This window comes from Acinetobacter guerrae, assembly GCF_009372255.1.
Taxonomy (GTDB): Bacteria; Pseudomonadota; Gammaproteobacteria; order Pseudomonadales; family Moraxellaceae; genus Acinetobacter; species Acinetobacter guerrae.
Window position 1 is genome coordinate 1 of the sequence record NZ_LXGN01000005.1, and the last position, 115,343, is coordinate 115,343.

Here is a 115,343-nt window from a genome sequence, read left to right on the forward strand (position 1 = left end):
AAACTTCATCTACTCTACCAAAATATCAATCAAATCCATTAAGACTTAACCAACACCCTGTTTTTCAACAAGTTTTTTATCCGCATCACCGCCGATGAGTGCGCATTCTACAGCATTCCCCACCCAACGCAATACCTTTTTTATAAAAATATTTTCACAAGTTTATTTTTTAACCTTTTTATCTTTTTTATAACATTTTTTACTCAGATTTGTTTTAATAACAGCTATGATCTCATCATTCAATAGAACCATCTTTCATATAGAATGGTATAAAATCTTGCCGCAATAGGCGCTTAAGGATTCTTATGCATTACTCAAAACTCGTTTTTATTGGGCTTCTTTCAACAAGTTTGTCTTTTCATCTTTTTGCTCAAGAGAGTACAAAGGATGTTGCGACTGATGCTGTAGAAGATGTCCCGTCTATATCTGAATCCGATACTCCTGAACACCGCGCACGATTCCAGAAGTTAAAAGACCTAAAAGATGATCTTAAAAATGTAAAGGCCAGTGATTTTAAGGTAAATGCAAATGCTGCTCAGCCTGATGATGTTAAGGATCCTTTACAACCACTTAACCGACAGTTTTATGCATTTAATGATGCATTAGACCGAACTATTGTGCGTCCAATTGCTGTTCAATATACACAGAAAACACCTGAACAAGTTCGTGGTTCTTATCGTTTGTTTCGTAAAAACTTAGGTGAACCGTGGAATGCTGTCAATCAATTAATTCAAGGTCGCCCTTCTCGTGCAGCAAAAACATTGGGCCGTTTTACCATTAATACATTAACAACTTTTGGTTTAGCTGATCCGGCACGTAGATTAGGTTTACCCGCGGAAGAAGAAAGTTTCGGGGTTACTCTAGGCTATTATGGTGTGCCATCAGGTCCTTTCCTGATGCTGCCTTTTTTTGGTCCAAGTACATTACGCGATGGTTTTGGACTTGTTGTGGATAGTCAGACACGCCCACAAAAATATATTATGGATGATCAGGACGGTTTATATTGGTCTACCAATATGCTGCAAGCTATTGATACACGTGCTCAAGTGTTGGATATTGAACAAATTTTGCAGGGTGACAAATATGCGGTCATTCGTGATTTATACTTGCAACGCAAAAACTTCCAGATCGCAGAGAAAAAAGGCAATTCCTCAGAGCAAATCCAGTTTATCGACGATGATTCAGATGACGGCTCTGATGATGCAAGTCATCAGAATTAAGTTTCTTCTTACATGATGTATTAATTTAAGATTGTTAGACATTGAGTTTTTCTAGCAATCTTTTGATTTCTATAGTACATCTATTATAGTAAATGTGATTATTGATAAGGTTCCATTTAATCGTCTATGTATTTTATTCAACCGACACGTTCAGTCCCTCATTTAGATAAAGCCCTTGATGAGCTACCGAGCCTACAAGTCATTCACATAGATGATCTGGAATTATATGACCCTACGATTATCGCCATCGCAGATGTTCAAGATTTTTTACAATACCAATGGTCATTACCAACTGTTGTTATTGCACGTGATGACGAAGGTGCCGCACTCGCCCAAGCTTGGCAATTAGGTGCGCTTGCAGGTTGGATTTGGGGGAAATTACCCCAAAACCCTGTTGAAGCATTGTTTCAGATCGATGCTCAATACAAGCGTAATCAAGATAGTCGTGATCTTCCTGCTGCTGCTGAATTGCAAAAGAAACTTTTACCTAATACGCTAGATTTACTTGATTATAAAATCGAAACTTTTTTTCAACCTTCTGCGTATTTATCTGGTGATTGGTACGATTACTGGAAACTTAACGATAAAGAGGTTCTATTTTATTTAGCGGATGTTTCTGGTCACGGTGTTACCAGCAGCTTACTTACCTCATGGATGGCCGCTTTTCATGGACGTTCCAAAACGCCTCGTGAACTCATCAAAAAACTGAATGGCATGCTGTTACAGGAAAATATCGAAAAGCATATTACGATGGTTGCAGGCATTTTAAATTTGCAAACCCATCAAATACGTTGGTCTAGTGCTGGCCACTACCCTCCTCCCATTATTTTTGAACCCAACCAACCGCCTAAAATTTTAAATACGAGTAGCTTTCCGTTGGGCTTAACTGATGATCTGAACATTGAAGAATTTGAATGTACGCTGAACCGTCAGACTCGGTTTATTATTTGTTCAGATGGCGCACTTGAACCTTTTGATGGTGGTTTGAATGAACAGTTCGCTCAATTGGTCGATCATTTGCAAAAACAGTCTTTTAAAGCACCAGAACACGTCGCTGATGACATTGCCATACTGAGTCTTTGCCGACTGAATTAGTTTTATAATCAATACGATACATTTTAATCAATACGTATAAGACTGTTAGATACTTGAGTATCTATGCGCCCTATGTGATAATTTTGCAATCCTTCTCTGAAAATGGCATTTATATGTCAACAGGTCATGTTGAATATGCAAGTTTAAATGGTACGCATATTTTCAAACTTATTGGTGAAGTACGCGCCCAGTCTTGCATAAGTCTAGACAAACTTTTAAATCGAATTGAACAACAGGAAAATGTAGTTGGTGCAATTGTCGATTTAACTGAAACAACTTTTATTGATAGTACGGTTCTTGGGATATTGGCAAAGCTAGGTTTAAAACTGAAGCAAGTTCATCATATTCAGGCAGTCATGCTTTCAACCAATCCTGATATTACAACTCTGGCCAATAGTATGGGGCTAGGGCAGGTTTTTGTTATTTTAAATTATTGTAAAGAACCGCAAATGTGTACGCATGAGTTATGTGAAGAAGAAATCACGCATAATGCCATGTTAAAAACGGTTCTTGATGCACACAAGACCCTAATGCAACTGAACGAAAATAATCAAAATATGTTTGAGCCATTAGTGAAACAACTTCAAAAAGAACAAGATACACTGGATCAAGTATCTCCTAAGCAAAATGCTTAATTTACCGTTATCTTCAGGATAAAATCTGCATATGACTTTACTTTCTGTTACACAAATGAATTCTCAGAATGACATTGAAGATAATTTTCGTGTCATTGAATCATTGATTCAGCAAAGTAAAGCTCAACAGGCTGAACTGATCGTATTTCCTGAAAATTTTGTTTGTTTCGCTGCGGGTAAACAGCGTGAAACTGCGGCACAATTTGAACGTATTCAGCAAAGACTTGAGCAACTCGCACATCAACACAATATCTGGATAATCGCAGGTACATTACCTTGCCCATTTCGCCCTAATGGTTCTATCATTCAAGATGGACGTGTACGCACAGTCAGTTTATGTATTAGTCCTGAACGCACAGAAGCACGTTATGACAAAATTCATTTATTTGATGTGCAAGTGGGTGATGCTGTCGGAGGGTATCAGGAATCAAAATTTTTTGAACCAGGTGATGAGGTTGTAGTTGCCAAAACTCCTTTTGGCAATATTGGCATGATGGTTTGCTACGACTTGCGTTTTCCAGAATTAGCATTGACTCTTCGTGCGCAAGGTGCACGTATTTTAACTGCTCCAGCGGCTTTTACTTATACGACAGGTCAAATGCATTGGCAGCTTTTATTACAAGCTCGTGCAATGGATACTCAATGTGATGTACTAGGTGCAGCTCAACAAGGCTGGCATGGCGAGAAACGTCAAACTTGGGGACATACAGGAGCAACCAATAGTCGTGGTCAACTGATAGAAATTATGAATAGTGAAGGCTCAGGGCTGATTACTGTCGAATTTGATGCAAATGAACAGGATCAAATTCGTGCTTCAATGCCATTGATGCAACATCGACGTTTAATTTCTTTTTAATACATCATATTTTTATTACTGAAATCATTTATTTAAAGCTATAATCAAGTATCGCATCTTTTTTGTATTGAAGAATTTTTATGCAACAAGATTCATCGGGTTTACAACTAGATAATCAGTTGTGCTTTATGATTTATTCTACGAATCTTGCATTTCATCAGATTTATCGAAAAGTTCTAGCATCCTTAGGGCTAACTTATCCTCAATATTTGGTGATGCTAGTATTGTGGGAAAAAGATCAGCTGACAGTTTCTGAAATAGGCGCACGTTTATTTTTAGAATCATCCACCTTAACTCCGCTTTTGAAAAAACTTGAATCACATCAACTGATTTTACGTCAACGCTCGTCTCAAGATGAACGACAAGTGATTATTACCTTGACTGATTTAGGGATTAATCTGCAAAAAAAAGCACTCGAAGTTCCTGAAAAAGTCATTAGCACCACATCATGTGACTTAGATCAGCTCTTAGCACTCAAAGATCAATTACAGATTTTACGTAATAACCTTCTTATGCATAACAAATAAAATTTAAAATATTTTGAATATCATCTTGCTAAATTATTTAAATCGCATACTATATATTTAAATACAAATTAATATCACACAATTTATTTAAGCAATACTCAGTCATGATGATAGGTTTATTCATATCCAAACAATGATAAGCATGTGTCAGGATCAACAATGCATCTACTGGTGAATGTACTGAGTTAAAGAAAATAAATCGTTAAATAGATTCTGATATTGAAGTCATCAGCACTGTCGTTTTAAAGGCTAGTTTTTCTAGGGTAGTTTTTTGATGAGATGATCAATCATAAAATTGGCTGCTGGATAGCTAATGAAAGAATAGGCTGCTTCAATATCACTCCCAATGCATACTCCCTCTCATGCATAGCACAAAGCACCTTAATCGGTGCTTTGTGCTTTTTGGATTTTTAAAATTTTTTTGCTATTCTTCAGCTTGATTGGTCACACGTAATACTTCTTCAAGTGTGGTTTTCCCTGCCAATACTTTTCTTAAACCATCATCACGAATTGAACCTGAATATTGACGAGCGTAGCGCTCTAGTTCAAATTCAGCAGCATTGCCGTGAATGAAACGACGCATTTGGTCATCTACAGGGACAATTTCATAAATGGCAGTTCGCCCAGTAAAACCTAAATGTGAACAATGCTCACAACCTTGAGGCTCTGGTAGTTTTAAGTTTTGTTCAGAACTAATATGCTGAAATAATTGACGCTCAAAATCGTCTGCTTCGCGCCAAGTCGCGCAATGTGAACATAAGGTTCGGACTAAACGCTGTGCGATCACCCCAATTAATGAACTTGATAGAAGAAAAGGTTCAATTCCCATATCTTTTAGACGAGTGACTGCACCAATTGCAGTATTGGTATGCAAAGTAGATAAAACCAAATGCCCTGTTAGTGAGGCTTGTACCGCAATTTCAGCCGTTTCAAGATCTCGAATTTCTCCGACCATCACCACATCGGGATCCTGACGCAGCATGGCTTTTAAAGCGCGCGCAAAGGTCATATCAACTTTGGTATTGACCTGAGTTTGCCCAATCCCTTCTAACTGATATTCAATAGGATCTTCAGCAGTCAAAATATTGCGAGTATTGTCATTTAAATCAGAAAGTGCTGCATATAAAGTTGTGGTTTTACCAGAACCTGTCGGCCCCGTGACTAAAATGATGCCATGAGGTCGATGTACCAAATGCGTCAAGCGTTCGTAATCGTTTGACATGAGTCCCAAATGGGTCATGTTTAAACGTCCTGCCTGTTTATCTAGTAAACGCATCACAACGCGCTCGCCATGCGATGAGGGTAAAGTTGAGACCCGCACATCCACTTCTCGACCCGCTAAACGCAACGAAATACGACCATCCTGAGGAATACGCTTCTCGGCAATATCCAGTTTTGCCATAACTTTGATACGTGAAACTAATAAAGGCGCAAGTTCACGGCGCGGCTGTACAATTTCACGTAGTTGACCATCGACACGCAAACGCACTGAAAGTTTTTTTTCAAAGGATTCGATATGAATATCTGACGCATTGACCCGAATGGCTTCAGACAAAAGTGCATTAATCAGCCTGACAATCGGCGCATCATCTTCCTGATCCATCAAATCCTCAGCTTCTGGCACCTGATCTGCCAAACTTAATAAATCTGGATGGTCTTCAAGCCCCGCGGCAACTTGTTGCGATTCCCCTGTATCTCCTGCATAACTCGAACTCAGTAATGCATTAAAACTCTGATCATCGCAAATTTGATGTTGTACGGGTTTACCTACAATCCGTCTTGCTTCCTGCAAGGCAATCCACTCTGTATTTTGACGGCGTACAATAAAGACTTGATCCCCTTCATAACGCAACAAAACGCCATGACGTTTCGCAAAACTATATGGAATTTGTATTTGTTTAAGTATTTGCATCACAAATTTATAATGATCAAAAATAGAGTTTTGAGTGTACTCTAAGCGTACTACAGCGTGAAGTCTGTTTTTACAAACTCACCAGAGGAATTTTTTAACTTGGAACAACAGCAATACGATCATCTCGAACCCGAGCAAACCAATTTAAAGTGGTGGGGTGAACAGAAATTTGAACTCAGCGAATCTAAAGCATGGCAGTTTGGGTCATTGCTCTTTCGTTTGACACGCGGAATTAATGAATGGCGACTGGAGTATTATCGTCCACAATACCAACATGACTATGAACAACAATGGCAGAGAATTGCAGACCCACATTTTGCCTTTCCACAAGGGGCAAAAATTGAACGCTATATGTTTCGTAATACCCATAATGAATTTCAACTGATGCCACGTTTGGCAGATCGTTCTGTGGTTATCAAACCAGTCGATCCAATTTATATTCCAGCAGGCGAACGCGGAACACTTTATATTAGTACGCCATTATGGATTGCAGGCTTTGTTGAAAATCAGAGAGAACCCATTTTTGATCTTCCTGTAATTCGCCCCAAAGATACTTGGTTTGGCCCTGATCATCGTACTGGGGAAATGTGTTATGCCACAGCGGTTGATGGTCGCACCGATTTAAATCTACTTAAACCACGTGCATTTCGAGCTGTTACTCCTGTCGAATTTCATAACACCAGTAGCCAACAATTACGCTTTGATCGTATGAATGTTCCTGTGTCTGCCTTGCCTTTATTTTATAGTGAAAGCACCAATCGCTTATGGACATCTCAAATTAAAGTCATACATGAAGGTTCAGATCGTCCACCGCGTATTCGTCTGGAAAATCGTACGCCCCCATTGGCAGGTGAAGTCACTTATGTACATCCACCACGTTCGCCGGGTGGTGCCCTGTTTAACATGTTTGATTCATTTTTCTAAGGAGGCATTATGGCAGATTCCAATATCCCCAAAGATGTCGCTGTCAGCCTCAAAGGGATTTTTACCAATATTAATCTGGATCGACTGAGTGAAATTCTGGTCGCTCTTGTTCTATGTTTAATTGGCTTTATTTTTGCCCGCTTGGTTTCAAATACTTTTATCCGAACCGTAGGCATGCGCTTCAATGCACACCAACGAATGGTTTGGCGACGCGGAATCTTCTACTTTATTTTTATTATTTTTGTGATGGCAAGCCTGAAAGAAGCAGGCTTTAAACTCAGTGTGTTTTTAGGTGCAGCAGGAATTTTAACTGTCGCTTTGGGTTTTGCTTCACAAACCTCAGCCAGTAACTTGATTAGCGGTTTGTTCCTGATTGGTGAAGGTTCATTTGAGGTCGGAGATACCATTCAAATTACCTTAATTCGTGGTCATACCATTGAAGGGCAAGTGATTTCGATCGATTTACTTTCGGTCAAATTACTGACATTAGATAATGTCTATGTACGTTTACCCAATGAACAATTGATTCGAGCTCCAGTCATGAATATGTCCAAGTATCCAATACGACGTATTCCGATTACCCTCGCCATTAACTTTCAGGAAGACATCATGAAAGTGCGCAAGGTTCTTCTTGAGGTTGCATCCAGATATCCTTTGGCATTAGATGACCCCAAACCTGAGGTGACTGTCACCGCCTTTCGTGAATCTTCAATTGAGCTGTTATTTTCAGTCTGGTGCCGTCAAGAGTTGTATTTAAAAACTCGAGATGAATTGCAAGAACGTATTCGTAATGGCTTTTTGGAAAATCAAATTGAGATTCCTGTACCGAAGATGGGTTTTGTTGATCGTCCACCAACAACGCCTTTAACGGAAGATGACATTGACCCCTATGCCAATACACAGGAACTTAAACGAGAACCAAAACTTTAGGCAAATTGACAAGGGTGGCACGGCCACCCTCTAAAATAGTTTATCCATAAGGTTTTAAATTTAACGCTCAATGCTTTCCTTATTTGATTGTGCTGGCGGCAATGGTGCCAGATAAGCAATGACCAACATGATACCTCCAGCACCAATAAATGAAACCACACGAGTTAAGGTTCCACTCTGCGACAAATCAAGTACCACTAGCTTAATCACCACAATAGCAAGTAAGGCTGCCCCAACAAACCAAAGCTGACGGATTTGACGCTGACTTGAAAAAGTCATTAACACGAAAGCCAAAATTACCCAAAGTAAAGTTAAGCTAAGTTGTACCGTACCATTCGACCAAATTGTCCAACCCCAAAGAGGTGTTGCCAAATACATATGTAAGGCCCGAACGACAATACTGCTAAACACCACTAAGGCAATCAGAATGCTGACTACTTTAGAAAACCATTCTGATGTTTTAAATGAAGCGGTAAAATTATGATGATAAACCATCCACAATAATCCAAATAACAAACTTAAGCACAGTAAATCTACAGGATTGAAGATCGGTAAATAATAAGCGACAAAAACCTGATCACTTAAACTCACCATTAACAACCAAAACCAAGTCAACGCCCAAACTGAAAACTGATTTAGCATAAGGTCATTTTTTTGCTTAAACAGCCAAATACTATATAAGACAGGGATGACAGCGAAAGAAAGCAATGCAGCATCTGGCCAAAGTGCTGGGCCTATTATCGCCAAACTTAGCCAAAGTAAAGCTGCCCACCAAGTATTAAACTTCGAATCAATTTGCTGGGTTTTTTGAATGCCAATCAAGAGCAATGCCAAAGTGGTTGCTGCAATGAAAAAGCTCATTTGCTGTAACGAAGCAATCCAATCAAAATGTGTAAATAGTCCCTGTTGAATCAACTCTGCAAAGCACAGGCCGATAAGAATGCTCAGAATCATCAACTGCGAAATTTGCCAATCCAAATGTGCGCGTAAATACACCACTCCAGTAAAGCCAAAATATAAAAGTGCGGCGATCGCCAAATAAGGGCTTAAGCCCTGCCCGTGCCATGTAAAATACTCGACACCTGCCACTGCACCTGAATATAAAGCCAGACTCAAAAATAGACTGGCAATAACTGATGAATCCTGACGAGATGATTGATCTCGAAATAAAAAATATGCAGAAATGAATTGTGAAATGGCATAAATACTGGTACTTAAAACAGGAAAATGATCATCTGACCAGACTTGATAAAATAAGACAACGGAACTAAGTACGACTAAAAACATCCCCAGATAACGACTCAATCGATAACGCTCAGAAACACCCCAAACAATTAAAGCTGTCCCTTGCACCACCCAACCAATTGCTGTCCAGTGCGCCCCTTGATATAACGGAAAAATCAGCGCAATAAATGCCACTGCTAAAATAAAAAAACTTTTGGCTAAAATTGATAATTCAGATTGTTTTTGTTTAATCCACCAGCCCAAAGCAGCATAAGTTCCCCCCAGAAGTGCTGCACCCAAGGTCAGTGCTAGACTTGACTGTTGGACTAAAAAAGCATGTAAGGAAAATCCAAAAATCGGCACACTAAAAATCAAACCAACATCGACCAATGGTGGAAGTTGAATATTGGATTGATGGTTCAAGGACGAATCATTTAAGGACTGATCCTTTAAAGAGCGATATTCTTTCTGAATCAGTTGGCTATAACGTACACTCAGCCAAATAAATAAGGCGATATGCAACCACAAAATAAGATCAAGCGTATGATATTGTGCTGGATTTGCATAGATAACAATGACGCTGCCCGCAAGTAATCCTGACGCGAAAAAAGCAATTTGATTGAGTATTTTCCATGGCTTGATAAAATTCATCGCTGCCACAGCCAGATTAATCATCAAATAGTAACTCAACAAAAAGACACTATCTGGATGCGATTGTGGAATCAATAAAGGTGCAAGATAAGCCATACTTAATGCAAGCATCGATAGATAAACCGCATTTTGTTTTAAGCTTAAAGCGACCGTAATAAGCAACAAAGCAGCAAAGCCAACACTTGCGATGCTCAAATTTGCAATCACCGCATAATGATGCGCAAAAATTAAAGTCAGGAAAATAATTGCCAGACCTGCACCTTGCAAAGCAACTGCAAATAATGCGTTCTTTTTTCTCAAATAATAGCCAAATACAGTCAATGCACCGCCTGTAATGGCAATTCCCAATAATTTAATACTCAAACTCAATTGCCAATGTTCACTGGCAAAACGCAATAACAGCACCACCCCAATCATTAAAATCGCAATCGCAACTCGCAAAATTGGATTACCATGCATCAGCCAATCCAGTGCTGGTTGCCACCATGCCCGTTTTTGAGATGGTGGATCTAAAGCAAGAGCATCATGAGTCTGATCATTCTCTGGCGTTGACAATATTGGTGTATCACCTTGAGATTGAAACCACACAGGCGTTTCCGATTGCTCCAAATGATTCAATTCAATGGGTTTAAAATCAGAACTCAGTGATGTTTGTTGTATCTTTTTAGGGTTTTCAAGATTTTTTAGGCGCTCATTCATCGAACTCAGCATCTGAATCAGACTAAACAACACCAATCCGATTCCAAAAAAAATAGCTGAACTGCTCTGCAAATATTAACCTGCAAGACCAATTAAAGTTCCAAGATATATAGCCCATTGCGGTAAATATAAATGACCAACAGATGCAGTCATTTGATATTGCTGTTCAAGCTGTTGAATACGGCGTTCAAAAGCTGTGAATTGTTGTACGATAAAAAATATCAAAAGTACAATAACAACGGCCACTGCATTTTTGATCTCAAAAGCAAGTGCAACCAATAAAGCGACAGCAAGAATAATGATGATTATCGTGGGGTAATACTTATCATTTTTATACATATTAAAAAAACAAACTCAGTTATTTTAAAGCTATCTTACCTCATCAAAACATCTGCGTATATTTAGCCACCGTCCCTAAAGGCGAAGTTCTACATTTTGCTTCATTTTCACGTAGAATAAGACCCAATCGTTCGTAAGGAAGTATTCAATGCCACCATTTGTTTTGGTTGATGGGTCTTATTTTTTATTTCGTGCATTTCATGCACTCCCACCGTTGACGACCTCAACAGGATTACAAACCAATGCAATACGTGGTGCTATTTCTGCCATTCAAAAATTGATGCGCCGCACTCAGCCCACGCATATGGCGGTAATTTTTGATACACCAGAACCCACATTTCGTCATGAACTTTCGCCTATTTATAAGGGCGACCGTCCAAGCATGCCCGATGAATTGGCACAGCAAATTCCGTATTTACATGCTTTAATTAAAGCGTTAGGCATTCCTTTATACATGCTGCCGGGCGCAGAAGCCGATGATATTATTGGGACGTTGGCGAAACATGCAGAAAAAGAAGGTCATCAAGTCTTAATTTCGACTGGTGATAAAGACATGGCGCAACTGGTCAACGAAAAAGTCACGCTTGAAGATAGTTTCAAAGATAAACCCATGGATATTCAAGGTGTTTTTGATAAGTTTGGCGTATGGCCGAACCAGATCATTGATTACCTTACCTTAATGGGTGATGCCTCAGATGGCATTATGGGGGTGCCTGGCATCGGTGCTAAAACAGCAGCTAAGCTTTTAACAGAATATGGCTCGATCGGTGGCATTTTAGAAAATGTAGATCAAATCAAAGGCAAAGTCGGTCAGAATATTAAAGACAATGCCGATGGTATTGCCATTGATCATCAACTTGCGAGTATCGTCTGCGATCTGGACTTAGGACTAACATGGGATGACTTAAAACTACGCGAGCCACATGTCGATACCTTACGTAATCTCTATACTGAACTAGAATTTAGAAATCAGCTTCAATCTTTAGACCATCCTAATAATCCTGTTAGCAACAGCTATAAAGAAGCCAACAAAGAAATCGCTAAAGCTGAAAGTGCGCAACCTATTGAAACAGAAGATCAATCTAGCATGACCAGTGATGATGATCAGCTCGGTGTTGCCAATTATCATACGATTCTCACCGAAGACGCATGGGATGCCTTATTCAAGCGCATGCAAGCGGAGAAACGTTTTGCCATTGATACAGAAACCACCAGTCTGGACTATCGTGTTGCCGAAATGGTCGGTTTTTCTATCGCTTTTGATGCTCACGATGCCTATTACATACCACTGAAACATGACTATGAAGGCGCACCAGAGCAGCTTGATCGTGAGCAAGTATTGGCACAAATGAAGCCAATTCTGGAAGATGATTCAGTTCAGAAAATTGGACATCACCTTAAATACGACGCACATATTTTTTCCAATCATGGCATTGACCTTAAAGGTTGGTATTTTGATACTATGCTGGCCTCTTATGTGTTGAACTCAGTCGCCACACGTCATGGTATGGATGATGTAGCGCGAGTCTACCTAAGTCACTTGACCACAACTTTTGAACAAATTGCAGGAAAAGGCGCAAAACAAAAAACCTTTAATCAGATCGAAATTGAAGTTGCTGCACATTATGCTGCCGAAGATGCACATGTCACCTATCGCTTGTATGAAGTTTTGGCAAAAAAACTAAAAGCCTCCCCTGAGCTTGAAAATATTCTGTATCACATAGAAATGCCTGTGGCATCTATCCTCACTGGTATGGAAGAAGCTGGAATCAAACTTGATCATGCCTTTTTGGATCAACTCAGCCTCGAATTTACTGAAACCATTGAGGGACTAGAAAATCAGGCGATTGAATTGGCGGGCGAAACATTTAATGTCAGCTCACCTAAACAAGTCGGTGAAATTTTATTTGATAAAATGGGGCTAAAAGGCGGCAAAAAAACCGCAACAGGTCAGCACAGCACAGGTGAAAGTATTCTTGAGAAAGTCGAGCACCCGATTGCTGAAGTAATTTTAGAACATCGTACTTTATCGAAGTTGAAAAACACGTATACCGATCGCTTGGTCGAGCAATCACACAACGAAACGCATCGAGTGCATACCAGTTATCATCAGGCATTGACTGCAACTGGTCGTTTATCTTCTTCTGATCCGAACCTACAAAATATTCCCATTCGTGGAGAAATTGGTCGTCAAATTCGTAAAGCCTTTATCGCTCCTGAAGGTCGCGTATTATTGGCTGCCGATTATTCACAAATCGAATTACGTTTAATGGCACATTTTTCTCAAGATGAAGCCCTGCTCGATGCGTTTAAACACGGTCAAGATGTACACCGCCGTACAGCAGCCGAAGTGTTGAATATTCCACTAGAAGAAGTGAACAATGATCAGCGTCGTCAAGCCAAAGCTGTTAACTTTGGCTTGCTGTATGGAATGTCCGAATTTGGTTTGATTCGTCAACTTGGCTTTACCCGTGAAGAATCACAAAACTACATTAAGCAATACTTCCATCGCTATCCGGGTATTTATGAATATATGCAACGTACCCGTCAGGTGGCGTTAGAACAAGGCTTTGTGGAAACCATTTTAGGTCGTCGTTTATATACGCCAGACATTGATGCCCGAAATATGATGGTGCGTAAAGGTGCAGAACGTGCCGCCATTAATGCGCCATTGCAAGGAAGTGCTGCGGATATCATTAAACTTGCGATGATTGAAGTTGATAAAATGCTACCAAAGGATCAAGCCGTATTGTTACTTCAAGTCCACGATGAACTCGTATTTGAAGTCGATGCGGATCTGGCGGATGAACTAGCACCTAAGCTTGCTGAAACCATGCAATCGGTGGTTGAAATCTCTGTACCATTAGTGGTTGAAGTCGGTAAAGGATTGAACTGGGAAGAGGCGCATTAATTTTTTTTCCATAAAGATATAGATAAAACAAAAGGCCGATTTAGTCGGCCTTTGTTTTATCTATATCTAGAATTTAAATCAATTTTACAATCCAGTCAGCAAGACTTTCGCAACTTCATTCATCAAAATTTCAGCAATATACAAAGCCAAAAATGCAATAATTGGAGAAAGGTCAATCATCCCCATATTCGGCAATAAACGACGAAATGGCGCAAGCAAAGGTTCAGCCAATTCCTGAATCACTTCAATATACGGAGAACGTGATTGAGTAAACATCACGACCCAGCTCAAAATAATTGTAGCAAAAATCAAATAACGGCAGAAACGGATCAAATCCTGAATCATGGTCACAAAAGTCAAAATCAACAAATGGATCGGGCTATTCGGCATCGCACCTGATAGATACATCACCCCAAAAATTTTGAGTAAATAAAGCACGATTAAAAGTGCCAATGCCGCTAAATTCACACGACCTTTTGCCACTGTCGGAAAAATACGGCTAAAGATATCAACAATTTTAGTCGCTTTGACCGTTGATAAAACCACAGGGTTATAAGGACTTACCCCTGTCAACTGCATTAAAAAGCGGAAGAAAACCAATAAAATGGCAACATTAATTAAAATACCAAAAATAAGCGCAGAACTCGCCATACTGTTACTTTCCTACTTAATGGGTCTTGGTACTGTCACTTAGCTCGTGTGCTAATTCTTGACTACGTTTTTGTGCAGCAGCAAGTGCTGTCTGGATATTTTGGGAAATCTGGGCACGATCAAATACGTCCAGTGCTGCTTGCGTTGTACCATTTGGAGAAGTCACATTTTTACGCAATTCAGTAGGAGTATTGGAACTGGTAATTGCCATTTGTGCCGCACCCAAAGCAGTTTGCAAAGTGAGCGCGGTCGCGACTTTTTCATCCAATCCCATATTCTTTCCTGCACGAATCATACTTTCCATTAAATAGAAAAAGTATGCTGGGCCTGAACCAGAAACTGCTGTCACAGCATCAATTTGTGCTTCCGAATTTACCCAAATCGTTAAACCCGTTGCAGCCAAAATCTGACTGGCTAAATCACGGTCTTTCGCTGATACACTTTCATTTGCATATAAACCATGTGCGCCTGTCTGAACCAAAGCAGGTGTATTCGGCATTACACGTACAACTCGATCAGTTCCAGTCAATGCAGCAATCGTCTCTATTTCTGCTCCAGCAATAATCGAAACAATTAACTTACCTTCAAATAGACCATGTAAAGGCTTTAAAACAGCACCTAAAACTTGTGGTTTAACTGCTAAAACGACCACATCGGCATTCTTAATGGCTTTTACATTGTCATCAACGGTCTGAATTTCTTTTTCATGCAATAACTGACGAATTGCTTCGACAGGATCAGACACCATAATCCGAGTTGTTGGTAATCCACGTGCAAGCAAGCCACCAATCAGGGCTTGCGCCATATTACCACCACCAATAAATGTGATATTTGAATTTAATGTCGCATTCATGAATTATGCTCAACTCGCAAATTGTCTATCTCAAAACTTAAATATGGCAACCAGCCACCAACTTCACAATATCTTGATTGTGCTAGCCAAAACCCTTTTGGGGTAAAAACCCCTAGCATAACATTATCTATGGCTAATATTTGAATTGTATGACGTAACCACGGCAAAATTTGTGCTTCTTGTATGGCTTTTTTTAATGGCCAATGCCCAACACGTCCATATAAATGGATTTTTTCACCGCCCTGACGTGAGTGTATCGTTAAGTTTTGCTTTAATAAATCAGCAGAAAGTCCTATTTCAGTAGATATAATTTTAAACTCACCTGACCACAATTGAATGACTTGCTCAATATCCAGACAAATTTCATAAGCTTTATGAGGAGAAATTTTCCCAGCTAAATATAATGCTTTATCAATTCGATAAAGTTGTTTTTGATAACGTACATAATAGTGTCCATTCCAATGCAAAGCCGACTGGGCATCTGCTTTGGCATTGATCACTTCTTGTTGTAAACGCTCCACCATCTCAAAAGGCGGTCGATAATCTGCCTCTCCTTTCATCCACGCCGATAAAAGCTGACGCTGCCGAGACAAACTGAGTTGTTGTAACTTTTCTAGATCGACGTGAATGTTATCACCACAGTATTGCATATCTTGGAGTAATACCTCCTGTAAAATGCTATTAGCATCCTGCATTAAAATACTGGTACGACTCAAGGCTTGCTGCATTTTGGGATAACGTTGTTGCAATAATGGCCAGACGTCTTGACGACACCATGCCCGATCATACTGTGTGTCAAAATTAGTCTGATCTTGTACAAATGGCAGATTTAATTGCATCGACCATGACTCAATTTGTTCACGCGATAACGATAAAAAAGGCCGCCACAATTGAAAATTTTCCCGATTTTCCAACTCTTGCATGGCAGACAGACCATTTACACCTGCACCTGACAGTAATCGCAGTAAAACAGTTTCAGCCTGATCCTGTTGATGATGTGCCAAGACTAAAATGTCGTGCTGATCTAAATATTGTTGATATGCAGAATAGCGGGCGTTACGCGCCTGATTTTCCAGATTGCCTGAAGCGATCTCAACTTTTTGAAGAATGACGGGAATATTAAGTTGCTGTGCATAGTTTTGCACAAATACGCCCCATTCATGGCTGGAAGCTTGTAACTGATGATCGACATAAATCGCACGAACGCGCGCTGGAAAAACAATCGACATTAAATGCAGCAATAGCATGGAATCCATGCCACCACTGCATCCAATTAAAAATGTGGTTTCAGGTGAAAACTGTTCAGCTTGATTTAAGAGGTGAGACCTAAATTTTCGCTGCCAAATTTCATTAAACGCTGGTAACGAGCTTCGCATCGTTCATCTGCATCCATCGGTAGCAATTCATCTAGCGCCTGTTTTAACACGACTTGTAGATTTTGCATAACCTGTTCTGGATGTAAATGTGCACCTTCGCCTTCATCGACGACATATTCTACAATACCGATCTTTTGAAGTTTATCTGCGGTCAATGCCAAAGCATCACTGGCCTGCTCTGCCTTTTCTGCTGTTTTCCATAAAATAGAGGCACAGCCTTCAGGTGAAATCACCGAATAGATACTATGTGACAACATAATCACACGGTCAGCAACGCCAATACCCAATGCTCCACCAGAACCACCCTCACCTAATACTGTCGCAATGACAGGCACTTTTAAATGAGATAGTTGCGCCAAGCTCGTTGCAATCGCTTCTGCCTGACCGCGTTCTTCTGCACCTACACCGGGATATGCTCCCATCGTATCGATAAAGGTAAAAACAGGCAGATTAAAACGTTCCGCCATATCTAGTAAGCGTTGCGATTTACGATAACCTTCAGGATTCGACATCCCAAAGTTATGTTTTAACTTTTCACGGGTACTACGACCACGATGCTGACCCACCACCATCACTGGGCGGCCTTCAAAACGTGCTAAACCACCTACCATTGCACCATCGTCACCAAATAGACGATCGCCATGCAAGGCATCAAATTCAGTGAAAATTTCACCGACATAATCTAGAAATTGTGGTCGATCAGGATGTCGTGCGATTTGCACTGTTTTCCACGCTTTAGACTGAGCAGCTTTACTTTTCATAAGTCGAGTATTATCCCTAAATTGGGGCGTATTGATGGCATATCGCACATGCTCAATCGCCCAACCAAGTCGAGTTAATCGATAAATTTTTCCGACTGAATATCCAACTCAATGTCCCAATGCTTAAATTGCTCTTGCTCATCATGCAGATCGGCAACCAGCAACGGCCATTGTTTTGCATCACCAGAAACACTAAGTTGCCATTGTTGACTATTTAGTACTGTCAATTCAATGGCAGGAAGCATCTGATCACTTCGGCTGTGATTGAGTAAAACAGCCAAACGCAACAATAGACAAAGATAGGCTAATTTAATGCCACCACCTTTTAAAACGTCCTGTTTAGCGTCATTACGCAATTTTCGGCGATGATACGCAACCAACAAAGAGAGATGATTTTGGTCAATTTGTGAGAAACCCGGAATGTCCGAATGTTGCAATAAGTATGCACCATGACGATGATAACCACCGTGACTAATCGCCAAACCTATTTCATGCAGATAGGCAGCGCGACGTAATAAATCACTGTCTTCACTACTTAAATCTAGTTGCTGTGCCACATCATCAAACAATTGCTGTGCAGTACTGACTACACGTTCTGCCTGCTTTAGATCGGCGTTATAACGTCCCATTAGTGCTTGCACACTTCGATCACGAATATCTTCGTGCTTAAAACGTCCAAGTAGGTCATACATGACCCCTTCACGTAACGCACCATCTGAATATGCTAGTTTATCGATATTTAAAACATCAAAAACTGCATATAAAATCGCAAGACCTGCTGGCAAAACTGCTCGCCGATCATCTTTTAAACCTTCAAAATCAATCTCGGCGCTATGCTTGAATTTGAGCAATTTATCTTTGAGTTTTTCTAGCCCTTCACGTGTGACATTTTCCTGCTCATCACTCAAGCCTAAATTAACCATAATTTGCTTGGCAGCTTTAATGGTGCCAGAAGAACCAACAACAGTGTCCCATCCTTCAGCTTTATAGGTATTGGCAATTGCGGATAACTCTTTGCGTGCCGCTGTGACAGCCTTATCAAAAATTTTAGGGCTAATATCGCCTTCAGGAAAAAATGCTTTGGTGTAAGCAACACAACCCATTTGTAAAGATTCGGTTTGAATTGGCTCGAACTCTTCACCAATAATTAACTCTGTTGAACCACCACCAATATCAATCACTAATCTGCGACCACCATTCGCCATGGTATGCGAGACGCCCAAATAAATTAAACGAGCTTCTTCACGACCCGCAATAATTTCGATGGGTTTAGGTAATATTTCAGCCGCTTTTTGAATAAATTCATGACCATTTTTGGCCTGACGTAAAGCATTGGTCGCGACAATACGCAAACGGTTCGGCTGTACCGACCCCAAACGCCCGACAAAACGGGCCAGACACGCCAAACCGCGCTGTTGTGCGGCTTCAGTCAAATTTTTATTTTCATCAAGGCCTGCCGCCAATTGCACTTTTTCTGACATTGAAGCGACTTTTTTGACTTCACCATGATCAACACGTGCAATGGCTAAATGGAAGCTATTCGATCCCATGTCGATGGCAGCAAGTAATTCTTCATCAATTAAAAAATCAGCCATTGAAACTAACCCCTACAGAATTGTCGCTTAGAGTAATTCACATACATGCAATTGAAAAGTCATTTTTGCCAAACAGTTGGCTGCTTTAATATAAAAATAATGCTGATTCAGCATTGCTTGTCACGATTAATAGCATTGTCAACATCTATTAGACAAAGTAATCGAATCCTTGAATAATGTAAAACAACCCTTACATTGACCTAGAAGGCTATGTAATACTTTATGCCGATAGATTTACTCAACCTTCTAAAAAATTTTTAAAAATCGGAGCAAGCTTATGTCTGCTAATATCGTAAATACAACTGATGCTGATTTCCAAGCTGACGTTCTAGATTCTCAAACTCCTGTACTTGTTGACTTTTGGGCAGCTTGGTGTGCGCCATGTAAAGCAATTGCGCCTGTACTTGAAGATTTGTCTCAAGAATACGAAGGTAAAGTAAAAATTGTGAAAGTGGACGTGACTTCTTGTGAAGAAACTGCGGTGAAATATAATATTCGTAATATTCCTGCACTTCTATTGTTCAAAGATGGTCAAGTGGTTGCTCAACAAGTAGGTGCCGCACCTCGCTCTAAACTTGCTGCGTTTCTTGATGAAAACACCTAAGTTTTTGCAAAAACATGTTAAAAAAAATACGCTATTTGAAATAGCGTATTTTTTTTGCTGAAAAATTGACAACTGCGCTGATCTGGCTTATATTTCTTGAGCAAGAAGTGCTGAAGGAAAATCACTTCACCTGCCTTCTTACAAGCAAGACACAAAACATAAGATCGCCGCTCGGCACTAGCAATTGTTTTCATATATTTCATACCGAAACAATCAACCAGACTTCTGCGTTTGTGACTATGCAAGTGCTTATATTTCGCATTTGAATACTTGCGGCTGACTTTTGCTTCTCTTATTTGACTCCAACTTTATTTTCCTTATCTATCTGACCACTTATGAACTTAACCGAACTCAAGAAAAAACCGATTGGCGAACTCATTAAGATTGCTGAGTTTATGGGCCTTGAAGGAATGGCTCGTAACCGTAAGCAAGACATTATTTTCGCCATCTTAAAGCGCCATGCCATGAATGGCGAAGAAATCTTTGGTGATGGTGTTCTCGAAATCCTCTCTGATGGTTTTGGTTTTTTACGTTCAGCTGCAGGCTCTTATCTTGCAGGTCCAGACGACATCTATGTCAGCCCTTCGCAAATTCGTCGTTTTAATTTGCGTACAGGCGATACGATTACAGGAACCATTCGCCCACCAAAAGAAGGTGAACGTTATTTTGCACTGTTAAAAGTCAACCAGATTAACTACGACACCCCAGAAAATTCACGCAACAAAATTCTTTTTGAAAACTTAACTCCCCTTTTCCCAACTGAGCAACTGATCATGGAGCTTGGTAACGGTACGACTGAAGATTTAACGGCGCGCGTCGTAGATCTTATCGCACCAATTGGTAAAGGTCAGCGTTCAATTATTGTGGCACCGCCTAAAGCGGGTAAAACCATGTTATTGCAAAACATCGCTCAATCGATTGTGCGTAATAATCCAGAGGTTTTCTTAATCGTTCTTCTCATCGACGAACGTCCAGAAGAAGTCACTGAAATGGAGCGTACAGTTCGCGGTGAAGTCGTTGCTTCGACTTTTGACGAATCTCCTGCACGTCATGTTCAAGTCGCCGAAATGGTGATTGAGAAAGCTAAACGTCTGGTTGAGCATAAAAAAGATGTCGTGATTCTACTCGACTCGATTACTCGTTTGGCACGTGCCTATAACACTGTTATTCCGTCATCAGGTAAAGTGTTAACAGGTGGTGTAGATGCACATGCTCTCGAACGTCCAAAACGCTTCTTTGGTGCAGCACGTAACATTGAAGAAGGTGGTTCACTTACCATCATTTCAACTGCATTGATTGAAACAGGCAGTAAAATGGATGATGTGATCTACGAAGAGTTTAAAGGTACAGGCAACCAAGAAATTACGCTAGATCGTCGTATTGCTGAAAAACGTGTATTCCCTGCGATGAATATCAAAAAATCTGGTACACGTCGTGAAGAGCGTTTGATGGACGAAGACAATCTACGTAAAGTCTGGATTCTACGTAAACTACTTCATCCAATGGATGAACTTGCTGCAATGGAATTCTTGCTAGATCGTATGAAAGAAACCAAAACCAATGATGACTTTTTTGATCAAATGAAACGAAAAGCAGCAAATTAATTTGCTGATGATTTTGCATAAAGGCTGCCACTTTGGCAGCCTTTTGTTTTGGTTGACTTTTTTTACATAAATACACAATTGTAGTTTTTTAATGTTAAGGCTCGTAGAATCAATTTAAAAATTTACGTATAAAGTAGAAAAAATGTTTAGCTTTTAAATGCTTAACAATCACTTCTCCAATATAAACTAACACTTTAATTGTTATTTTCTGTTAATAATTCGACTATTTTATCGTTTTTTTCATTGAATTTTATCGTCTGGCAGTAGTATTTCATCATAGGCAGTGATAGCATATTTGCAGACCAGTTAGACTGCTCCATGCGTTGTTACCTAGCTTCGTTAGGAATAATTAAAGCACAAACAGGCTAACACCGGTTTTTTTTAATCTCACAATATTTATGAGAGTGATGCCATGTTATTCAAGAAAATTGCTATTGCTGCTGCTATCGCTACTACTTTAGCTTTCGTTGGTTGTGCAAAGAAAACTGAAGAAGCTGCTGCTGACGCTAACGCTGCTGCATCTGAAGCTACTGCTGCTGCATCTGAAGCTGCTGCTGCTGCAACTGACGCTGCTGCTGTTTCTGCTCCAGAAGCTGCTGCTGCTGCATCTGACGCTGCTGCTGCTGCTGACACAGCTGCTGCTGCTGCAACTGACGCTGCTGGCGCTGCAACTGACGCTGCTGCTTCTGCATCAGAAGCTGCTCACTAATCTAAGATTTAGATTTAGTGTCAGAAAAAGAGAGCTTTTTAGCTCTCTTTTTTATTGGAATCTTATAAAAAAAGCGTATTTTCTTTTTTGATCATCCCGCACTGCTTCATTACTCCCCTTTTAGCGACAAAGTCACTCATATTTCATCTAGTTCTTAGAATAAGAAAAATAAGTACGCAGATCTCACTAGCTTTAAAGCCAATATTTATTTGATCATAACGTATTAAATTTAGGATAAATTTGACTAATAGTTTCAAACCAAAAAACTGAATTACTCTTTATGCTTGAAAGTAATAAATGATGATTGACCGAACCTCATTGACTGAACACTACAATGAAAATCGAAACGCTAGGCTTTGTTCTAATTTATGAAATAGCATATAAAAAATGTCAGAATTAGATCTGACATTTTTTATATTTATGAAGAATAAATATTTTCAATAAGCTTAAGTAAAAAAGAGCAGGTTAATCCTGCTCATTTCCTACGCGCTGTCTGAACTTTTGACCCGCTCTAAAAGTCACAACTCGACGTGCAGAAATCGGAATTTCTTCTCCTGTCTTAGGATTACGCCCAGGGCGCTCACGTTTATCACGTAATTCAAAGTTGCCAAAACCCGAAAGTTTTACATGCTCACCTGCGATGAGCGCTTGGCTAATCTCGTCGAAAAACAACTCAACCATTTGTTTTGCTTCACGACGGTTTAAGCTCGTGAGCTCACTTAAATGATCCGCCATGTCTGCTTTAGTTAATGCTGTCATGAGGCCCTCAATGTCGCTTGATAAGTGTTTTCTAACACTTCAATAATTTGATCCATACCTGATTTAATTTCAGCATCTTCAAGCGTACGTGAAGGATGTTGCCACAGCAACGCAAATGCTAGAGAGCGTTTGCCTTGTTCAACACCTTGACCCGTATACACATCAAACAACCAACTAGAATCCAGAAGGTCTCCACCTGTTTGTTTAATTAACTGCTGAATATCACTCACATTTATATTATCACTGATTAATAGCGCAATATCACGTCTAACCGATGGAAAACGTGATAATTCTGTAAAATTAGATACATAAGATTGCAAAACTGCGCTTTGATCTAGTTCTGCTACCCAAGTTACACCTAAATCCAGATCATTTTCAAGTGATGGATGTAAACGCCCCAAATATCCAATCGATTGACCATTCACCACAATCTCAGCAGATTGTCCAGGATGCAACCAAGCACGTTCTGAACGAACGTATTCAACCTGTACGCGACCAGCCGCTAGAATCTGTTCTATTTCCCCTTTGAGATCAAAGAAATCCATAGCTTGCGCTTTAGCATGCCATTGTTCTGGGACACGTGAACCAACTGCAATTAAAGCCAAAGTTGGAATTTGTTTTAAATCATTAATCGATTGGGCATTTTGATAATCAAAACGTAAACCAAGCTCGAATAAACGCACACGACTTTGCTGACGATTTAAGTTGTACTGTACGCATGGAATTAAACTTGAAAGTAACGTGCTGCGCATAACTGCCAAATCACTTGAAATCGGGTTGGCCAATGCAAGTGGATTAACTGCTGGATTCAGTTGCTTTTCGAGCTTTAAGTCAGCAAAGCTAAAGCTAATTGCTTCCTGATAACCCAGTGTCACTATGGTTTGACGCAATTGATCTTGTTCAAAACCATCTTGATAAGCACTGAACTTCACATCAATTTGAGGCAGTCGAATTTGAATGTTGTCATAACCGTGAATACGCGCAACTTCTTCAATCAAGTCCTGATAAATTGCCATATCATAACGATGTGATGGCGGTACAACCGACCACTCACCTTGCGCTTTGGCAGTTACATCACAACCCAGACGAGTTAAAGCATCCGCAATAAACTCAGATGATACTTGATAACCGAGTAATGCATCTACCTGAGTTTGATTCAGTTGAATCGCTTGACGTTGAGGCAACAATTGAGCCTGTTCAGCAATTGTAACTGGACCGAATTCACCACCTGCATATTGTTGAATCAACTGTGAAGCACGATCCATCGCAAGCTTTGGCAATTCAAAATCAACACCACGTTCATAGCGTTGTGAAGAATCCGTATGTAAACCGAAACGACGTGCACGACCTGCAATTGCAAGTGGTGCAAAGAATGCACTTTCAAGGAAAATATCTTGAGTATCATCAGTTACACTAGACTCAAGCCCCCCCATAATACCTGCAATCGCCAATACTTTAGCATCGTCAGCAATCACCATTATCTCAGGGTTTAATTCAACTTCCTGCTCATTCAGTAGCATGAGTTTTTCTTGAGGCTGAGCTTGACGTACCTGAATATTACCCTGTAATTTTGCCAAATCGAAAGCATGCATAGGTTGACCGAGTTCCATCAACACATAATTGGTAATATCGACCAAAATGCTATGGGTACGAATACCAGAACGCGCTAAAGATTGCTCCATCCAAGCAGGTGTCGCTGCTTTGACATTGACATTTTTGACAACACGACCTAAATAGCGAGGTGCGCCCTCAGTGGCCAATTGAACTTGTTTTTGGTCAGTAATGGTTGCTGCAACTGCTTGAATCGTAGGTTGATTCACAGGCAGTTGATTGATTACCCCAATTTCACGAGCGATACCGCGAATACTAAAACAGTCACCTCGGTTAGGAGTGATACTAATATCAATCACATGATCATCAAGTTTTAGATATTCACGGATATCGATACCAATCTGAGCATCATCAGGTAACTCAAGCAAACCATCGATTTTATCTTCCAGATCGATTTCTGAAGCACCACACAGCATGCCTTGAGATTCAACCCCGCGCAGTTTGCTTTTTTTAATTTTAAAATCGCCTGGCAATACTGCGCCAATGGTTGCAACTGGTGCTTTCATCCCAGCACGAACATTAGGAGCTCCACATACAATTTGTAATGGTTCACCTGAACCAATATTTACCGTAGTGACACGTAAACGTTCTGCATCAGGATGCTGCTCAACCGTAAGTACTTCTCCGACCACTACACCCGTGAATGGCTTTGCAACCAGTGCAAGTTCATCGACTTCTAGACCCAGCATAGTAAGTTGATCAGCCAGAGTTTCACTATCAATCGCTGGATTCACCCAAGTGCGTAACCAGTTTTCGCTAATTTTCATTTGTATAAAACCTTATTTAATCCTGAAAAATGTTTAAGCAAATTGGCGTAAGAAACGCACATCGTTTTGATAGAACATCCGCAAATCATTAATGCCATAACGCAACATCGCAAAACGCTCTACCCCTAAACCAAAGGCAAAGCCCTTGTATTTTTCAGGATCAATTCCTGCTGCCTGTAGTACATTTGGATGTACCATGCCACAGCCTAATACTTCCAACCAACGGCCACGCTCATCCATAATATCCACTTCAGCACTCGGCTCTGTAAATGGGAAATAAGATGGACGGAAACGGACTTTTAAATCTTTTTCAAAAAATTCATTTAGTAGATTGATCAATAAACCTTTCAGTTCGGCAAAACTCGTATTTTCTGCAACATATAAACCTTCAATCTGATGAAACATCGGAGAATGGGTTTGGTCTGAATCACAACGATAAACACGTCCAGGGCACACGATACGAATCGGTGGCTGCGTAGTTTCCATGGTACGAATCTGCACACCTGAAGTATGTGTGCGCAATAAATGATTGGCATCAAAATAAAAGGTATCGTGCATCGCACGCGCAGGATGATGTCCCGGAATATTCAAGGCTTCAAAGTTATGGTAATCATCTTCTACCTCAGGTCCAGTAGCAATCATAAAGCCAGCTTTGGTAAAGAACTGGCAAATGCGTTCTTGCACCTGAATCACAGGATGAATACTTCCTGTGTGTTGTCCGCGTCCCGGCAAAGTAATATCAATCGTTTCGCTGGCCAGTTTTTGTTGTAATGCAGCTTGTTGTAACGCATTTTGGCGCTCAGTCAATGCACTATTGATCGCTTCACGAACGGCATGAATGGCAGCCCCTTGAACCTTACGTTCCTCAGGATCCATTTTGCCCAATGCTTTCGATTGTTCTGCAAGCTGGCTTTTTTTCCCTGTAAATTGAACTCGAACTTGATCGAGTGCAGCAAGGTCTTGAGCCGCTGCAATGGCAGCAAGCGCGTCGGTGGTCAGGGCTTCCAGTGACATAGTAACTCTCAAAGCAACAAAGTTATAAATAAAATAAAACTCTGCATTCTAACAGTTTTTAGGCACAATGATGAAGCTCAAACACAGGAAAATTGCTGTTCTATATAATCACCCCTCTAGTCATACGAATTATAAAACGTATAAGATTGAAAACAGCACAGATGAGAAAACTGAACTATGGCACTTGATCAGATCTGGAAACAGCAATTTACATTAGTCACGTATGGTAATGAATACCTCAGTCATGACCTCAGTTTTAACCGTTGGTTACAGCATTCTATTTTTTATCAGCATTATTTCCAGTTTCGTGATCTGCACTCACAGCATTTACTCGCGCAACATTTTCAGGTCTGGCTTGAAGCATTAAAAAAACAAGGTGTTTACCGTATTAGCCTGCATCTTTCTAGCTTACTTAGCGACGAGCAAAATCCGAATGCCAATGTTGAACTATTGCCCTTCTCTCACTTTATTGTCAGCCATGAAAAAAATAAGAAAACTGCATGGATTTTAGGTAAAGAACTTGCTGAATGGTACTTAAATGACAATGACTTTGAAATTCCAGCATCGCAGCAAGCCACTTTGCATCAGCAAACATTTTGGCGCTTTGATCTGTCTGATAAGTTATCCAAAAAAATTGAAGCCGATTTAAAAGAGTCGGATTGGAACGAAATTCAAACCTTTATTGAAAATGAATTATTTCGCAGCAAGTACGCTCAAAATTTTATTGAACCGCAAAATCTTGATTTACCGTATTATGGAATTGATGCCAAACTGGTTCAAAAACCAGATGGATCACTTTTGCAGGACATGCAATATCTAGCGCTTATTCCAACTGATTATTCAGCAGATGTCGCGCATGAACTTTTGCATCGTACCGAAGCTTTGTCCGACTTCATTGAGCAGTTGCGTCAGCATCCTTATCGTGAGTCTGGCGAAATGCTAACACCTGAAGATCAGATTAATCTGCGAAATTTCTCTCAGAAACTGGATGATTTAAATGCCAAACTGATTGTAAAGATTGCCAATCATTATAAGTCTGCACAGCGCACTCCTGTTGAAATTGTGTCGCCTCTTGATCCTCAGGTACAAACCGTATTGCAAAATAAAAAATCATCCGAAACTCATCATCAACCTCATAAAGTGGGTTCATCTGGTGTCATGAAGCTTATCATCCTGACCATTATTATTTGTGCTTGTGCTTATTATTTTGGTCTCTAAATATTTTAATGATAAAAAAACCTAGATCAAATTCGGTCTAGGTTTTTTATGATTAATTTTAATAACTTGGTCTAATTTTTATAACTACTTTATGCCCACCATCGTGTTGATTAACAATATGATGAACATTTTCAATTTCCCCTTCAACTTCTGCATCTGGCCCATAAAAAATTCGAATTGTTTCACCTTTTCTTGGCAAAATACTCAATTCCGTTTCAATTGCACCTTGCTCTAAACCTTCTACGCTGACTAACATTTTTTATTCTCCTCCAATTTTCTTTACTGTAAAAAGATTAGAAGGTAAATGTCTAATTAAAGATGTTGCCGTTGTGTAATTTTAAATTAAATCAAATAATTGTATATTTATTCATCATATTCTAAATCATCTTCAGCTACATTGATAAAGTCAGGTTCAAGCATTTGTTCAAATTGAACAGCGAGTATCTTGGTTTGTTTGAGTAACCTTGCTTTCGCAACGCGATGCATACCATCCATCACGCGACCATCTACACTTAAAATAATCGGATAACTTAAATCTGCCTGCTCGATAAGCTGAATATGTTCAAGAATTTGCAGGGTAGTTGGATATTCGTCAGGGAACCAATACGCTTCATTTAGCTCCAAAATTTGATCTAATGAGATTTCTTTAATTTTAAAATCTTTTGACAAATCTACCAGTCGATGTACATCCCAAATATAAGTATCATGACCAACTTGTCGAAAATGGTATTGTTTACGCATTTTATCTCTCTTTATTTTATAATTTTTTGAAAAATCTGTCTCAGCCACAAATCAACAAATAAAAAAGACCGCTAAAAAGCGGCCTTCTTTTGAATCTCTAAGCTTATGCAGCTAATGCACCTTTCGCTTTTTCAGCTAAGGCAGCAAATGCAACTGCATCATGCATAGCGATGTCAGCTAATACGCGACGGTCGATGATCACTTGAGCTTTTTTCAAGCCATCGATCATACGGCTATAAGACAAACCGTTTAGACGAGCACCGGCATTGATACGCGCAATCCATAGAGCACGGAATTGACGTTTCTTCTGACGACGGTCACGGTAAGCGTATTGACCAGCTTTGATTACCGCTTGGAACGCTACGCGGTAAACGCGTGAACGAGCACCATAGTAACCTTTAGCGCGAGCAAGAATTTTTTTGTGACGACGATGAGCCACTACACCACGTTTTACACGAGCCATTTATAATCTCCTTAGATGTATGGGCACATACGACGAACTGAATTCATGTCAGAAACATGAACCATTACACAGCCGCGTAATTGACGGATACGTTTAGCAGATTTTTTGGTCAAGATGTGGCGCTTGAACGCTTGTTTACGCTTGAAACCGTTTGCAGTCGCTTTAAAGCGTTTAGCTGCACCACGGCGAGTTTTTAACTTAGCCATAGTAACCTCTTTTGGGCACCTGTTCGGCTCGTTTGCACCATTGCAAATCGACCTGCAGGTAAGGAAGGCAGTATGATATAGCATCTGTGCTTAAAACAAAAGCAGATTCAGGCAAATTTATAAAGCGTATACATAAATAAGTTCTGCTATTTTCCATCTATAAAATAAGAGCACTGATCATCTTTTTTTAAGAATTCATGCTTATAATTGGAGCAAGATTCTCAATATACGATAGTTATGAAACCCAAGCAGGATGCTTTTGCGGCGCTCCGATATCGCGATTTTTCCATTATTACCGTCAATCAATTTTGCCTGACGCTTGCCATTTTGATTCAGGAAATTATTGTTGCTTATTCTCTTTATAAAATTACCAGAGACCCTCTTACCTTAGGTTTGATTGGACTCGCTGAAGCGATTCCATTCATTAGTCTTTCACTATGGGGAGGCTATGCAGCAGATAAGTTTAATAAACAACTGATTATGAAAATTTGTCTGTTTTTTTCATTTCCTCTGCCCTTAGTGCTTTGGGGGCTCTTTCATTTATACGGTTTAAACCAGATTGGTGTACATACATTAGCATTAGGGATTTATTCGGTTATTTTCTGTTTTGGAGTCATTCGTGGTTTTTATAGCCCTTCTGCTACATCACTCAAGCCATTTTTGATTCCGCGGGAACTTTATGCCAACGGTGCAACATGGACAACAATAGGCTGGCAAAGTGGTGTTATTTTAGGACCAATGCTCGGTGGCTTTATGTTGGCTTTTTTAGGTCGAGAAACAAGCCTGTTTAGTGTTTCTATCTTGCTGTTCGTTTGTTTTTGTTTGATCTTATTACTCAAGAAAAGAAGCTTCCCTGCGATTGAACATGAAAATATGTGGTCAAGTCTGGGAGAAGGCTTTCGTTTTATCTGGAAAACTAAAATTGTCCTTTGGGCGATTTCTTTAGATTTGGTCTCGGTACTTTTTGGGGGTGTGGTCGCATTACTACCCATCTTTGCCGAAGATATTTTAAAGGTTGGCCCAGAAGGATTAGGTTATCTACGCGCTGCGCCTTCAATTGGTGCCTTATTCACCATGATTGCCCTCACTAAATTTCCTCCAACCCATCACGCATGGCGCAATATGTTATTGGCCGTTGCTGGCTTTGGGATATTTACCATTATTTTCGCCTTTTCACATCATATGTGGTTATCACTTTTCGCATTGGCAATGACAGGTGCATGTGACAGTATTTCTGTGGTGGTTCGTCAAACCATTCTACAAATTTTTCCACCAGAAAATATGCGGGGCCGTGTTGCAGCAGTGAATGGTATGTTTGTGTCAAGTAGTAATGAACTTGGTGCATTTGAGTCAGGGTTGGCAGCCAAATATCTTGGAACAATTACCGCGACTATTTTTGGTGGCTGTATGACACTGGCAGTGGTCATATTAAGCTGGACAAAAACTAAAGATTTATTTCATGTTGATATTAACAAAGGCTCAGATCAATAGCCTGCGTGAATGTTTTGCACTGAAATAACGTGATTTATTCTTAAAGACCCTAAAGTCTGCATTTTTTTGTTGCGTGTATTTCCTGAACAGGGAATACTTCGCAACAATGCTTTAACCATCAAAACCAACTAAGATGAAACGATCTATTTTGTTCCTTGCACTTTTTGCAGGTTTATCTATTACTCAAGTTTATGCCAAAGAGAACTCATCACAATTAGCGCCACAAAAAAGCTCTGCACTACCTGCACATTTGACTACACGCCTTGAATGGCGTGAATTTCCTCAGCTCAGTTACAACAACGATGACTTAGATGGCCAAAGTCGCTCTGCCATTTTACGTGTTGCTGCGGATGAGACTGGCACTGTCACTCAAGTCAAAGTACAAGAAAGTACAGGCAATAAAAAGCTGGATGAAGTATTGGTTAAAGCAACAAAGCAAGCAAAAGTTAAGCCATATCAACAGGATGGAAATTTAATTTCTACAATTGGCTATCAAACCTTTAATCTGGATTATAAAGAAGCGAATGCGGCAACTGAATGCATTTATCACTTTGATTCAGCAAATTGGTTAAAACAACAAGCGAATAAATCCGCCCCATTTCATTATATTCAGCAGCCTGCTTTAAGTGTCGGACGTGATGCACTCAAGGGTAAAGATCGCCTCGTGCGGATTAACTTTAAAGTCGATAAACAAGGTGATGTTAGTAAAGTAAAGATTAAAAAAGGATCAGGTATTTATGCGTTGGATGCACAGGTAATGCAGGCAATTTCTAATGCAAAAATAGATGTACCAACCAAACTCTGGTTTTTTAAAAAATCGAACTTAAAAGATGAGATTGTCTTTAAATTTGATGAATGTTCTACACACTAATACTTTGAACTGGTCAGAAAGATAGCTTTCTGATCAGTTAATTACACCAAGATAGAGTAAATAGATAAAAAGATAGCGTCCAGTTTTTGCAATGCTCACCACAATAATAAAACGCCAGAAATTTTCTTTTAATACACCTGCAATTAAGGTAATTGGATCGCCTATAATTGGCACCCAACTCAGCAATAAAGAATAAAACCCATAGCGATGATAAATATTTTGCGCTTTTTTTAATTGTAATTCTGAAACAGGAAACCATTTTTTATATTTAAAATGTTCAATTTGAAGTCCCAACCACCAGTTGACACAGGAACCAAGTACGTTTCCAATGACAGCGACCAATAATAAAAGACTAACAACATGCTGATTTAATACAAAAAGGGAAAACAACACCGTTTCTGACTGCAATGGTAATAAGGTCGCAGCACCAAATGCGGACAGAAATAAAAATAAATAAGCCATACGTAGATCTTTGATAAAAGCAGTTTCTTTTTATCAAAGATCCAATCATCTTTCAGTAAAAAAATCAGACAATTTGAATGGATAAAGCTTTTTGTATGGCTGGGCGCGCAGTAAGCCGTTCCACATAATCCTTCACATAAGGATAGTCATTCAAATCGATAGATTGCCATTCATGGCGTAACACCCAAGGTAAAATCGCCATATCAGCAATTGAATACTCACCCGCAACAAACTTTTGCCCAATTAACTGAGTGTTTAACACCTTATACAAACGTTTAGTTTCAGTCACATAACGTTCAATTGCATAAGGAATTTTTTCTTTAGCAAAACGACCAAAATGATGATTTTGACCAAGCATTGGGCCAAAGCCACCCATTTGCCACATCAACCATTGCTCAACTTCAACACGTTCTTGTTCATCTGCTGGATAGAACAACCCTGTCTTACGACCCAAATATTGTAAAATCGCACCAGATTCAAAAATGGAAATTGGCTCATGGTTTGGGCCATTCTGATCAATGATGGCAGGAATTTTATTGTTTGGAGAAATTTTTAAAAAGTCTGGCTGAAATTGATCATTTTCTAAGATATTAATCGGAAAAATTTGATATTCCAGCCCCATTTCTTCGAGCGCGATGGTGATCTTATGTCCATTGGGAGTTCCCCAATAATATAGGTCTATCATGAAATACCTGCTTATCCTATTTTTCTATCTTTAAATTTTTGTATACGTTTATAACATGATTTTTGGCATCTAATAAAAGTATACAAAGTGATTTATTTTAGCAGTGTATTTGCTTAACAACCTTAAAGAAAATCATTCAGTGAGAATCTAAATCCTTATTTGTCCAACTCACGCTGTTTATTTTGATATTTTCTTGCCTGCTCTCCAACAAATTTACGCCCCAGATTTTCTCCATTAACCCACTCTTCAATAGAAAAAAGATCGAATAATCCTACTTTGAATAAGGTCGGGATCGCCAAAATTAACTCCTGTTCAATACGACCTCGCTCACCGTCATTGTAGCGCTGAATGTTATATAGCATGGTCGCAACCGTTCCCGTTTGTACTTGAGTACCATCTTTAAGTTTGACCGCAGGAAGTACTTGACCGTCTTCAATCACTTTCTGATTAATTTGGGCAAGTTGTGATGTACCTTCAATATTTTTCATATTTTTCTCCACATGGTTATTTTTATAATGTGAGTGTGACCAAATTATTTTCAATACGAGCTAAAAATAAATATAAAAAAACGCAGCGGTTAGGCTGCGTTTTTTTATGGATAAATCTTACTTTTTCTTTTTAGGGCCAAGTAACATACCCATTTGACGACCTTCCATTTTTGGTGCTTGTTCAACTACACCAAAATCTGTCACGTCGGCTTCAATTTTTTGCAATTGCGCCAAACCAAGCTGTTGATGTGCCATTTCACGACCACGGAAACGTAAGGTGATTTTAACTTTGTTACCTTCTTCAAGGAACTTTAAAATCGCACGCAACTTAACTTGATAATCACCTACATCCGTTGCTGGGCGTAGTTTGATTTCTTTGACCTGTACTTGATGCTGTTTTTTCTTCGCATCTTTTTGCTTTTGCTTTAAATCAAACAAGTGCTTGTTGTAATCCATGATTTTACAAACAGGTGGTTCTGCATTAGCAACAATCTCGACAAGATCAAGATCTACTTCTTCCGCAGCACGCAACGCTTCAGCAAGTGAAACGATTCCTTTTTGTTCTCCATCTGCGGCAACGAGGCGTACTTCTTTCGCACGGATCTCGTCATTAATCGCAGGACGGTTACTTTTTGCACCTTGTTGTTGGTTACGATCAGGCTGTTTAATCTTTCTTACTCCACAATGTACCGGCCACGTTCGGCAACGGCAGATTTCACTAGGTCAATAAATGTATCAATTGACATAGTACCTAAATTTTTTCCTGAGCGAGTACGAACATTAACAGTACCTTCCTCAACCTCACGGTCACCTAATACTAAAAGGTACGGAATACGCTCAAGTGTACGCTCACGAATCTTAAAGCCGATTTTCTCATTTCTCAAGTCAGAAATCGCTCTAAGACCATTTTCTTTGAGTTTTGCCACCACTTGTTGGCATGCCTCAGCTTGCGAATCGGTAATATTCATTACACAAGCTTGCACAGGTGATAACCACGGTGGCATAAAACCCGCATAGTGTTCAATAAGTATACCAATAAAACGCTCAAAACTGCCAAGTATTGCACGGTGTAACATTACTGGCTGATCACGTTCATTGTCTTCAGTCACAAATGACGCATCTAAGCGTTCTGGCAAGTTAAAGTCACACTGAATGGTACCGCACTGCCAAACACGACCTAAACTGTCTTTCAATGAAAATTCAATTTTTGGCCCGTAGAATGCACCCTCACCAGGTTGTAACTCCCACTCAAGACCCGCAGCATCCAAAGCATCCGCCAAAGATTTTTCTGCAAGATCCCAAAGCGCATCTTCACCTACACGCTTTTCAGGGCGAGTTGACAGTTTCATTTGTACATCTTCAAAACCAAAGTCTTTATATACATCTAAAGTCAATTGGATAAAGTCTGCAACTTCCTGCCCAATCTGCTCTTTGGTACAGAAAATATGTGCATCATCTTGGGTAAAGCCACGTACACGCATAATGCCATGTAAAGAACCAGACGGCTCATTACGGTGACATGAACCAAATTCAGCCAAGCGAATTGGTAAATCACGGTAGGATTTTAAACCCTGATTGAATACTTGCACATGGCAAGGACAGTTCATCGGTTTAACAGCATAATTGCGATTTTCTGAATGGGTGGTAAACATGTTTTCAGCATAGTTTGCTGCATGTCCTGATTTTTCCCATAAACTAAAATCAACAATTTGCGGTGTCTTGATTTCCTGATAACCGTTATCCTGCTGAACTTTACGCATGTATTGTTCTAGCACCTGATAAATAGTCCACCCATTTGGATGCCAGAATACCATGCCCGGTGCTTCTTCCTGCATATGGAATAAATCAAGCGCTTTACCAATTTTACGATGGTCACGCTTTTCAGCTTCTTCAATACGTTTGATATAAGCTGCAAGCTCTTTTTTATCAGACCAAGCTGTACCGTAGATACGCTGCAACTGCTCGTTTTTGGCATCACCGCGCCAATAAGCACCTGAAATTTTAGTCAGCTTGAAGTTTTTCAAAAATTTGGTATTTGGCACATGAGGACCACGACACATGTCCACATATTCCTGATGATAGTACAAGCCCATTTGAGTTTCTTCAGGCATATCATCAATCAAACGTAATTTATAAGTTTCACCACGAGATTGAAATTCTTTGATGACTTCAGCACGCGGTGTCATTTTTTTAATGACATCATAGTCCTGATCAATCAACTGTTTCATACGTGCTTCAATCGCAGCCATATCATCTAATGTAAATGGCTTAGGACTGAAGATATCGTAATAAAAACCTTCTTCAATGACTGGCCCAATCACCATTTGCACTTCAGGGAACAATTGCTTGACTGCATGTCCAACTAAGTGCGCACAAGAGTGACGAATAATTTCGACACCTTCAGGATCTTTAGGCGTAATGATTTGTACAGTTGCATCTTCGGTGATTAAGTCACATGCATCTACAAGGCGATCGTTAACACGACCTGCAACGGTATTTTTTGCAAGGCCTGGCCCAATACTTTGCGCGACCTGCATAACGGAGACCGCTTGATCAAATGATTTTTGATCGCCATTTGGCAATGTGATAATTGGCATAAGAAAATCCTTAAGGAGTGATGCCCCGCACAATGGAGCATATCACCGCGAGATTATGATCGAGGAAAACCTCAAAAGATAAAAACGGTGGGTAACATAAAAAGTAGCCAGAATTTTACACGTGTTGGAAGCCTGAGAAAACAACTATACTTAAAAAAAGATAAGTTTCTCAATTTTTTGCTTTAGACATCTATTTGAATGGGGATGATTAGGCGCTTTGCAAGCCAAATAAGTCAAAACAAAATAAAGTAAAAATTTTTAGGGTCTTTTTCATGACGCGTTTATGATGAAAGAAAGACGAATAGTTTTTTTCATCTCAGGATATAAATCTAAATAAGCTCTAAGACTAAAGCCTAAATGATTTGATGAATTTAAAACCCTATCTTTTGATGAAGAAACATTAAAACAATGACACGGAGTCTATGACCATGAATGCTTATGACGAGCTACCTAAAACGGCTGCCAATTTTGTAGCACTATCGCCTTTACGCTATCTGGAACGTGCTGCTTATATTTATCCAGATCAATCCGCCATTATTCATGGTACACGTCAGTTATCATGGAAACAGACATATCAACGTTGTTGCCAATTTGCCCATCAGTTACAACAGTTGGGGATTCAAAAAAACGATACTGTTTCAGTCTTACTCCCTAATATTCCCGCCATGATCGAAGCACATTTTGCTGTTCCTATGGCGGGTGCAGTTCTTAACACCTTAAATACTCGACTTGATGCCAAAACTATTGCTTTTATGCTCGAGCATGCAGAAACCAAAGTGCTTTTGGTTGATCCTGAATTTGCCCAAGTTGCTCAGGAAGCCTTGTCACTTGTTTCGCAGCAGATTTATGTAATTGATGTTGCTGATGCCGAATATGAGTCTGAACTATCTAATCCAATTGGTCAGATTGAATATGAAACATGGCTCAGTCAAGGCGATACACATTTTGAATGGTCACTTCCAAATGATGAATGGGATGCGATCAGTCTGAATTATACTTCTGGCACGACAGGTAATCCCAAAGGTGTGGTTTATCATCATCGAGGCGCCTATCTAAATGCAGCAAGTAATATTATTGCCTGTGGTATGACTCCACGCGCTCGCTATCTATGGACTTTGCCGCTATTTCACTGTAATGGCTGGTGTTTTGCATGGACAATTGCGGCTAATGGTGGCACCAATGTCTGTTTGCGCAAAGTTGATCCTGAACTTGTATTTAGACTCATTGCCGAGCATAAAGTCGATTATTTCTGTGGGGCACCTATCGTATTGTCTATGCTGATTAATGCGCCTAAAGATAAACAACTTAAGTTTGATCATCGGGTTGAAGTCATGGTTGCTGGTGCAGCACCCCCTGCGGCCATAATTGAAGGTATGCGTCATATTGGTATCATTGTTACCCATGTTTACGGATTGACAGAAACCTATGGCCCTTCCGCACTGTGCGCATCTCAAGCAGGTTGGAATGATTTATCTATTCAGGAACAGGCTCAATTACATTCCCGCCAAGGGGTTCCTTACCCTTTACAGGACAGTATGCGTGTGCTTGATCCTGAAACCATGCAACCTGTTCCCGCGGATGGAAAAACGCTTGGTGAGATTATGTTCCGTGGCAATATTGTGATGAAAGGCTATCTTAAAAATCCGAAAGCGACAGAAGAAGCTTTTGCAGGAGGATGGTTTCACAGCGGAGATCTAGCAGTCTGTCACGCAGATGGTTATGCTAAAATTACCGACCGAGCCAAAGATGTTATTATTTCTGGCGGTGAAAACATTTCATCACTCGAAGTTGAAGAAGTATTATATCAACACCCTGCTGTGATGACCGCTGCGGTAGTTGCTCAACCAGATCCGCGTTGGCAGGAAGTCCCTTGTGCTTTTATTGAATTAAAACAGGGTGCAAGTGTAACGACTGATGAATTAATCGCGCATTGTCAGCAAAAATTAGCGCGTTTTAAAGTCCCTAAAGATATCGTCATTACTGAGATTCCAAAAACTTCGACAGGTAAATTGCAAAAGTTCATTTTGCGAGAATGGGCAAAGGAACGTGCCACGGGAGAGTTTAGTTAATCATAAAAACGCCAGTCAATGATTGAATTGACTGGCGTTGAATACAAAATCGATGAATCTAAAATACAGTAAAATCAATTATCAGATAGTAATGCAGTTTGCTGAACATAGTTGAAAAATTTCAGTTTAGATGCTGCTATTTCATCTTCACTCAGCCCTTGTGTCACATCGCGATGAATACGAAGTACATGCTGACGCAAAGTATGCCGTTCAGACGCATTGTGAGTTTTACTGAATTCATTAATCGCAGGATCACCTTGTTCGATCATACGATCGACCCAACGTTGCAATTGCGCCTGCTTTTTTAAACCCTGTTGTGGCGTTAGATAAGATAAAATCACGGTTTCATCTTCATTACGCAATAATTTACCAATACGTTGAAACTGGCGACGACGTGCCTCAAATGAAGTGATGGTTTGTACATCTAATAACGCATCAATTAAACGCTCATCGACAGGAAGCTTTTGGATTTGTTTTGCTGAAAGCTCTGCTAACTGCTCACCCAGTGCTGCCATACGCTGCACAGCTTTCTTCTGTTCAGTTTTACTTGCACGCCCTTCTAAAGAATCAAAATCTTCTTCACTGTAACGCTTGTTGGGACGACGTGCCACGGTTAATCTGCCTCATAAAATTTTGCTGCAAATAGTGCTTTGATTTCTTCTTCTGCTTTTTCAGCATCAGCGCCATCAATCACTAAACGCAAAGTGGTTCCCTTGCCTGCACCGAGCATCAGCAAGGACATAATGTTTTTGGCATCAACGAGTTTATCGCCTTTACCAATCTGAATAGAAGATCGAAACTTAGTCGTGACTTCGATCAATTTCCCCGACGCACGTGCGTGTAGGCCAAGTTTATTAATTACATCAACTGTGGTGTCAATCATGACCAGTGCTTCATTTCTCTATGTAAGACCTGAATAGACCATTTTGCCTCAAGCGCCTTTTTTAGTCTATCTACAATATAAACCGAACGGTGTTGACCGCCTGTACAACCAATTGAAATGGTCATGTAATGACGATGTCCTTCTGCAAAGACTGGCAACCATTTATCTAAAAACTGATAAACATCATTAAACATGTCATTGGTTTGTGAGCTGGCTTCCAAAAAATCCTGTACGGGTTTATCTAGTCCTGAAAATTTACGCAACTCCAAATCCCAATGAGGATTAGGTAAATGCCTTACATCAAAGACATAGTCGGCATCTAAAGGAATACCATGTTTATAACCGAACGACTGTAAAATCAGAATTAATTTATCTGACTGTCCCAATTTAGAGAGCAAAGTATGCTTAAGATCATGCACACTTTTATCCGTCGTATCAATATGTACGGTAGATCTAAACTGGATCGGCATCAAGAGCTGTTTTTCTTCTTGAATACATTCATTCAGACTTTTAAAACGACTCGCCAATGGATGTGGACGACGCGAGGAACTAAAGCGTGCAATTAACTCTTGATCCTGTGTCGTCAAATAAATGACATCGACAGAACCATGTCGTTGTAATTGTTCAAATACCTGATCAAATTCCTGCAAATCTGCTCGTGTACTGCGAACATCCACCCCAAGTGCTAATTGTTCCAGATTATTTTCATGATCTAGCTTAGACACAATTTCTGGCAGCAATGCCAAAGGCAGGTTATCAATACAGTAGTAACCTAGATCTTCCAAAACCTGCAATGCAGAAGATTTCCCCGATCCAGATTGCCCTGTGACGATAAGAATACGCTTCATGGCATGACTGTCCTTTTATTATTATGCCTTAAATTGAACCTGTAAATTATCAATCAGACGCGTTGAACCTAACTTGGCTGCAATAAACAAAACGATATCCTGATTAAATATCTCAATGGGTTGCAAGTTTGGCTGACGTGCTTCGACATAGTCCACAACAAATCCAGCATCTGTCAAATGTGTTTTGATATTGAGTAACACCTCAGATAATGCCGCCCCTGCGTGTAACTCTTTTTCAGCCTGTTTCAGAGATTGGTAAATAGTGGGTGCAATTTTACGCTGATCTTCTGTCAGGTAACCATTACGCGAACTTAATGCCAGACCATCTTCTGCACGAGTAATAGGCACACCAATCACTTCAACAGGAATGTTTAGATCTTTAACAAACTGGCGAATCACAGCCAATTGTTGATAATCTTTTTGACCAAAAAAAGCAAAGTTAGGTTGTACAATATTGAACAGCTTGGTTACAACAACTGCGACCCCATCAAAATGACCTGGACGTGATTGACCACATAAGTCATTGGTAATACCACCGACCGTGATATTGGTCAGGCGTGGTTGCTTACCATACATTTGATCGACGGTAGGTGCAAAAATAATGTCACAGCCGACATCTGCCAGTAGATGGCTATCTTGCTCCAGTGTACGTGGATAGCTTTCGAAATCTTCACCTTCACCAAACTGGATTGGATTCACAAAGATACTGACGACGACTACATCGCAGAGTTTTTTTGCTTCACGCACCAAATTAAGATGCCCCTGATGCAAATTCCCCATAGTTGGCACAAAACCAATCGTTTTACGACTTGTTCGAGCTGTCTGCAAAGATGCGGTTAGACCGTGTATAGTTGTTTCTGTTTTCATGAGTTACAGCTCAACTTGAAAAGTATGCTCTAATGCAGGGAAAGATTGATCCTGTACAGCTAAGTGGTAAGCTTTAAATGCATCCACAATCGCAGTTTCGCCTGACTGTTCTTTCATAAAATTACGCACAAATCGTGCCACACGCCCAAAAGTCAGACCTAACATATCTTGTACAACCAAGACCTGACCATCGGTTTGATTACCTGCACCAATCCCAATAACAGGAATGTTTGGAAATAATTCAGATATTTCCTGACCCAACTGTGCGGGAACACATTCTAACAACAACAACGCAGCCCCTGCTTCTACCACCGCAGTACAGTCTGCAATCAACTGATCTGCCGCTTCACGGGTTCTGGCTTGCAATTTATAACCACCAAACACATGTACCGATTGCGGTGTAAGACCCAAGTGTACACAGACAGGAATACCGTTTTGTGTCAAAACACGTACAGATTCAGCAAGCCATGCACCGCCTTCGATTTTGATCATTTGCGCACCAGCCTGCATGACTTTTTTTGCACTTTGCAAAGCATCATTTAAGGTGGCATAACTCATGAAAGGCAAATCAGTCATAATAAATGCATGACTGTTACCACGGCGTACCGCTGCTGTGTGATAAGCCATATCTTCAACAGTCACAGGTAACGTAGAGTCATGACCCTGAATTGCCATTCCCAGAGAATCACCAATCAAAATTGAGTCGATATTCGCAAGTTCCATTGCTTTGGCCATGCTCGCATCGTAGCAAGTCAGACAGGAAAACTTACGTCCTTCACTTTTAAATTTTCTTAAGTCACTTAGACTAATCATCATGATGTCCTCTATCAACCTACCCAAACAGGCAAGTTATTTTTCAACCCAGTTGCCATCCGCAACAACTGTTAAAGACGGATGTTTTACCAGTTCTAAATCTTTTAGCTTTTGACCTTTTACAATCAAATCAGGATCAATATCAAGCAAAGGTACGATGACAAAATCACGCTCAAGTAACCCGATATGTGGCACAGTCAACCGCTGATTTTGAATGTCTTGCTCAGCATAAATAAGTAAATCCAGATCTAAAGTCCGCTCTCCCCAACGACGTAAACGCACACGTCCCGCTTCCTGTTCAATTTTTTGTAATTGATCAAGTAAGTCCAAAGGTAACAGCGTGGTCGTAAGCTGAACAACTGCATTATAATAATGCGGTTGATCTTGTGGTCCCATAGGTGGACTCTGATAAAGTCTAGAAACTTTCAGTTGACCCAACTCATTTAATCGCTGAATTGCATCACGAAGAATCTGGGGCGAATCCCCAAGATTACTTCCAAGCCCAATATATGTCACGACATGACTCATTGTGTCGGCCCAAAGATAACCTGACTCAAATCACGCTGCACTCGTTTACGCTTCATGATCGGACGATCGATATTGGTATTTTCCGAAGAAGACTCAGTGTTACGCCCTACATGGTCTTTAGTACGTGTTTGTTCACGGCGAGCGCGTCGGCTACGCGGTTCTGGCGTTTTGACCAATGGCTCAATTTCTACGCTAGGTTCTTTAGATTCAACAATTTCGGTATTTTGTTTACGCCGTGTTTTTGCACGTTGTCGATTATATTGGCTAATCGCAGTCTCTTTTTCATCAATAGAAAGAGATTGATAATGATCCCACCATTGCCCCATGCCTTGCGTTGAGTCATCACCCGATTTTTCACGTAGCAATAAAAAGTCAAATCCAGCACGAAAACGTGCGTGTCCAGCCAATGCTTCAATCTGCTGCGGTTTCGGATTGAGTAAACGCACCTGCATTTCCCAAACTTCACGAATAAAAGTTTCAGCAAAACGTGGAATAACAGTACGGGTTGCCTGACGCTTAAGCACATCCAGACCTGCCTGTGCACGTGCTTCTGCAGGAACAATACCTTTTGATAGATAAAAATCACAGCGCTCTAAAAAAGGCTTCCACAGCAATACCGCATAGAAAAATGCAGGATTGATGGTTTTACCAATCTGTATACGTTGATCGGTATTTTTCGCTGCTCGCTCAATAAATTTACTGATGTCAGGCTTAATATCTGCAAATAATTGCTTCCAGATATCAAACTCAATGAGCATAGGTAAAACCCGAGCCAAATGCCCCATAGTAAATAATTTTTGCGACTCATCGTATAGACGATGCGGAGATACGTCCCGTAAAAGTTGCGTCATTTCGACATCAAAGATTTTTAAGATGTCAGGATCAATATCAAAATTTAATTTGGCAGCAAAACGTAATGTACGCAACATCCGTACAGGATCTTCTTCAAAACGCTGTTTTGGATCACCAAGCAGACGTAAAGTTTTATTTTTTACATCAGAAATGGCATCGCAAAAATCCAGCACAATACCTTTACGTGGTTGATAATATAAAGTATTGATTGAAAAATCGCGTCGGGCAAAGTCTTGCTCAATGGTGCCCCAGTTATTATCACGCAAAATCATGCCAGAAGTACTCGTCACCGCTTTTTTAGGTGGAGCACGAAATGTTGCGACTTCGATCAGTTCACGACCAGAATAGACATGAGCCAACTCAAACCGTCGTCCAATAATACGGCAACGTCGACCAAAAACTTCTTTGACCTGAGCAGGCGTGGCGTTAGTCACGGCATCAAAATCTTTGGGATTCAGACCTAACATAAGATCTCTGACCCCACCGCCGACAATATAAGCCTCATAACCTGCTTTGGTTAGACTATCGATCACATCTAGGATAGAAGAAGGAAGTTGCGTTGTAGATAAACCACATTTTGACGCGCGCAAAGTTTGCAAAAGACGCTGTCTCCTACGTCTGAACGTAAATGATAAGATGCGCTAATCATATCTCTAACCCGACTAAAGGGCAATTTGATTCTCTCAATGATTAGGCACTTAGCTCAAAAATCTTGTTGAAACGTGAGTATTATAAACTCAAATTTGATTTATTTTTTTCAATAAATTTTGGCCCAATGCCTTTAATGCTCAATAAATCATTTACTGTTTTAAATCGACCATTCTGGTCACGATAATCTACAATGGCCTGCGCTTTTTTTGCTCCAATACCATTTAAGCGTTGTAGCTCTTGAGCTGTAGCACTATTAATATTTACTTTAGTCCCAATATTTGAGGTGTTGGTATTTTTTGCTATGCTATTTTTTGACACATCTTTTGATAAACTAGGTTTACTCAAAAAATAATCAGATGAAGATGATGATGCGTTTAAACGCTGATCGTGTGTTTGTTGCTGGGCTTTCCATGACTGATAAGATTGATCAAATTGTTGCGCATAACTTAAGTTGGACATAACGCACAATATACCGATCTGTATCAAATATATCGAAATTTGTCGTAGTGTAATCATATTATAAAGACCTAGATTTTAATTGTAGTTTCGCTTGATTCCAGAGCGAATCCATTTCTTGTAAACTCATATCTTCTAAAGTTTTTTGTTGTAAACTTGCTTGTTGCTCAATATAAGCAAAACGTTGTCTAAATTTAAAAATCGTCCCCAAAAGTGCAGACTCGCTGGACAGACCAAGTTTACGCCCAACATTGACCAGAGAAAATAGGCAATCTCCAAATTCTTCATTTATTTCATCGAATTGTTGCAATTCAACTGCCTGTTCCAATTCGCCTAATTCTTCTTTTAATTTGCCATAAGCATCATCGACTGTTTCAAAATCAAATCCTAGTTTGGCCGCTTTTTTTTGAATTTCTTGTGCCTGATTTAAGGCAGGACCATGTTTGATTTCATCTAAACATGATTTTGGCTTGCCTTGTTTTTCCTGTTGCTTGATCTGTTGCCACAGCTCACTCACCTCATCAGGATCATGTGCAGAAAACTGTTCAGGCTGAAAAACATGAGGATGACGACGAATCATTTTTTGACTAATTGCGTTCACGACATCATGAAAATCAAAAGCACCTTGCTCACTATACATTTGTGCCTGAAAAACGACCTGTAAAAGTAAATCGCCAAGTTCATCGCGAATCTCATTCAAATTCCCTTCACGAACCGAGGCCTCGACTTCATAAGCTTCCTCAATTGCATATTTGGTTAAACTTAAAGGAGTTTGCTCACGATCCCACGGACATTTTTCACGTAACTCACGCATAATATTTAAAAGTTGTTCCATGTTTCATTCCTCGACAGGTCATCGCAGCAAATTTATTTCAAAAGCAGATTTGTTATGATGTAAACATAACGTGTTAAAACGGATATGATCTTTCATCAAGAATCTTTTAACACGACATTTTTAACAAAAACAAATGAGAAAAATATGGCTCAAAGTATCCTGATTACAGGTGCAGCTCAAGGGATTGGAGCAGAAATTGCACGAACTTTTTATCAACACGGCTATCTTGTCGGTATTTTTGATATTAATGAAATTCAGAGTCAAAAACTCGCTAAAGAATTAGGTTCTCGTGCCTTTGCAGGCTATCTGGATGTAAGTGACGAAAATAATTGGCAAAGCGTCTTGCAGCACTTTGTACAATGGGCTGGTGAACTCAATGTTCTGGTCAATAATGCAGGCATTCTCTATTCAGGTGCATTTGAGCATACCAATATTCAAGCGCATCAACGCACCATAGATATTAATGTCAAAGGTGTATTGAATGGCTGTCATGCTGCTCTCCCTTATTTAAAACAAGCATCTTTTGCTCGTATCATTAATCTATCATCGGCTTCTGCAATGTATGGACAAGCAGATTTGGCATCTTATTCAGCAAGCAAATTTGCCGTGCGCGGGCTAACAGAAGCTTTGGATGTTGAATGGCAAAAATACGGCATTCGGGTTTTAGATGTTATGCCTCTCTTTGTACAAACAGCAATGATTAAAAATATGGATGCAGGCAGTATTCAAAATATGGGAGTAAGTTTAAGTCCTTCAGATGTTGCTACCCAAGTGTTAAGGCTAGCACAACAAAAAGATCATTTTTTTCGGGCAACGCATACACCAATCGGTGTAAAAGCCAAAGTTTTGTATCAATTATCTAACATTAGTCCGCAGTTTTTAAATCGTTTGAGTAACTTAATGATTAGTCGAAGAAAGAAATCATCTAAGTAAAACAGCAATCCCCTCTAAAATAAGCAACCTACTTCGATGTAGTGTTAGAAATACCGATGCTTTAGGCACAAACTGGATTATTTGATATAGTGCAATTTCTGCCATTAGCCTGTTTCTGCCATGCATTTTAATTCACGTTATCCAGATTTAAATCCAAAGCTTTATCATCAACAAATGCCTGTACCACTTAAAGGTGCTCAAGCAGGGCATTTTAATGCTGAACTGGCTGATGATTTACAATGGTCAGAACAAGATAAACAGCAATGGGTTGAAATCTGTAGTGGACAGCAAACCTTTGCTGAATTTCCTCCCTTAGCAATGGTCTATGCAGGACACCAATTTGGGCAATGGGCAGGACAGCTAGGCGATGGTCGAGGCTTATTAATTGCTCAGATTTTAAATCGTGCAGGTCAAACCATCGACTTGCATTTAAAAGGTGCTGGGCTAACTCCGTATTCACGTATGGGCGATGGTCGTGCGGTTTTACGCTCTGTTATTCGTGAATATCTGGCAGGACATGCCTTAAACAGCTTAGGTATTGCCTCAAGTAATGCGGTCGGTTTTACCACTTCAAGCCAAGGTGTACAGCGTGAAAAACTGGAACAAGGAGCAATGTTATTACGCAGTTCCGATTGTCATATCCGCTTGGGGCATTTTGAATGGATTAATCAATACGCACCTGAATTATTAAAAGATTTCACACAAAAATGTATCGAATGGCATTATCCAGAAGCTCTGGAAAATGAACAACCTATTTTGGCTTTTGCACAAGGTGTGATTAGCAGCACAGCAAAAATGATCGCTCAATGGCAACTGGTCGGGTTTGCTCATGGTGTCATGAATACAGATAACTTAAATATTACAGGTTCCACTTTAGATTTTGGTCCTTACGGTTTTATGGAGCGTTTTCGCCCTAATTGGATAAATAACCATTCAGATCACCAAGGTCGTTACGCCTATCAAAATCAGCCAAGTATTGCTCACTGGAATTTATGGATGTGGCTGAATAATCTAATTCCTTTAGCCAAACCAGAAGAAAAAGAAACGTTTAAAAAACAATTGGCAGATCGTCTGGAACATTTTGAACCGACTTTTTTAGCCGCTTATACCGAAGGTCTATGTAAAAAAATGGGGCTTCCTGATTTTCATAAGGACAGCTTTGATTGTGGTATGGCTTTTTTACGTATTTTGCAAAGTGAACAACTTGACTACACCCAAAGTTTTTTACGCTTACAAAATCAGCAATACAAATTACTTCGGGATGATTGTCTGGATATTCGTCAGTTTGATGAGTTTTTACAAAGTTACCATGCTATTCGTGAACAGCAGGATATCGAGCAACTCAACACCCAAATGCAGCACGCCAATCCAATTTATATCTTAAGAAATCATATGGCGCAAAAAGCCATCGAACAGGCTGAGCGTGGTGATTTTAGTGAAGTCGAACGATTATTTACTTTATTACGTCAGCCATTTATATCGCAACCTGAGTTAGAACGACCTGAGGACTTAGCACCACTTCCAAGTGATGTCCCTGAAGTGATGGTAAGTTGTTCATCTTGAAGCATGAAGATTAATCACAGTTATCCCCATTTTCTGTGGATAACATTGTGATTATCCACAGGATAAACTTATAACACCAAGTCAATTTAAGCGATTGAATCTATAATGATTAAAATTCAACCAAAACAATATCAAGCTTTATGGAACCCGAATGAACGCAGAAAAAATACAGCAGTTTGCAATAAAGATCGCCCTCCAACAAAGTGAAGCAGAGCTATCTCATCCTTTTGGCCCACAATGTAATGTGATTAAAGTCTTTGACAAAATGTTCTTGTTAACAGGTGAAGTGAACCAACAAAAATTTATAAACGTCAAAATCAAACCTGATCAGGCAGATGAACTCAAAGAGTTATATCCCTCTATTCAGTCGGGTTATCACATGAACAAAAAACACTGGATTTCGATTTTTGAGGGTCAGAATATTGATGCAAAATTAATTGAAGATTTAGTCAAATCTTCCTATACCTTAGTGGTCAGTAAATTAAATAAAACACAAAAAATGCGTTTAAAACTTTTATCTGGCTAGTAGCTAAATCAATTAGAAACAATGAGCAGCATTAATGATTCATCACACTGCTCGATATATACTTTTATAAATACTTATTCTTCTGGGTATTCGAAACGATAGCCCACGCCGTAGACTGCCTGAATCCATTCATGACGATTTCCTGTATCTGCCGCTTCAGTGACTTTACGACGTAAATTTTTAATATGACTATCAATCACACGATCTGCAACATCAAAACTATCTGGATTAATATGATCTAATAATTGAGCACGAGAATAAACCTGCCCCACATGTTCCAAAAAAAGCTCTAATAAGCGAAATTCGGTAGGTGTTAAATTTAAGGATTTTTGTTGGTACCAGATTCGTTGTTGTGCCTTATCAATTCGAAATAAATCATTTTGTTCAGGTTCTGCTTTACGGTCTAAGCGGCGCAATACAGCTTGTACTCGAGCAACCAATTCTTTAGGACTAAATGGTTTACACACATAATCATCCGCACCCATATTTAAGCCAAGAACACGGTCAATTTCTTCAGTACGTGCAGTCACCATAATAATAGGTAAATCGGACTGTTCCCGAACTTTACGGCAAATCGTCAAACCATCCATGCGCGGCACCATCAAGTCCAATACCATTAAGCTTGGTTTACGCTGTAAAAAGCTATCATAAGCTTCCTGACCATCATGAAACATACTGACTTCAAAACCTGCTGCTTGCAGATAGTCACGTACCAGATGAGCCAGTTCAACCTCATCTTCAACCAACATTACATGTTTCATCGTCAATTATTCCTTATGTATGGACTGTGTTTTTGGAAAGGTCAAAATACAGCGCAGACCGCCCAATGGTGAATGTGCAAAACTTAAACTTCCACCTAAAGCCTGTGCTAGCTTACATGAAAGTGCCAACCCCAAGCCTGTGCCGCCCGTACTACGGGTACGGGAATCATCAACACGGTAGAAACGTTCACCCAGACGTTGCAAATGTTCATCATCTAAACCTAATGGGCTATCATCCACAATGATGCTCCAGTGCTGAATAGTTTCTTGCGTGTGGATATGAATCTGCCCACCCTGCTCCGTATATCGAACACTATTACTAAGCAAGTTGACCATAATTTGCTTAAAACGGTCTATATCTAATTGTAAAAGCGCGCCTTTACCTTCAACTGAAACTTTAAGCCCAGCCTGTTCGAACTTCGGCTTAAAGTTGTCGACTTCCTGCACGATAACATCCCATGGATTAACTTCGGCAAAGTAACATTTCAGTTGTTGTGCATCGGCCTGAGCCAAATCACCCAAATCCTGTGTGAGCTTTTTCAGACTGGTGATCTGGCGCATCATAGCATCCAAATGTTCAGGGCTCGCTTTACGAATACCATCCTGCATCGCTTCAATTTGTGCTTGCAGCACACTCAATGGAGTTTTTAATTCGTGTGATGTATCTGCAACCCATTGACGGCGCGATTGTTCATGCTGATCCAAAATAACAGCCAACTGATTTAATTGTGCTGCAAGATCACCCAGTTCATCGTTACGTTTAATAATAACCTGATGTTGGTAATTCCCTTGAGTCAACTCACGAGTTGCATTCAACAAACGCTGGATCGGCTTTTTAAAATAAGTCGCAAGTAACAAGGCTGCCACTAAACTTGCCAGAACAGAGAAGGTATAAATTAACAGTAAAAAACGTTTTTGATTACTAAAAAAGTTAATGCTTAAGGCATCATCCTGATCCAATACAGGTTTCAGTCCCAAATAACCAACGATTTGACTACCGACCATAATCGGTCGGAACGAGAGCTGTTCATTAGATGGCTCACCAACTACAAACTGATGATTAACATCATATAACGAAAGGCGTGAACTTAGACCCAGTCGGTCAGGCATGGAAATAAAGCGCTTTTTACCGTCTTGCGGCATCATGCCCGCCATTTCAGAAAGACGTGGGGGTCTATGAGGATCTTTATTTTTGTCGTTTGGACGAAACTGGTTTTGATTAGAACTAAGTGGAAACTTAAGTCCTTCAAAAGGCTGATATTCTGAAGGTAAATTATCTTCAATAAATTTGCGTTCTTGTTCATCCAGAATAGGACGATTGCGAAATTCAATATTATGTGAAAGTTCTGGGGAAAGACTCAACAAGGTTTGTTCTTTGAACATACGCTGTTGTAGCGCAATATCATACTGACGGCGTAACCACCAACGTGATAGACGATCATAATCATCTGGAGCAGCATCGCCTTCAATCTGTAAAATTTGCGCCTGAATCGCATTGCCCCAGTCATGATAAACGCTATAAACATTGCCCAAATTGGTAATGAGATGATCTAGCTTTTGCATTTCTACATCTGCCACATAACGAGCAAAATTTTTCTGCATCGTCCAATGTAAAACGCCCAGACTCACTGTCGTGATAACCAGTGTAGTCAATAGCACCGTTAGAAATAGACGCAAGGCGATTGGCACACGACGTATATTCAAAAGCGATCTCTCATTTTTCTTCTATATTCACTATTGTAGCGAACACTCACTCAAAAAACTCTCCATTGTTTCTTCATGTTTATTACTTAATCTTTATTACATGAAATCAACATAGATGTGGGGATCAAAATGAACAAATTATCTAAAATTGCAATGCTCGCTGCCACTGTAGTCACCATGGGAAGCCTAGCTGCCTGCCAATCGACTACAGCTCCACAAGAACCATCTGCACACCATATGATGGATGATGGACCTCAAGGCAAACATTTTATGAAACGCCATAAATTAACACCTGAGCAACGTGCAGAAATGCAACAACGTCGCGCTGAACGCCAAGCACAGTTTGAGCAAATTCAACAAGCGTGTGTAGGCAAAGCAACAGGACAGGCAATTCAAGTCAAAGTAGGTGATAAAACTATTGATGGTACCTGCCAACTTCGTTTTAAACCAAACAAAATGGATGATCGTATGGCTCCCCCTGCTCCAGCAGCACCAGTTAAAGCCTCATAAGCTAAATCTAATCTTAAAAAGACGCTTGAGCGTCTTTTTTTGTGGACACAACTTTTTACGTTTTTTGACTATTCCTTTCACTAAAAATTAGATAAAAGTGTTTACACTCAATGCACTTAGATATTTCAACAGCATTTTCTTTGACTTTACAGTCATGGATGTTCACCCGCAAATGCTTGTGCATGTAAATAAGTTGTTGCACGATGTAAAAGTAAAAGATGTGTCATCAGACACCGTTATCGTTGATTAGGATTATAACTCTGGTTTAACCAGTATTGAGGAACCCGATATGCCACAATACAAAGCGCCGCTACGTGATATGCAATTTGTTTTGCATGAATTATTAAATGCCGAAGAACACTATGCAAAACTCCCTGCATTTCAGGAAAACGTCAGCCGTGAATTGGTGGATCAATATTTAGAAGCCGCTGCGGATTTTTGTGAAAATGAACTTTCTCCACTAAATCAAGTGGGTGACCGCGAAGGTTGTACATGGAATGATGGCGTTGTAACGACACCAACAGGTTTTAAAGAAGCGTATCAAAAATATATTGAACTCGGTTTCCCTTCTCTTTCAGTTCCTGAAGAACATGGTGGTCAAGGTTTACCAGGTTCGCTAGGTACTGCTATTTCTGAAATGGTGGGTGCAGCAAACTGGGCATGGGGCATGTACCCTGGTCTATCTCATGGTGCTGTACGTACTATTGAGCATCATGGTTCTGATGAGCAAAAAGCAACTTATTTACCAAAACTAGTTTCTGGTGAATGGACTGGAACCATGTGCCTAACTGAATCTCATGCAGGTTCAGACCTTGGCATCATTCGTTCTAAAGCTGAACCAAATGAAGATGGTAGTTTTGCAATCTCTGGCGAGAAAATCTTTATCTCTGCTGGTGAACACGACATGGCTGAAAACATCATTCATATCGTGCTTGCGCGCTTACCTGGTGCCCCTAAAGGGACTAAAGGTATTTCATTATTTATCGTACCAAAATTCAATGTGAATACTGATGGTTCAATGGGTGAACGCAATGCAGTTCGTTGTGGTTCTATTGAACACAAAATGGGTATTCATGGTAACGCGACTTGCGTCATTAACTTTGACAATGCAAAAGGCTTCTTAATCGGACCTGAAAATCGCGGTTTACATGCCATGTTTACCTTCATGAACACTGCGCGTATTGGTACTGCTGTTCAAGGTTTATCTGCATCTGAATCATCGTTCCAAGGTGCATTGGCTTATGCCAAAGATCGTTTAGCGATGCGTGCTCTTTCTGGTCCTAAAGCGCCAGAAAAAGAAGCTGATCCAATTATTGTACATCCTGCTGTACGTAACATGTTATTGACTCAAAAAGCATTTGCGGAAGGTGGTCGTGCCCTTGTTTATTTCTTGTCTCAATATGCAGACGTAGTTGAGCAAGGTACAACCGAAGAAGAACGCAAATTTGCGGACAATATTCTTTCGTTATTGACTCCAATTGCTAAAGCATTCCTGACTGAAACAGGTTCAGAGTCAGCAAAACACGGTGTTCAAGTGTTTGGTGGTCATGGCTTTATTTCAGAGCATGGCATGGAACAAATTGTTCGAGATACGCGTATCTCTTGCCTGTACGAAGGAACCACTGAAATTCAAGCACTGGATTTGTTAGGTCGTAAAGTCCTTCAAACTCAAGGCGCGATGCTCCGTGATTTCACCAAAATTATTCATAAATTTGTTGAAACCAACAAAGACAATGCAGCCTTGAAAGAGTTTGTTGAACCTTTGGCAGCCTTGAATAAAGAATGGGGCGATCTCACCATGCAAATTGGTATGCGTGCGATGCAAAACCCAGATGAAGTTGGTGCAGCAGCAGTTGATTATCTATACTTCTCTGGTTATGTCACACTCGCTTACTTATGGGCACGTATGGCATTGGTTGCTCAGGAAGCTGTGGCTGCAGGAACAACAGATGTTGATTTCTACAACGCAAAAGTAACCACTGCACGTTTCTACTTCAAGAAAATCTTGCCACGTGTTCGTTCGCATGTAGATGTACTTTCAACAGGTCTTGAACCACTTATGGCATTAGATGCAGAACACTTTGCGTTCTAATCTAGACCTGCCTAACATGTGTGCATGAGTGAAAACAATTGCATACTAATAAAAAAGGACTGATCAGTTTTGACAGTCCTTTTTTTGACGAATCAATGTTAAATTAATGCCAATCAAAACATACTGATGAATTACATTTTCTGTGTAATATTAGACACATAAATGTAAAAAGAACAAAGGTGAAAAACGATGCCAATTTACAACGCTCCCCTTGCAGACATGCGCTTTATCTTAAATGACGTATTCAAAGCAGAACAATTCTGGCAGGCCAATGAAAATCTGGCTCATATTGATGCTGCAACTGCTGAAGCCATTTTAGAAGAAATGGCTAAATTTGCACAAAACGTAACTTTGCCCTTAAACCGTACTGGTGATGAAGAAGGCGCACGTTATGAAAACGGCAATGTCTTTACCCCTGCTGGCTTTAAAGATGCATTTCAGCAATATGTTCAAGGCGGCTGGATTGGTTTAGGTGCAGATGAAGAATGGGGCGGTCAAGGCATGCCAAAAATGCTGACTGTTCTTGCCGACGAAATGCTATTCGCCACTAACCCATCATTTATGCTCTATCCGCTTCTTTCCGTGGGTGCAGGCATGGCACTTAACAGTTATGCATCGCAAGAGCAAAAACAAACCTATTTACCAAAAATTTATTCGGGTGAATGGTCTGGAACCATGTGCTTAACTGAGCCACATGCAGGTACAGATTTAGGAATTATTAAAACCAAAGCAGAACCAAATGCAGATGGTACCTATAACATTACAGGTACTAAAATCTTCATTACAGGTGGTGATCACGATCTTGCTGAAAATATCATTCATCTGGTATTAGCTAAAACACCTGATGCACCAGCAGGCTCACGTGGTATTTCACTATTTATCGTACCGAAATTTATGGTCAATGAAGATGGTTCAGTGGGTGAGCGCAATGCTGTTGGTCCAGGTTCGATTGAACATAAAATGGGGATCAAAGCCTCTGCTACTTGTGTCATGAATTTTGACGGTGCCAAAGGTTTCCTTGTCGGTAAGGAAAATGAAGGGCTTGCTGCTATGTTCGTCATGATGAACTATGAGCGTTTATCGATGGGGATTCAGGGTCTTGGCGCATCTGAATTTGCCTACCAAAATGCTGCTCAATATGCGACAGATCGTTTACAGGGTCGTAGTGCGGCAGGTGTACAATCTCCAAATAAACCAGCAGATAGTATCTTAGTCCATGGCGATGTCCGTCGCATGTTGCTTAATGCACGTGCCAACAATGAAGCATCACGTGCTTTTGCAGTGTATGTGGGGCAACAACTCGACATCACCAAATTTTCAACTGATGCAGAAGCCGTTAAAAAAGCCAATAACCGAGTTGCCCTGCTGACACCTATCGCGAAAGCATATCTAACAGATACCGCATTCCAAGCCACCTTAGATGCACAAATGTGTTTTGGTGGGCATGGTTATATTCGTGAATGGGGCATGGAACAATGTATTCGTGACCTCCGTATTTCACAAATTTATGAAGGTACCAATGGCGTTCAGTCACAAGATTTAATTGGTCGTAAAACCATTAAATCTGGCGGTACATTTATTGCTGAATATATTGCAGAAATTCGTGATTTTGCCAACACACTCAGTGCTGACCTTAATTTCATAAAAGATGCAACGCTAGATGCAGCCACTGAAGTCGAAGCAGTGACCCAGTTTATTTTAGAACAAGCAGCAGAAAATGTAGATTTTCCAAATGCAGCAGCCGTTGATTATTTACACGCTGTTGGCTTACTCAGCTTTGCCTATATGTTTGCCAAGATGTCAGCCGCAGCTCAAGAAAAATCGGGTGATTTCTATCAAAATAAACTTTCTCTTGCTCAGTATTTTGTGACTCGAATCCTGCCTGAACTTGAAACACGCATCAAAAAAATTGAAGCGGGTTCTGAGTTAGTGATGAGTTTTAGTGAAGATTATTTTACCACTCAATCCTAATTGATTCTCTCAAACTAAAACGCCTGATTCATCAGGCGTTTTTTTATACGTTAATGATTTAAATCCAGTCGTCATGTGCATGAAATTTGCTTGATATTTAATAATCATTATTCATCAACATAAGAGCGATAACATGGCAACATCCAAGTCTCCTAAAAATATAGAAGCATTTCTGGATAAGCTCGGTAATCGTGCCGTTGAAGCTTTTCATTATATCGCTTTGTTCATTATTGGCTGTATGGTGGCGTGGTCAGCTATTCATACCACTATCGATATTTTTACAGTTAAAAAATATGCCACGATTGACGATATTTTATTGTTATTTATCTATTTAGAGTTGGGGGCAATGGTTGGAATTTACTTTAAAACCAATCATATGCCTGTGCGTTTTTTGATTTATGTTGCAATTACAGCACTGACTCGCTTACTCATTTCCGATATTCAGCATAACCATCAGGCAGACGTTGATTTATTAATTGTGACAGGTTCCATTCTAATCTTGGCCATCGCGATTTTGATCGTACGTTATGCCTCATGGCATTATCCATCCGTAATTCGGGATAAACATCAGGAACGACCATTAGCCAAAGGTCAAACACCTAGACCTGAAGATGATGAATTAGCATAAAAAAACCACTATCCTGCTCAGATAATGGTGTTTTGAGAAAAATTTGTATTAATGCCCACCAAAAAGAATCTGGGCAATAATTCCTGTTGCAACAGCCACTAGCACATAGCGTCCATCAATATATGCCCAACGATGTTGTGGCGGGGGTGGTGGAAGCTGATGGTCATACCAGTTATTGACATAATAACGCTCTGACAAATATTGCGGCGGTAAACGATAACCTGGACGGAAATCATGAACTCGGTAATATCGTGGCGGTGGTGGTGCATAATAGTAACGATTTTCAATCACCCTAGGTGGCGGTGGTCCATAAGCTCGCCACTCATGATTATGCCAATTTTCATGTCGATCTGGTCCGCCATGATAATGCCCCCAACCATGTCCACCCCAATCTGGAGGTGGTGGATCAGCCATTGAAAGTGTGGATACACCAAGCATGCACACACAAAGTGAAACGGAAATGATCCTTTTCATATCCAGTTGTCCGCAGTAACACCAAGTCTAAAGTGTAGAAAATGCTCTGGGAGAAATAATGGATAAAATGAGCGTATCTGCAATCAATTGTTATGATTTTAGTGGGTTGTAATACGCTTCATATTTCATTGTAAATTAACTTAAAAAAACTCCATAAATACGAGTAAAGATCACGATCAGATCGATATGATAAAACCAATTTTTCACGAATCAATGGAGAAATAAAATTAAATCTTTTTATAGAATATGAAAATATCACTTCGATTAGCGTAAAAACATAAAGGATCAATTAATTTTGAAATTTTCAAAAAAAAACCCACCGTCATAACGATGGGATTAAGCATCTTTAGTCTCATTTAACGAACAGCATAAATACGATGGTTACTGCTTGATACCAGTAAATAGCGACCATCTGCCCTTACCCAATGATAGCCACGCGGTGGTGCAGATAACCGTGAATTACGCCAATTTGACACGTAATAACGGTTGTCACGATATTGATAAGGTAGGCGATCACCTTTTCTAAAATTAGTATAGCGATCCCGATCATAATGTGAGTTTGACCATTTTGATGGCGCTTTAGATGGAGGTGGTGCTTGGTGATAGTGATGATCTACGCCACGATATTGATTCCAGTCATTTGGTGCTGCCATACTGGTTGCAGAAATACCCAAAGCCAGTGCAGCAAGTGTCATCTTCATTGATAAGTTCATGAGTTCATCCTCTTTTTGTCTGTCTTCAGATTAGGCGACAGTCAAGGAGAAAGCATGGATGAAAACGGCGAGTTTGCTAAAGATTGTAAGTCTGCTTTCTTAAAGATGAAGAATATGTAACAAAGCATGATCGAGTTTCATATTAAATTAACGTACGACTTCAATACGAAAACTATCATCTGAAATAAGTAAATAATGGCCGCCTACCGAATACCAGCGAGTCCCCCATGGCGGATCATAAAGCTGATGTCCAGACCAGTCATTGATATAGTACTGATCATTACGATATTCGATAGGTAGCGTATTACCGCGAACAAAAACATATCGTTCAGTTCGATACTCATATTGGGTGTTGGGTTGATAGTGATATTCGATATAACTGCCGTGGCGAGGTCGCTGAGGATACTCAGGATACTGACCACCCCAATTATGTGGTGGCCGATGCCCATGAGGAGGTGGCGGTGGTCGATTCCACTGCGGTGGTCTTGATGGTGCTTTAGGACGTTCTACACCACGATAATTTCCCCATTGGTTTTCAGCCATACTTACAGTTGAGAGACTGAGTAAGATTGCGCCAATACAGGCATATACACCATAAATACGCATCGTATTGCCCTTCTTATTTTTGATCTTTCTATTATTTTAGCTTAAAAAACCGACATCATCTGCATCATAAATGTAGGTTTTGTTTAAAGTTGGGCTTGGTGAAGTCACCAGCATTTCTTTGTTGAAAAAGCCGTTATACTAACGATTCATTGTATGACTGGATATGATCTTGTGGCTGAATTAAGTTTTGAACGCCTTTATCAGTTTTTTAGTAAAGTACCAAGCATTCAGGAAAGCCGAATCGATGCACATGGCTCAGATGGCAAAGATGCTTGGTGGTTTAAATTTCATATTGATATCGAACATCCTTTGGCTTGGCAAACCGTACAAGAACTGGGACATATACTCAATTATTTATCGACCAATGAACGTCTACCGACCCAATTTTTTCCAGTTTCACCTCCCCCTTATATGAACGGTGGGCCTAAAGAATTTTTAGCATGGATTATTCAGTGTAATCATCCAGATTTTACGCCAGATGCTGTTTGCGACTGGCTAGAAGCGCGTTTACCAACGCCAGTAGAAGATGAAAATCAGTGGAAAATTGCAACTGACTTAACTGGACTGGATGAACTCACTGCCAAAGAACTAGATGAACTTATTCCACCCACGCATTAAACAATAAAAAAAGAGAGGATTTATTTCCTCTCTTTTCATTAGCTATCTGATTTATCTTTGTCAGATGAGTCTTGCTGAACTAAAAAGTAGAAAGCCCAGACCACTCCATAAACCGATAAGTCCAATATTTAAGCTTGGATTCATCTGCATATTTTGCATAATCAACACTCATTTGACGACCCTCCAGATTTGACCAAGTCGTATTAAAATAATGTTCAGCATTTTGAAAAACATCTGCCTGAGCAGTGCCTTTAACCAAAAAATCAGTTTCAAGATTGTAGTTTTTCAAATTACGGGCCGTAAAATTGGCCGACCCTAAAATCATTTCAGCCTGCGATGGATTAGATTTAATGATCATCTTGCTATGACATTGTTCCCCATGAGTATCACACCAACGCACAGGAACGCCTGCTGCATGTAACTCTGAAGCCACCTGACGATTTGGAATGCCATTTTTCTGACGACCAAAGGCATCTTTATTCGGATCAAGTAGAATGCGCAATTTCACGCCACGCTTTTGAGCAGCTTTTAATTCCTTAATGATTTGACGTTCTGACAAATAGAACATTGCAAGATCAATCTGTTCATTGGCTTTTGCACTTTGAATCAGCTCCACCACTGCATGATAAATTGCAGCCTCTGTCAGAACCTGTACTTGTGGTGCGTTATTACTGGCATTGATTTCACCCATGATCATCACAGGAGAAGAACCTTCTGACATTTGTGCCACACTTTGTTCAGTTCTAAGCACATCCATGGCAGTTGGGCCAGAAACCACTAAGGCAACATTAGAATGCCGTGAGCTACCATCATGCGGATTGGCTGAAGTCACCAAAGATTTCCATCCCTGATCCGTATCAACAACCAAGGTCTTACGATGATTTGCTTTAAAATTTGCCAATTGCAAATAACTGCGTAAAGTAATTTTTTCCTTTCCAAATGGATTAGGCAACCATCCCTTTTCAGGATTATTCCCTAAATCCTGACAACAGATATACCAAAAACCAGACCATAAAGGATTTGATGCACGTAATGGTGTCAAATTGCTTTCGATCACATCAATGCCTGCTTGACGTAACTGTCGATAATGTTCAGACAAAACCCCGCCATAAACCGAGTTAATCGGGTCAGTGATTAGGGTAATTTCAACATTCGGCGATTCACGACGTTTCTGAATAAGGGCTTGAGTAAGTTGCTCTGATAAAGGCCGCTGTGCCAGTTTAGATTCGCCTGTTTCTGAATTAAATAAAAACATGTCCAATACAATCGTCGTTTTCGCCTGATGTATCAGATTTAAAATCTCATCAAAAATCTGATGATCTTGCTGCTGCTGACCTTGTGCATCCAGATAAGTCTGATCTGCAAAAAAATTGACATCAGCATGGCGTAATTTACCCGTAAAATTTAAACCTTCGGGTAAAGGTTTATAGACATGATAAATTGCTGATGAGATATAACCCAAAACAAAGATACCAGCAATTAAAACAACATAGTGCCGACCAGACCAATTCAGTTTTTTGTGAATTCGTTGAAAAATACGCATAACAAACAACCTAAACAATTAGGTTCAGGCTAGAGTTTATTTCCTTATTTTTCAAGACACATTTGGTTAAATTGGCTCATCTCAAGCTGCAAAAACACAAAAGGAAGACTTCACGTCTTCCTTCAGGTAAAAATATTAAAGATTTAAAAATTAAAATCGACACCTACACTGAAGTTTCGACCTATTTGTGGCACATCAGAGAGGAAAGATTCGTGTAAATAGACTTTACTATCGAGCAGATTATTGGCTTTGGCATATAACTGGTAGCCTGTTTTTTGATTCAACTGCCCCTGATAACCTAAGCCTAGATTTACCATGTTATAACTCTTGCCTTCGGTTTCGTAGTTGGCAATATCATCCTGATGAAAGACATGATAGTACTCGGCTGTACCAGAGTACCCTTCACCAAAATCTGCCTTAATACGTGTGCCAATTCGCCCACCAGGAATACGCGGTGCATTGCCGTTATCATCGAGCTTGGCACGCACATAATCACCAAATAAGCCTGCATTATAGCGCGCACTCATCTGGTAGCTAATATCACCATCAACGCCATAAAAACGTGCATCTGTTTGGTCATAATGTATAGAACGAAAATCTCCCTTACGGTCGATCGTATTTGCATAGATAAAGTTATCAAACCAATTATGGTAAACAGTTAAGTTGTACTGAAGCTCGTCTTGGTCGCCATGAAAACCCAAATTAATATTATTGGATTTTTCTTGTGTTAATTCATCATTACCAAATTCGAAACTTTTTGTGGGTCCATGTAATCCTCCATTAGAATATAATTCCTGAGCCATTGGAGAACGTTCTTGATGTGATGCATCAAGTGAAATTTTATGATTCGGTGTAAATTCCCAAGCGGTTTCACCTGCAACAGAATAGGCGGTACCATTAAAGTTTTTCTGATCTGAATCTACACTTGTATCTTGATGATCAATACGTGTAGAGAGTTTGGTCGTAACTGGACCAAACTGTTTTGTCTGTAAGGCAAATAAGCTGTAACGTTCGGTGTCTGTGGGTGCCATCAGCGCTTCTTCGCCATCAATGGTCAGTTTTTGGCGAGTAAATTGTGCGCCCACTTGACCATTCCAACCCGCCCATGGATTATTGTCTAAAACAATACGCACATCTGTACCTGTACTATGAAAAAGTGTAGCTGGCGTATCACCATCCATTTCTTCATGTTGATACGTCGTGTGGTTCGCCTGAGCCGTTAAGCGGCTAAATCCTACAAATGGGTCATTCAATTGAGTTTTAACGTCATAACGCTTTTGTTTTAAATTAATCCACGATGAACTTACATCCTCACCATCATCCTCATGTTCTGCAGGAATGGTCAACATCATGTTGTGGTCAGGTTCCCAGTCTGAATCGACATCTCCAGGAATACCATATTTATCATGACGTTCACTATAGGAAAATCCTGTATAACCACGATCATAAATCCATGACAAGCCTGCATGGTAATCATTGGATTTAGCAAAAGTGCTTTGTTCACGGCGTGAATCATTTTGTAGATCATTCGGTAAAATATAGTTATTGGCATCGCGTTTGACAGCACCCAAATTTAAAGCGACCTGACGTCCCAAACCGATTGTAGTATCACCCGAATAAACCAAACCATCATCACCCGTGTTATAACGCGCACCAATACGCCCTTCATAGCCATTTTCTGGCATTTTTTCAGGAATTTTATGATCGATCACATTGACCAAACCACCAACAGAACCCGCACCATAAATTAATGTTTCAGGGCCTCTAAGGACTTCGATCTGATCTGCCGAATTGGGATCGACCGTGACTGCATGGTCAGGTGAAACCGAAGAAACATCCAGTGGATCACCGCCATTTTGAGTAATCTTGACACGTGCTCCATCCTGACCTCGGATCACAGGGTGGCTTACGCCCCCCGTGTATTGAGCTGAATAGATACCTGCCTGACCATTTAAGACATTGCCAATCGTAGTTCCACCCTGAACCAATTGATCTTTCCCGACGACCGTGTCACCTGCTGCATGATCGAGATGATCTTTTGGCGTAGACTGAGCTTGCAATTCAATTGTAGGTAAATCATTGACATCGACTTCCTGTTGAGAATTTTGCGCAAAAGCATGTTGTATAGACAAAGAAAGAATAGAAAGTGCAAATATATGTGTTTTTTTAAACATGATGATCATCCAGATGCTAATCACATGTTACGTTATAATATATTATATATTTTTCAAGAGAATTCAGGGCCGTATCATTATTTCCATTAGCAATATGACTTTTATGGTTTCGACAATAAATTAAGTCAAATTTAAGCAAAAGATGAATGAAACAATATAACATTTCAAAAACATGGAGCCTATATATAATAGGCTCCATGTGAATATTTAAAAACCACTGCTTTTAGAAACTAAAATCGATCCCCAACGTAAAGTTTCGTCCAACTTGAGGGATGTTGGATAGAAACGATGCATGGTTATACACTGTTTCATCTAGCAGGTTATTGGCTTTTAAATAAACCCGATAATCCGTTTTATCACTGGCTCGTGCTGCATAGGCGACACCTAGATTCACCATGTTATAGCCTTCTGTCTCAGTTTCATAAGCGGCAATTCTGTCTTGTTTAAACACGTGATAATACTCTGCCATTCCAGAAAAACCGTCTCCAAAGTCCGCATCAAAACGTGTTCCTAAACGTCCTCCAGGCATACGTGGTGCATCACCTTCAGCATCAATTTTTCCGCGAACATAATCTCCAAACAACGTTGTTTTATAGCGTGGAGAAAGTTGATAAGAGATTTCACCTTCTACCCCATAAAAACGTGCTTCATCTTGTGTGTATTGCACAAGTCGAAAGTTCTCATAACGATCCAGTGTACGAGCATAGATATAGTCATCAAACCAGTTATGGAATACATGTACATGATAATTCAGTGTGTCCGTATCATAATGAAACCCCAGTTCGATATTATTGGATTTTTCTGGGTTTAGGTTTTCATTGCCAATTTCATAAGTATTGGTGGCTAGATGTTTACCGTTGGCATAAAGCTCTTGTGCCAGTGGCATACGCTCCTGATGCGAAGCGACTAATGACAATTTATAATTCGGCGCAAATAACCAATTGGCTGCACCTGAATAAGAAAAAGTATGGTCATCATAATCTTTTTGCGACGAATCAATATCAATTTGTTGCTGATCAAAACGTGCTGACACTTCAAAATGTACATCTTTCCACTGCGTATGTTCTAAAGCAAATACGCTCCATTTATCCGTAGTACTCGGCCCTGCAAAGATTGACTCTTCACCCGTAATATCCAGCTTTTGACGACCAAATTGTGTACCTAATACTCCTTCCCACATACCAATCGGCTGATGCACCAACTCTAAACGAGCATCATAACCTGTACTTTTAAATGTCGTTGCAGCTTCACCTTCTTCAATTTCGTCATGTTTATAGTCTGTATAACTGGCCTGTGCCCGTAACTTTTTAAAGCCTGCAAACGGATCATCTAGCTCTGTTCTAAAATCATAACGTTCAGATTTGAGGTCGACCCACGGGCCAGCATGATCGTGATCATGTCCATCCTCATCATGATCATGCCCGTCGTGATCATGCTCTTCATCATGCCCACCACAATGCAGATGTGTACCATGCGGATGACAGCTTTCATACTCATGACTATGACCCGGTAAACCGTATTGATCCTGACGATTGGTATAAGAAACTCCAGTAAAACCTCGATCATAGATCCATGACAAACCCACACTGACGTTATCTGATTTGGCGAAGGTATTATCGACTCGACGCTCTCTTTCACCCTCATGAACATAATCAGGTGCAATATAATTGTTAGCATCACGCTTTAAACCTTCAATACGTAGCGCGACCTGATCCCCCAAACCAACTGTAACTCCCGCAGCTCCTAACTTTTCATCGCTACCTGTGTTATAGCGCAGTCCAATCTGCCCCTCATATCCACCTTCAGGCATTTGAGTTGGAATTTTACTATCGGTAACATTCACTAACCCACCCACTGTACCTGCACCGTACAGTAAAGTTGAGGGCCCTCGAACAATTTCAACCTGCTTTGCCAAAATTGGATCGACTGTTACTGCGTGATCGGGAGATAAAGTTGAAACATCCATCGTTTCAGAGGCATTGTCTAAAACTTTCACACGCGCACCATCTTGCCCACGAATAACGGGACGACTTGCACCTGGCCCAAACTGATTGGAATAAACCCCAACCTGTTGACTTAAAGCTTCACCAATTGTTGCACCACCCTGCCGCAATTGATCATTCTTAATAATATTGTCAGCAGCCGCATAATCCACAGCACTTTGCACCAGAGGATGTGCGCTAACTTCGATAGTTTCTAATTTTTGTATCTCAGTCTGTTGCTCTGCTGCGTGTGTTCCTGTGCAGATCATTGCAAATATCGACACAGTCAGTGCATTCTTTTTAAAGAACATATAAAGCCTCGGATTCTTAAAATCTTAAAATCTTCTTAATTTTTGTTATAATATAACATTTCACTTATTTTGCAATAAAAAACATTCATTCATTCTACAAAGCATTACACTCAGACCCGATCTTGATCCAAAATTTATTTCTTTATATTTATGCCTTTTACTTTATCCCATGCGGTTCTTGCTCCCCCTATCGCCAAAATAACTCGATACAAATTGCCCATTGGTGCTTTGGCGATTGGCTGTATGACACCAGATTTAGTGCGATTATTTACAGATGAAAATGTCACGATCAGCCATGAATGGGCAGGCTTAATTATTCCAGATTTATTGCTTGGACTTATTTTTTGCGTGCTGTGGTATGTACTGTATCGCCCTGTGTTGTATTACTGGCTCTCTCTACAAGATGATTTAAATCTAGCTACTTTTAATCGGTTCTGTAGTTTTTGTATGGCGTGTATATTGGGAGTCATCATAGGCTGTGCAACACATATTATCTGGGATGGACTCACGCATGACGATTTTAGAACCTTTGCATTTCAAGGCTTACTCAGTCAGGACATCTTATTTTTAGGGCGGACTTATCCTATTCATCGATTTTTACAACTTACAACCTCTGTGGTGAGTTTGCCGATTTTAGGTTGGATGTGTTATCGCTATATGATTGAATATCGTATTCAAAAGCAGCGCACATCATATAGATCATTAAGTCTTACGATATTTCTTTCGTTCGCTGTAGGCGGCTATTTTCTTTTTATCTATTGGCAACAACTCGATACTCAACTCTGGCATACAGATACCTATGCTGTTACAGGCAAAGCGATTAATTATTTTTCACGTGGTTTTCTCATCTGTTTTAGTTTGAGCTGCCTCATTTTTATTCTGGCCAAATGGTTTAAGGCATTTAGCGCTCAAAAACAGAATTAAGCTTTCAATTTGCTGTGTTTTTTTGCTGTTTTACGCTCAAGTTCTTGTGAGTGCTCATTCAAAAAGGCATAATCGCTGATTCACTGGCGGTACGCTGTTTACGTATACGCCCCTACAGCCAATATAGTTTGGATTTTTAAAATATGATGCGAACTCATTACTGTGGCTCTTTAACAGAAGCCCAAATTGACCAGACAGTAACTCTTTGTGGATGGGTACACCGTCGCCGTGACCATGGTGGGGTTATTTTCCTAGATATGCGTGACCGTGATGGTTTGGTTCAGGTGGTTATCGACCCAGATACCCCAGAAGCCTTTGCCACCGCAGATAAAGTACGCTCTGAGTTTGTTCTAAAAATTACTGGTCGTGTTCGTCGTCGCTACGAAGGCACTGAAAATGCCAATATGGTCAGTGGTCAAATTGAGGTTTTGGGCAAAGAAATTGAAGTTCTTGCACAATCTGAAACACCTCCGTTTCCATTGAATGATGACAATATTAATGTGTCTGAAGAGCATCGTTTAAAATATCGTTTCCTTGATATTCGACGCCCTGAAATGTTAGAGCGTTTACGTTTACGTTCTAAAGCAACCACTTTAATTCGTAATTATCTAGACGATAATGGCTTCCTAGACGTTGAAACACCAATTTTGACTCGTGCAACACCAGAAGGTGCGCGTGACTATTTGGTCCCAAGCCGTGTTCAAAATGGAAGCTTCTACGCGCTACCGCAATCACCACAATTATTTAAGCAATTGTTGATGGTTGGTGGTATTGATCGTTATTACCAAATTGCCAAATGTTTTCGTGACGAAGATTTGCGCGCCGATCGTCAACCAGAATTTACCCAAATCGACATTGAAACATCATTCTTAAATGATGATGACATTATGGATTTGATGGAAGGCATGACTGTTAAATTATTTAACGATTTGCTTGGGGTGAAGTTCGATAAATTTGAGCGTATGACTTATAACGATGCAATGCGTGATTATGCATCTGACAAACCAGATATGCGTATTCCATTGAAACTCGTTGACGTTGCAGATTTAATGCAAGATGTTGAGTTCAAAGTATTTGCTGGCCCTGCAAAAGATCCTAAAGGTCGCATTGTTGCTTTACGCGTACCAGGTGCAGGCTCGCTGCCACGTAGTGCGATTGATGAATATACTAAATTTGTCGGTATCTACGGCGCGAAAGGTTTAGCTTATATCAAAGTCAATGAGCTAGAAAAAGGCATTGAAGGTTTACAATCTCCAATTGTGAAATTTATTGAACCGATCGTACTTGATCTACTCAAACGTGTTGGTGCAGAAAATGGCGATATCGTGTTCTTTGGTGCAGACAAAGCCAAAGTTGTGAACGATGCGATGGGTGCTCTACGTGTTAAAATCGGTCATGACCTAAAACTTACAACATGCGAATGGGCGCCACTTTGGGTCGTTGATTTCCCAATGTTTGAAGAAACTGACGATGGTAAATGGACATCGGTTCACCATCCATTTACTTTGCCAAAATCAAGTGTTGAAGAAGTCAAAGCCAATCCAGGCGAAGCTTTGTCTGTTGCGTATGACATGGTTTTAAATGGTACTGAAATTGGTGGTGGTTCACTGCGTATTTATACCTTAGACATGCAAAAAGCGATTTTTGAAGCTTTAGGTATTGGTGAAGAAGAAGCAGAAGAAAAATTCAGTTTCTTATTAAATGCTTTACGTTATGGCGCGCCTCCACATGGTGGTTTGGCTTTTGGTCTAGATCGTTTGGTCATGCTAATGACAGGTGCTTCGTCTATTCGTGATGTGATTGCTTTCCCGAAAACCAAAACTGCAGAATGTCCATTGACGCAAGCTCCTGCACCAGTGGAACCAAATCAGTTACGTGATTTAGGCATTCGTTTACGCGAGCAGGCTAAAAAAGAAGATTGATTTGATCTTTGAATTGAGTTGTTAAAAAATCTGCTTTAGGGCAGATTTTTTATTTAAGGGACTTAAAAATCAGAAATCTGACATTCAAAACTAGACGGAGTCTTAAACTTTTCAGAAAAAAGACGGATTAACTCACGTTTTAACTGTTCAAAATCCTTTACTTGCTCATCATCATTTAGACAAATTTGAGGCAACTTTTCTTCTCTCACGACATCCGCAATTTCATTTAATGTTTCAAGTCTTAAATTAAAATTCTGCCCTCGACTAAATAAATTAATCGGGTAAAATCTGCCAGAGCATAATTGCCAGATGCGAAATAAATATTGATTTACATCTAGTGGATGTCTAAAGCGATGTGTACAAACTTGATTTAAATAATCTTTCTCGCATTGCCAAACTTCTTCAAAGGTTGATTTCAAAAAAGACTGTGGTAAATGCATATTATAAAAACTTGAAAATTTTCTATTATAAAATTCCAAAAAATTAATAAAATTATTTTTTACTGTATAATTAAAATTAAAAAGAGTATAAGGACTTTTCTTAAAAAGCTGACGTTTATTAAAATATTTATTAATAATAGCAACATCAGTCAAGGCCACTGCTCCTAAGAAATTTTCTGCACCGACGACCATCAAAGGCTGTAATACAATTCCGTCACAGGGTAATCCTTGCTTAAAAAAGAATTCTGGGTCTAGTGGTTTATTTATAAATGTATCATCATTAAAATACACAAAATGTTCAGCCAACCCTTTAATTTTATGTATATTTATCTCTATAACATGTGAACTGAATGTTGGTAAATATTCTTTATCTATAATTTGATCATGGGTCACTAAATTTAATTTAGGATGATCTTTTACTAAAAATTTCGGGAAATGCCCACATGTCACAATATGGATGGTCCTCACCCACGGGCAGTATTTTTCAATAGATCTAAACCAGTATTGCAAGTTCTCCCAATCTCGATAACGACATTGTTCATCTAATTCTTGTTGTGTAAGATGACTATCTTTCGATTTATAATAGAGAAAATCCCTTTTCCAGTTTGTATCATTTGAGTCTACCCAAATCATTACAAAATCAATTGGATGTATCAAACTCGTGTTCCCCACAACAAAATTCTAAATAAAAACATCTACAACAGTTAAAGCTAAACTGATAAAAATAATATGGATTTATTGTATAATTGCGTTAATTATTCTCCACAATTTGCACATAATGATAATATTCGTAATTTTTAATACTAGTTTTCTTATCATTCCATCATAAATTAGGCAATTCTGTTGAGATAGCAACATTCGAGTGGCATAATTGGGCAATTTTATAGCTAAACAAGGTTATCATTATGGCTATGCGCCCAGAAGTGCGTCGTCACGCTCTTGTGATTATTGTTTTCTCTTTAGCACAATGGCTATTTATGCGCTACATTCTTTCGCATGAGCTGTTTAACTTAAATACTAATCAACGCATTCTTTTCTTTTGTATTAGCAGCTTGGTCGGTGCCTTACTTATTTTTGTCGCGCTGATTTATATGGTTATAAAAGGCAATGCCGATAATTCTTAACTATTAAAGTACTCTCTTATTAAAAGCAACATCAACTTGGATAAACTCAAAAAGACGATGTTGCTTTTTTAGATATTAAAGCAAATCAAAAAGATTCAACACGATCAATAAGCTCTTTTGATATATCTAAAGCCTGTCGAATGGTTACATCCATATCCATATAACTATAGGTTCCCAAACGCCCAGCAAATGTGACTTTCTTTTCTAACTTCGCCAATGCCAAATATTTATCCAATACAATCTTGTCATCTGCTAATCTTACAGGATAATAAGGGATATCTTCATCCTTACAATCTGCACTATATTCTTTAAAATAAATAGTTTTTTCATGTGTTTCCCATGGGGAAAAATGTTTATGCTCAGAAATTCGAGTATAAGGTATTGTTTCATCACCGTAATTAATTACAGCATTACCTTGATAGTCACCTTGAGCATAGTTTTTTTCAAACTTTAAAGTACGATAATTCAATTTTCCTTCAGAATAATCAAACCATTGATCTAGTTTACCTGTCCAGATGATATGATCATATTCATCAATTAAGTCTTTGGAAAATATCTGATTTAACTCTACCGAAATATTTTTATGGTTTAAAATAGATTCAATAATTGATGTATATCCATTTTCTGGCATTCCCTGATATTTATGAGAAAAATAGTTATCATCATAATTAAATCTAACAGGTAATCTTTTTAAAATACTAGCGGGTAATAATTTTGGTTCTAACCCCCATTGTTTTTTTGTATATCCTTTAAAGAAAGCATCATATAAACCTTTACCTATAAATTTTAAAGCTTGTTCTTCAAAATTTTTTGGTTCATCAATATGATTATCACCCTGCTTTTCTATGAATTTTCTTGCTTCACTGGGCGAAAAACTGGCGTTAAAAAATTGGTTAATGGTATGTAAATTAATAGGGAGAGAATATACCTTATTGTTTACAATTGATTTCACTCTATTTATAAATGGTTTAAATTTTCCATGCGAATTGACATATTTCCAGACTTGTTCATCATCTGTATGAAAAATATGGGGGCCATAAACATGTTCCATAATTCCAGTTTGATGATCACGTTCAGTATAGCAATTTCCACCTATATGATGACGTTGATCAATTATAAAGATAGAGAATCCTTTTTCAGCAAGTTCTCTTGCAATGACTGCACCTGTGAATCCGCATCCTACAATTAAAAAATTCATTTAACTAATCCAATTTTATCTAAACCAAATGAAACTGATATCTCTTCTAATAATCGATTATCAGCTCCAACAATAATTTTTTTTATAAACTCAACATTTTCAGCTTTAAGATAAGTATTTTGTTGATCTAAACCACCTATGCAAATGGTTTCCTGACTTAAATCATACTTTTTTAGTACATCATTCAGTTCATCAAGAGGTGTAACTATTTTAGGTTTTGAAAAGAAAGATTTTTTTCTAGGATCTTGTTTTCCAACCCCATTCCCCGCAGCGCCTACTGGCCGAGTATGGAATACTTTTACTTCATCAATAATACCAATTTTAGCAGAATTCCCTAAGCGCTTAGGCCATAAATTATCTAAGCCCCAGCCTGATTTATTTTCATTAAAGGTTGCATACAAAAATTCAAAAGATTTTTGATTAAAACAAGGAATCATCACTTCAACAAAATTTGTTTCACGATATTTAAATGATTTATTATTTAATAGAATACTCCAAGAATAATAACTTCTTTCATCAAGAGAAGGCTGTGCTAAATCAAATTTATAATAATGAAATAGTTCAAAAAAATCATTAATTGTTTGAACATCTGTATCAATATCATCATCAGGTAACCAAATTGCATCATATTCTTTCCAAAATTCTGTGCTAGAAAAAAAATGATATAAACCTTCCCATTTTGATCCTTTATATGGATGAAAAAATTTAACTTTATCCATATCAAATTTTGGATGATCTCCAAAATAACTTAAGGCAACATCATAGTGTGCTTCATTTGATATCCATTTCTCATGTAATGAATTATCCCCACATCTTACAACGATTAAGTTTTTCATAACAAACTCTAACTAAATTTGATTTAACTTTATTTTAAAATTAACAATATTGCTCATAAAATATTTTTAACCATCTTTTTTTGAATGATCTATTTAACCTTTCAAAGATATTTCGCTCCACTTTATTTTTCTCTAAAAATAATTTCCGCTCTTGTTCTATAGTGCTAGTAACTGAAGTGTGAGTTAATATTTCTGGATGATCAAATAAAAAAGTTGCATAAAAATGAACATTTGAATTGAATTGATATAACTCATCCCAATGATCGCAAACATGGGGCTTTTGATGATAATCTAATAAGACTTTAGCCATAGCTTTGTCTACAATGTAAGCATAAGTATAAGAAAAATCAGCAATACTGTAAGGATGAAGTTTCAAAATACTTTTATTATAAATATTTTGAGGTTGAATTCTCCCATAAATTCTGTCATTTACTTTAAGCTGGATACCACCCAAACTCATCAGAAAACAATCTTGCAAATTTAAATTTTCTATTTCTGATTCAAATTGATTCAAATCAATATCCATAATTTGAATAGCGTCATCTTCTAATACTAATGCATATTTTTCATCGCTTGCAACAAAGTCACGAAGAGCTTGCATATGAGATAGAGTACAACCCAACTCTCCTGGACTTAATGGATGCTTTTGAGCAGCAATGGCCAAATCAAAATATTCTTTTACGGAAAGCTCTTTTCCCTTAACGCCTATTTTCTGAAAGTCATCCATATACTGGTGAAAATTACTTTGAGAGAAAAAGGTTTGTAGTCTTGGACTATCGTATGCTTCGATACTAATGAGATATTTTTTCAAAATAAATTACCGATTTGATCATATACTTAACTTATAGGTTTGAAGAAAAAAACCCTTCATTTTTTTTATGATATAAGAAAAATTTAGATATGATTTCTTTTTTGTTATAGACATCATATCCCTTTCATTTTCAAGATAACTTTTATCTTTCTCATTTTCGATTTGAGGATGATCAAATATATAGGATACATAAATACTAAATGGCTGTTTTGAAACCATTATAAGATCAGCCCATTGATCATAAACTCTCGGCGGCTTATGGAAATCGATTAATATTTTAGCCATTTCACGATCAACAATATAAGCATAAGCATAGGCCAAATTTTCGTAAAAGAACGGGTCAACTTTCAAAATAGACTGGCCCAGTAGAAAATCAGGATGATTTTTTCCCTTTACTTTACGACAAATCTTCATCTGGATGCCGCCTAAGCTTAAGAATAATGGAGAAGCGAGATTGATCGTTGCGACTTGTTGTTCTAACTTATCAAAATCAACGTCAAAACGCTCAATCACATCATCTTCAAAAATAATGCCATATTTTTCATCTGATGCTAGAAAGTCTTTCAGTGCTTCGAGATGTGAAAGCGTACAGCCCAACTCACCTGGAGTCATCGGTTTTTTCTTACCCGCAACCCCCTTCTCAAAATATTCACTAACCGTTAAGTTTTTTCCAACAATTCCAAACTGGCTAAATTCATTTTTATATTTGTAAAATGTAGATTGGGAATATAATCTTTTTAAACGATCACTATCCACAGATTCAATACTGATTAAATATTTTTTCATTTCAATCAAGTGCTAAAATAAACCAAATACAGTGTATCGAATTATAGTGCGGTCGAGTGTAAAATTTAATGATGAAACGTCAAATTTTAAAAAAATGGTATAAATATCAGCAAAATAAAAAGCAAAAATCCTTTAATTCGCATTGGTATATGCGTTTTGGCTGGTTAGATCAACCTTTGACCAGTTTAGACCAGCTTAAAGATCTCTATGAAATTCATTCTCCGCAAAAATTTACATTCGCAGATAGTTTTTATGCTGAACATGAAGGGAGGTCTTATATTTTCTTTGAAGAAGTCGACGATCAACATCCTGTCGGTTTCCTCTCCGTCATTGAAGTATTTAAAGACGGATCATATACAGCATCACAAGCGATTTTAAAACTGGATTACCATCTGTCCTATCCTTGTATATTTAAAGTTAAAAATGACTGGTATATGATTCCCGAGACATTTTCAAATAAGACAATTGAGCTTTGGAAATGCACAGAATTTCCCCTTAAATGGGAAAAACATTCCAATATTCTGGAAAATATTGAGGCTGTAGACAGCACACCTTTTTATCATGATGGGATGTGGTATTTATTTACCTCCACCCGACGCAACTGCAAAAAATTCGGTGATCGTTTAGATTTATTCTTTACTCAAGATATTCTGAATCCCGAGTGGAAAGAACATCCAATGAATCCTGTCGGTATAGGTAAAATTCAATATCGAATGGCAGGAAAACCGTTTTACTATCAAGGCAAATTGATTCGACCTAGCCAAGATTCGTTAAAGCGCTACGGTGGACATATCGAATTTAAAGAAATTACTAAATTAAGTCCAAACGAATATCAAGAAAAATTATATGAAACGGTTTATCCAGATTGGCTTGAAGATGATGATGGATGTCACACCATTGACGTTCACGAAAATTTTGTCTTAGTTGACGCCATCCGATTGACCAAAAAATAATCTAATTTACTTTTTGTGATTGTTGTATTGCCAAATAGTAAACTTTTAGTGTTTTTTCAACCATTGTATCTAAGGAAAGTTCTGCTTTAGCTTTATCAAATGCGGGCTGAAAATCCTGATAAATATCATCAAATTTGGCAATCGCAAATTGAATCAATGCATGTAAATCTTCAGCCGAATAACCTTTTGCGATGTATTCGGTTGGAATAAAATCACTGACCATCCCCACATTAGTGGCAATAACGGGTTTATTTTCCAATAATGCTTCTGCAACGATGAGAGGACCACCTTCTCTGGATGATGAAACAATCACCAAATCACTGGATTGAAGAAATGGCAAAATATCCTTTTTATAGCCGACTAATTTCACTTTATCTTGCAGATTCAAGTTTTGAATCTGCTGATTTAAATCTTCATATTGCGTACCACTCCCCAAAATTTCCAACTCAAGATCAATGCCCTGCCAAGCCTGAATCAATTGATCAAATCCTTTGACTGGATCAAGTCGACCAATTGCGATGGCTTTTTGCGGATGTTTTGAATGGACGCTAGCAACTGGTGTTGGTTTTTCAAGATCAACACCATTATAAATGACATGAACTGGACGATATAAACGTATTTTCTCAGCTACGGCCTGACTCACCGCGATCACTTCTGAAAAATTTTGATAGCTTCTTATATTATTTTTCATACCATGAATAGTCGCTATACTCGGTATCTTTAAAAATGGCAATAAATAACCCAAGATTTTAGCGGCTTTACCACCTTGAGCATGGACTACATCAGGTTGAATATGTTTAATTGTTTTAAGAACAGCATAAAGAAGACATGGATTCATACGGCCTTTAGAAAAGTCATAATAATAACAATGAAGACTACTTGATTCAGGTAGTTGATTTTTATAATGGATATCTAAAAATAAGTGAACATCTTGCTGTTTTGATAGTTGTGTGCAAAGTTGGAAAGTATGTTTTTCTAAACCTCCAATTTTTCCACCATCAGTTGCCATGATTTGAACAATCTTCATTAGTCACCCAATTATTTTTTGTCTTTATTCATACTTTGTTCAAATAACTTTGCCTCTTTTAAAAAAGCATAAAAGGCATTGATCATACTTCCAACAAATCCTCTCCAGCCATTCATAAAATTTCTACGAAAAAAATAAGATTTCACAAACATTAAGGGCATTATGGTTACTAATTTAACTAAATTTGGTGATTTGCCTTTTTCAAATTTTTCCTTAGATTTTAGTTCTGAGTATTGATTATTTTTTTCAACTTTAACAAAGATACTCGACTCACCATAATGATAAATATCATGCTCTGCACGACGAGACTCACCATTAATCATCACATTTTCATGGACTTTATTGGCAAGATCATAATGGCCTTTGGACTTGCGAAAAAAACGGACTTTGGCATGTTTTTTGGTATGTTTACTATTTGGAACACCTAAAAACACATCATTAATTGGGGTAATAAGTGCATCAATCTGGTTTTGCTCAATCACTGAAATAATCTCTTGCTTTAGAGCATTTGACAGTACTTCATCACCATCCAAATTTAGTACCCAGTCATTGCGACACTTTGCCAACGCCAGACTTTTTTGCCCTGCATAACCTTGCCAGTTTTGATGAGAAATTTGAACATTTTTAAATTGTTGAGCAATTGCATAGGTATTGTCAGTGCTTCCCGAATCTAAAATAATGACTTCATCAAAATCACGGACACTATCTAGCGTGCTTTGCAGCCATGCTTCACAATTCAGTGTGACGATATAAACGCTACATGCGATTTTACTCATAGTTTATAACGTCCTTTCGCTAGGGCAATTCGCATTTGAAGCGCATTCATACCACCGTGTGTACTCACTCGTGGAATATTAAATGGATGCTGTACATTATACGCTTCAATTTTTTTACGGGTAGATACCGCATTTTTAAAACCAATTTTGCGCGCCATCTCTTGGTGCTTTTCATTAAATCGACCAAATGGATAAGCAAAACTTGGACATTTCCCAACCAACTGCTCTACATCTTGTTTAGACTTTTGCATTTCATCATACGCACTCTGATCATCTAGTTTAAGCAAATTGACATGATGTTGAGTATGTGCGCCAAACTCAACCAGACCAGATTGTGCCATTTCTTGGATCTGCCCATTATTGAGTTTTTCAATACCTTCTATTTGCGTTGCCAAATAAATTGTTGCTTTTGCTTGATATTTTTTTAAGAGCGGATAAGCATATTTATAGTTATCCATAAATCCATCGTCAAAACTTAGAGCTACCACATTGTTTCGATCACGATAATATTCTAGCTCAGAAACAAAACAGAAGATTGATTTTTTATTCACCAAAAGTTGTAATAATTGCTCAAACTTTTCAGGTGGCATATTCATTCCAGAGGCATTTTCATATGGACTCACCTGATGCAACATGACAATACGAGGTAGTTTACTCGACCGAAAGGGCAACCAAAAAGCATAGTTACCAAGTAGATAAATTAACCCTACAAGTAATACTAAAGCCAACGCAATATAGAGTAACCACATTATCAATAAACCTCATGTGACCATTCATAGTCTTCTGAGAATGGTTGGCGGAAAGTCACTTCTAGCATATATTGGGTAATCCGTTTTGCATTAAATGATTGGCGTGTTTTCTGCCAGCCAGCCTGTGCAATCAGTTTGGCATATTCTGGTTGCTGATCAAAGTACTGTATCTTTCTTGCTAAATCGACCTGATCATCAAAATAAACCACTTCTTGCTCATTATACAATTTTTCAAAATCTGGTATGCGAGGACAAAAAGTTAATAAACCATTCCCTGTTAATTGAACAATACGATCGGAGCTATACAACGTGACATCATTGCGACGTGAATAGTTAAGTCCCATTTTTGATTCAGCTAACACCTGATAATAAGCTTTCCCATACACCCCTGCATGTTCAAAACAGCCATAAAATTGATAATTAATTTTGACTTGCTGTAATGCTTGTGCCAAATCCATTAAAAACTTTTCACGCTCTGGCTCTTTATAAACAACTCCACAAAAAATAAAAGTTTTATCAGTCTCAGTGTTACTAAACTGTTTTAGAATTTCTACATTACGATGTCCAATATTTGGCAGGTAAGCAGCACTCAAATGAGACTGTTTTAATTTAGCCAAATATTCTCCCCCAGTCGTAGAAAAAATGGCATCCAGATACGGTGAAAATGCTTTTATAAAATCCAGTTTATGTTCATGATAAAGCGGATCTACATACCAAAAAGCAATTTTAGTTTTCGGATACATTTGCTTGATTTGCTTCAGCACCTCTGGACTCATCAGATCACTATGTCCAATAAGTACCAAATCTGGCTCAAGATTCTGAACCGTTTTTAAAATCTCTTTATTAGCCCAGCATGCGCCTAGTTTTTTTGTTTTAAAAATAGTTCCCATCCGCGCCATATCACGAAAGCTAAAGTCATAAACAAAATGGCCATTTTCGATCAAACCTGCAGAGATTTTTCGGTCAGTACAATAAAAATGTGCGCCTTGTTTATTAAAGCCAAAATTTGCAATATGCAATATTTTCATTTAATTAAAAACTCGATGAGTCCAGTAATTGAGATGCTACTCGCTTCGCTTCATCTAAAGGAGCGACAAGCTGTAACAAACGTATTGTTCCTGCACTTGGTGCAAATGATAATTGATCAATCAATTGCGTGATTCTATCAGATTTAACACGATCTATTGCAATCACCCCGACATGACAACCCGCGGTCAATGCTTCAAAAATCATCGAAACACTATCTTCGGTCACATAAACCATTTCCGCCAGTTGCATTTGTTCAAAGATCCAGCCCTGTGGAGTGTGTTCTACAGGGAAAATTTCTAATTGCGACGCATAATCTTGTTTTTTTAAATGATCGAGAAAATGCTCAGGCGTCCGTCGGGAGGTCGTCAAGATCATCTGACAATGTGGATTCTGCTGAACAATCTGTTCTATTGCTGTTAAAACTTTATTTTCATTCCATTGATGTCTTTTTGAACTTCCACCAAGTGCAATCAAAATACGGTTAGCTTGATGCCGATGTTCATTTTCAATTGGATTAAGTGCACCTTGCGTCACAATCACGCGATCAGATGCAGTCACACCATCATGTTCAGGAATAATTGCGTAGTCAAAACAATGAATTGGTAAGTTTGGCTTCATTAAGATCACGGTTTTCGCTTGAGGATAGATTTTTCCTAGCAACCAAACTCGAAAGTGGGTATGAGAACCCACACCAAAAATAAAGTCGGGCTGTTGTGTGATTCCATCCACATGATGGGTAAACAGCCCTTTCAAAACTGTTATCAATGGTAAGCTTTCTAGCCGAACTTCTTCAAAACTAGAATTGGGATTTTGCTTATGCATGGCTTGATATAAGCCCAAAGCCTGTGATCGATGTCCAGCCTTTGCATCACTCACATACACAATATGCATTTTATTTTTCCAATATCACATCAATAAAAAAAGGCGAAACACCTGTTTCGCCTTTGATCTTAACTGATTAGATTATTTAACGTAAGTTAACCAGTGTTCATATTTCGGATTTTTACCTTGAACTGCATCAAAGAATGCTTTTTGAATAATAGTCGTGATTGGACCACGACGACCTTCACCAATTTGACGATCATCATATTCACGGATTGGTGTAACTTCCGCCGCAGTTCCAGTGAAGAATGCTTCATCTGCAATATAAAATTCATCGCGGGTAATACGACGCTCAACCACTTCGTAGCCCAAATCTTTTGCAATGGTCATAATTGTTTGACGAGTAATACCATCAAGCGCACCACCCGCAATATCAGGAGTATGTAACACGCCATCTCTTACCAGAAATACGTTTTCGCCTGAACCCTGACACACATAACCTTGTGGATCCATTAACATCGCTTCATCATAGCCTGAATGCGCTACTTCCTGATGAGCGAGAATGGATAAAGTATAGTTACCCGAAGCTTTGGCTTTACACATGGTCACGTTTGGATGATGGTGGGTAAACGAAGATGTTTTAACACGAATACCTTGCGCCATCGCTTCTTCACCCAGATATGCACCCCAGCCCCATGCTGCAACTGCTGCATGAATCGTGTTATCTGTAGCAGCAATTCCAAGTTTCTCAGAACCAATCCAAATAAGTGGACGCAAATAGCATGAAGCTAATTTGTTTTCACGTACCACATCAATTTGAGCTTGCTCAAGCGTTGCTTGATCAAATGGGACTTTCATTTGATAAATTTTTGCAGAGTTCAGCAAACGTTTAGTGTGGTCTTGAAGACGGAAAATTGCTGTGCCTTTAGGTGTTTCATAGGCACGGACACCTTCAAAGACACCCATACTATAATGTAGCGTATGAGTTAAGACGTGGATTTTCGCATCACGCCAGTCAACCAATTGTCCATCTTGCCAAATAAAACCATCACGATCAGCCAAATTCATGGCACACACTCCAAATTTTTACACAATCATTCACTCTCCAGCATCACTGTTGACGCTGGATCTATTAATCTTTGCCATAACTTGCAAACGACCTCGCGGGTATCGCGCCAGTCCGCAGCACTGACTTGCATGGATTGATTTGCAAGGGCTAGACGGTGGCTCTCGGCTCGTTCACTGAGATAAGCGTGTATCAATGCTGTGGCATCTTCACTGGATAAGCAGCCTGCTTTAGCAGCATCTTCAAGAATTCTCACATTATCGGAAAAATGGGCGAGATCAGGATTCGCACCACTCCATGCAAGCACCATATACTGTGCCATAAATTCGATGTCAACGATACCACCTGCGTCCTGTTTTAAATGAAAAATCCCATGTTTTTTTTGTTCTGTTGATGAACCCAGATGATCTTTCATTTTTTGGCGCATTTTTAGCACTTCTTCCTGCACGTATTTTTCATCGCGAGGTTGCGTCAATATTTTTCCACGTAAGCTTAGGAACTTTTCTCGTAATCTCGTTTCGCCCGCAATGGATCGCGCACGCACTAAAGCCTGATGCTCCCAAAGCCATGCACTTTTTAATTGATAATGCTCAAATGCTTTCAGACTAGTAACCAACAACCCAGCTTCACCTGAAGGACGCAATCGTGTATCAATTTCATAGACGCGACCATCCAGCGTTTGTGTGGTCATTAACGATAAAAACTTTTGTGCCACGCGCATGGCAAACTCAAATCCAGTAATGGATTTTTGTCCATCAGTTTCGCCTTGTTCATTAAAATAATGAATAAAAACCAGATCAAGATCGGAACCGTATCCCAGTTCAATACCGCCTACTTTGCCATAACCAATCACAGCAAAACCGTTATGCTCTAGCGAACAGCGTTGTCCTTCGGCATCGAGTGGATAACCGTGTCGTTTCACCACTGCCTGATACGCCAGATTTAAAGTGGCGCCTACACTGACTTCTGCAATATCAGTTAAAGCATCAGATACTTTCATCAGTGGACTTTCTGCCAGAACGTCACTGGCAGCGACCGTCAGTACATTACTTTTCTTAAATAAACGTAATACCCGCATTTGATCTTCAACTTGATCAATTTCAATCCGCAGAAGTTGTTGACGTAAAGAATCCTCTAAGTCTTTGCGCTTTGGTAGCTCAAAATCCATCGATAAAAATTCATCGAGTAAGACAGGATATTGAGTCAATTCTTCACAAATCCACGGGCTTACCGTTGCCATTTTGACCAATCGCTGCATCGCTCCACGACTTTCCATCAACATGACCAGATATACGGTACGACGCATGACTGACTCGACTAAGGGCATTAAACGTATTAATGCCACTTGCGGTTTGTCTGACTGTAAAATTGCTTCAATCAAATGCGGCCAGAAATCTTTTAAACGTTGCACTGCTTTTGATGGAAGTTTTTTTAGCGCATTGCCATGCCAAAATTCATGGATCAGATTTTTTGCCGAATCGTCCAGAACGGTATCCAGTCGTTGTTCAAGCTGACTTTCTGTTTCCACAGGTGAAGCAACTTCTTCCTGAATCAGATTCTTAAATTGATCGCTAACTCTGGCTCTTTTTTCATTTAATACTGTTAAAAATCCATCCCATGAAGGATATCCAAGCGTATCAATCATACGCTGATGCAACTCAGGCTCTATCGGTAACATCTGAGTTTGCTGATCATTTAAAGCCTGTATCGCATGTTCAACACGTCTTAAAAATAAATAAGCATCCTCAAGCTCAATGACTGCCTTCGAATCTAGCAGACCGACCTGCCCCAAATGGTGCAAACTAACCAGACATTGACGATCTTGTAACTCACGTTTTGAGCCGCCATAGATCAACTGAAAGACCTGTACAATAAATTCAACTTCACGGATCCCGCCCGCACCTAATTTTATGTCATCGGCAATATTACGTCGTGCGACTTCACGCTCAATCATGGCTTTCATTTCACGCATGGCTTCAAATGCTGAATAATCAACATAACGCCGAAAAACAAAAGGTCGCGTCATTTCTAGTAAATGATCACCACGTTTACCCCCGCTGATAATACGTGCCTTAATCCATGCATAACGTTCCCATTCACGACCATGCTGAATCAGATATTTTTCCAATGCCACATGACTAATTGCTAAAGCTGAACCATCTCCCCAAGGACGCAAGCGCATATCAACACGAAATACAAAACCATCTGCGGTGATATGATCTAGCAGATAAATCAGTTTTTGCCCCCATAAAATACAAAACTGCTGAACATCAATCGACTTACGACCATTGGTTTCACCTTGTTCATCAAAAGCAAAAATTAGGTCAATATCACTAGATAGATTAAGTTCCTGTGCACCAAGTTTTCCCATTCCGACCACGATTAAGTCCTGAATTTGACCATCGTAACCAATAGGTTCTCCATGTTTAGCAACTAAAGGAGGGAGAGAAAATTGCTTGGCTGCACAAATACAAGCATCGGCAAAATCTGAGAGTTCGCGTGTAAGTGTGACCACATTGGTCAGTTGATTGGCATCTTGCCAAATCCAGCGAAACATAAGTTTTGCACGTAAGATACGTAATGTGCGCATCCATTGACTTTCATCTTGAATGTCTTTTAATTCTTGTTCAACACGCTGAAAAATTTCATGCGTAGTAAGTGCATAATTAAACTGATCGATTGCATAATCTTGTTCTAAAGCAGCTTGATGTAAACCTAATACCTGCTCTGCATATTGGCTAGCTCTTAATGTATTTTGCAACTGCTCAGTATTCATAACAAACCTGCAACTTTTATTTAGCATAGTTATAACAGTTGCAGGTTCATTTAGGAAAATCTATTTAGGCAAGTGTAACATCGCCGCTGTCTTTTTGAGCAATTAAAACTTCAGTTCCATCTGTCGCACAAGGTAATACGACTTTAAATATCGTTCCTTCTCCTTCTTTAGAACTCACTGAAATTTTTCCAAGATTAAGATCAATAAAGCGTTTACACAGGGTCAATCCTAAACCTGCTCCTTTCTCACCATCAGTTCCTCTTAAGCTCGCGGTAATCCTCGGGTGAAAAACTGTAGACATTTGCAATTCAGTCATGCCCAAGCCATTATCTTCTATATAAATTTCTACCCCCTCCTCTGTAAGCTTAGCTCGTAGTGCAACAAAACCATGTCCATCCAAACGTGTGAATTTCAAAGCATTTGAGACCAGATTTTGAATGACTGAGGTGATCATATTGATATCGGCATAAACTTTTAGATTCTCTGGAACTTCATCAATCAACGCGATATTCTTTTTAATCGCTAAAGTATTTAAAACTTTGATGACAATAGATGTGGCCTGTTTGAGGTTAAAGTTAATAGGGTGATAAACAAATCGCCCACCTTCTGCCATTGCCCATTCCAATAAACTTTCTAATAAATTGTAGGTGGACTGGGAGGTGTCATACAAATAATCTGCAATATTTTGCACACTTGATTCATCTAAAGTATGACGTTCTTTGGCTAAAACCTCTGAGAAGCCGAGTAAACCATGAAACGGCGCGCGCAAATCATGTGAAATAATAGAAAAAAACTTGGTTTTACTAAAATTTAAAGCGCATTGCTGTTCATAGAGTTCATTCAGTATTTCATGATTATATTTAAGCTCAAGATAACGGGAGAAATTCATTCCATGTTCGGCAAGCAATGAAATCTTGAGTGGATCAAACGCCTGTTGTTCGTTATCAAAAAATAATGCAATCCCAATGGATTCATCATTTTTTAGAATATTGAGAGCAATAATACGATGGTGTTCTACGCCCCCTTCATTCATATAAGCCGAAAAATCCATATAATGTGGATGCTTTTGATCAATAAAAACTTTGTCTTTAAAAAACTGCGCGTTATTGCGTTTTTGTAGCTTAAGTACAGCATGAATTTTATGATCAGCATGATGCCAAAAATAAGTTTCTTCATGGAAACATAAAATTGCTTTTTGAGCCCCTATCAAGTTTTTACCAAATTCTAAAAACTGTTGAATCAGATTATGCTCACTTTTTAAACCAAGAAGTAGCGATAAGCGGCAAGCACTTAGCTGATCTGCTTGATCAAGCTCTAACAACTGTAAACTCATGGTCCGCCTCATGGGAATTGTGATTATTATGAATAAAAAATGGAGAATCAAAATAAAACAACGAAAAGATAAAAATTTAAAACATTGCTTCCTACATGTAGCAAATTTTTACCAAAAAATCAATTATAGAAGTACATCAATCAAGCTTATGGCAACATAAATCGTTTAAATGTCTTTGCCGCTTAAAATGAGTCATATTTTTTAATATTTAATTCGATTAAATCATTCAAAAAATATAATATATAGTAAGTTCAGACAGTATTTAATCTATGATTTTCAAACAATTAATTCATTTATTACAACTCAATCTAAGAAAGTTAATTTTATTTTTGGCTATTTTTAGTGTACTCAGTCTTTTCGCTATTTCTTTACTTGTTAACTACTATATCCAGAAAAATCAACTTATTAACAACTCTCTTTCAGTCAATATGGAATACGCTTCCAAAATTGCCAATGGAGCGAATAGCCATTTCAAAACCATGCTCAAAGAACTGGACTACAGCGCCAAGCACTTAGGGCAATCTTTTGACAATGAAAAAGTATTACAGGCTGAAGTCGATCGACTAAAATTTCAGTCGGATTATTTTAATAGTGTAATTATCTCTGATCGGAATGGAAATATTCGAAGTTTCGCACCACAACAATTGAAACTGAATAAGCAAGTCACCAATCATACATTAGGCTTTGAGATGTCGCTTAAAAATCAGGCCACTGTGGTGACACCCCCTTATTATTCGATAACAAAAAATTTGATCGTGTTTTTATCACAACCTATTTTTGATCAAAACCATCAATATCTAGGCTTTATTGGCGCTGCAATTTACCTCAAAAAAGATAATATTCTTAATGAATTACTGACCATGAAATATGGTTATAAAAATAGCTACATGTATGTCCTTGATAGTAACCAACATATTGTTTTTCACCCAGACGAAAAACGCATTGGAAGTTTAATCACCCAAAATACTGGGCTAAATACAATGGTAAAAGAAAAAAACGGAAAAATTCACCTCACCAATAGTCTGGGCGAAGATGATCTGGCAGGATTTGCTCATATTCCCACAACAAACTGGATTGTAGTTTCTCAGCAACCCACCCATGAGCTTTTGGCACAAGCATCTTCAATCATTTTGAAAATTATTGCGGGAATGCTGTTTTTTTACATATTTATATTCTTTATTGTCTGGCGAATTTCTTATTTAATTTCGGCACCACTTGCACAACTGGCAAAAATGGCAAGCCACTTAAATGCATCAACAACAGAACATAAAATTAAGGAAATTGATCCTTGGTATTATGAAGTCCTTAAATTCAAATTGTCATTACTATTAAGTTCTCAGCAGTTCAAACAGAAAATTTCTGAACTAAATTTTTATGTCAACACAGACCCACTCACTGGTTTTTATAATCGTCGCGGCATGGAACTTTTTTTAGATGAATTTATCAAATCTGAAACTCATTTTTTCGTAATTTCTCTTGATATAGATCATTTCAAAAAAGTGAATGATGTTTATGGGCATGAAAATGGCGATCAGGTGTTAAAAATCGTTGCAGAAAAAATCAAGAATTACTCACGAGATATCGATGCCTGCTGCCGTATTGGTGGCGAAGAGTTTATAATATTGGCCCCTAATTCTGACTCCTCCACAGGCGCAATTGTCGCTGAACGTATACGGCAAGCGATTGCCAATACTGTGGTTCCAGAGATCGGTAAATTGACCGTTTCTATTGGGGTTGCACACTGGCCTCATTCGGCACGCGACATTAAACGTGTTTTCAAAATTGCCGATGAAAGACTATATGAAGCCAAAGCGCAAGGTCGTGATCAGGTCAAATATTAAAAAATTAAGCTATGCCAGCTTACAACCTTATAATGCTTCTCTTGGGCCATGAGCTGATTTTTTTGTAAGTACATGATATTTGGGTATGCAACTCAATATTCTGTCAAAGGCAAAATAACGCTATCATCTGCCCTAATTTTCAGCGCATTGCTAAAAATTCTAGCAGGCATACTAGCAATAGATTCAGCAGTTTGCTTATCACTTTTGCTTCATAGCGGACATGAACATACAAAGCGTTTGCCACTCAAAATTTATCAAATATGCCATCCAAGCAAACTGAATCAAAAAATAATAAACATTATATTTTAAATAAATTTTTTATTATTTAACTTTTTTCAAAAATTGATTTAAACGTATATTTTAAAATTTTTATTTTCTTCACAATTTCTACATAATTCATTCTTGTTTAAATATTAACATTATTATAAAAAATAAATCTTAAGACTTACTTAAGATTTTAATTTTTATTTTTAACTCAAAAACATAGGAATTTTAAAGACTAGTTGTTAAAATAATTTTTTACATTGGATAATAGATGGATCATGGAAATTAATAACTCAGAAGAGGTGGTTTTAACTATTTTAAGAAAAGCAAAAATGCGCGCAACGCTTCCTAGAATTCATGTTGTACAGACTTTAATTGAAGCAGACAAAGAAATTACGGCGTATGAAATTGAAAGAAAAGTGGCTCAAAAAAATAGTAAAAATGTCTATATATCAACAATATACTCATCACTTAGAGCACTTGAAATGGCTGGTGTAATACAACGTTTTAAAATAGGAGATCAACAAGCTTATTATTCTATAAAAAAACAAAATGGTTCTATAAGATTATATTGTGAAGAATGTGAAAAAACCTATTTATTAGACAATGATAATATCGAACAAGATATTCTTGATCTTTCAAAAAATAAAAAAATCGCGATTAAATCATTTTCTCTATTTATACAGATAAAATGTGAAGAATGTATGGAGAAAAACAACACTACCCACTACCAATAATCATTATTATTAAGCTTAAAATATTTAAAAATATTATCTTAATTTGGAAATTCATCGAAAATAACAATGTAAATATATTGTATATATAATTAAGAATCATTACTATTCGCATACTTTTTATCATTGACTATTGGGGCAACAATGTCTTTTATCAAAACGCGAAAGAAGATTGTTTCATCTGCAATTGCTTCTTCACTATCAGTTGTCGCTGTACCTGCCTTTGCACAAGATAACGTGACTCAACTGCCTACCCTTCAAAGCGCAGCAACTGCAACACAACAAGAATCTTTAAAAGTTGATAATTCTGCAAATGCAAAGTTTGTTGCTCCTTTGCTTGATACGCCAAAATCGGTTGCAGTTATCTCAAAACAATTGATTGAAGATACAAATGTTACAACTTTGAGCGATGCACTACGTACAGTACCCGGCATTACTTTAGGCGCAGGTGAAGGCGGCAACCCAAATGGTGACCGTCCGTTTATACGTGGTTATAGCTCTGAGGGTTCAATGTATGTTGACGGCGTTCGCAACGGAACATCTCAACAACGTGAAATGTTTGCGATTGAACAAGTTGAAGTCACCAAAGGATCTTCTTCAGCATTAGGTGGCGGTGGTAATGCCAGCGGTAACATTAACTTAATTACTAAAGTTGCAAAAGCAGGCGACTCTTTAGAAGGCTCTATCCAAAATGGTACTGATGATTATCATCGTATTACTTTGGATGGAAATAAAGATTTTGGTAATGGGATTGCTGCTCGTGTTATCGTCATGGGTCATGAAAATGACAAAGCAGGTCAAAGTGATGGCGCTGAATATAAACGTGCCGGTATTGCACCAAGTATCACGTTTGGTTTAGGCACCCCTACTCGTGCTACTTTAAGTTATTATTATTTAAGAACAAATGACGAACCAGATTCTGGCGTTCCTTATAACAATCCATTTGGTACGACTAGCCCTTATTATAAACTCAATGGCAACGGTAAGCCGATTGATGTTAAACAAGGAATTTATTATGGCTGGAAAGATCGTGATTTCCAAAAACAAGAAAATCAGATCGGAACCATTAAGTTAGAACATGATATTACACCAGATATTACAATCAGCAATATCGCAAGTTATAGTAAATCAAAAAATGATTATGTCTGGACTCAACCAGATGACTCTAAAGGCAACTTCATCAATAAAACGACTGGTGAGCTTCAAGATGCGAGTGTTTGGCGTCGTGCCAATGGACGTATCACAGATATTGATACTCTTAGCGATCAACTTTCATTGCGTGGCAAATTCAACACAGGCGCTATAAAACATAGCTTCAATACGGGTGCAGAATATTCAAAACTGGATGGTGACAAAGGATCAAATGTCATCTCTTATCCAGGATATACAGGAATATCAACCACTGGATTTAATAACACGTGTACCACAAATGATGCATGGTGTACCTCAACATTTAATCCAAATTCAAGCAATGCTTTCCTCGGTACAATTACACCTGTTGAAAAAGCAAGTAACACAACAACCGAAACTACATCTTTCTATGTTATGGATAACATTGAAATTAGTCCAAAATGGTTAGTTGATCTGGGTGCGCGTTGGGATAAGTTCGAAACTGAGTTAACCACTTATAAAACGATTGCTGCTACAGGGGTAACCACCCTTGCAGATCCAACATCTTTATCAAGTGATTCTGATTACTGGAGCTGGAACGCAGGTGTAACCTTTAAACCTACAGAAAACAGTGCTATTTATGCAAGCTATGCAACTTCAGCAACACCTGTAGGTATTGACTCAAGTGAATCTTCTGAAACGGCACCATCAAATGCAATTAAAGATCTTTCACCTGAAAAAGCACGTACGATTGAAGTGGGTACAAAATGGGATCTGTTCAATAAAAAGCTCAGTGCAACCGCAGCTATTTTCCGTACAGAAAAACAAAATACCCGTATCTTGATTGATGCCAACACCACGGCCAATGCAGGTGAAAGTAAAGTTGACGGTATTGAGTTAGGTCTAAACGGTAATATTACCGATAAATGGGCAGTAAGTGCTGGTTATACCTACATGGATAGCGAACTGGTAAAAGCTGCTTATAATGTCGTGATTAACGAAGGTCGCCAGTTAACCAATGTGCCAAGAAATAGCGCAACACTTTGGACAACTTATAACGTGTTACCTCAGTTGACTGTTGGTGCAGGCGCAGTTGCAATGGATAAAGTTTATGGTTCGAATACTGCAGCGATCCAAAAATGGGTACCGGGTTATGTACGTTATGATGCAATGGTTCGCTACGATATTAACAAAAACATCAACTTACAGTTGAATGTAAATAACCTATCTGATACACGTTATTTTACAAAAGCTTATGCATCTCATTATGCAACTGAAGCAGAAGGCCGTAGTGCTGTAGTGGCATTAAACTTTAAGTACTAATTCCATATTTAGATTATGGGATTTAAAATAAAATAGCCTCTCTAGGAGGCTATTTTATTTTTCATTCAATATAAGCTGATCATCTGGCAGGTATTACAATGATTCACCATATTCCAAATGTCTTAAGCAAAGAACAGGTTCAATATTTTCGTGAAGAAATGAATAAGATTGAATGGGTCAATGGGAAAGTCACCGCAGGAACACTTTCAGCCACAGTGAAACAAAACCAGCAACTTCCAGAAGATCACCCTTTAACTCATCACTTAAGTAATATTATTTTAGAGTCACTTGGGCAGCATCCGTTATTTTTATCTGCTGCCGTTCCACTGGATATTATTCCCCCGCTTTTTAATCGATATGAAAATAATGAAGCATTTGGTTTTCATGTTGATAATTCGATTCGGCGGATTAGAGGAAGTAATGAACGTTTAAGGACTGATTTGTCCTGTACAGTATTTCTCAGTGAGCCAGATGAATACGAAGGTGGTGATTTAGTCGTTGAAGATACCTATGGTTTCCATGAGGTGAAACTGCCCGCAGGTGATATGATCTTATATCCATCGACCAGTTTACATGAAGTGACTGCCGTCACTGCTGGTTGTCGTATTGCTTCATTTTTTTGGGTTCAAAGTATGGTCAGGGATGATGCAGAACGTTATATGTTATTCAATCTAGATCAAACAATCCAAAATCTTCGGATACAATTAGGGGATAAACATCAGGAGGTAATCAAACTCACCAACCTATATCATAATCTAATGCGTAAATGGGCAGAATTATAATCATCATGCCATATATGCCACTATTCTTCCCATGTATCCCCTTTTATAAAATTAAACTTGATACAGGTGCTTCGTGATAAAGATACTCTATATCGAAGATGATCTCATGATTGGTAAATCAACCTTTCGATTATTAAAACATGAAAAATTTAATGTTGATTGGGCCAAAACAGGACTTGAAGCTTTAGATTTACTTTTTAATCATGTTTATCATCTGGTTTTACTTGATCTTGGTCTACCTGAATTAGAAGGTTTAGAGGTTCTGAAACATATCCGTAAAAAAACTGATTTAAAACAATTAGGTGTTATTATTATCAGCGCACGGGATCAAAGTCGCGATAAAATTCAGGGACTTAGACTAGGGGCGGATGACTATATTGTAAAGCCTTACGATTTTGATGAGTTAGTGGCGAGAATTGAATCCGTCCTTCGCAGAGGTAAATTGACCACGATTGAGGAAATCTGCTTTGAAGTTGGAGATACTCAAATGTTTCCAAAGACTCGCAAAGTATTAAAACAAGGAAAAGCCGTTGAACTTTCTGCCAAAGAATGGGCAGTTCTGGAACCCCTCATGATGTATCCTGACCAGATCTTTTCACGGCAGGCACTCGAACAAAAGCTTTATGACTGGGATGTTGAGCTGAATAGTAATACTATTGAAGTCCATATTCATAAATTACGCCAAAAGTTGGGTAAAGATTTGATTCGCACAGTACGAGGACTGGGTTACTGTATTGAAACCCGATAAAAACAGGAAAAGGATGATTTTTACTAAACTGATTCATCTCTATAAAAAACAACCTCTAAGTTCGAGAATGACTTGGAGTATTTCTATTTTAAGTATCATTTTACTGATTTTAATTGCAATTTCCGCTTATCGGATTGCATTGGAAGAATCACAGGAAGTGATTGATAAACAAATGGAAGAGATGGCTGATTTCCTTGCCAGTGTCAACATTGCACATCGACTTTCTAACTTCGACCCTCACCGTCGCTATGGTGAAAGAGATGTATTTATTGATATTGTTGATCTCGATCAATTACCCATTCTAATCAAAAATCATAACTATCTGGTCGATCATCTGGATCATCCCCAATTTATAAGAAAAAATAGCAGTCGCGGTAAAATTGTGGCCTATGTTTTACCGCTCACGGATAGACAAATCCAGATTAGTCAGTTAGTTTTTGTACGAAAAAATCTGGCTCGTGAATTGGCATTTAACATGCTAATCCCCTATTTTATTTTTATGCCTTTTACCATTTTAGCTGTTTATTTTCTGATTCGTTATCATTTAAGACCACTTGCAGATTTAAAGACAACTTTTTCACAACGCGATTACAATGATTTATCCGAAGTTCAGGTTAAAGACCTTCCTGTAGAAATTACACCTGCTATTGATGAATTAAATTATTTATTTAAAAGAATTGAAGCTGCTCAACAACAGCAGCAAAAGTTTATCGCCAATGCAGCACATGAACTTAGAACGCCACTGACTGCATTAAGTTTACAAACTGCTGTACTCATTAAAACCCCCAAAGACAGCCCTTTTTACCAAGAAAATATTGATGATCTAGATCAAAATCTAAAAAGAATGTCACATCTGGTTCATCAACTCATGAGTTTGGCACATCAGGAGGCGCTCTCTCATGAAGCATTAATACATGTCAATTTGCTTGAAATTATTCGCCAATGCACAGGTCAGTTACTTGCTAATGCTCGAAAAAAAGATATTGATGTACAGGTTAATATCGATAATTTTAACGAAAAATTAGAAGTACAGGCGACAATCAGCGCATTAGAAAGTATTTTCCTCAATTTAATTGATAACGCGATTAAATACAGCCCCGAACATGGTCAAATTTTGATTAAATTATGTGAGCAACCAGATAGGATTTTGGTTGAAATTCATGATAGTGGTCGAGGTATTGCTCCTGAACAATATGAGCATGTGATGCAACGTTTCGTACGATTGATTGAAACTCAGTCTCAGAGCATCGGCAGTGGACTTGGTTTTTCCATCGTACAATCTGCGCTGGAATCTATCCAAGCCACCATCCAATTAGACCGTTCAGAAATCTTACATGGTTTGAAAATAAAACTTTATTTCAAGTTATAAACGAAAGCAGATATAAGATTGATAAGCCACTCGCGCTCATCGAAGTTTATATGATCTGATTTGGAGTTAGGCATAAAATGATTTGATTGCCTTTATATAAATTTTGCCATGTGAAATACCACAAAGATTCAAGTCATACCTTTGTCCTAATTAGACTCAGAAACGATTAAATATTAGTAAAACCAAAATAACCAATTGAAATACAATATAAAAAAATAAGCTATTTTCTCAGAAAAGCTTAATCTATCCTATTTATTCTAAGAGTAGATATTTCTTAGGAATCTTGTAAAAGTGGCTTTGCATCTGGAAAAATTTGATCGTTTCAATATTATTTTATTGTTCTTAACCGCTTTATTCATGTTCATTTTTATTCCTGTTGCGGGATCAATCGATCAGATGCTAAGCCTTCCGTGGGTCAATCATTCGGGATATTACCTAAAAGAAAATAGGTTTTTGGTTAAGGTTGGACATGAGTTCTTAAAGAATCTTGTCATTGCTATTGCACTGATACATTTCATACTCTGGATTAAACTGACAATTCAAAAATCACTCTCCCCACTTCGTTCTATTTGTGGTGTTGTGGTATTGGGTATGTCGATTTCTGTTGCATTTATTGGCTTATTAAAATCACAATCGATCCATGCTTGCCCGTGGACACTTTTGCAAATCAATCAAGAACAGATCGACTGGCTCAAACCATTAAGTTCACGTGGGAAGTGTTTTCCAGGAGGTCATGCTTCTGCGGGATTTTCTTTACTGATTTTATATTTTGCTTACCGTCCTTTTTATCCGCAGTTGGCAAGATATGGATTAATTTTTGCCTTAAACATGGGTATTCTTATGAGTACGGTTCAAATGCTGCGAGGTGCACATTTTTTAAGCCATAACTTATGGGCATTATGGTGGTCATGGCTGATTGATTATCTCATTTATAAATTATGGAAAATCTATTGGCCTGAGTATTTGAAGACACTTTTTATCAGTCACAAGATTAGCAAAAATAGAATTAACCATTGATTTTAAATAAAATTTTATCTAATCATTCCTTAATCTTATCAGTTTTAAATAAGACATCCGCATCAAATACATGAAATAATACGTATGGCTACTTTGTTTGGGCTTAAACGAATCTCTCTTTCTCTTAGAATGTTTAATATTCTGGTGGCCTGTTGGCTAGCCAGTTTTACCAATATTGGCTTCTATGAGCATCTTTCCTCTTTTAGTTCATTTTCAGGATTTATCCAATATTCATTTATTTTTGTGACGTTTTTAATCTTAAGTGGGTTTTATTTTTTCGTTTTACAGCTATTTAGTTGGCAACACTCGGCTAAATCATTTGCGACGGTCTTAATTATATTAACAGGATTTTCATCTTATTTTGTGAATCAGTTGGGTGTCAATATTACATCCGATCAAGTACAAAACATCGTACAAACCGATGCACAAGAAGCGTTTGATTTATTGTCCTTTCCTTTTTTATTGTGGTTAGTTAAAACCATTGTTTTACCTTTAATTTTTGTTTTTTACATCAAAATTAAACCTGCAAAAAATATAAAATATCTTTTCTTGGATAAATCGATCAGCCTAATGATCGCCTTATTTATCATAGGTCTGGGTTTATTTTCATTCTATAGTCAGTACGCACCTATTTTTCGGGAAAATCGTGAGTTGAAAGCACAAATTTCACCGTTAAATATCTTATCAAGCAGTTGGAGTTATGCACATAAGAATGCAAAAAGCCAGAACTTGCCCTTAATTCCATATGGCCAAGATGCTCATCAAGTCAGCCATGCAATTCAACAATCCGCAAAAATTATGGTATTGGTGGTCGGTGAAACGGCGCGCGCACAAAACTTTAGTTTAAATGGCTATGCTAAAGTCACAAATCCCGAATTAAGTCAGCTTGATATTGTAAATTTTGCGCAGGCATCCTCATGTGGAACACAAACTTCTGTTTCTGTTCCCTGCATGTTTTCAGGAATGCCAAGAAAAAATTATGATGAGGCTTTAGCTGCACACCGCGAAGGTTTACTGGATATCGCTCAAAGAGCGGGTTATCAAGTGACTTGGATTGATAATAATTCGGGTTGTAAAGGCACTTGTGACCGAATAAAAAATTATATTTCTCCTAAAGATGAACCTGCATACAAAAAATGGTGTGGTAATGGTGAGTGTCATGATGGCGCTTTAGTGGCAGCACTCTCTGATTATCTGAAGCAACTTGATACTAAACATTTAAAACATAATCAGTTGATTGTCTTACATCAAATGGGCAGTCATGGCCCTGCCTATTACAAACGTTATCCTGATGAATTCAAAAAATTTCTACCTGCATGTGAAACCAATAATATTCAAAATTGCGATCATCAATCATTAATTAACACGTATGATAATACCATTTTATATACTGATCATATCGTGGCAAGTACCATCCATGTATTACAAAACACGGGGCTGCCTACAGGATTAATTTATTTATCAGATCATGGAGAGTCGACAGGCGAAAGCGGTTTATATTTACATGGAACGCCTTATTTTATGGCCCCTAAAGAACAGACTCATATTCCAATGCTATTCTGGGTATCGCAGCAATGGCCTGATCACCAAAAAATTCAGCATTGTTTAAGTCAGCAAAAGGATCATGCAGTGAGTCAAGATAATTTATTCCCAACTTTGCTGAACATGTTAAATATTCAAACCAGAGTATTAAACCGACAACTCGATTTACTCGCACAATGCAGAGGTAGTGTTTAAGGTGATTCGTATTTTATATATCGAAGATGACTTGATGGTTGGAAAGTCGACTTATCAACTTCTCGAACATGAAAACTTTGAAATTGACTGGGCCAAAACAGGATTAGAAGCACTGGATTATTTATTTGGTCAAACTTATCACATTGTACTTTTAGATCTTGGACTACCAGAACTAGAAGGGCTTGAGGTGCTAAGGCATATTCGTAAGCAAGTCGATATGAATAAGATGGGAGTCATTATTATTAGTGCGCGAGATCAAAGTCGAGATAAAATTCAGGGTTTAAGGCTTGGGGCGGATGATTATATTGTTAAGCCTTATGACTTTGATGAGTTGATTGCAAGAATTGAGTCAGTTTTACGTCGAGGCAACTATAATTCGCTTGAAGAAATTCATTTTAAAGTGGGTAATGTTCAGCTCTTCCCAAATACTCATCGTGTACTCAAAGGCAAAAAGAAAATTGAACTCTCAGCCAAAGAATGGGCAATTTTAGAACCAATGATGATGTATCCCAATCAGATATTTACCAGACAGATGCTAGAACAAAAACTTTATGACTGGGATACTGAAATCAACAGCAATACCATTGAGGTACATATCCATAACCTCAGATATAAATTAGGCAAGGATTTTATTCGTACAGTACGTGGTTTGGGTTACTGTATAGATACTCCAAAAACTTCAGGTTAGATGTTTAGATGCAGACTTCTTTCACTAAACTCTGGCAGATTTACCATGACCAACCTCTGAGTACGAGGATGTCATGGAGCATTTCGATTTTCAGTATTATTTTACTGATTATCATTGGAATTTCTGCCTATCGTATTGCCCTTGAAGAATCACAGGAAGTAATCAATCGGCAAATGCAAGAAATGGCAGAATTTCTGGATAAAAATAATCTTTCAAACCGACTTTCCCACTTTGATCCTAAAGCCAGATATGATGAAACTGATGTTTTTATCGATATCATTCCCAAAAAAGAACTTGAGAAATTAAGTCAGCAACATAACTATCTTTTACCCTATTCAACTTCGGCTCACTTTTCTAAACACAAAACCTCTCGGGGTGAATTAAAGATTTATGTATTGCCTCTCCCCGATAAGCAAATTCAAATTAGTCAGCTCATTAAAGTCCGACGTCATCTGGCAGAAGAACTGGCATTTAATATGCTCATTCCATATCTGTTATTTATGCCATTTGGAATTTATGCGGTTTATCGCCTAATCCGTCATCACTTAAGATCCATTGATGAATTAAGCGTGACCTTTGCACAGCGGAATTATCAAGATTTATCAGAAATTCACGTCAAGGATTTACCCATTGAGCTTACACCTGCCATCAATGAGTTAAATTATTTGTTTAAAAGAATTGAAACCGCCCAAAAGCAACAGCAACTTTTTGTTGCTAACGCTGCACATGAATTAAGAACGCCTTTAACAGCATTGAATCTGCAAAGTTCACTGCTGATGAAGACACAGCGAAATAGTTCAACATATAACGAAAACTTGAGCGACTTAAGACAAAGTCTGAATAGAATGACGCATCTGGTCGAGCAATTAATGTCTTTGGCACATCAGGAAGTACAACAGCATGAACCTTTGGAAAAATTGAATTTGATTGATGCTACTCGCCGTAGCGTGGGACAATTACTAACCAATGCACATCACAAAAATATTGATATACAAGTAGAAACTCAAAATTCGCAAGAACAGCTAGATATATTGGCAACGAGCAATGCTCTAGATAGCATTTTGATCAATTTGATTGATAATGCAATTAAATATAGCCCAACACAAAGTCTAGTATTGATTAAATTGTATCTTGGTGAAGATAAACAATGTTATGTTGAAATTCACGATAGTGGTAATGGCATCGCCCCAGAACAATATGATCATGTCATGCAACGCTTTGTTCGCCTGACAGAAACGCAGCATCAAGCGATTGGCAGTGGACTGGGATTATCAATTGTACAGTCAGCTTTACAGGCGATTGATGCAAGCTTACAACTAGACAGTTCAGAACTATTAAGTGGTTTAAAAGTGACTTTGAGCTTTAAACAATCAAATTAATCAAAATCACATATCTTACACATTAGAAAAATAGAACTAAAACCACACATTTTGGCATTAATAGGTTTCAGCCAATTTTAAATCATCTTGATGTAGTGGGTTAATCTCAATACTGGCATGTACAATTTCTTCATGAACGGATAAAGCCTGTTTGATCTGTTTAGGGGTTAACAATGAATTGGCTGTTTGAACTGACAAAATGCAGGCAAATTTCCCTTTCCCGACTTGCCACACATGCAAGTCATTAAGCTTAATCGTACTATCAATCTGCTCAATCACTTCTTTGATTTCTTCTACTACAGGCTCTTGCATTTCAGCGTCCAAAAGAATTTTACCAGTTTGTCGGATTAAGCCCCATGACCACTTTGCTACAAGAACTGCACCTAAAATCCCTAGCACTGCATCTAAAAAATTCCAGCCAAAATATTTACCTGCAAATAAAGCGACAATTGCCAGTACAGAAGTAGCGGCATCGGCAACGACATGGATAAAAGCGGCTTTTTGATTTAAGTCCTGATGCTCGTGATGATGTGAATGATCATGGTCGGCATGGTGTTGGTGTGAATGATGATGATGTGAGTAATCATCATGTAAGAGCCATGCACAGATCAGATTAACCATTAGACCCACCACCGCAATCCAGATGGCTTCGTTATAATAAATAGTGACTGGATTGAATAACCTTTCGATCGAACTAAAACACATTACCAATGCAACCACCATCAACAATATGGCGCTGCTATAACCTGCCAGAACTTCGATCTTCCAGCTTCCAAAACAAAATCTAGAATCTTCTGAATAATAACGCGCAGCACGATATGCAAGATAAGCCAAACCAAGTGCCACCATATGAGAACTCATATGCCAGCCATCTGCCAATAACGCCATTGAGTTAAATATCATACCGCCAGAAATTTCAGCAATCATCATGACACCTGTCAGTATGGTCGCCCATAGAATTTTCTTTTGCGCTAATGGATTGCCTTTATCAAATTGATGATGATGTTTGTCTAGTAAAATATTATTCGTCATTTTTTTAGAAATCCAATATACTCCCCCAGAGTATATTTAAATTATTTGAGTTCGTCTATGAGCCATCTGCATGACAACCGCAAAATCTTAAATCGCATTAAACGTGTACAAGGACAAATGAATGCCATACATACATCCATGACCAATGAAGATGTTTCTTGTATCGCCGTATTGCAACAAGTGGCTGCTATCCGTGGCGCAATCAATGGTTTAATGAATGAATTGGTAGAACAGCATCTAAAAATGCATGTTCTGGAAGATCAATACAATGAACAGGAACTAGAAAAATTTCTGGAAATCTTAAAGAAGTACAACTAAAACTCTTATGGCATAGAATTATTTTTTATCAAGTTTAAAATATTTTCTCATCCGCTTAGTTCAGTTATTTTTACTTTATCAATCTGAACCGAAGCATTGTTTAACGTGGTTTATGCTAAGCACCAAGACCCGATGAGAAATCAATCCAAAAAATATAAAAATCTTTTAAGAACTCAACTTAAAAGATTTTTATTTACTTAGAAAGAATAACGATAATTAAGCATAAATCGATGTTGATCCCAGTCTTTACGTGTCATGCCATTTATTTTTTCACCTAGATTGCCCTGATCAAATTTCGACTCATAATGCAAATATGAATAGCGTAAGTCTAAATTTTTTATCATCGGCAAACTATAACTAAAAGTCAGATCATAAAAACGCTCTTTTCCTTCAATATCACTGCTGATGTTACTTTGATGTGCGCCAAAGCCATAAATATATTTTGCCTCTGTTTTTAACCCTTTCACATGATCTTTCCAATCGTATTTAAGTCGAAGGGCGATAGCCGTTTCATCATTATTGGTAAAGTCAGGTCCAATAACGGAAGACGTTGGAAAAGGATTTGTCCCATGATCTTGTGTAAGTATATTGTTGCGATCAGAACGTGTGGAAAAATTATCTTCTATCCAAAATCCATCAAATTTAGAAATCGCCGCACCGACTTCCAGAGAGTTACGAACCCAATTAACATCTATAAAATAACCATTACCTCGATTGTTCAACGGTTGTCCTTTTACACAATCCAAATCAGCTTCAGCACCACATTTAAATAAATCACCATTATCACGTGAAAAAAAAGCACCGCTACTTAAAATCCAAGTCATATTTTGAAATGGCAACTTATATTGAGCAGTTATTCCATATTTTTCGATGTAATCATGGCTTGTTAAATATTCAGCGCTAATGTTCCATTTTTGATATTGATATTTTGCCCCCAAAATCCCGACATAAGAAATATGCTCATTACTGTCTGTCACCAGTTTTTCAAATGTGTCCATGCTTCGCGGTTTCCAGCGATCATAATAGGCAATATAGCTTTGTAGATGATCCGTCACTTTAAATTGACCACTTGCGCCAGAAAATGTATCGGGTACAGCACGATTATTGGTGCTTTTGAGGAGTAAAGAGTCGTGTAATTGTCGTCCTAACCTAATCTCACCCACTTCACCAAGTTTTGCCTTGAGATTAAACTGCCCTAAAGTGGCAAAGTTTTGTGCCAACTTACCGTTGTTTTCCACTTCTAAAAGTTGGGCTGTTGCTTTGCCTGAATCAAATAATTTAGTGACTGCATAAAGAGAAGCATCAAATCCAATACGATCCCACAAATAAATAGAACGATAGTTCAACTCCATTCCAAGCGCACTTTGTTCGTAACCAACTTTAGATGGATTTGGATTTAAAAGTGTTGCATGGGCGATACCTTCATCATTCCAATATCGCGTATTCAATTTTAATTCTAGGCTACCGAATTCTGACGGAAGCTGTGCATAAGCGTAATTACAAAAAATCAGACTCACGGCTCCACATAACACATATTTATGCATTTAAAATTTCCTTTTTTTAGCATGAATAAGGGCTTTGCCTAACAAGATCGTTAGGCAATTTTTATAGAAAATGAAGAATTAAGGAGAGAGTTTTTCGAGAACTTGACCTTTGGTTTCAATAGCAAACCAGAAAGTCACCAGTCCACCAACCAAAGCGACTACAGCAAGAACACTAAAGACATATTGGATTCCATAACCGCCGACCACTAAACCCACCATGACTGGTCCGATGGCAGAGCCTGCACGTAACCATGCGGTACTAAAACCAATTCCCATGGCACGAAGCCGTGTTGGATAAAGCTCTGCTGCATAGAGATACAAAGAAAATGAAATCGTTTGCAAAATGGCGTAACTTAAGGTCGCAAGAATCACCACTTCCATCGCAGATTTTGCGCCCAATACAGATAGACTCATTAACGGAATTACAGCTAAGAAAAATGCAGCACTGTACCAAGGTCGACGTCCAACTTTATCAATCATTAATGCACAGATAATCGAGGCAATCACACCAACACCAGATGTAATCCAACCATAGCCCAGACTGGTTTGTAAGGATAAACCGAAGTGTTGTTTATATAGAGATGGTAGCCAAGTGATCATGGCGTTATTGACCATATATACACAGAACCACATTCCCCAAAGGGTAAAAGTACGCTTGCGGTAAATTCCTTGAAACAGTTCACGCCAATCTGTTTTTGCCATTGCTTGAGGATTAATATCTCTCACTACAGGCTCTGGTAATGTCTTACCACTTTTGATTGCACCATTTTCAAAGATCTTGACGACTTTATCTGCTTCATCAAAACGTTTTTTTGAAGCCAGCCAGCGTGGAGATTCAGGTAAGAAAAATCTTAAAGGGATCACCAATAAAGATGGAATAAGCCCAACAATAAACATGACTTTCCAGCCGTAAATCGGCATCAAGAAAAATGCTGCCATTCCAGCAAACATCAATCCCATAGGAAAAACAACTTCATAGAGCAAGAAAAATTTTCCGCGTTTTTCAGCACCAATAAACTCATTGATATAAGCACTGGCAACAGGAACCTCGCCCCCTGTCCCAACACCTTGTAAAAAGCGGAAAACTAAAAGTGATAATCCGCTCCATGCAAACAGACAGGCAATATCCATTGCTACAAACAACATAATGGTAAAAAACAACACCCTTAAGCGTCCAACTTTCTCGGCAAGGGAACCAAAGAAAATAGCACCCACCAGTTGCCCCACATAACCTGCTGCAATAATTGCACCGACATATGCAGGTGTTAGATGCCATTCTGAAATTAATTGTGGCATTGCAAAGGCAATTGCCAGAACAGTATAAGCATCAAAAAAAGTTGCTATACCAATGGTAATTCGCATGAATTGCAAACGCCGAGTAACAGGCAGTCGCTCAAGTCTGGCAATAATTTCTGCATTTTTTTGATGATGACTAATTGGTTCTACATCCGCTAGATTTGTCATCTCCATTCTCCTTATCAACTACATTCCTCGTAGTTTTTGTTATTTATCTCGCAACCACCTGTCGCAAAAGATTCGTATGTTTTTTTATCATTATTTTTAAGCGACATACCCGATTTTTTGCTTCAGGCAGCGTACAGGAAAAAAAGGCTAGCGTATATGCTAGCCCGTATGCGATTTAAGCAACCGCTTGTTTTAAATCAACCTTGCCAATTCCAGCTTGACGCATAGCTTCATGGATTTCTTGTTCAGCACCCTCCGCCAAAGGAAGTAATGGCGAACGAACTGTTGCATGATCTAAAATACCTCGCGCGACCAAAGCATGTTTGAGTGCAACTGTACCTTCCATGTGTGAACCACGATGATAAACATTGCGGGTTACAGGTAAAAGTTGGTCGTGAATAGCACGTGCTTTAGCATAATCTTTTGCCTTACCTGCATTGATCAATTCAATCAACAGTTCAGGTGCAATATTGCCATAGCCAACCAACGCACCATCTACATCAAACATGGTATGCAGCAAATATTCATCATGACAGGTCAAAACTTGTAAATCTGGACGTTCACGGCGAATAATTGGAATCTCAACATCCCAGCGACGCATATTACGCACACCGTTTTTCATGGCGAATACGCCTGGTTGTGCTGAAATATCGAGCAAAGTCTCTAAATCATACGTTGCTTTAGTGGCATCTGGGTATTGGAATAAAATCGATGGTAAACCACTTTCTTCATAGATGGCTTTATAGCGATCCTGTGGAGCACCTTTCTGATAACCAAAACGCAACCAACCATGTGATGGATAAATCAAGCCTGCCGATGCACCTGCACTTACTGCACGTTTTGCTTCTTCTGCTGCAACCGAAGTTCCCTCAAGCGTAATACCTGCGATTACGGGAATTTTATCATCGACAGATTTGACAAAACTTTCGATGACTTGCATTTGTTCTTTTTGAGATAAAAAAGTTCCTTCTCCCGCATGTCCTAAAACAACAAGACCTTTCACACCATCAATACTACCTAGCCATGAACCTAAGCGTTGAATAGCATCGTGGTCAACTTGACCATCACGGGTAAAAGGCGTTACAGGTGCTGGGGTTAATCCGCGTAAATCTAAACTCATGATCGTACTTCCTATACAGTGTAATTAAACATTCTCTTTTTGAATTTAATCTGATTCAGAACAGGTTTTAGAGAACATGACTGGAGTATAGGAAGCCAGCGGTTATGTGAGAATTCCCAATTCTTGAATTTCAGTTATACTAAAAATGTATACCCAATAAATAATACGATTTAGGACAAATCGATGAATTATGATTTATGGAAAATATTTCTAGATGCCGTTGAACTTGGTAGTTTGAGCAAAGTTGCAACCTTACATAACAGTAACCAACCACAAATTAGTCGGCAGATGAATGAACTGGAAACACAATGCGGCGGACGGCTATTTAATCGTACAGGTCGTGGCGTGGAGCTCACCGACTTGGGGCAACATCTATTACCTAAAATTCGCTCGTGGTTAAACGTCACAGAACAACTCAACAATGAGATTTTACATTCCACCGATACCCCTATTGGCACCGTTAGAATTGCAAGTTTGCCTTCAACGGCTCATCCGCTTCTCACCACACTTTATCAAGTACTTAAACAAAAATATCCATTAATCAAATTGTCCGTACGTGAAGGTCAAGGGGTACATTTAGAAAAATGGCTGGAAGATGGCAGTGTCGATCTCGCGATTCTCTATCGTTTTAATCCTACGCCAAAACAGGGAGATATTTATTTAACAGAAGCAGATACTTATCTGGTGGGATGTCATGCGGATGCTTTAACTCAATCTAAAGAAATTCAATTTAAAGAAATAACTCACTTGCCTTTGGTGACTTTCTGCCGTCCGAGTAACTGGCGAAACTTTTTAGACCATATGGCATATGAACACGGGCTTGAACTTAATATCGTATTTGAAGCAGATTCCATTAGCTTACAAACTCATTTGGTTTCAACTTCAGGCATTTATACCATGCTTGGGCCTCAAGCATTGATGAAAGCTTCTCAATATACACCGATTCAAGCCAGTAAAATTATAAGCCCCGAACTGAAACGTTATATTTCACTTTCACTTTCCAAACATGGATATTTAACACCTGCATGTAAGGCAGTCATGGATGAGATTAAACTACTCAGTTATTTACTCTAACAAAAAACTGTTTCAAACTTAGCAATAAAAGAGTATTTCTATTTATAGAATCAATTAAACAGAAATACTCACAACATATATTCCCAGATAATATAACCAATACCAAATCCTAAAAAAGCATAAAGTGTGATAATAAAAAATACAAAACTTGCTTTATTTTTTTGCTTTAAAAAACTCATCTCTTTCACCCTAATGGTTATCTATATAACGAGAATACAACTTTAAAAAAAATTGTATAAAAGATACAACTTCAAACAAACCTTTCACAAAGCATCATTCATGTTTTACCAGAGCATTTTTTTGTTGCTGAGATGGCATATATTCAGGTTCATTACTAACAGCCAGATAGAAAAAAACAAGAAATAAGCATCCAAGTAAAATACTGATTCCGACTGTGATAAAAGGAAAATGCGATTTATCTTTTTGCATGAGGAGTACTCCTAAAGACCTTTAGTGTTAAAAGGAAATAGTAGAATGGCGAGAGAGTTTGAGGATATTTTCATTTTGAATCTGTGTTTGAATATATTCCGAGTAAACTGAAATTTTTTCAAAAAGATGCTCTGAGTAAAACATATCTTCAATCAAATGATGTGCCTGTTTTTGACTAAAACCATGTGTCAGCACCAGTAATTCTGCATTCATTTTAGAAAAATCGTGACAAAAATTTCGGTGCAACTCGTCTTTCACTTTAAAGAATAATTTCTTCTGATCTATTTGCTTGGTATGAAAAGCAATATCATGAAATTGTGTCTGAACAAGATAAATTTCAACATCTAAAAATTGATTAATTTGATTTAAAATCCTAAAATCAATTTTCATTTTAGATATAATAAATATTTTTGAGACATCAGCACGACAGATTGCTTTAATAAAACTTAAAAACAAAAAATCAATTTCATCTGCACATTCAAAAATATCCAGATATAAGTTTAAACTTTCTAGTGCATGATCAATATTAACCGCATTCTTTGTTTTGACTTGATAATAAGATTCCAGCATATGAGTAATTGCTGCTGTTAATGGCGTAGTATAAATGGTTTTTTTATTTAAGTTGGACAGAATAATCGGAGAAAAAAGATAAGCAATATCAAAATCATCCCACCCAACTGCGGACTGAATAATATAAACTGAACTATTAGAAGATAAACTTCTAAGGACTTTAGCACGTAAAATAGTTGCTTCAAGATTGACATATTTGTGTAGAAGCTGTTGTTGCATCTCTTGAGATGGCTGTTGCTCTAAAAAAATCTGCAACAGTTGATTGAGTTCTTCAGTCTTAAACATGCATTACCTCTACCTTCTTTGATCAAAATGCTTCAGTAGATCATCGAGTAAATTCATCACATCTTGAATAAAGCTATTGTTAACTTAAAAAGGGTGAATAAGTAGACACAGAATATGCTGAAAAAAATATAACAGATCCATAAGTATTAAGTCCAACTGTTATAAAATTCTATTTTTTATATCGAAAAGTATTAGATCTGATCTATTTTTTTGGTTCACTTTATCATCGATATACTCTATCTTTTATTTTTAGGCGCTGATTTTCATCACGATGTACAAATCTGAACAGCTTGCACAATATTTAAAACGACTTATTGAAAATGGTTCATGGTCAGCACATACCAAACTGCCCTCTTTACGCGAGCAGGCTGAAATTTCTGGTTTTAGTCTTATGACGGTCATGAATGCCTATCAGGATCTTGAGGCACAAGGTTTAATTTATTCTAAAGAAAAATCAGGTTATTTCATCGCTGAACATTTAAAAGCACAAATGCCTCATTCCACAACAATCGTATCTTTGAATCCCAAAATAGAGATTAACTCTTTGGTATTTAAATATTTAAAATCTATTCAATCTAAAGATATTCTTCCGTTCGGTTCAGCATTTCCAGATCATCATTTACTGACACCCACCAAACTTTTACAAATGGTCAGCCAAAAAGCACGTGATCAAAAAAGTTATGATCAAACCACCAATCTTCCACCTGGAAACCTTGCTTTACGTAAAATCATTGCGCAACGATACGCCATGCAAGGAATCGCAACCGATGCAGATGATATCGTGATTACCTCAGGTGGTCTGGATGCCTTAAATTTATCATTACAGGCACTTACTCAGCCTGGTGACTATATTTTATTACAACAAACTACTTTTTATGGTGCTTGGCAGGCCGCAGAACGTTTAGGCTTAAAAGTCATTACCTTACCCGAACATCCTACATTTGGTTTTGATCTACAAGCATTTGAACAAGTTATTCAACATTATCCGATCAAAGTCTGCTGGTTTATGTTGAATGCACAAAACCCAATCGGTTTTACAGTCAGCGACGACATTAAGTATAAAATTGCCAAACGCTTACATGAGCATCAAATTCATTTAATTGAAGATGATGTCTATGAAGAACTTTTTTATGGCATGAATAAGCCCTTGTCCATGAAGTATTTTGATCGTAGCAATCTAGTTTTGCATTGTTCTTCTTTTTCAAAAACATTGGGAGCAGGATTTCGTGTCGGTTGGGTGTATGCAGGAAAATATTCGGAAAAAATTCAGCACTTACAACTGATGAGTACTATTTCGGCCAATGCGTTGATTCAAAATGCACTTGTTGAATTTGTATCTAGTCATCATTACGATAAACATTTACGACAATTACGTCGTCGTCTGGAAAAAAACAAAAAGCGTTTTACTCAATATTTAAAACAGCATTTAGGACAATGCTGTGAAATCTATAGCTTTCCTAGTGGTTATTTCCTCTGGATCAAACTGCCCTTACATATCGACAGTTTGGAACTTTACCAACAATTAATCACACAAAATATTGGTATTGCTCCTAGCCCTCTTTTTAATATTTCGGACTCAAATCAACACTATATTCGCTTAAATTGTTCATTTGAATGGAATCCATCCATACAAACTGGATTAGATACACTTATTCACTATATTTTGAATCTTCAAAGCCAATCTTGATCTTTTAAATAGTTTAAACTGACCAAAGTCAAAATTTATTAAGCCGAATAAAAAATAGGGAACTCAAGCTCCCTATTTTTTTTATTTAGTGCGGTGCAGGACCTTGTAAACTGCGTTGCGGTTTTGGACTTAACCAGATAATTAATCCAGCAAAAACAAACGCCAAAGCAAATAACAAAAACACATGGTTTGCCGACATAGTAATCGCTTCTTTATCCACTAGACTAGAAATAATGCCCAATGTACTGTCTGGACTAAAACCATTCTGTATTAAGGTATTCTGCGTTTCTTCGACATGTAGGCTAGACACCATTTCACTACGTGCGACTTTTGCATGGTCATCCCAAATCGTGACCGCAATAGACGCGCCTATTGCACCTGCCATCGTTCTTAAGAAATTCATCAATCCCGCTGCGGAGGCTATTTCCTGTGGTAAAACTGAGGCAAGCGCGATATTAGACAATGGAATAAAGAAAAATGGTACAGCAAAGCCTTGTAAAATCTGAGGCCAAGCCAATGTCATAAAGTCTGAATCAGTGATCCAGAATGCCCGCATAAAGGTTACAACGCCTAAGAGTAATAGACCAAAACTCGCTAAAGCACGTGGATCATGCTTAGTTGCAAGTTTAGCCACCACAGGTGACATGGTTAAACTACCAAAGCCCATTGTGGCAGTAAGATAACCTGCCCATGTTGCGGTATATCCCAGATTCATTTGTAACCATTGGGGAATCAGTACAATACTGCCAAAGAATGCCCCAAAACCAAAGGACAGTGCCAGAACTGAAACTGTAAAGCCACGATGCCTAAATATCCAGAGATTGACCACTGGCTGTTTATCAGTCATCTCCCAGATCAGAAATATAATAAAGCCTATAACCGCTGTTAGCGCTAACAGGACAATACTGGTATTGTTAAACCAATCCCGCTCATGACCTAAATCTAGCATGAGCTGTAATGCACCAATCCACAGTACCAATAGAAATAAGCCAACACTATCGATTCTTAAGCGAACAGTGTCGGTTTCTGCAACCGATAGTAGTCGAATAGCCGCCATGACACAAATAATACCAACAGGAATATTGATAAAGAAAATCCAGTGCCAAGACAAATTATCACTGATCAACCCACCTAAAATAGGACCTAAAATAGGGCCTAATACAGTGGTCATAGCCCAAAGCCCCATCGCTTGAGAATGCTTTTCTTGTGGGAAAATACGCATCAGCAACGTTTGGCTAAGAGGCATCAAAGGCCCGCCAGACAAGCCCTGTCCAATACGACACAAAACCAACATTTCAAGACTGGTCGAAAGCCCGCATAAAAATGAGAATACAGTAAAACCAATCAGCCCCATCACAAAGACACGAACTGTACCGAAACGACTTGCTAGCCAACCAGTTAATGGAACACAAATCGCTTCGGCAACTGCATAGGAGGTCACCACCCATGTCCCTTGTGAGGACGATACCGCCAGATTACCTGTGATATGCGGTACAGAAACATTGGCAATAGTGGTATCTAGTACCACCATAAAATTGGACAAAGCGATGACAAATGCTGCAAGCAGCAAGCGACCACCACTTAACTCGGCAAAAGGTGTCCGTGTTGCAGCCTGATTTTGAGCACTCATAGATTACTTCTTCGAAGAAAGATCGACTTTTGCTTCCATTGACAGACCCACACGTAGTGGATGATCAGCCAATTCTTTTGGATCAAGTGCAATACGTACAGGCAAGCGCTGAACCACTTTAATCCAGTTACCTGTTGCATTTTGAGCAGGAATTAAGGCAAAAGCAGCGCCCGTTCCACCAGAGAAGCCGATGACTTTACCGTGATATTCGACATCATCACCATATAAATCTGAAGTCAGAGTTGCCGTTTGACCGACACGGACTTTGGCAAGTTGGCTTTCCTTAAAGTTAGCATCGACATAAAGCTGAGAAATCGGAACAATACTCATCATGACAGTACCAGGTGCGACCCGCTGACCAATCTGAATATTACGACGAGCGACGACGCCATCGACAGGCGCGCGAATAACGGTACGATCCAGATCAAGCTGTGCTTGTTCGAGTTTAGCCTGCGCTACCAACACATCTGGAAGTGTGTCTTCATCTGTACCTTTAATTAAAGCATCATTGGCAGCCAAGTTACTCATTGCAGCTTTACGGTTAGATTCAGCCTGAGACAGCCCTGCCTGAGCCACATTCAAATTGGCTTGCGCTGTATGTAATGCGCTTTGTGCAGAGCTAAGTTCTTCTTTTGAAATCGCACCTGTTGCTGCAAGAGAAGCACGGCGATCATAATCCTGCTTGGCTTTATCTACATCAGTTTGTGCTTTGGCAACCTGTGCTTTGGCACTGTTAATTTCATCATCACGCACAATAACTTGAGAATTCAAAGAACTACTATTGGCTGAACTTTGTTGATATTGGCGTTTAGTCTTTGCCAACTCAGCTTTTGCCTGTGCCAATGCAATCGTTGCATCACGATTGTCAATTTCAACTAGAATATCACCTTGTTTGACTTGAGCAGTATCACTGACCAACACTTTCGCGACCTGTCCACTGACCATAGAGGTAATTTGAGCATTTTCAGCTCCAACATAGGCGTTATCTGTGCTCATCGAATTATTAAAAAATACAGCCCAAATCGCATATATAATCGCAGCAATAATGATAATAAGTGCAAAATAAGTAAGTAGTTTTTTGCGTTTTGATTTCATTGCGTCATCAGAAGTTGATGCTGTCTGCTCTTTTGTCTGTACATCATCTTGAGCATTTGTCATCGCATATTCCTAAGTCAGTAGGTTGAAATTGTCAAAGCTTTTTCAGTTCGATCGATCAGTCTAAGTTCTGAATCTGAACTTAATCTTAAATAAGAAATTTCTGACAATGTTAATTTTCAAATAAAGCAAGAATAACCAAAAAAATCATAATTTGATAATAAAAAGATAACTTATTAGTTCATTTTTGCTTAAGCTGATTTTTATCAAGTTTCCATCATGATATAGCCCATAAAAAAGCACCTAAAAAGGTGCCTTACTATGACCAATGAATAGAATTAGTAAGCATAGGAAGCAGTGCCCACCGCAATAATTTTATCCTCATTATTTTTCATGGTCATACGCATGGTACATCCTTTGCGCCCCAAACGCAGGGCTTCAGCTTTGGCTATAAAATATTCACCACGACCAGGGGCAATATAATCTACCCGCATATCAACCGTTGCCAAACGTGAAACTTTTTTGATGGTTTCTGGCATATTTTCAGGTTCAGCTTTTTTATATAGCTCTCCCATTGCAACGATTCCACCAATACTATCTAGCAAAGTCGCTGCGACTCCGCCATGCAATATCTGAAATGCCACATTACCAATCAAATTTGGCTGCATCTCAATATAGGCTTCAATCTCTCCATCCACGACACGCATAGTCATGCCACTGTGCTTAAAGAAAGGAGAACTGTTAAATGCCTGACATAACTGACTCAGAATCACCGTAATCTCTGTTTTCGAGCCTAAATGAATATGCCCAGTCCATGTTTTTTTTGCTTCAGTCATAAAACACCTAATACCCGTAAATCCGAATTAAAGCCAATTCTGCTTGTACAAATGCCCTATTATGGGTCTACAATACGCCACAAGTTAATACTGAGGCTTGAGATTGTTATGACTTATACGTTCAATCGTCCTGCATTTCCTGCGACTCGCATGCGTCGAATTCGTAAAAATGATCAACTGCGCACGATGGTCAGCGAAACTCAACTGACACCGCATCATCTCATTTACCCAGTATTTGTCTTGCCAGGACAAAATCAGCGTCAAGATATTCCAAGTATGCCGAATATCCAGCGTTTATCGGCAGATTTATTACTTAAAAAAGCAGAACAAATTTTAGAATTAGGCGTGTCCAAGCTTGCTCTATTTCCTGTTACTCCACAAGAAGATAAAAGTCTAACCGCAGAAGCAGCATGGCACGAAGATGGTTTGGTTCAGGAAACTTGCCGCTTACTCAAAAAAGAATTACCAGAAATGGTCCTCATCACCGATGGCGCTTTAGATCCATATACCACGCATGGTCAGGATGGCATTATCGATGATACAGGTTATGTACTCAATGATGAAACCGTAGAATGTCTGGTCAAGCAAGCTTTAAGTCACGCTGAAGCAGGTGCAGATGTTGTCGCGCCAAGCGATATGATGGACGGACGTATTGGCGCGATCCGTCAGGCTTTAGAGCAAAATGGTTTTATCTATACCAATATCATGGCCTATTCAGCCAAATATGCGTCTAGCTTTTACGGGCCTTTTCGTGATGCGGTTGGCTCCGCAAGCAATTTAAAAGGCGGCAATAAATACAACTACCAGATGGATATTGGCAACCGTGCAGAAGCTTTGCATGAAATTGCGCTTGATTTACAAGAAGGTGCCGACATGGTTATCGTCAAACCGGGGATGCCTTATCTGGATATTGTCCGTGAAGTTAAAGATACCTTTGGCGTTCCAACATTTCTTTATCAAGTCAGTGGTGAATATGCCATGTTGGCAGGTGCAATTCAAAATGGCTGGTTGTCCGATAGCGTGATTTTAGAGTCATTGCTATGCTGTCGTCGTGCAGGTGCAGATGGTATCTGGACATATTTTGCCGAAGAAGCAGCACTTAAATTGAAAGAGATGAAATAAAATCTCCCCTACCCCCTCTTTGATAAAGAGGGGAATTTTTAAAATGGTTTAACGTTATCATGCATATTGCCATTATTGGTGCTGGAATTAGTGGGTTACTCACCGCACTGGAACTGGTTGAACAAGGTTGTCAAGTTTCTGTCTTTGATCAGCAACAAGCTGGACAAGCGGCCTCATGGGCAGGAGGTGGAATCCTGTCCCCGATGTATCCGTGGCGTTATCCACAAGCGGTCAATACTCTGGCACAATATGGCAAAAGCATGTATCAGACTTGGAACGAAAAATTATTACCCATCACAGGTATTGATTTTGAAATTCATGACACAGGCATGCTGATTTTTGACGAAGATGATTTCGATATCGGTCTAAATTATGCAAAACGCAATCAGGAACCGATACAACAGGCTGAATACCTCAAACATGATGCTTTAGCGCAAATTAACCCGTGGATTGATCCCAAATTTCAACATGCCATATATTTTCCTGAACTTTCCAATATTCGTAATCCCCGACTTTTGCAGTCTATTGTCGCTTATTTAAAGCAGCATCCTTTAGTCAACTTTGTTGAACAAACACATATCATAAAATTTCAGATTCAAAGCCAAAAAGTGCTGTACGCGATCGATCAACATGGCAACAAAATACATGCAGATCAATTTGTGATTGCCGCAGGTGCTTGGAGTCAACATTGGGCACAACAGTTAAATCTAGACATCCCTGTACACCCCGTACAAGGACAAATGGTTTTATTTAAAGCCCCTGCTCATTGGCTTCCTACCATGTGCATGAACAAAGTCATGTATCTAATTCCGCGTCAGGATGGTCATATTGTCTGTGGTTCAAGCATGGCACATTGCGGTTTTGATACTACGCCAGATGCCAAGACTCAACAGAATATTGTTGATGCTTGTCTAGAAATGGTGCCTGAATTGGCTCAATTCCCCATTGTAAAGCAATGGGCAGGACTACGACCAAGTTCTCCAACTGGCGTTCCGTATATCGGTTGTGTACCTGAGATAAATAATCTATGGATGAATGCCGGACATTTCCGTAATGGCTTATGTATGGGACCCGCTTCTGCACAGTTGTTAGCTCAGTTAATACTAGAGCAACCCACATTAACCGACCCAACACCATACTCTCCTGCGCGCTTAAATACAGAACAGCTCATTATCAGCTAAAAAGTATATGGATAAAATTTAAGCAACCTAAGGATTACTTTGGGTCAAACATTTTTGCCGCCATACGCTGTGCTTGTTTGCCATAAAACCAATAAGTGATGAGATACAAAGGGATTGCCAACACCAGAAACATGATCAAAATGATGCTGATAAATTGGGGCTGTTGTAAATAAAGTAAAAAGTTTTGAAAGACTTCAGGATCACGTATTGAAAATATAGTCAGACCCAGTAAAACACCCAATAAATTATAGCCCCAAAAAATAAGGGTAAAAGCTAAAGTCAGCTTTTTACGTTCTTGTTGAGTAGGCGCACGTTTTTCCTGTTTTAAAAACCGAAACAGCACTGATATGGTCGCTACTAAATAAGGCACAGCCGTTATAATTCCACCAACACCTTGAGGTAATAGCGCCGCGATCACGCCCATGATCAGCGTGAGAATGAAACAAATAACAAAGAACCACAAATAATAACGGCGTAAGTTGGTCATTTTCATCACAAATTGAGCATTCAAAAATTTATTTTAAGTTTTTTTCAAGTTTTTTGCATTTCCTTGTCAACCTTTTCGGTATGAGCTTCGTTATATAGGTTACAAGGTCAGCAGCAACCGATTGTAATTTGCACGGCATCCGCAAATGTTCGGTGACCTTTCATTATGACATATCCTTTAGAGTATGTTTTGTTAGCAGCCAGACTTATTCTAAAGTTTTTGACCGACGATTTATCATCACTCGAATCGTCGGTCTTTATTTTTTCTGCCCTTCAACTTCAAAAGAAGCTTCACATAAGATCGGAAAATTCACCGAGTTTGCAATCATACATTCATGGTGTGCCTGTTTATGCAGTTGATTGGCGATATCCAAATTCGCACCTGTCTTTAATATGATATGCGGTTTTAAAATTACTTGAGTGATATGACCACGTTTTTCAGGGTGAGTGTCCTCCATGAATCCAGATGCATGGTCAATATAATCAACAACACAAATATGATTCATTGCACAAAGATGTAAATACCAAAGTTTATGGCAAGCTGATGCTGCTGCAACAATTAAATCTTCTGGATTCCATCGTTCAGGATTACCTCGATAGGCTGGATCGGATGAACCTGATATAGCAGGCTTATTTTCACTTTCAATAATAAAATCACGTTGATAAGATTGATATGTTTTTGTGCCTTCTCCAGTATTTCCAATCCAACGAATTTTGACATCATATTGATGAATCATCATTTTTCCTCTTTAATAAAATTTAATCCGCAGATATCATCATGCTTTTGGTTTTTGATGCATTCTCAATTCAAGTTTGAATATGCTACCTTATCCTCTAATCAAAAACAGGAATCCTGTCACCGATGACCGTGCGCTTTTTTCATACTTCCGATTGGCATTTGGGACAGTTTTTTTATAACCATTCCCGCCATTACGAGCATGAACAATTTCTGGCATGGTTACTCGAACAAATCAAAAATAAACAACCGCATGCCCTACTCATTGCAGGTGATATTTTCGATGTCATCAATCCTAGCTCACAGGCACAAAAACAACTTTATCAATTTTTAGCCGATGCACATCAACTTGCACCGCATATGCAAACTTTAATGATTGCAGGCAATCATGACTCAGGCTATCGGATTGAACAAGTCGAACCACTTTTAGAAAAATACAATGCCAGAACAGTCGGTGTGGTACGTTGGAATGAAGACAAAACCTTAAATCTGGATCGCTTAATTCTGCCGATTTATGATGAGAAAAAACAAATTGTGGCATGGTGTATTGCGTTACCCTTTTTACGCTCTGCTGAAATTACGGGCTTTAATGAATATACAAGCAATAGTCAAAATGCCATTGCCTATTTACATCAACAATTGATTGCGGAAGCAAAGCATCGGAAAACGGAGAAACAGGCTCTAATTTTAATGTCTCATGCACATATGCAAGGTGGGGAAACTTCGGATTCGGAACGCCCGATTATCATTGGCAATGAAGAAGCGTTATCTACCACTTTGTTTGAAGATGGCATTGATTATGTAGCATTAGGGCATTTACACAAACCACAAAAAGTTGGACAAACACATATCCGTTATAGTGGTTCACCAATTCCGCTTTCCTTTAGTGAAATCAACTACAAACATCAAGTCGTTGAGGTCATGGTCAATCCCGATCAAAAAGATGATCCATATTTTCAGTTTGAGGCTTTGGAAATTCCGCGTAGCATACAACTACATAAAATTCGTGGTGAACTCAATGAAGTCATGCAAAAATTAAAAAACTTGCCAAATGATGTCATTGAAAGCATTGATCAACGGGAATATGTCGATATTGAATATCATACTCTCACACCACCTCAGCCAAATTTAAGACAACAGTTTGAGGATGCGCTTCCTCCAGCTCGCTATCGTCTGGTTCGGATTTCGCGCCAATATTTATCCCTCGAAAATAGTGCCGAGCAGCAACAACAGATTCATCTTGAACCGCCAACACCTGAAAAATTATTTCAACAAATTTGGGAAAAAAAGGGATATCACTCAGATGATGAAGTTCAAAAAGACTTTATGAGTTTAGTCGCTCAAGCGCAGCAGCAACTTGAAGATCAACACAAGAGTTAAAGGATTAGCGTGAAAATTTTATCCATCCGACTCAAAAATCTAGCATCATTGGCAGGCGAACATTTTATTGATTTTGAAAGTGATCCCTTAGCAAGTGCAGGACTGATTGCCATTGTTGGTAAAACAGGTGCAGGCAAATCCACGATTTTAGATGCAATGTGTTTGGCTTTGTTTAATAAAATTCCGCGACTCAAAGACAGTGATGGCAAGCTTTTAGATGTGGATGGTTCAGAACTTTTAACCAACTCCCCGCTTACGGTACTACGACGTGGGACAGCACATGGCTTTGCTGAATTGTGTTTTGTCGCACAGGATCAAAAGCATTATTTAGCACGTTGGGAGATTAAACGCGCCCGCGAAAATGCCAATGGCAAATTACAAAGTGTACAACGCAGCTTAAAATGTCTCACCGATGGCGTCGTGATTGCAGACAAAACTAAAGCGGTTGAAGTGCATATCCAACAAATTACCCAACTCAGTTTTGAACAATTCACTCGTGCGGTACTTTTGGCGCAATCTGAAGTGACGGCTTTCTTAAAGGCACGCGATAATGAACGTGGTGAGCTACTTGAATATCTGACCAACTCCAGTATTTTTGCCAAAATTGGTCAGCTCGCATTTGAAAAAACCAGAGAAATCACTCTGCAACGAAAGCAGCTAGAAGCCTCCATGGGTAATATTGAATTGCTTTCAGATGAAGAATTCAGTGAATTAAAGGTTAAGCTTGATTTATCACAACAACAGCATAAAAAACTTGATACAGAAAAAACCAAACTTGAGCAAGTAAACCGTTGGTTTGAACGTCAACAAAAGCTTGAAAATGACATTCTGCTCAAGCAACAGCAATACAATGAACATGTCAAAATACATGATAGTTTAGATACAAATCGTCAGCTTTTAAATCGACTGGATACTTTTTCTGAAATACGTCCATATGTGTTTCAACAACAGCAATTATTTAAAAACCAACAGCAGCTTGAGCCACAAATTTCAAAGCAGCAACAACATTTTTCAAACTTGACTGTGCAATATGAACAAGAACAAAGCCGCTATCATCAGGCTGAAAATGCACTGCAACAGTTTCAAAGTTTTGAAAAGCAATACCAAACTGAACTGAATCTGGTACGTAAATATGTGTTGGAACGCGACTCGATTGCAGAAAAATATAAAGAAATCCAAAGTCGTTTAAAGCAACTTGAACATACGCAACAGCCTTTATTTAGTAAACAACAGCAATTTGAACAACAACAGCAACAGCTTAACGATCAGCTACACCAAACGGCGCTTCAATTGGATCAAAGCAAACACTTTGTATCGCTTGATCAAGGTTTGAAGGCACATATTCAGCAACTTAGTCAATTTATTCAGCATTATCAAAAAATTGAACAGAGTATTGGCGATATTGCAGCGGCTCGGCAGCAATTACAGCTAGATGAAAAGACCGTTAAGGATTTAATTGAACGCTTTGGCGATGTTCAGCAGATTGAAGATAAACTTCAACAACAGGACTCGCGTAACGAACAAGAGCTAAAACGATTAAATCAACTTGAGAGTGTTCAACATAAATTAAACGTATTTAATGAACTAAAACAGGAACTAAATCAGCTTCAAGTTGAACTACAAACTGCCACTCAAACCCAAAAAAAACTTGAAACACAAACTGCAATTTCGCAACAAAGTTATCAACACGCGAAAACTGAACGTGAGCAACTTCAACAGATATTACAACAGCAGCGTTTATTACATGCGGAAAATATCGAACATTTGCGTGCAGCGTTAAAACAAGGCGAAGCTTGTATTGTCTGTGGAAGTACTGAGCATCCTTATCGTGATGATGAAAGTTTGGTCTCCAAAGCCTTATATGAGTTGCATGAGCAACAAGAACAACAAGCAACCCAAAAAGAACAACAGCATTTCAATGAATGGCAACGCGCACAACAGCAACTCAACCAAATACAAGCAAGGATTAAGGAATTAAGTGCCAGTTTCGCCCGTAATCAGGAAAAAATTAACGAACAACAACACGTATTAGTACAAGCATTTCAACAACTCAATATCCAGTTGGATTTGACGCTTGCATCTAGTGAATTAACCGCACAATTGCAATTACATTTAAAGCAAAATCTATTACTTAAACAGCAGATTGAACAAGAGATTCAACAATTAAAACAGACTCAAAAACAGCAACAGACTTTGCAACAAAATATCCAGAATACACAATATCAACTCCAAACCGTTCAACAATTACAGCAACAAGTTCAGCATATTGTGCAATGTTTAACTGATCAGGAGCAGCAACAATGGTCGCAACATAGCCGAACAATCGCAGAAAACATGCTTCAGTGTTTGCAACTTCGCGTACGACAACTGGAAAGAAGCGAAGATGTGAAAAAACAATCGGATCAATTACAGCAACAGATCAAAGCGTTA

General features: G+C 38.7%; 104 protein-coding genes and 1 pseudogene (1 of these 105 running past the window's edge). 44 read left to right on the plus strand and 61 right to left on the minus strand.

The window, feature by feature from the left end; translation table 11 throughout:
- The first annotated feature begins 305 nt into the window (after positions 1–305).
- From A7A69_RS03830 to A7A69_RS03850, 5 genes are all read left to right on the plus strand, one after another.
- Positions 306–1,220, plus strand: coding sequence for an MlaA family lipoprotein (locus tag A7A69_RS03830; RefSeq protein ID WP_120369954.1), 915 nt, complete (start codon positions 306–308; stop codon positions 1,218–1,220).
- A gap of 126 nt (positions 1,221–1,346) precedes the next feature.
- The gene (gene gigA, locus A7A69_RS03835) at positions 1,347–2,315 is read left to right on the plus strand and encodes an RsbU family protein phosphatase GigA (RefSeq protein WP_152876350.1); all 969 of its coding nucleotides are present in this window, start codon (positions 1,347–1,349) and stop codon (positions 2,313–2,315) included.
- A 113-nt stretch (positions 2,316–2,428) separates the two neighbouring features.
- Positions 2,429–2,950: an anti-anti-sigma factor GigB gene (gene gigB / locus A7A69_RS03840; RefSeq protein WP_120369956.1), complete on the plus strand. Its 522-nt coding sequence runs from the start codon at positions 2,429–2,431 to the stop codon at positions 2,948–2,950.
- 31 nt (positions 2,951–2,981) lie between these two features.
- A complete protein-coding gene (locus A7A69_RS03845) occupies positions 2,982–3,806 on the plus strand; it encodes a carbon-nitrogen hydrolase family protein (RefSeq protein ID WP_152876351.1) in 825 nt (274 codons plus the stop codon).
- Positions 3,807–3,886: 80 nt separating this feature from the next.
- The gene (locus A7A69_RS03850) at positions 3,887–4,333 is read left to right on the plus strand and encodes a MarR family winged helix-turn-helix transcriptional regulator (protein ID WP_120369958.1); all 447 of its coding nucleotides are present in this window, start codon (positions 3,887–3,889) and stop codon (positions 4,331–4,333) included.
- Between the two features lie 424 nt (positions 4,334–4,757).
- On the opposite strand, the gene gspE is transcribed toward A7A69_RS03850, so the two are convergent.
- Entirely contained in the window at positions 4,758–6,245 is a 1,488-nt protein-coding gene (gene gspE / locus A7A69_RS03855; protein ID WP_120369959.1) for a type II secretion system ATPase GspE, read from the minus strand.
- A 99-nt stretch (positions 6,246–6,344) separates the two neighbouring features.
- Here gspE and A7A69_RS03860 point away from each other — a divergent pair, with 99 nt between their 5' ends.
- Together A7A69_RS03860 and A7A69_RS03865 are read left to right on the plus strand one after the other, a co-directional pair.
- The gene (locus A7A69_RS03860; protein ID WP_004994631.1) at positions 6,345–7,169 is read left to right on the plus strand and encodes a hypothetical protein; all 825 of its coding nucleotides are present in this window, start codon (positions 6,345–6,347) and stop codon (positions 7,167–7,169) included.
- A gap of 9 nt (positions 7,170–7,178) precedes the next feature.
- A complete protein-coding gene (locus tag A7A69_RS03865) occupies positions 7,179–8,099 on the plus strand; it encodes a mechanosensitive ion channel family protein (protein ID WP_152876352.1) in 921 nt (306 codons plus the stop codon).
- A gap of 60 nt (positions 8,100–8,159) precedes the next feature.
- On the opposite strand, the pseudogene A7A69_RS03870 reads toward A7A69_RS03865, so the two are convergent.
- Positions 8,160–11,012: pseudogene (locus A7A69_RS03870) on the minus strand (DUF2339 domain-containing protein).
- A gap of 148 nt (positions 11,013–11,160) precedes the next feature.
- Between A7A69_RS03870 and polA the strand changes: the two are divergent.
- Entirely contained in the window at positions 11,161–13,923 is a 2,763-nt protein-coding gene (gene polA, locus A7A69_RS03875; protein WP_152876353.1) for a DNA polymerase I, read from the plus strand.
- A gap of 84 nt (positions 13,924–14,007) precedes the next feature.
- Here polA and A7A69_RS03880 read toward each other — a convergent pair whose 3' ends face one another.
- The 5 genes from A7A69_RS03880 to ppx form a co-directional block, all read right to left on the minus strand.
- Entirely contained in the window at positions 14,008–14,574 is a 567-nt protein-coding gene (locus tag A7A69_RS03880; protein ID WP_152876354.1) for a YggT family protein, read from the minus strand.
- A 16-nt stretch (positions 14,575–14,590) separates the two neighbouring features.
- On the minus strand, positions 14,591–15,427 hold the full coding sequence (gene proC / locus A7A69_RS03885) for a pyrroline-5-carboxylate reductase (protein WP_152876355.1): 837 nt from the start codon (positions 15,425–15,427) through the stop codon (positions 14,591–14,593).
- Positions 15,424–16,803 (minus strand): tRNA lysidine(34) synthetase TilS, encoded by a 1,380-nt coding sequence (tilS, locus tag A7A69_RS03890; protein WP_152876356.1) that lies wholly within the window; start codon positions 16,801–16,803, stop codon positions 15,424–15,426. Before tilS ends, proC begins: the two co-directional genes overlap by 4 nt.
- Complete coding sequence (locus A7A69_RS03895; RefSeq protein WP_004993051.1) at positions 16,740–17,564, minus strand: acetyl-CoA carboxylase carboxyltransferase subunit alpha; 825 nt, start codon at positions 17,562–17,564, stop codon at positions 16,740–16,742. Before A7A69_RS03895 ends, tilS begins: the two co-directional genes overlap by 64 nt.
- Before the next feature lie 74 nt (positions 17,565–17,638).
- The gene (ppx, locus tag A7A69_RS03900) at positions 17,639–19,159 is read right to left on the minus strand and encodes an exopolyphosphatase (protein WP_120369967.1); all 1,521 of its coding nucleotides are present in this window, start codon (positions 19,157–19,159) and stop codon (positions 17,639–17,641) included.
- Between the two features lie 277 nt (positions 19,160–19,436).
- Between ppx and trxA the strand changes: the two genes are divergently transcribed.
- The 3 genes from trxA (at position 19,437) to A7A69_RS03920 (ending at position 22,076) form a co-directional block, all read left to right on the plus strand.
- Positions 19,437–19,763 (plus strand): thioredoxin, encoded by a 327-nt coding sequence (gene trxA / locus A7A69_RS03905; RefSeq protein WP_004993046.1) that lies wholly within the window; start codon positions 19,437–19,439, stop codon positions 19,761–19,763.
- Between the two features lie 335 nt (positions 19,764–20,098).
- A complete protein-coding gene (gene rho / locus A7A69_RS03910; protein WP_120369969.1) occupies positions 20,099–21,367 on the plus strand; it encodes a transcription termination factor Rho in 1,269 nt (422 codons plus the stop codon).
- A 412-nt stretch (positions 21,368–21,779) separates the two neighbouring features.
- Positions 21,780–22,076 (plus strand): hypothetical protein, encoded by a 297-nt coding sequence (locus A7A69_RS03920; RefSeq protein WP_049175267.1) that lies wholly within the window; start codon positions 21,780–21,782, stop codon positions 22,074–22,076.
- Positions 22,077–22,541: 465 nt separating this feature from the next.
- Here A7A69_RS03920 and A7A69_RS03925 read toward each other — a convergent pair whose 3' ends face one another.
- Genes A7A69_RS03925 through pheS form a run of 3 tightly spaced genes read right to left on the minus strand, consistent with a single transcriptional unit; the run spans position 22,542 to position 26,227 of the window.
- Entirely contained in the window at positions 22,542–22,835 is a 294-nt protein-coding gene (locus A7A69_RS03925; RefSeq protein WP_004993038.1) for an integration host factor subunit alpha, read from the minus strand.
- On the minus strand, positions 22,832–25,213 hold the full coding sequence (pheT, locus tag A7A69_RS03930; protein WP_152876357.1) for a phenylalanine--tRNA ligase subunit beta: 2,382 nt from the start codon (positions 25,211–25,213) through the stop codon (positions 22,832–22,834). Before pheT ends, A7A69_RS03925 begins: the two co-directional genes overlap by 4 nt.
- 33 nt (positions 25,214–25,246) lie before the next feature.
- Complete coding sequence (gene pheS, locus A7A69_RS03935) at positions 25,247–26,227, minus strand: phenylalanine--tRNA ligase subunit alpha (protein ID WP_120369971.1); 981 nt, start codon at positions 26,225–26,227, stop codon at positions 25,247–25,249.
- Positions 26,228–26,404: 177 nt separating this feature from the next.
- Between pheS and A7A69_RS03940 the strand changes: the two genes are divergently transcribed.
- On the plus strand, positions 26,405–27,445 hold the full coding sequence (locus A7A69_RS03940) for a hypothetical protein (RefSeq protein WP_152876358.1): 1,041 nt from the start codon (positions 26,405–26,407) through the stop codon (positions 27,443–27,445).
- A 58-nt stretch (positions 27,446–27,503) separates the two neighbouring features.
- Here the strand turns inward: A7A69_RS03940 and A7A69_RS03945 are convergent, their stop codons facing one another.
- From A7A69_RS03945 to rpmI, 4 genes are all read right to left on the minus strand, one after another.
- Positions 27,504–27,701: a hypothetical protein gene (locus tag A7A69_RS03945; protein WP_151980844.1), complete on the minus strand. Its 198-nt coding sequence runs from the start codon at positions 27,699–27,701 to the stop codon at positions 27,504–27,506.
- Positions 27,702–27,808: 107 nt separating this feature from the next.
- The gene (locus A7A69_RS03950; RefSeq protein WP_152876359.1) at positions 27,809–28,186 is read right to left on the minus strand and encodes a hypothetical protein; all 378 of its coding nucleotides are present in this window, start codon (positions 28,184–28,186) and stop codon (positions 27,809–27,811) included.
- Positions 28,187–28,289: 103 nt separating this feature from the next.
- The gene (rplT, locus tag A7A69_RS03955) at positions 28,290–28,649 is read right to left on the minus strand and encodes a 50S ribosomal protein L20 (RefSeq protein ID WP_004664213.1); all 360 of its coding nucleotides are present in this window, start codon (positions 28,647–28,649) and stop codon (positions 28,290–28,292) included.
- A gap of 11 nt (positions 28,650–28,660) precedes the next feature.
- Positions 28,661–28,855 (minus strand): 50S ribosomal protein L35, encoded by a 195-nt coding sequence (gene rpmI, locus A7A69_RS03960; RefSeq protein WP_002054552.1) that lies wholly within the window; start codon positions 28,853–28,855, stop codon positions 28,661–28,663.
- Between the two features lie 237 nt (positions 28,856–29,092).
- Between rpmI and A7A69_RS03965 the strand changes: the two genes are divergently transcribed.
- A complete protein-coding gene (locus A7A69_RS03965) occupies positions 29,093–30,346 on the plus strand; it encodes an MFS transporter (RefSeq protein ID WP_120369975.1) in 1,254 nt (417 codons plus the stop codon).
- Between the two features lie 133 nt (positions 30,347–30,479).
- Positions 30,480–31,217 (plus strand): energy transducer TonB, encoded by a 738-nt coding sequence (locus A7A69_RS03970; RefSeq protein ID WP_120369976.1) that lies wholly within the window; start codon positions 30,480–30,482, stop codon positions 31,215–31,217.
- Positions 31,218–31,250: 33 nt separating this feature from the next.
- Here the strand turns inward: A7A69_RS03970 and A7A69_RS03975 are convergent, their stop codons facing one another.
- The 5 genes from A7A69_RS03975 to thrS all read right to left on the minus strand — a co-directional run bounded on the left by A7A69_RS03975 (position 31,251) and on the right by thrS (position 35,449).
- Entirely contained in the window at positions 31,251–31,679 is a 429-nt protein-coding gene (locus A7A69_RS03975; RefSeq protein ID WP_151980848.1) for a YqaA family protein, read from the minus strand.
- Positions 31,680–31,743: 64 nt separating this feature from the next.
- Positions 31,744–32,364, minus strand: coding sequence for a glutathione S-transferase N-terminal domain-containing protein (locus A7A69_RS03980; RefSeq protein WP_151980849.1), 621 nt, complete (start codon positions 32,362–32,364; stop codon positions 31,744–31,746).
- A gap of 155 nt (positions 32,365–32,519) precedes the next feature.
- Positions 32,520–32,852, minus strand: a complete 333-nt coding sequence (locus tag A7A69_RS03985; RefSeq protein WP_151980850.1) for a DUF7709 family protein — start codon at positions 32,850–32,852, stop codon at positions 32,520–32,522.
- 117 nt (positions 32,853–32,969) lie between these two features.
- Positions 32,970–33,521: a translation initiation factor IF-3 gene (gene infC, locus A7A69_RS03990; protein ID WP_120369980.1), complete on the minus strand. Its 552-nt coding sequence runs from the start codon at positions 33,519–33,521 to the stop codon at positions 32,970–32,972.
- A gap of 5 nt (positions 33,522–33,526) precedes the next feature.
- On the minus strand, positions 33,527–35,449 hold the full coding sequence (gene thrS, locus A7A69_RS03995) for a threonine--tRNA ligase (RefSeq protein ID WP_120369981.1): 1,923 nt from the start codon (positions 35,447–35,449) through the stop codon (positions 33,527–33,529).
- A gap of 428 nt (positions 35,450–35,877) precedes the next feature.
- Between thrS and A7A69_RS04000 the strand changes: the two genes are divergently transcribed.
- The gene (locus A7A69_RS04000) at positions 35,878–37,518 is read left to right on the plus strand and encodes an acyl-CoA synthetase (RefSeq protein ID WP_152876360.1); all 1,641 of its coding nucleotides are present in this window, start codon (positions 35,878–35,880) and stop codon (positions 37,516–37,518) included.
- Positions 37,519–37,592: 74 nt separating this feature from the next.
- Here the strand turns inward: A7A69_RS04000 and yjgA are convergent, their stop codons facing one another.
- The 9 genes from yjgA to mazG form a co-directional block, all read right to left on the minus strand.
- Positions 37,593–38,129 (minus strand): ribosome biogenesis factor YjgA, encoded by a 537-nt coding sequence (gene yjgA / locus A7A69_RS04005; RefSeq protein ID WP_120369982.1) that lies wholly within the window; start codon positions 38,127–38,129, stop codon positions 37,593–37,595.
- Positions 38,130–38,131: 2 nt separating this feature from the next.
- On the minus strand, positions 38,132–38,401 hold the full coding sequence (locus A7A69_RS04010; protein ID WP_151980853.1) for an HPr family phosphocarrier protein: 270 nt from the start codon (positions 38,399–38,401) through the stop codon (positions 38,132–38,134).
- Entirely contained in the window at positions 38,398–39,249 is an 852-nt protein-coding gene (rapZ, locus tag A7A69_RS04015; protein WP_152876361.1) for an RNase adapter RapZ, read from the minus strand. The genes A7A69_RS04010 and rapZ overlap by 4 nt, the downstream gene beginning before the upstream one ends.
- 21 nt (positions 39,250–39,270) lie before the next feature.
- Positions 39,271–40,116, minus strand: a complete 846-nt coding sequence (gene panC / locus A7A69_RS04020) for a pantoate--beta-alanine ligase (protein ID WP_152876362.1) — start codon at positions 40,114–40,116, stop codon at positions 39,271–39,273.
- A 3-nt stretch (positions 40,117–40,119) separates the two neighbouring features.
- On the minus strand, positions 40,120–40,929 hold the full coding sequence (panB, locus tag A7A69_RS04025) for a 3-methyl-2-oxobutanoate hydroxymethyltransferase (protein ID WP_120370076.1): 810 nt from the start codon (positions 40,927–40,929) through the stop codon (positions 40,120–40,122).
- Between the two features lie 36 nt (positions 40,930–40,965).
- Entirely contained in the window at positions 40,966–41,457 is a 492-nt protein-coding gene (folK, locus tag A7A69_RS04030; RefSeq protein WP_120369986.1) for a 2-amino-4-hydroxy-6-hydroxymethyldihydropteridine diphosphokinase, read from the minus strand.
- Complete coding sequence (gene pcnB, locus A7A69_RS04035) at positions 41,454–42,908, minus strand: polynucleotide adenylyltransferase PcnB (protein WP_152876363.1); 1,455 nt, start codon at positions 42,906–42,908, stop codon at positions 41,454–41,456. The genes folK and pcnB overlap by 4 nt, the downstream gene beginning before the upstream one ends.
- 130 nt (positions 42,909–43,038) lie before the next feature.
- Entirely contained in the window at positions 43,039–43,476 is a 438-nt protein-coding gene (locus A7A69_RS04040) for a ComEA family DNA-binding protein (RefSeq protein ID WP_152876364.1), read from the minus strand.
- A 1-nt stretch (position 43,477) separates the two neighbouring features.
- Positions 43,478–44,251, minus strand: coding sequence for a nucleoside triphosphate pyrophosphohydrolase (gene mazG / locus A7A69_RS04045; protein ID WP_152876365.1), 774 nt, complete (start codon positions 44,249–44,251; stop codon positions 43,478–43,480).
- Between the two features lie 144 nt (positions 44,252–44,395).
- Between mazG and A7A69_RS04050 the strand changes: the two genes are divergently transcribed.
- The 3 genes from A7A69_RS04050 to A7A69_RS04060 all read left to right on the plus strand — a co-directional run bounded on the left by A7A69_RS04050 (position 44,396) and on the right by A7A69_RS04060 (position 47,273).
- The gene (locus A7A69_RS04050; protein WP_152876366.1) at positions 44,396–45,184 is read left to right on the plus strand and encodes an SDR family oxidoreductase; all 789 of its coding nucleotides are present in this window, start codon (positions 44,396–44,398) and stop codon (positions 45,182–45,184) included.
- 120 nt (positions 45,185–45,304) lie between these two features.
- On the plus strand, positions 45,305–46,747 hold the full coding sequence (locus A7A69_RS04055; protein ID WP_152876367.1) for a protein adenylyltransferase SelO: 1,443 nt from the start codon (positions 45,305–45,307) through the stop codon (positions 46,745–46,747).
- Between the two features lie 151 nt (positions 46,748–46,898).
- Entirely contained in the window at positions 46,899–47,273 is a 375-nt protein-coding gene (locus A7A69_RS04060) for an MmcQ/YjbR family DNA-binding protein (RefSeq protein ID WP_152876368.1), read from the plus strand.
- A 74-nt stretch (positions 47,274–47,347) separates the two neighbouring features.
- On the opposite strand, the gene A7A69_RS04065 is transcribed toward A7A69_RS04060, so the two are convergent.
- Both A7A69_RS04065 and baeS read right to left on the minus strand, forming a co-directional pair.
- Positions 47,348–48,034: a response regulator gene (locus A7A69_RS04065; protein ID WP_120369993.1), complete on the minus strand. Its 687-nt coding sequence runs from the start codon at positions 48,032–48,034 to the stop codon at positions 47,348–47,350.
- A gap of 6 nt (positions 48,035–48,040) precedes the next feature.
- Complete coding sequence (gene baeS, locus A7A69_RS04070) at positions 48,041–49,738, minus strand: sensor histidine kinase efflux regulator BaeS (RefSeq protein ID WP_152876369.1); 1,698 nt, start codon at positions 49,736–49,738, stop codon at positions 48,041–48,043.
- Between the two features lie 129 nt (positions 49,739–49,867).
- Here baeS and A7A69_RS04075 point away from each other — a divergent pair, with 129 nt between their 5' ends.
- The 4 genes from A7A69_RS04075 (at position 49,868) to A7A69_RS04090 (ending at position 54,939) form a co-directional block, all read left to right on the plus strand.
- Complete coding sequence (locus A7A69_RS04075; protein WP_152876370.1) at positions 49,868–50,248, plus strand: hypothetical protein; 381 nt, start codon at positions 49,868–49,870, stop codon at positions 50,246–50,248.
- A 289-nt stretch (positions 50,249–50,537) separates the two neighbouring features.
- Positions 50,538–52,340 carry an acyl-CoA dehydrogenase C-terminal domain-containing protein gene (locus A7A69_RS04080; protein ID WP_120369996.1) on the plus strand — a complete coding sequence of 601 codons (1,803 nt, stop codon included), beginning with the start codon at positions 50,538–50,540 and terminating at the stop codon, positions 52,338–52,340.
- A gap of 189 nt (positions 52,341–52,529) precedes the next feature.
- Entirely contained in the window at positions 52,530–54,311 is a 1,782-nt protein-coding gene (locus A7A69_RS04085) for an acyl-CoA dehydrogenase C-terminal domain-containing protein (protein WP_152876371.1), read from the plus strand.
- 133 nt (positions 54,312–54,444) lie between these two features.
- Positions 54,445–54,939 (plus strand): phosphate-starvation-inducible protein PsiE, encoded by a 495-nt coding sequence (locus tag A7A69_RS04090; RefSeq protein ID WP_120369998.1) that lies wholly within the window; start codon positions 54,445–54,447, stop codon positions 54,937–54,939.
- Between the two features lie 48 nt (positions 54,940–54,987).
- Here the strand turns inward: A7A69_RS04090 and A7A69_RS04095 are convergent, their stop codons facing one another.
- The 3 genes from A7A69_RS04095 to A7A69_RS04105 all read right to left on the minus strand — a co-directional run bounded on the left by A7A69_RS04095 (position 54,988) and on the right by A7A69_RS04105 (position 56,732).
- Positions 54,988–55,413, minus strand: a complete 426-nt coding sequence (locus A7A69_RS04095) for an RcnB family protein (RefSeq protein WP_152876372.1) — start codon at positions 55,411–55,413, stop codon at positions 54,988–54,990.
- Positions 55,414–55,769: 356 nt separating this feature from the next.
- Positions 55,770–56,126, minus strand: coding sequence for an RcnB family protein (locus A7A69_RS04100; protein ID WP_152876373.1), 357 nt, complete (start codon positions 56,124–56,126; stop codon positions 55,770–55,772).
- A gap of 147 nt (positions 56,127–56,273) precedes the next feature.
- Entirely contained in the window at positions 56,274–56,732 is a 459-nt protein-coding gene (locus A7A69_RS04105; RefSeq protein WP_152876374.1) for an RcnB family protein, read from the minus strand.
- Between the two features lie 171 nt (positions 56,733–56,903).
- On the opposite strand from A7A69_RS04105, the gene A7A69_RS04110 reads away from it, so the two are divergent.
- On the plus strand, positions 56,904–57,350 hold the full coding sequence (locus A7A69_RS04110) for a hypothetical protein (RefSeq protein WP_120370077.1): 447 nt from the start codon (positions 56,904–56,906) through the stop codon (positions 57,348–57,350).
- A gap of 79 nt (positions 57,351–57,429) precedes the next feature.
- On the opposite strand, the gene A7A69_RS04115 is transcribed toward A7A69_RS04110, so the two are convergent.
- The 3 genes from A7A69_RS04115 to znuD (A7A69_RS04125) form a co-directional block, all read right to left on the minus strand.
- Positions 57,430–58,893, minus strand: a complete 1,464-nt coding sequence (locus tag A7A69_RS04115; RefSeq protein ID WP_152876376.1) for a phospholipase D family protein — start codon at positions 58,891–58,893, stop codon at positions 57,430–57,432.
- A gap of 143 nt (positions 58,894–59,036) precedes the next feature.
- Positions 59,037–61,067 carry a zinc piracy TonB-dependent receptor ZnuD gene (gene znuD, locus A7A69_RS04120; protein ID WP_152876377.1) on the minus strand — a complete coding sequence of 677 codons (2,031 nt, stop codon included), beginning with the start codon at positions 61,065–61,067 and terminating at the stop codon, positions 59,037–59,039.
- A 223-nt stretch (positions 61,068–61,290) separates the two neighbouring features.
- Entirely contained in the window at positions 61,291–63,360 is a 2,070-nt protein-coding gene (gene znuD / locus A7A69_RS04125; protein WP_152876378.1) for a zinc piracy TonB-dependent receptor ZnuD, read from the minus strand.
- 150 nt (positions 63,361–63,510) lie between these two features.
- On the opposite strand from znuD (A7A69_RS04125), the gene A7A69_RS04130 reads away from it, so the two are divergent.
- On the plus strand, positions 63,511–64,284 hold the full coding sequence (locus A7A69_RS04130) for a DUF4184 family protein (protein ID WP_152876379.1): 774 nt from the start codon (positions 63,511–63,513) through the stop codon (positions 64,282–64,284).
- A 143-nt stretch (positions 64,285–64,427) separates the two neighbouring features.
- Entirely contained in the window at positions 64,428–66,206 is a 1,779-nt protein-coding gene (aspS, locus tag A7A69_RS04135; RefSeq protein WP_120370006.1) for an aspartate--tRNA ligase, read from the plus strand.
- Between the two features lie 62 nt (positions 66,207–66,268).
- Here aspS and A7A69_RS04140 read toward each other — a convergent pair whose 3' ends face one another.
- Positions 66,269–67,300 carry a glycosyl transferase gene (locus A7A69_RS04140; RefSeq protein WP_338325118.1) on the minus strand — a complete coding sequence of 344 codons (1,032 nt, stop codon included), beginning with the start codon at positions 67,298–67,300 and terminating at the stop codon, positions 66,269–66,271.
- A 251-nt stretch (positions 67,301–67,551) separates the two neighbouring features.
- Here A7A69_RS04140 and A7A69_RS04145 point away from each other — a divergent pair, with 251 nt between their 5' ends.
- A complete protein-coding gene (locus A7A69_RS04145) occupies positions 67,552–67,770 on the plus strand; it encodes a hypothetical protein (RefSeq protein WP_151980873.1) in 219 nt (72 codons plus the stop codon).
- 85 nt (positions 67,771–67,855) lie between these two features.
- Here A7A69_RS04145 and glf read toward each other — a convergent pair whose 3' ends face one another.
- Genes glf through A7A69_RS04165 form a run of 4 tightly spaced genes read right to left on the minus strand, consistent with a single transcriptional unit; the run spans position 67,856 to position 71,401 of the window.
- Positions 67,856–68,968 carry a UDP-galactopyranose mutase gene (gene glf / locus A7A69_RS04150; protein ID WP_152876380.1) on the minus strand — a complete coding sequence of 371 codons (1,113 nt, stop codon included), beginning with the start codon at positions 68,966–68,968 and terminating at the stop codon, positions 67,856–67,858.
- Entirely contained in the window at positions 68,965–69,804 is an 840-nt protein-coding gene (locus A7A69_RS04155) for a DUF707 domain-containing protein (RefSeq protein ID WP_151980875.1), read from the minus strand. The genes glf and A7A69_RS04155 overlap by 4 nt, the downstream gene beginning before the upstream one ends.
- A gap of 40 nt (positions 69,805–69,844) precedes the next feature.
- Entirely contained in the window at positions 69,845–70,615 is a 771-nt protein-coding gene (locus A7A69_RS04160) for a glycosyltransferase family 25 protein (RefSeq protein ID WP_152876381.1), read from the minus strand.
- Between the two features lie 18 nt (positions 70,616–70,633).
- Positions 70,634–71,401 (minus strand): glycosyltransferase family 25 protein, encoded by a 768-nt coding sequence (locus A7A69_RS04165; protein ID WP_152876382.1) that lies wholly within the window; start codon positions 71,399–71,401, stop codon positions 70,634–70,636.
- Positions 71,402–71,469: 68 nt separating this feature from the next.
- On the opposite strand from A7A69_RS04165, the gene A7A69_RS04170 reads away from it, so the two are divergent.
- Positions 71,470–72,354 carry a glucosamine inositolphosphorylceramide transferase family protein gene (locus A7A69_RS04170; protein ID WP_152876383.1) on the plus strand — a complete coding sequence of 295 codons (885 nt, stop codon included), beginning with the start codon at positions 71,470–71,472 and terminating at the stop codon, positions 72,352–72,354.
- A 1-nt stretch (position 72,355) separates the two neighbouring features.
- On the opposite strand, the gene A7A69_RS04175 is transcribed toward A7A69_RS04170, so the two are convergent.
- The 8 genes from A7A69_RS04175 to A7A69_RS04210 all read right to left on the minus strand — a co-directional run bounded on the left by A7A69_RS04175 (position 72,356) and on the right by A7A69_RS04210 (position 81,932).
- On the minus strand, positions 72,356–73,381 hold the full coding sequence (locus tag A7A69_RS04175; RefSeq protein ID WP_152876384.1) for a glycosyltransferase: 1,026 nt from the start codon (positions 73,379–73,381) through the stop codon (positions 72,356–72,358).
- A gap of 11 nt (positions 73,382–73,392) precedes the next feature.
- The gene (locus tag A7A69_RS04180) at positions 73,393–74,157 is read right to left on the minus strand and encodes a glycosyltransferase family 2 protein (RefSeq protein WP_152876385.1); all 765 of its coding nucleotides are present in this window, start codon (positions 74,155–74,157) and stop codon (positions 73,393–73,395) included.
- Positions 74,154–74,909 (minus strand): polysaccharide deacetylase family protein, encoded by a 756-nt coding sequence (locus A7A69_RS04185; RefSeq protein WP_338325119.1) that lies wholly within the window; start codon positions 74,907–74,909, stop codon positions 74,154–74,156. Before A7A69_RS04185 ends, A7A69_RS04180 begins: the two co-directional genes overlap by 4 nt.
- Entirely contained in the window at positions 74,909–75,934 is a 1,026-nt protein-coding gene (locus A7A69_RS04190) for a glycosyltransferase family protein (RefSeq protein WP_151980881.1), read from the minus strand. Before A7A69_RS04190 ends, A7A69_RS04185 begins: the two co-directional genes overlap by 1 nt.
- A 4-nt stretch (positions 75,935–75,938) precedes the next feature.
- A complete protein-coding gene (locus A7A69_RS04195; RefSeq protein ID WP_152876386.1) occupies positions 75,939–76,826 on the minus strand; it encodes a mitochondrial fission ELM1 family protein in 888 nt (295 codons plus the stop codon).
- Between the two features lie 72 nt (positions 76,827–76,898).
- Positions 76,899–77,825 (minus strand): branched-chain amino acid transaminase, encoded by a 927-nt coding sequence (locus A7A69_RS04200; protein ID WP_120370016.1) that lies wholly within the window; start codon positions 77,823–77,825, stop codon positions 76,899–76,901.
- 26 nt (positions 77,826–77,851) lie between these two features.
- Positions 77,852–80,599, minus strand: coding sequence for a bifunctional [glutamate--ammonia ligase]-adenylyl-L-tyrosine phosphorylase/[glutamate--ammonia-ligase] adenylyltransferase (gene glnE / locus A7A69_RS04205; protein WP_152876387.1), 2,748 nt, complete (start codon positions 80,597–80,599; stop codon positions 77,852–77,854).
- A gap of 64 nt (positions 80,600–80,663) precedes the next feature.
- Complete coding sequence (locus A7A69_RS04210; protein ID WP_151980884.1) at positions 80,664–81,932, minus strand: sensor histidine kinase; 1,269 nt, start codon at positions 81,930–81,932, stop codon at positions 80,664–80,666.
- A gap of 269 nt (positions 81,933–82,201) precedes the next feature.
- On the opposite strand from A7A69_RS04210, the gene A7A69_RS04215 reads away from it, so the two are divergent.
- The 10 genes from A7A69_RS04215 (at position 82,202) to A7A69_RS04260 (ending at position 94,924) form a co-directional block, all read left to right on the plus strand.
- On the plus strand, positions 82,202–83,773 hold the full coding sequence (locus A7A69_RS04215) for a sensor domain-containing diguanylate cyclase (RefSeq protein ID WP_151980885.1): 1,572 nt from the start codon (positions 82,202–82,204) through the stop codon (positions 83,771–83,773).
- 542 nt (positions 83,774–84,315) lie between these two features.
- On the plus strand, positions 84,316–84,774 hold the full coding sequence (locus A7A69_RS04220; protein ID WP_152876388.1) for a Fur family transcriptional regulator: 459 nt from the start codon (positions 84,316–84,318) through the stop codon (positions 84,772–84,774).
- A 141-nt stretch (positions 84,775–84,915) separates the two neighbouring features.
- Positions 84,916–87,204: a TonB-dependent receptor gene (locus tag A7A69_RS04225; RefSeq protein ID WP_152876389.1), complete on the plus strand. Its 2,289-nt coding sequence runs from the start codon at positions 84,916–84,918 to the stop codon at positions 87,202–87,204.
- A gap of 98 nt (positions 87,205–87,302) precedes the next feature.
- Complete coding sequence (locus tag A7A69_RS04230) at positions 87,303–87,986, plus strand: Fe2+-dependent dioxygenase (RefSeq protein ID WP_151980887.1); 684 nt, start codon at positions 87,303–87,305, stop codon at positions 87,984–87,986.
- Between the two features lie 73 nt (positions 87,987–88,059).
- Entirely contained in the window at positions 88,060–88,734 is a 675-nt protein-coding gene (locus A7A69_RS04235) for a response regulator transcription factor (protein WP_120370022.1), read from the plus strand.
- 13 nt (positions 88,735–88,747) lie between these two features.
- A complete protein-coding gene (locus A7A69_RS04240; RefSeq protein ID WP_152876390.1) occupies positions 88,748–90,103 on the plus strand; it encodes a sensor histidine kinase in 1,356 nt (451 codons plus the stop codon).
- Positions 90,104–90,394: 291 nt separating this feature from the next.
- Positions 90,395–91,120, plus strand: coding sequence for a phosphatase PAP2 family protein (locus tag A7A69_RS04245; RefSeq protein WP_187349163.1), 726 nt, complete (start codon positions 90,395–90,397; stop codon positions 91,118–91,120).
- Between the two features lie 84 nt (positions 91,121–91,204).
- The gene (locus A7A69_RS04250) at positions 91,205–92,857 is read left to right on the plus strand and encodes a phosphoethanolamine transferase (protein ID WP_152876391.1); all 1,653 of its coding nucleotides are present in this window, start codon (positions 91,205–91,207) and stop codon (positions 92,855–92,857) included.
- A 1-nt stretch (position 92,858) separates the two neighbouring features.
- The gene (locus tag A7A69_RS04255; protein ID WP_151980923.1) at positions 92,859–93,545 is read left to right on the plus strand and encodes a response regulator transcription factor; all 687 of its coding nucleotides are present in this window, start codon (positions 92,859–92,861) and stop codon (positions 93,543–93,545) included.
- Between the two features lie 68 nt (positions 93,546–93,613).
- Positions 93,614–94,924 carry a sensor histidine kinase gene (locus A7A69_RS04260; protein WP_152876392.1) on the plus strand — a complete coding sequence of 437 codons (1,311 nt, stop codon included), beginning with the start codon at positions 93,614–93,616 and terminating at the stop codon, positions 94,922–94,924.
- 57 nt (positions 94,925–94,981) lie between these two features.
- Here the strand turns inward: A7A69_RS04260 and dmeF are convergent, their stop codons facing one another.
- Positions 94,982–95,956, minus strand: a complete 975-nt coding sequence (gene dmeF / locus A7A69_RS04265) for a CDF family Co(II)/Ni(II) efflux transporter DmeF (RefSeq protein ID WP_152876393.1) — start codon at positions 95,954–95,956, stop codon at positions 94,982–94,984.
- 57 nt (positions 95,957–96,013) lie between these two features.
- Between dmeF and A7A69_RS04270 the strand changes: the two genes are divergently transcribed.
- Positions 96,014–96,274: a metal/formaldehyde-sensitive transcriptional repressor gene (locus A7A69_RS04270; protein WP_120370028.1), complete on the plus strand. Its 261-nt coding sequence runs from the start codon at positions 96,014–96,016 to the stop codon at positions 96,272–96,274.
- Between the two features lie 197 nt (positions 96,275–96,471).
- Here A7A69_RS04270 and A7A69_RS04275 read toward each other — a convergent pair whose 3' ends face one another.
- From A7A69_RS04275 to A7A69_RS04285, 3 genes are all read right to left on the minus strand, one after another.
- Positions 96,472–97,818 carry an OprD family outer membrane porin gene (locus tag A7A69_RS04275; protein ID WP_152876394.1) on the minus strand — a complete coding sequence of 449 codons (1,347 nt, stop codon included), beginning with the start codon at positions 97,816–97,818 and terminating at the stop codon, positions 96,472–96,474.
- A 78-nt stretch (positions 97,819–97,896) separates the two neighbouring features.
- On the minus strand, positions 97,897–99,282 hold the full coding sequence (locus A7A69_RS04280) for an MFS transporter (RefSeq protein ID WP_120370030.1): 1,386 nt from the start codon (positions 99,280–99,282) through the stop codon (positions 97,897–97,899).
- 175 nt (positions 99,283–99,457) lie between these two features.
- The gene (locus tag A7A69_RS04285) at positions 99,458–100,402 is read right to left on the minus strand and encodes a dihydrodipicolinate synthase family protein (protein ID WP_120370031.1); all 945 of its coding nucleotides are present in this window, start codon (positions 100,400–100,402) and stop codon (positions 99,458–99,460) included.
- A gap of 183 nt (positions 100,403–100,585) precedes the next feature.
- Between A7A69_RS04285 and A7A69_RS04290 the strand changes: the two genes are divergently transcribed.
- The gene (locus tag A7A69_RS04290) at positions 100,586–101,476 is read left to right on the plus strand and encodes a LysR family transcriptional regulator (RefSeq protein ID WP_151980895.1); all 891 of its coding nucleotides are present in this window, start codon (positions 100,586–100,588) and stop codon (positions 101,474–101,476) included.
- Between the two features lie 68 nt (positions 101,477–101,544).
- On the opposite strand, the gene A7A69_RS16545 is transcribed toward A7A69_RS04290, so the two are convergent.
- The 3 genes from A7A69_RS16545 to A7A69_RS04295 form a co-directional block, all read right to left on the minus strand.
- Positions 101,545–101,655: a hypothetical protein gene (locus tag A7A69_RS16545; protein ID WP_171406750.1), complete on the minus strand. Its 111-nt coding sequence runs from the start codon at positions 101,653–101,655 to the stop codon at positions 101,545–101,547.
- 94 nt (positions 101,656–101,749) lie between these two features.
- Positions 101,750–101,905 (minus strand): hypothetical protein, encoded by a 156-nt coding sequence (locus A7A69_RS16550; protein WP_171406751.1) that lies wholly within the window; start codon positions 101,903–101,905, stop codon positions 101,750–101,752.
- 27 nt (positions 101,906–101,932) lie between these two features.
- Positions 101,933–102,760, minus strand: coding sequence for a hypothetical protein (locus A7A69_RS04295; protein ID WP_152876395.1), 828 nt, complete (start codon positions 102,758–102,760; stop codon positions 101,933–101,935).
- A 271-nt stretch (positions 102,761–103,031) separates the two neighbouring features.
- Between A7A69_RS04295 and A7A69_RS04300 the strand changes: the two genes are divergently transcribed.
- On the plus strand, positions 103,032–104,447 hold the full coding sequence (locus tag A7A69_RS04300; RefSeq protein WP_152876396.1) for an aminotransferase-like domain-containing protein: 1,416 nt from the start codon (positions 103,032–103,034) through the stop codon (positions 104,445–104,447).
- An 85-nt stretch (positions 104,448–104,532) separates the two neighbouring features.
- Here the strand turns inward: A7A69_RS04300 and A7A69_RS04305 are convergent, their stop codons facing one another.
- From A7A69_RS04305 to A7A69_RS04315, 3 genes are all read right to left on the minus strand, one after another.
- Entirely contained in the window at positions 104,533–106,077 is a 1,545-nt protein-coding gene (locus tag A7A69_RS04305) for a DHA2 family efflux MFS transporter permease subunit (RefSeq protein WP_120370035.1), read from the minus strand.
- 3 nt (positions 106,078–106,080) lie between these two features.
- Positions 106,081–107,235 (minus strand): HlyD/EmrA/EmrK family protein, encoded by a 1,155-nt coding sequence (locus A7A69_RS04310; RefSeq protein ID WP_120370036.1) that lies wholly within the window; start codon positions 107,233–107,235, stop codon positions 106,081–106,083.
- Positions 107,236–107,510: 275 nt separating this feature from the next.
- Positions 107,511–108,008 (minus strand): thioesterase family protein, encoded by a 498-nt coding sequence (locus A7A69_RS04315; RefSeq protein WP_120370037.1) that lies wholly within the window; start codon positions 108,006–108,008, stop codon positions 107,511–107,513.
- Positions 108,009–108,116: 108 nt separating this feature from the next.
- On the opposite strand from A7A69_RS04315, the gene hemB reads away from it, so the two are divergent.
- Both hemB and thiO read left to right on the plus strand, forming a co-directional pair.
- A complete protein-coding gene (hemB, locus tag A7A69_RS04320; protein WP_152876397.1) occupies positions 108,117–109,130 on the plus strand; it encodes a porphobilinogen synthase in 1,014 nt (337 codons plus the stop codon).
- A 59-nt stretch (positions 109,131–109,189) separates the two neighbouring features.
- Positions 109,190–110,311 (plus strand): glycine oxidase ThiO, encoded by a 1,122-nt coding sequence (gene thiO, locus A7A69_RS04325; protein ID WP_152876398.1) that lies wholly within the window; start codon positions 109,190–109,192, stop codon positions 110,309–110,311.
- Positions 110,312–110,345: 34 nt separating this feature from the next.
- Here the strand turns inward: thiO and A7A69_RS04330 are convergent, their stop codons facing one another.
- Together A7A69_RS04330 and A7A69_RS04335 are read right to left on the minus strand one after the other, a co-directional pair.
- Complete coding sequence (locus tag A7A69_RS04330; RefSeq protein WP_171500779.1) at positions 110,346–110,798, minus strand: ABZJ_00895 family protein; 453 nt, start codon at positions 110,796–110,798, stop codon at positions 110,346–110,348.
- A gap of 256 nt (positions 110,799–111,054) precedes the next feature.
- A complete protein-coding gene (locus A7A69_RS04335; protein WP_120370040.1) occupies positions 111,055–111,537 on the minus strand; it encodes an OsmC family protein in 483 nt (160 codons plus the stop codon).
- A 122-nt stretch (positions 111,538–111,659) separates the two neighbouring features.
- Between A7A69_RS04335 and A7A69_RS04340 the strand changes: the two genes are divergently transcribed.
- On the plus strand, positions 111,660–112,913 hold the full coding sequence (locus A7A69_RS04340; RefSeq protein ID WP_152876399.1) for an exonuclease SbcCD subunit D: 1,254 nt from the start codon (positions 111,660–111,662) through the stop codon (positions 112,911–112,913).
- 9 nt (positions 112,914–112,922) lie between these two features.
- Positions 112,923–115,343, plus strand: partial view of an AAA family ATPase gene (locus tag A7A69_RS04345; protein WP_187349164.1) — the 5' portion only. 1,176 nt of this gene lie beyond the right edge of the window; the window shows 2,421 of its 3,597 coding nt (coding positions 1–2,421); the start codon lies at positions 112,923–112,925; its stop codon lies beyond the right edge, outside the window.

What these genes read in the sequence shown, in the direction of transcription:
- A7A69_RS03830 (WP_120369954.1), top strand. Translation starts at nt 306, where the DNA reads ATGCATTACTCAAAACTCGTTTTTATTGGGCTTCTTTCAACAAGTTTG.
- gigA (WP_152876350.1), top strand. Translation starts at nt 1,347, where the DNA reads ATGTATTTTATTCAACCGACACGTTCAGTCCCTCATTTAGATAAAGCC.
- gigB (WP_120369956.1), top strand. Translation starts at nt 2,429, where the DNA reads ATGTCAACAGGTCATGTTGAATATGCAAGTTTAAATGGTACGCATATT.
- A7A69_RS03845 (WP_152876351.1), top strand. Translation starts at nt 2,982, where the DNA reads ATGACTTTACTTTCTGTTACACAAATGAATTCTCAGAATGACATTGAA.
- A7A69_RS03850 (WP_120369958.1), top strand. Translation starts at nt 3,887, where the DNA reads ATGCAACAAGATTCATCGGGTTTACAACTAGATAATCAGTTGTGCTTT.
- gspE (WP_120369959.1), bottom strand. Translation starts at nt 6,245, where the DNA reads ATGCAAATACTTAAACAAATACAAATTCCATATAGTTTTGCGAAACGT.
- A7A69_RS03865 (WP_152876352.1), top strand. Translation starts at nt 7,179, where the DNA reads ATGGCAGATTCCAATATCCCCAAAGATGTCGCTGTCAGCCTCAAAGGG.
- polA (WP_152876353.1), top strand. Translation starts at nt 11,161, where the DNA reads ATGCCACCATTTGTTTTGGTTGATGGGTCTTATTTTTTATTTCGTGCA.
- A7A69_RS03880 (WP_152876354.1), bottom strand. Translation starts at nt 14,574, where the DNA reads ATGGCGAGTTCTGCGCTTATTTTTGGTATTTTAATTAATGTTGCCATT.
- proC (WP_152876355.1), bottom strand. Translation starts at nt 15,427, where the DNA reads ATGAATGCGACATTAAATTCAAATATCACATTTATTGGTGGTGGTAAT.
- tilS (WP_152876356.1), bottom strand. Translation starts at nt 16,803, where the DNA reads ATGCGAAGCTCGTTACCAGCGTTTAATGAAATTTGGCAGCGAAAATTT.
- A7A69_RS03895 (WP_004993051.1), bottom strand. Translation starts at nt 17,564, where the DNA reads ATGAAAAGTAAAGCTGCTCAGTCTAAAGCGTGGAAAACAGTGCAAATC.
- ppx (WP_120369967.1), bottom strand. Translation starts at nt 19,159, where the DNA reads ATGGCTGATTTTTTAATTGATGAAGAATTACTTGCTGCCATCGACATG.
- trxA (WP_004993046.1), top strand. Translation starts at nt 19,437, where the DNA reads ATGTCTGCTAATATCGTAAATACAACTGATGCTGATTTCCAAGCTGAC.
- rho (WP_120369969.1), top strand. Translation starts at nt 20,099, where the DNA reads ATGAACTTAACCGAACTCAAGAAAAAACCGATTGGCGAACTCATTAAG.
- A7A69_RS03920 (WP_049175267.1), top strand. Translation starts at nt 21,780, where the DNA reads ATGTTATTCAAGAAAATTGCTATTGCTGCTGCTATCGCTACTACTTTA.
- A7A69_RS03925 (WP_004993038.1), bottom strand. Translation starts at nt 22,835, where the DNA reads ATGACAGCATTAACTAAAGCAGACATGGCGGATCATTTAAGTGAGCTC.
- pheT (WP_152876357.1), bottom strand. Translation starts at nt 25,213, where the DNA reads ATGAAAATTAGCGAAAACTGGTTACGCACTTGGGTGAATCCAGCGATT.
- pheS (WP_120369971.1), bottom strand. Translation starts at nt 26,227, where the DNA reads ATGTCACTGGAAGCCCTGACCACCGACGCGCTTGCTGCCATTGCAGCG.
- A7A69_RS03940 (WP_152876358.1), top strand. Translation starts at nt 26,405, where the DNA reads ATGGCACTTGATCAGATCTGGAAACAGCAATTTACATTAGTCACGTAT.
- A7A69_RS03945 (WP_151980844.1), bottom strand. Translation starts at nt 27,701, where the DNA reads ATGTTAGTCAGCGTAGAAGGTTTAGAGCAAGGTGCAATTGAAACGGAA.
- A7A69_RS03950 (WP_152876359.1), bottom strand. Translation starts at nt 28,186, where the DNA reads ATGCGTAAACAATACCATTTTCGACAAGTTGGTCATGATACTTATATT.
- rplT (WP_004664213.1), bottom strand. Translation starts at nt 28,649, where the DNA reads ATGGCTCGTGTAAAACGTGGTGTAGTGGCTCATCGTCGTCACAAAAAA.
- rpmI (WP_002054552.1), bottom strand. Translation starts at nt 28,855, where the DNA reads ATGGCTAAGTTAAAAACTCGCCGTGGTGCAGCTAAACGCTTTAAAGCG.
- A7A69_RS03965 (WP_120369975.1), top strand. Translation starts at nt 29,093, where the DNA reads ATGAAACCCAAGCAGGATGCTTTTGCGGCGCTCCGATATCGCGATTTT.
- A7A69_RS03970 (WP_120369976.1), top strand. Translation starts at nt 30,480, where the DNA reads ATGAAACGATCTATTTTGTTCCTTGCACTTTTTGCAGGTTTATCTATT.
- A7A69_RS03975 (WP_151980848.1), bottom strand. Translation starts at nt 31,679, where the DNA reads ATGGCTTATTTATTTTTATTTCTGTCCGCATTTGGTGCTGCGACCTTA.
- A7A69_RS03980 (WP_151980849.1), bottom strand. Translation starts at nt 32,364, where the DNA reads ATGATAGACCTATATTATTGGGGAACTCCCAATGGACATAAGATCACC.
- A7A69_RS03985 (WP_151980850.1), bottom strand. Translation starts at nt 32,852, where the DNA reads ATGAAAAATATTGAAGGTACATCACAACTTGCCCAAATTAATCAGAAA.
- thrS (WP_120369981.1), bottom strand. Translation starts at nt 35,449, where the DNA reads ATGCCAATTATCACATTGCCAAATGGCGATCAAAAATCATTTGATCAA.
- A7A69_RS04000 (WP_152876360.1), top strand. Translation starts at nt 35,878, where the DNA reads ATGAATGCTTATGACGAGCTACCTAAAACGGCTGCCAATTTTGTAGCA.
- A7A69_RS04010 (WP_151980853.1), bottom strand. Translation starts at nt 38,401, where the DNA reads ATGATTGACACCACAGTTGATGTAATTAATAAACTTGGCCTACACGCA.
- rapZ (WP_152876361.1), bottom strand. Translation starts at nt 39,249, where the DNA reads ATGAAGCGTATTCTTATCGTCACAGGGCAATCTGGATCGGGGAAATCT.
- panC (WP_152876362.1), bottom strand. Translation starts at nt 40,116, where the DNA reads ATGAAAACAGAAACAACTATACACGGTCTAACCGCATCTTTGCAGACA.
- panB (WP_120370076.1), bottom strand. Translation starts at nt 40,929, where the DNA reads ATGATTAGTCTAAGTGACTTAAGAAAATTTAAAAGTGAAGGACGTAAG.
- folK (WP_120369986.1), bottom strand. Translation starts at nt 41,457, where the DNA reads ATGAGTCATGTCGTGACATATATTGGGCTTGGAAGTAATCTTGGGGAT.
- A7A69_RS04040 (WP_152876364.1), bottom strand. Translation starts at nt 43,476, where the DNA reads ATGATTACACTACGACAAATTTCGATATATTTGATACAGATCGGTATA.
- mazG (WP_152876365.1), bottom strand. Translation starts at nt 44,251, where the DNA reads ATGGAACAACTTTTAAATATTATGCGTGAGTTACGTGAAAAATGTCCG.
- A7A69_RS04050 (WP_152876366.1), top strand. Translation starts at nt 44,396, where the DNA reads ATGGCTCAAAGTATCCTGATTACAGGTGCAGCTCAAGGGATTGGAGCA.
- A7A69_RS04055 (WP_152876367.1), top strand. Translation starts at nt 45,305, where the DNA reads ATGCATTTTAATTCACGTTATCCAGATTTAAATCCAAAGCTTTATCAT.
- A7A69_RS04060 (WP_152876368.1), top strand. Translation starts at nt 46,899, where the DNA reads ATGAACGCAGAAAAAATACAGCAGTTTGCAATAAAGATCGCCCTCCAA.
- A7A69_RS04065 (WP_120369993.1), bottom strand. Translation starts at nt 48,034, where the DNA reads ATGAAACATGTAATGTTGGTTGAAGATGAGGTTGAACTGGCTCATCTG.
- A7A69_RS04075 (WP_152876370.1), top strand. Translation starts at nt 49,868, where the DNA reads ATGAACAAATTATCTAAAATTGCAATGCTCGCTGCCACTGTAGTCACC.
- A7A69_RS04080 (WP_120369996.1), top strand. Translation starts at nt 50,538, where the DNA reads ATGCCACAATACAAAGCGCCGCTACGTGATATGCAATTTGTTTTGCAT.
- A7A69_RS04085 (WP_152876371.1), top strand. Translation starts at nt 52,530, where the DNA reads ATGCCAATTTACAACGCTCCCCTTGCAGACATGCGCTTTATCTTAAAT.
- A7A69_RS04090 (WP_120369998.1), top strand. Translation starts at nt 54,445, where the DNA reads ATGGCAACATCCAAGTCTCCTAAAAATATAGAAGCATTTCTGGATAAG.
- A7A69_RS04095 (WP_152876372.1), bottom strand. Translation starts at nt 55,413, where the DNA reads ATGAAAAGGATCATTTCCGTTTCACTTTGTGTGTGCATGCTTGGTGTA.
- A7A69_RS04100 (WP_152876373.1), bottom strand. Translation starts at nt 56,126, where the DNA reads ATGAACTTATCAATGAAGATGACACTTGCTGCACTGGCTTTGGGTATT.
- A7A69_RS04105 (WP_152876374.1), bottom strand. Translation starts at nt 56,732, where the DNA reads ATGCGTATTTATGGTGTATATGCCTGTATTGGCGCAATCTTACTCAGT.
- A7A69_RS04115 (WP_152876376.1), bottom strand. Translation starts at nt 58,893, where the DNA reads ATGCGTATTTTTCAACGAATTCACAAAAAACTGAATTGGTCTGGTCGG.
- znuD (WP_152876377.1), bottom strand. Translation starts at nt 61,067, where the DNA reads ATGTTTAAAAAAACACATATATTTGCACTTTCTATTCTTTCTTTGTCT.
- znuD (WP_152876378.1), bottom strand. Translation starts at nt 63,360, where the DNA reads ATGTTCTTTAAAAAGAATGCACTGACTGTGTCGATATTTGCAATGATC.
- A7A69_RS04130 (WP_152876379.1), top strand. Translation starts at nt 63,511, where the DNA reads ATGCCTTTTACTTTATCCCATGCGGTTCTTGCTCCCCCTATCGCCAAA.
- aspS (WP_120370006.1), top strand. Translation starts at nt 64,428, where the DNA reads ATGATGCGAACTCATTACTGTGGCTCTTTAACAGAAGCCCAAATTGAC.
- A7A69_RS04145 (WP_151980873.1), top strand. Translation starts at nt 67,552, where the DNA reads ATGGCTATGCGCCCAGAAGTGCGTCGTCACGCTCTTGTGATTATTGTT.
- glf (WP_152876380.1), bottom strand. Translation starts at nt 68,968, where the DNA reads ATGAATTTTTTAATTGTAGGATGCGGATTCACAGGTGCAGTCATTGCA.
- A7A69_RS04155 (WP_151980875.1), bottom strand. Translation starts at nt 69,804, where the DNA reads ATGAAAAACTTAATCGTTGTAAGATGTGGGGATAATTCATTACATGAG.
- A7A69_RS04165 (WP_152876382.1), bottom strand. Translation starts at nt 71,401, where the DNA reads ATGAAAAAATATTTAATCAGTATTGAATCTGTGGATAGTGATCGTTTA.
- A7A69_RS04170 (WP_152876383.1), top strand. Translation starts at nt 71,470, where the DNA reads ATGATGAAACGTCAAATTTTAAAAAAATGGTATAAATATCAGCAAAAT.
- A7A69_RS04175 (WP_152876384.1), bottom strand. Translation starts at nt 73,381, where the DNA reads ATGAAGATTGTTCAAATCATGGCAACTGATGGTGGAAAAATTGGAGGT.
- A7A69_RS04180 (WP_152876385.1), bottom strand. Translation starts at nt 74,157, where the DNA reads ATGAGTAAAATCGCATGTAGCGTTTATATCGTCACACTGAATTGTGAA.
- A7A69_RS04190 (WP_151980881.1), bottom strand. Translation starts at nt 75,934, where the DNA reads ATGAAAATATTGCATATTGCAAATTTTGGCTTTAATAAACAAGGCGCA.
- A7A69_RS04195 (WP_152876386.1), bottom strand. Translation starts at nt 76,826, where the DNA reads ATGCATATTGTGTATGTGAGTGATGCAAAGGCTGGACATCGATCACAG.
- A7A69_RS04200 (WP_120370016.1), bottom strand. Translation starts at nt 77,825, where the DNA reads ATGAATTTGGCTGATCGTGATGGTTTTATTTGGCAAGATGGACAATTG.
- glnE (WP_152876387.1), bottom strand. Translation starts at nt 80,599, where the DNA reads ATGAATACTGAGCAGTTGCAAAATACATTAAGAGCTAGCCAATATGCA.
- A7A69_RS04210 (WP_151980884.1), bottom strand. Translation starts at nt 81,932, where the DNA reads ATGAGTTTACAGTTGTTAGAGCTTGATCAAGCAGATCAGCTAAGTGCT.
- A7A69_RS04215 (WP_151980885.1), top strand. Translation starts at nt 82,202, where the DNA reads ATGATTTTCAAACAATTAATTCATTTATTACAACTCAATCTAAGAAAG.
- A7A69_RS04220 (WP_152876388.1), top strand. Translation starts at nt 84,316, where the DNA reads ATGGAAATTAATAACTCAGAAGAGGTGGTTTTAACTATTTTAAGAAAA.
- A7A69_RS04225 (WP_152876389.1), top strand. Translation starts at nt 84,916, where the DNA reads ATGTCTTTTATCAAAACGCGAAAGAAGATTGTTTCATCTGCAATTGCT.
- A7A69_RS04230 (WP_151980887.1), top strand. Translation starts at nt 87,303, where the DNA reads ATGATTCACCATATTCCAAATGTCTTAAGCAAAGAACAGGTTCAATAT.
- A7A69_RS04240 (WP_152876390.1), top strand. Translation starts at nt 88,748, where the DNA reads ATGATTTTTACTAAACTGATTCATCTCTATAAAAAACAACCTCTAAGT.
- A7A69_RS04250 (WP_152876391.1), top strand. Translation starts at nt 91,205, where the DNA reads ATGGCTACTTTGTTTGGGCTTAAACGAATCTCTCTTTCTCTTAGAATG.
- A7A69_RS04260 (WP_152876392.1), top strand. Translation starts at nt 93,614, where the DNA reads ATGTCATGGAGCATTTCGATTTTCAGTATTATTTTACTGATTATCATT.
- dmeF (WP_152876393.1), bottom strand. Translation starts at nt 95,956, where the DNA reads ATGACGAATAATATTTTACTAGACAAACATCATCATCAATTTGATAAA.
- A7A69_RS04270 (WP_120370028.1), top strand. Translation starts at nt 96,014, where the DNA reads ATGAGCCATCTGCATGACAACCGCAAAATCTTAAATCGCATTAAACGT.
- A7A69_RS04275 (WP_152876394.1), bottom strand. Translation starts at nt 97,818, where the DNA reads ATGCATAAATATGTGTTATGTGGAGCCGTGAGTCTGATTTTTTGTAAT.
- A7A69_RS04280 (WP_120370030.1), bottom strand. Translation starts at nt 99,282, where the DNA reads ATGACAAATCTAGCGGATGTAGAACCAATTAGTCATCATCAAAAAAAT.
- A7A69_RS04285 (WP_120370031.1), bottom strand. Translation starts at nt 100,402, where the DNA reads ATGAGTTTAGATTTACGCGGATTAACCCCAGCACCTGTAACGCCTTTT.
- A7A69_RS04290 (WP_151980895.1), top strand. Translation starts at nt 100,586, where the DNA reads ATGAATTATGATTTATGGAAAATATTTCTAGATGCCGTTGAACTTGGT.
- A7A69_RS16545 (WP_171406750.1), bottom strand. Translation starts at nt 101,655, where the DNA reads ATGAGTTTTTTAAAGCAAAAAAATAAAGCAAGTTTTGTATTTTTTATT.
- A7A69_RS16550 (WP_171406751.1), bottom strand. Translation starts at nt 101,905, where the DNA reads ATGCAAAAAGATAAATCGCATTTTCCTTTTATCACAGTCGGAATCAGT.
- A7A69_RS04295 (WP_152876395.1), bottom strand. Translation starts at nt 102,760, where the DNA reads ATGTTTAAGACTGAAGAACTCAATCAACTGTTGCAGATTTTTTTAGAG.
- A7A69_RS04300 (WP_152876396.1), top strand. Translation starts at nt 103,032, where the DNA reads ATGTACAAATCTGAACAGCTTGCACAATATTTAAAACGACTTATTGAA.
- A7A69_RS04305 (WP_120370035.1), bottom strand. Translation starts at nt 106,077, where the DNA reads ATGAGTGCTCAAAATCAGGCTGCAACACGGACACCTTTTGCCGAGTTA.
- A7A69_RS04310 (WP_120370036.1), bottom strand. Translation starts at nt 107,235, where the DNA reads ATGACAAATGCTCAAGATGATGTACAGACAAAAGAGCAGACAGCATCA.
- A7A69_RS04315 (WP_120370037.1), bottom strand. Translation starts at nt 108,008, where the DNA reads ATGACTGAAGCAAAAAAAACATGGACTGGGCATATTCATTTAGGCTCG.
- hemB (WP_152876397.1), top strand. Translation starts at nt 108,117, where the DNA reads ATGACTTATACGTTCAATCGTCCTGCATTTCCTGCGACTCGCATGCGT.
- thiO (WP_152876398.1), top strand. Translation starts at nt 109,190, where the DNA reads ATGCATATTGCCATTATTGGTGCTGGAATTAGTGGGTTACTCACCGCA.
- A7A69_RS04330 (WP_171500779.1), bottom strand. Translation starts at nt 110,798, where the DNA reads ATGACCAACTTACGCCGTTATTATTTGTGGTTCTTTGTTATTTGTTTC.
- A7A69_RS04335 (WP_120370040.1), bottom strand. Translation starts at nt 111,537, where the DNA reads ATGATGATTCATCAATATGATGTCAAAATTCGTTGGATTGGAAATACT.
- A7A69_RS04340 (WP_152876399.1), top strand. Translation starts at nt 111,660, where the DNA reads ATGACCGTGCGCTTTTTTCATACTTCCGATTGGCATTTGGGACAGTTT.